The 113,916-nt window shown below is 61.8% G+C and carries 102 protein-coding genes and 8 pseudogenes (2 of these 110 running past the window's edge); 62 read left to right on the top strand and 48 right to left on the bottom strand.

The genetic code is table 11. The annotated features are described in order from the left end of the window. The 6 genes and pseudogenes from OH720_RS13095 to OH720_RS13070 form a co-directional block, all read left to right on the top strand. Window positions 1–326, top strand: partial view of a phosphonate ABC transporter ATP-binding protein gene (locus OH720_RS13095; RefSeq protein WP_272605952.1) — the final stretch only. It extends 472 nt beyond the left edge of the window; the window shows 326 of its 798 coding nt (coding positions 473–798); its start codon lies beyond the left edge, outside the window; its stop codon occupies window positions 324–326. Next, on the top strand, window positions 320–1,147 hold the full coding sequence (locus OH720_RS13090; protein ID WP_272605951.1) for a PhnE/PtxC family ABC transporter permease: 828 nt from the start codon (window positions 320–322) through the stop codon (window positions 1,145–1,147). The genes OH720_RS13095 and OH720_RS13090 overlap by 7 nt, the downstream gene beginning before the upstream one ends. Beyond that, the gene (phnE, locus tag OH720_RS13085; RefSeq protein ID WP_272605950.1) at window positions 1,144–1,911 is read left to right on the top strand and encodes a phosphonate ABC transporter, permease protein PhnE; all 768 of its coding nucleotides are present in this window, start codon (window positions 1,144–1,146) and stop codon (window positions 1,909–1,911) included. The genes OH720_RS13090 and phnE overlap by 4 nt, the downstream gene beginning before the upstream one ends. A gap of 161 nt (window positions 1,912–2,072) precedes the next feature. Continuing rightward, complete coding sequence (locus tag OH720_RS13080; RefSeq protein WP_272605949.1) at window positions 2,073–2,492, top strand: organic hydroperoxide resistance protein; 420 nt, start codon at window positions 2,073–2,075, stop codon at window positions 2,490–2,492. A 467-nt stretch (window positions 2,493–2,959) separates the two neighbouring features. Beyond that, window positions 2,960–3,319: pseudogene (locus OH720_RS31870) on the top strand (transposase); the annotation flags it as partial. 176 nt (window positions 3,320–3,495) lie between these two features. Continuing rightward, a pseudogene (locus tag OH720_RS13070) lies at window positions 3,496–3,648 on the top strand (aldehyde dehydrogenase family protein); the annotation flags it as partial. Between the two features lie 129 nt (window positions 3,649–3,777). On the opposite strand, the gene OH720_RS13065 reads toward OH720_RS13070, so the two are convergent. Then, complete coding sequence (locus OH720_RS13065) at window positions 3,778–4,014, bottom strand: hypothetical protein (protein ID WP_008065918.1); 237 nt, start codon at window positions 4,012–4,014, stop codon at window positions 3,778–3,780. A 178-nt stretch (window positions 4,015–4,192) separates the two neighbouring features. Here OH720_RS13065 and OH720_RS13060 point away from each other — a divergent pair, with 178 nt between their 5' ends. The 6 genes from OH720_RS13060 (at window position 4,193) to yghX (ending at window position 11,196) form a co-directional block, all read left to right on the top strand. Next, a complete protein-coding gene (locus OH720_RS13060) occupies window positions 4,193–5,956 on the top strand; it encodes an L-lactate permease (RefSeq protein ID WP_272605947.1) in 1,764 nt (587 codons plus the stop codon). Window positions 5,957–6,046: 90 nt separating this feature from the next. Further along, window positions 6,047–7,546 (top strand): glycolate oxidase subunit GlcD, encoded by a 1,500-nt coding sequence (gene glcD, locus OH720_RS13055; RefSeq protein WP_272605946.1) that lies wholly within the window; start codon window positions 6,047–6,049, stop codon window positions 7,544–7,546. Continuing rightward, on the top strand, window positions 7,546–8,610 hold the full coding sequence (gene glcE, locus OH720_RS13050) for a glycolate oxidase subunit GlcE (RefSeq protein ID WP_272605945.1): 1,065 nt from the start codon (window positions 7,546–7,548) through the stop codon (window positions 8,608–8,610). Before glcD ends, glcE begins: the two co-directional genes overlap by 1 nt. Before the next feature lie 3 nt (window positions 8,611–8,613). Further along, window positions 8,614–9,834, top strand: a complete 1,221-nt coding sequence (glcF, locus tag OH720_RS13045) for a glycolate oxidase subunit GlcF (protein ID WP_272605944.1) — start codon at window positions 8,614–8,616, stop codon at window positions 9,832–9,834. Window positions 9,835–9,852: 18 nt separating this feature from the next. Continuing rightward, window positions 9,853–10,254, top strand: a complete 402-nt coding sequence (locus OH720_RS13040; protein ID WP_272605943.1) for a heme-binding protein — start codon at window positions 9,853–9,855, stop codon at window positions 10,252–10,254. Window positions 10,255–10,308: 54 nt separating this feature from the next. Next, window positions 10,309–11,196 (top strand): YghX family hydrolase, encoded by an 888-nt coding sequence (gene yghX / locus OH720_RS13035; RefSeq protein WP_008065924.1) that lies wholly within the window; start codon window positions 10,309–10,311, stop codon window positions 11,194–11,196. Window positions 11,197–12,081: 885 nt separating this feature from the next. Here yghX and OH720_RS13030 read toward each other — a convergent pair. From OH720_RS13030 to OH720_RS13020, 3 genes are all read right to left on the bottom strand, one after another. Next, window positions 12,082–12,735 carry a peroxiredoxin gene (locus OH720_RS13030; protein ID WP_008061088.1) on the bottom strand — a complete coding sequence of 218 codons (654 nt, stop codon included), beginning with the start codon at window positions 12,733–12,735 and terminating at the stop codon, window positions 12,082–12,084. A 105-nt stretch (window positions 12,736–12,840) separates the two neighbouring features. After that, on the bottom strand, window positions 12,841–13,785 hold the full coding sequence (locus tag OH720_RS13025; protein ID WP_272605942.1) for an aldo/keto reductase: 945 nt from the start codon (window positions 13,783–13,785) through the stop codon (window positions 12,841–12,843). A gap of 10 nt (window positions 13,786–13,795) precedes the next feature. Next, window positions 13,796–15,073, bottom strand: coding sequence for an NTP/NDP exchange transporter (locus OH720_RS13020; RefSeq protein WP_272605941.1), 1,278 nt, complete (start codon window positions 15,071–15,073; stop codon window positions 13,796–13,798). A 52-nt stretch (window positions 15,074–15,125) separates the two neighbouring features. Between OH720_RS13020 and OH720_RS13015 the strand changes: the two genes are divergently transcribed. Next, window positions 15,126–15,914, top strand: coding sequence for an alpha/beta hydrolase (locus tag OH720_RS13015; RefSeq protein ID WP_272605940.1), 789 nt, complete (start codon window positions 15,126–15,128; stop codon window positions 15,912–15,914). Between the two features lie 189 nt (window positions 15,915–16,103). Here OH720_RS13015 and OH720_RS13010 read toward each other — a convergent pair whose 3' ends face one another. Next, the gene (locus tag OH720_RS13010) at window positions 16,104–16,532 is read right to left on the bottom strand and encodes a TOBE domain-containing protein (protein ID WP_272605939.1); all 429 of its coding nucleotides are present in this window, start codon (window positions 16,530–16,532) and stop codon (window positions 16,104–16,106) included. Between the two features lie 230 nt (window positions 16,533–16,762). Here OH720_RS13010 and OH720_RS13005 point away from each other — a divergent pair, with 230 nt between their 5' ends. Then, window positions 16,763–17,392 (top strand): hypothetical protein, encoded by a 630-nt coding sequence (locus OH720_RS13005; protein ID WP_180206074.1) that lies wholly within the window; start codon window positions 16,763–16,765, stop codon window positions 17,390–17,392. Between the two features lie 19 nt (window positions 17,393–17,411). Next, the gene (locus tag OH720_RS13000; protein ID WP_272605938.1) at window positions 17,412–18,041 is read left to right on the top strand and encodes a helix-turn-helix transcriptional regulator; all 630 of its coding nucleotides are present in this window, start codon (window positions 17,412–17,414) and stop codon (window positions 18,039–18,041) included. Here OH720_RS13000 and OH720_RS12995 read toward each other — a convergent pair. Beyond that, complete coding sequence (locus OH720_RS12995) at window positions 18,035–18,931, bottom strand: LysR family transcriptional regulator (RefSeq protein WP_272605937.1); 897 nt, start codon at window positions 18,929–18,931, stop codon at window positions 18,035–18,037. The genes OH720_RS13000 and OH720_RS12995 overlap by 7 nt on opposite strands. Window positions 18,932–19,022: 91 nt before the next feature. Between OH720_RS12995 and OH720_RS12990 the strand changes: the two genes are divergently transcribed. The 7 genes from OH720_RS12990 (at window position 19,023) to OH720_RS12960 (ending at window position 27,163) form a co-directional block, all read left to right on the top strand. After that, window positions 19,023–20,465: an aldehyde dehydrogenase family protein gene (locus tag OH720_RS12990; protein WP_272605936.1), complete on the top strand. Its 1,443-nt coding sequence runs from the start codon at window positions 19,023–19,025 to the stop codon at window positions 20,463–20,465. Window positions 20,466–20,478: 13 nt separating this feature from the next. Then, a complete protein-coding gene (locus OH720_RS12985) occupies window positions 20,479–21,465 on the top strand; it encodes a dipeptidase (protein WP_272605935.1) in 987 nt (328 codons plus the stop codon). Between the two features lie 126 nt (window positions 21,466–21,591). Next, window positions 21,592–23,145, top strand: a complete 1,554-nt coding sequence (locus OH720_RS12980; RefSeq protein ID WP_272605934.1) for a BCCT family transporter — start codon at window positions 21,592–21,594, stop codon at window positions 23,143–23,145. A 23-nt stretch (window positions 23,146–23,168) separates the two neighbouring features. Beyond that, window positions 23,169–24,884, top strand: a complete 1,716-nt coding sequence (locus tag OH720_RS12975) for a hypothetical protein (protein ID WP_272605933.1) — start codon at window positions 23,169–23,171, stop codon at window positions 24,882–24,884. Window position 24,885: 1 nt separating this feature from the next. Next, on the top strand, window positions 24,886–25,608 hold the full coding sequence (locus OH720_RS12970; protein WP_272605932.1) for a DUF3726 domain-containing protein: 723 nt from the start codon (window positions 24,886–24,888) through the stop codon (window positions 25,606–25,608). 28 nt (window positions 25,609–25,636) lie between these two features. Further along, window positions 25,637–26,014 (top strand): RidA family protein, encoded by a 378-nt coding sequence (locus OH720_RS12965; protein ID WP_272605931.1) that lies wholly within the window; start codon window positions 25,637–25,639, stop codon window positions 26,012–26,014. A gap of 288 nt (window positions 26,015–26,302) precedes the next feature. Beyond that, complete coding sequence (locus OH720_RS12960; protein ID WP_272605930.1) at window positions 26,303–27,163, top strand: CAP domain-containing protein; 861 nt, start codon at window positions 26,303–26,305, stop codon at window positions 27,161–27,163. 46 nt (window positions 27,164–27,209) lie between these two features. Here the strand turns inward: OH720_RS12960 and OH720_RS12955 are convergent, their stop codons facing one another. The 6 genes from OH720_RS12955 to galB all read right to left on the bottom strand — a co-directional run bounded on the left by OH720_RS12955 (window position 27,210) and on the right by galB (window position 33,638). Then, window positions 27,210–28,220 (bottom strand): GlxA family transcriptional regulator, encoded by a 1,011-nt coding sequence (locus OH720_RS12955; RefSeq protein WP_272605929.1) that lies wholly within the window; start codon window positions 28,218–28,220, stop codon window positions 27,210–27,212. 949 nt (window positions 28,221–29,169) lie between these two features. Beyond that, entirely contained in the window at window positions 29,170–29,799 is a 630-nt protein-coding gene (locus OH720_RS12950; RefSeq protein ID WP_272605928.1) for a Vgb family protein, read from the bottom strand. A gap of 35 nt (window positions 29,800–29,834) precedes the next feature. After that, window positions 29,835–31,055, bottom strand: a complete 1,221-nt coding sequence (locus tag OH720_RS12945; protein ID WP_272605927.1) for a helix-turn-helix domain-containing protein — start codon at window positions 31,053–31,055, stop codon at window positions 29,835–29,837. 62 nt (window positions 31,056–31,117) lie between these two features. Next, window positions 31,118–32,188, bottom strand: coding sequence for a 4-oxalomesaconate tautomerase (locus tag OH720_RS12940; RefSeq protein ID WP_272605926.1), 1,071 nt, complete (start codon window positions 32,186–32,188; stop codon window positions 31,118–31,120). A 2-nt stretch (window positions 32,189–32,190) separates the two neighbouring features. Then, the gene (locus tag OH720_RS12935; protein ID WP_272605925.1) at window positions 32,191–32,907 is read right to left on the bottom strand and encodes a 4-carboxy-4-hydroxy-2-oxoadipate aldolase/oxaloacetate decarboxylase; all 717 of its coding nucleotides are present in this window, start codon (window positions 32,905–32,907) and stop codon (window positions 32,191–32,193) included. After that, a complete protein-coding gene (gene galB, locus OH720_RS12930; protein WP_272605924.1) occupies window positions 32,904–33,638 on the bottom strand; it encodes a 4-oxalmesaconate hydratase in 735 nt (244 codons plus the stop codon). Before galB ends, OH720_RS12935 begins: the two co-directional genes overlap by 4 nt. 156 nt (window positions 33,639–33,794) lie before the next feature. Here galB and OH720_RS12925 point away from each other — a divergent pair, with 156 nt between their 5' ends. After that, on the top strand, window positions 33,795–35,009 hold the full coding sequence (locus OH720_RS12925; RefSeq protein WP_272605923.1) for a LysR family transcriptional regulator: 1,215 nt from the start codon (window positions 33,795–33,797) through the stop codon (window positions 35,007–35,009). On the opposite strand, the pseudogene OH720_RS12920 reads toward OH720_RS12925, so the two are convergent. From OH720_RS12920 to OH720_RS12895, 5 genes and pseudogenes are all read right to left on the bottom strand, one after another. After that, window positions 35,005–35,124, bottom strand: a pseudogene (locus OH720_RS12920) (outer membrane lipoprotein carrier protein LolA); the annotation flags it as partial. The gene OH720_RS12925 and the pseudogene OH720_RS12920 sit on opposite strands and share 5 nt — an antisense overlap. Window positions 35,125–35,261: 137 nt before the next feature. Beyond that, window positions 35,262–35,348, bottom strand: a pseudogene (locus OH720_RS12910) (outer membrane lipoprotein carrier protein LolA); the annotation flags it as partial. A 33-nt stretch (window positions 35,349–35,381) separates the two neighbouring features. After that, the gene (locus tag OH720_RS12905) at window positions 35,382–36,623 is read right to left on the bottom strand and encodes an OprD family porin (RefSeq protein WP_272605922.1); all 1,242 of its coding nucleotides are present in this window, start codon (window positions 36,621–36,623) and stop codon (window positions 35,382–35,384) included. 136 nt (window positions 36,624–36,759) lie between these two features. Further along, complete coding sequence (locus OH720_RS12900; protein WP_272605921.1) at window positions 36,760–38,022, bottom strand: gallate dioxygenase; 1,263 nt, start codon at window positions 38,020–38,022, stop codon at window positions 36,760–36,762. Between the two features lie 25 nt (window positions 38,023–38,047). After that, a complete protein-coding gene (locus OH720_RS12895) occupies window positions 38,048–39,385 on the bottom strand; it encodes an MFS transporter (RefSeq protein WP_272605920.1) in 1,338 nt (445 codons plus the stop codon). Between the two features lie 334 nt (window positions 39,386–39,719). On the opposite strand from OH720_RS12895, the gene OH720_RS12890 reads away from it, so the two are divergent. The 13 genes and pseudogenes from OH720_RS12890 (at window position 39,720) to OH720_RS12830 (ending at window position 49,016) form a co-directional block, all read left to right on the top strand. Beyond that, the gene (locus OH720_RS12890; RefSeq protein WP_272605919.1) at window positions 39,720–39,998 is read left to right on the top strand and encodes a Rho-binding antiterminator; all 279 of its coding nucleotides are present in this window, start codon (window positions 39,720–39,722) and stop codon (window positions 39,996–39,998) included. A gap of 134 nt (window positions 39,999–40,132) precedes the next feature. After that, the gene (locus OH720_RS12885; protein ID WP_180207047.1) at window positions 40,133–40,588 is read left to right on the top strand and encodes a glycine zipper 2TM domain-containing protein; all 456 of its coding nucleotides are present in this window, start codon (window positions 40,133–40,135) and stop codon (window positions 40,586–40,588) included. A 236-nt stretch (window positions 40,589–40,824) separates the two neighbouring features. Further along, entirely contained in the window at window positions 40,825–41,277 is a 453-nt protein-coding gene (locus tag OH720_RS12880) for an Ohr family peroxiredoxin (protein ID WP_272605918.1), read from the top strand. 63 nt (window positions 41,278–41,340) lie between these two features. Then, a complete protein-coding gene (locus OH720_RS12875) occupies window positions 41,341–41,793 on the top strand; it encodes an Ohr family peroxiredoxin (protein WP_272605917.1) in 453 nt (150 codons plus the stop codon). Between the two features lie 138 nt (window positions 41,794–41,931). Beyond that, the gene (locus OH720_RS12870) at window positions 41,932–42,390 is read left to right on the top strand and encodes a MarR family winged helix-turn-helix transcriptional regulator (protein WP_272605916.1); all 459 of its coding nucleotides are present in this window, start codon (window positions 41,932–41,934) and stop codon (window positions 42,388–42,390) included. A 119-nt stretch (window positions 42,391–42,509) separates the two neighbouring features. Beyond that, a pseudogene (locus tag OH720_RS12865) lies at window positions 42,510–42,587 on the top strand (sigma-70 family RNA polymerase sigma factor); the annotation flags it as partial. Next, window positions 42,586–43,602: pseudogene (locus OH720_RS12860) on the top strand (TonB-dependent siderophore receptor); the annotation flags it as partial. The pseudogenes OH720_RS12865 and OH720_RS12860, both read left to right, overlap by 2 nt. Window positions 43,603–43,699: 97 nt before the next feature. After that, window positions 43,700–44,362 carry a glutathione S-transferase family protein gene (locus OH720_RS12855; RefSeq protein WP_272606443.1) on the top strand — a complete coding sequence of 221 codons (663 nt, stop codon included), beginning with the start codon at window positions 43,700–43,702 and terminating at the stop codon, window positions 44,360–44,362. A gap of 882 nt (window positions 44,363–45,244) precedes the next feature. Beyond that, window positions 45,245–46,621: a pyridoxal-phosphate dependent enzyme gene (locus tag OH720_RS12850; RefSeq protein ID WP_272605915.1), complete on the top strand. Its 1,377-nt coding sequence runs from the start codon at window positions 45,245–45,247 to the stop codon at window positions 46,619–46,621. After that, entirely contained in the window at window positions 46,618–47,796 is a 1,179-nt protein-coding gene (locus tag OH720_RS12845) for a trans-sulfuration enzyme family protein (RefSeq protein WP_272605914.1), read from the top strand. The genes OH720_RS12850 and OH720_RS12845 overlap by 4 nt, the downstream gene beginning before the upstream one ends. Before the next feature lie 29 nt (window positions 47,797–47,825). Beyond that, entirely contained in the window at window positions 47,826–47,966 is a 141-nt protein-coding gene (locus OH720_RS12840; RefSeq protein ID WP_272605913.1) for a hypothetical protein, read from the top strand. A gap of 26 nt (window positions 47,967–47,992) precedes the next feature. Further along, complete coding sequence (locus OH720_RS12835; RefSeq protein ID WP_272605912.1) at window positions 47,993–48,487, top strand: PaaI family thioesterase; 495 nt, start codon at window positions 47,993–47,995, stop codon at window positions 48,485–48,487. Window positions 48,488–48,563: 76 nt separating this feature from the next. Beyond that, a complete protein-coding gene (locus OH720_RS12830; RefSeq protein ID WP_272605911.1) occupies window positions 48,564–49,016 on the top strand; it encodes a hypothetical protein in 453 nt (150 codons plus the stop codon). 297 nt (window positions 49,017–49,313) lie between these two features. Here the strand turns inward: OH720_RS12830 and mqo are convergent, their stop codons facing one another. Further along, window positions 49,314–50,957, bottom strand: coding sequence for a malate dehydrogenase (quinone) (mqo, locus tag OH720_RS12825; protein ID WP_272605910.1), 1,644 nt, complete (start codon window positions 50,955–50,957; stop codon window positions 49,314–49,316). A gap of 459 nt (window positions 50,958–51,416) precedes the next feature. On the opposite strand from mqo, the gene ilvD reads away from it, so the two are divergent. Continuing rightward, window positions 51,417–53,099 carry a dihydroxy-acid dehydratase gene (ilvD, locus tag OH720_RS12820; RefSeq protein WP_272605909.1) on the top strand — a complete coding sequence of 561 codons (1,683 nt, stop codon included), beginning with the start codon at window positions 51,417–51,419 and terminating at the stop codon, window positions 53,097–53,099. A gap of 132 nt (window positions 53,100–53,231) precedes the next feature. Here ilvD and OH720_RS12815 read toward each other — a convergent pair whose 3' ends face one another. Together OH720_RS12815 and OH720_RS12810 are read right to left on the bottom strand one after the other, a co-directional pair. Then, window positions 53,232–54,845 carry a methyl-accepting chemotaxis protein gene (locus OH720_RS12815; RefSeq protein ID WP_272605908.1) on the bottom strand — a complete coding sequence of 538 codons (1,614 nt, stop codon included), beginning with the start codon at window positions 54,843–54,845 and terminating at the stop codon, window positions 53,232–53,234. A gap of 97 nt (window positions 54,846–54,942) precedes the next feature. Next, entirely contained in the window at window positions 54,943–55,617 is a 675-nt protein-coding gene (locus OH720_RS12810) for a DUF2238 domain-containing protein (protein ID WP_272606442.1), read from the bottom strand. Window positions 55,618–55,789: 172 nt separating this feature from the next. Here OH720_RS12810 and OH720_RS12805 point away from each other — a divergent pair, with 172 nt between their 5' ends. After that, the gene (locus tag OH720_RS12805) at window positions 55,790–56,221 is read left to right on the top strand and encodes a nuclear transport factor 2 family protein (protein ID WP_272605907.1); all 432 of its coding nucleotides are present in this window, start codon (window positions 55,790–55,792) and stop codon (window positions 56,219–56,221) included. Between the two features lie 88 nt (window positions 56,222–56,309). On the opposite strand, the gene OH720_RS12800 is transcribed toward OH720_RS12805, so the two are convergent. The 3 genes from OH720_RS12800 to nirB are packed head-to-tail and all read right to left on the bottom strand — an operon-like array spanning window position 56,310 to window position 59,717. Continuing rightward, on the bottom strand, window positions 56,310–56,750 hold the full coding sequence (locus OH720_RS12800; protein WP_008061144.1) for a CBS domain-containing protein: 441 nt from the start codon (window positions 56,748–56,750) through the stop codon (window positions 56,310–56,312). Between the two features lie 31 nt (window positions 56,751–56,781). Continuing rightward, window positions 56,782–57,156, bottom strand: a complete 375-nt coding sequence (gene nirD / locus OH720_RS12795) for a nitrite reductase small subunit NirD (RefSeq protein ID WP_272605906.1) — start codon at window positions 57,154–57,156, stop codon at window positions 56,782–56,784. Further along, complete coding sequence (nirB, locus tag OH720_RS12790) at window positions 57,156–59,717, bottom strand: nitrite reductase large subunit NirB (RefSeq protein ID WP_272605905.1); 2,562 nt, start codon at window positions 59,715–59,717, stop codon at window positions 57,156–57,158. The genes nirD and nirB overlap by 1 nt, the downstream gene beginning before the upstream one ends. Before the next feature lie 723 nt (window positions 59,718–60,440). Between nirB and OH720_RS12785 the strand changes: the two genes are divergently transcribed. Next, window positions 60,441–61,334 carry an acetoacetate decarboxylase gene (locus tag OH720_RS12785; RefSeq protein ID WP_272605904.1) on the top strand — a complete coding sequence of 298 codons (894 nt, stop codon included), beginning with the start codon at window positions 60,441–60,443 and terminating at the stop codon, window positions 61,332–61,334. Window positions 61,335–61,481: 147 nt separating this feature from the next. Here OH720_RS12785 and OH720_RS12780 read toward each other — a convergent pair whose 3' ends face one another. From OH720_RS12780 to OH720_RS12760, 5 genes are read right to left on the bottom strand one after another with little or no spacing between them, the layout of a single operon-like run. Further along, complete coding sequence (locus tag OH720_RS12780) at window positions 61,482–62,261, bottom strand: SDR family NAD(P)-dependent oxidoreductase (protein WP_272605903.1); 780 nt, start codon at window positions 62,259–62,261, stop codon at window positions 61,482–61,484. Then, window positions 62,258–63,436: an acyl-CoA dehydrogenase family protein gene (locus tag OH720_RS12775; protein WP_272605902.1), complete on the bottom strand. Its 1,179-nt coding sequence runs from the start codon at window positions 63,434–63,436 to the stop codon at window positions 62,258–62,260. The genes OH720_RS12780 and OH720_RS12775 overlap by 4 nt, the downstream gene beginning before the upstream one ends. Window positions 63,437–63,463: 27 nt before the next feature. Then, window positions 63,464–64,183: a histidine phosphatase family protein gene (locus OH720_RS12770; RefSeq protein WP_272605901.1), complete on the bottom strand. Its 720-nt coding sequence runs from the start codon at window positions 64,181–64,183 to the stop codon at window positions 63,464–63,466. After that, window positions 64,167–64,550, bottom strand: a complete 384-nt coding sequence (locus OH720_RS12765; RefSeq protein ID WP_272605900.1) for a DUF6285 domain-containing protein — start codon at window positions 64,548–64,550, stop codon at window positions 64,167–64,169. Before OH720_RS12765 ends, OH720_RS12770 begins: the two co-directional genes overlap by 17 nt. Further along, complete coding sequence (locus tag OH720_RS12760; RefSeq protein ID WP_272605899.1) at window positions 64,550–65,605, bottom strand: phosphotransferase family protein; 1,056 nt, start codon at window positions 65,603–65,605, stop codon at window positions 64,550–64,552. Before OH720_RS12760 ends, OH720_RS12765 begins: the two co-directional genes overlap by 1 nt. Window positions 65,606–65,854: 249 nt before the next feature. Between OH720_RS12760 and prpR the strand changes: the two genes are divergently transcribed. Next, a complete protein-coding gene (gene prpR / locus OH720_RS12755; protein ID WP_272605898.1) occupies window positions 65,855–67,822 on the top strand; it encodes a propionate catabolism operon regulatory protein PrpR in 1,968 nt (655 codons plus the stop codon). Window positions 67,823–67,840: 18 nt separating this feature from the next. On the opposite strand, the gene OH720_RS12750 is transcribed toward prpR, so the two are convergent. Continuing rightward, window positions 67,841–68,011: a hypothetical protein gene (locus OH720_RS12750; RefSeq protein ID WP_272605897.1), complete on the bottom strand. Its 171-nt coding sequence runs from the start codon at window positions 68,009–68,011 to the stop codon at window positions 67,841–67,843. An 81-nt stretch (window positions 68,012–68,092) separates the two neighbouring features. Here OH720_RS12750 and OH720_RS12745 point away from each other — a divergent pair, with 81 nt between their 5' ends. The 5 genes from OH720_RS12745 (at window position 68,093) to OH720_RS12725 (ending at window position 75,035) form a co-directional block, all read left to right on the top strand. Continuing rightward, complete coding sequence (locus OH720_RS12745) at window positions 68,093–69,703, top strand: long-chain fatty acid--CoA ligase (RefSeq protein WP_272605896.1); 1,611 nt, start codon at window positions 68,093–68,095, stop codon at window positions 69,701–69,703. A gap of 84 nt (window positions 69,704–69,787) precedes the next feature. Then, complete coding sequence (locus OH720_RS12740) at window positions 69,788–70,117, top strand: DUF485 domain-containing protein (RefSeq protein ID WP_272605895.1); 330 nt, start codon at window positions 69,788–69,790, stop codon at window positions 70,115–70,117. Further along, window positions 70,114–71,778, top strand: a complete 1,665-nt coding sequence (locus OH720_RS12735; protein WP_272605894.1) for a cation acetate symporter — start codon at window positions 70,114–70,116, stop codon at window positions 71,776–71,778. Before OH720_RS12740 ends, OH720_RS12735 begins: the two co-directional genes overlap by 4 nt. Window positions 71,779–71,824: 46 nt before the next feature. After that, window positions 71,825–73,597: an acyl-CoA dehydrogenase C-terminal domain-containing protein gene (locus OH720_RS12730; RefSeq protein WP_272605893.1), complete on the top strand. Its 1,773-nt coding sequence runs from the start codon at window positions 71,825–71,827 to the stop codon at window positions 73,595–73,597. A 175-nt stretch (window positions 73,598–73,772) separates the two neighbouring features. Beyond that, window positions 73,773–75,035, top strand: a complete 1,263-nt coding sequence (locus OH720_RS12725; RefSeq protein ID WP_272605892.1) for an OprD family porin — start codon at window positions 73,773–73,775, stop codon at window positions 75,033–75,035. Window positions 75,036–75,046: 11 nt separating this feature from the next. Here OH720_RS12725 and OH720_RS12720 read toward each other — a convergent pair whose 3' ends face one another. Next, entirely contained in the window at window positions 75,047–75,346 is a 300-nt protein-coding gene (locus OH720_RS12720) for a putative quinol monooxygenase (protein WP_272605891.1), read from the bottom strand. A gap of 78 nt (window positions 75,347–75,424) precedes the next feature. Continuing rightward, window positions 75,425–76,108: a type 1 glutamine amidotransferase domain-containing protein gene (locus tag OH720_RS12715; RefSeq protein ID WP_272605890.1), complete on the bottom strand. Its 684-nt coding sequence runs from the start codon at window positions 76,106–76,108 to the stop codon at window positions 75,425–75,427. Between the two features lie 298 nt (window positions 76,109–76,406). Here OH720_RS12715 and OH720_RS12710 point away from each other — a divergent pair, with 298 nt between their 5' ends. Beyond that, window positions 76,407–77,435: a LysR substrate-binding domain-containing protein gene (locus tag OH720_RS12710; protein WP_272605889.1), complete on the top strand. Its 1,029-nt coding sequence runs from the start codon at window positions 76,407–76,409 to the stop codon at window positions 77,433–77,435. A gap of 22 nt (window positions 77,436–77,457) precedes the next feature. On the opposite strand, the gene OH720_RS12705 is transcribed toward OH720_RS12710, so the two are convergent. Continuing rightward, a complete protein-coding gene (locus OH720_RS12705; protein ID WP_272605888.1) occupies window positions 77,458–77,658 on the bottom strand; it encodes a YbdD/YjiX family protein in 201 nt (66 codons plus the stop codon). A gap of 241 nt (window positions 77,659–77,899) precedes the next feature. On the opposite strand from OH720_RS12705, the gene OH720_RS12700 reads away from it, so the two are divergent. From OH720_RS12700 to msrA, 3 genes are read left to right on the top strand one after another with little or no spacing between them, the layout of a single operon-like run. Further along, window positions 77,900–78,505, top strand: a complete 606-nt coding sequence (locus tag OH720_RS12700) for an SCO family protein (RefSeq protein ID WP_008063745.1) — start codon at window positions 77,900–77,902, stop codon at window positions 78,503–78,505. Continuing rightward, a complete protein-coding gene (locus tag OH720_RS12695) occupies window positions 78,505–78,993 on the top strand; it encodes a copper chaperone PCu(A)C (protein WP_272605887.1) in 489 nt (162 codons plus the stop codon). The genes OH720_RS12700 and OH720_RS12695 overlap by 1 nt, the downstream gene beginning before the upstream one ends. A 53-nt stretch (window positions 78,994–79,046) precedes the next feature. Beyond that, on the top strand, window positions 79,047–79,553 hold the full coding sequence (msrA, locus tag OH720_RS12690; protein ID WP_272605886.1) for a peptide-methionine (S)-S-oxide reductase MsrA: 507 nt from the start codon (window positions 79,047–79,049) through the stop codon (window positions 79,551–79,553). A 39-nt stretch (window positions 79,554–79,592) separates the two neighbouring features. On the opposite strand, the gene OH720_RS12685 is transcribed toward msrA, so the two are convergent. Next, window positions 79,593–80,132, bottom strand: coding sequence for a hypothetical protein (locus OH720_RS12685; protein ID WP_272605885.1), 540 nt, complete (start codon window positions 80,130–80,132; stop codon window positions 79,593–79,595). A 170-nt stretch (window positions 80,133–80,302) separates the two neighbouring features. Between OH720_RS12685 and OH720_RS12680 the strand changes: the two genes are divergently transcribed. From OH720_RS12680 to katG, 4 genes are all read left to right on the top strand, one after another. Next, window positions 80,303–80,824 carry a sigma-70 family RNA polymerase sigma factor gene (locus OH720_RS12680; protein WP_272605884.1) on the top strand — a complete coding sequence of 174 codons (522 nt, stop codon included), beginning with the start codon at window positions 80,303–80,305 and terminating at the stop codon, window positions 80,822–80,824. Then, window positions 80,821–81,789: a FecR domain-containing protein gene (locus tag OH720_RS12675; RefSeq protein ID WP_272606441.1), complete on the top strand. Its 969-nt coding sequence runs from the start codon at window positions 80,821–80,823 to the stop codon at window positions 81,787–81,789. The genes OH720_RS12680 and OH720_RS12675 overlap by 4 nt, the downstream gene beginning before the upstream one ends. Window positions 81,790–81,887: 98 nt before the next feature. Next, on the top strand, window positions 81,888–84,311 hold the full coding sequence (locus OH720_RS12670) for a TonB-dependent siderophore receptor (RefSeq protein ID WP_272605883.1): 2,424 nt from the start codon (window positions 81,888–81,890) through the stop codon (window positions 84,309–84,311). Between the two features lie 377 nt (window positions 84,312–84,688). Then, entirely contained in the window at window positions 84,689–86,941 is a 2,253-nt protein-coding gene (gene katG / locus OH720_RS12665; protein ID WP_272605882.1) for a catalase/peroxidase HPI, read from the top strand. Window positions 86,942–86,999: 58 nt separating this feature from the next. On the opposite strand, the gene OH720_RS12660 is transcribed toward katG, so the two are convergent. The 6 genes from OH720_RS12660 to OH720_RS12635 all read right to left on the bottom strand — a co-directional run bounded on the left by OH720_RS12660 (window position 87,000) and on the right by OH720_RS12635 (window position 96,582). Continuing rightward, entirely contained in the window at window positions 87,000–88,997 is a 1,998-nt protein-coding gene (locus OH720_RS12660) for a peptidase U32 family protein (protein WP_008063725.1), read from the bottom strand. Between the two features lie 465 nt (window positions 88,998–89,462). Beyond that, window positions 89,463–90,521 (bottom strand): IS110 family transposase, encoded by a 1,059-nt coding sequence (locus tag OH720_RS12655; protein WP_272606438.1) that lies wholly within the window; start codon window positions 90,519–90,521, stop codon window positions 89,463–89,465. Window positions 90,522–91,424: 903 nt separating this feature from the next. Next, a complete protein-coding gene (locus OH720_RS12650) occupies window positions 91,425–91,805 on the bottom strand; it encodes a RidA family protein (RefSeq protein WP_046816407.1) in 381 nt (126 codons plus the stop codon). Between the two features lie 98 nt (window positions 91,806–91,903). Further along, window positions 91,904–94,714 (bottom strand): amino acid adenylation domain-containing protein, encoded by a 2,811-nt coding sequence (locus tag OH720_RS12645; protein ID WP_272605881.1) that lies wholly within the window; start codon window positions 94,712–94,714, stop codon window positions 91,904–91,906. An 87-nt stretch (window positions 94,715–94,801) separates the two neighbouring features. Further along, a complete protein-coding gene (locus OH720_RS12640) occupies window positions 94,802–95,674 on the bottom strand; it encodes a mechanosensitive ion channel family protein (RefSeq protein ID WP_008063659.1) in 873 nt (290 codons plus the stop codon). Window positions 95,675–95,769: 95 nt separating this feature from the next. Beyond that, entirely contained in the window at window positions 95,770–96,582 is an 813-nt protein-coding gene (locus OH720_RS12635; RefSeq protein WP_272605880.1) for an AraC family transcriptional regulator, read from the bottom strand. Window positions 96,583–96,714: 132 nt separating this feature from the next. On the opposite strand from OH720_RS12635, the gene OH720_RS12630 reads away from it, so the two are divergent. Then, the gene (locus OH720_RS12630) at window positions 96,715–97,233 is read left to right on the top strand and encodes a carboxymuconolactone decarboxylase family protein (RefSeq protein ID WP_272605879.1); all 519 of its coding nucleotides are present in this window, start codon (window positions 96,715–96,717) and stop codon (window positions 97,231–97,233) included. Window positions 97,234–97,260: 27 nt separating this feature from the next. Continuing rightward, entirely contained in the window at window positions 97,261–97,512 is a 252-nt protein-coding gene (gene grxC, locus OH720_RS12625) for a glutaredoxin 3 (RefSeq protein WP_272605878.1), read from the top strand. Between the two features lie 17 nt (window positions 97,513–97,529). Here grxC and OH720_RS12620 read toward each other — a convergent pair whose 3' ends face one another. Together OH720_RS12620 and OH720_RS12615 are read right to left on the bottom strand one after the other, a co-directional pair. Continuing rightward, the gene (locus tag OH720_RS12620; RefSeq protein WP_272605877.1) at window positions 97,530–98,618 is read right to left on the bottom strand and encodes a polyamine ABC transporter substrate-binding protein; all 1,089 of its coding nucleotides are present in this window, start codon (window positions 98,616–98,618) and stop codon (window positions 97,530–97,532) included. 52 nt (window positions 98,619–98,670) lie between these two features. Beyond that, on the bottom strand, window positions 98,671–99,972 hold the full coding sequence (locus tag OH720_RS12615; RefSeq protein WP_272605876.1) for an NAD(P)/FAD-dependent oxidoreductase: 1,302 nt from the start codon (window positions 99,970–99,972) through the stop codon (window positions 98,671–98,673). A gap of 157 nt (window positions 99,973–100,129) precedes the next feature. Between OH720_RS12615 and OH720_RS12610 the strand changes: the two genes are divergently transcribed. Next, the gene (locus OH720_RS12610; protein WP_272605875.1) at window positions 100,130–101,014 is read left to right on the top strand and encodes a LysR substrate-binding domain-containing protein; all 885 of its coding nucleotides are present in this window, start codon (window positions 100,130–100,132) and stop codon (window positions 101,012–101,014) included. A 29-nt stretch (window positions 101,015–101,043) separates the two neighbouring features. Here OH720_RS12610 and OH720_RS12605 read toward each other — a convergent pair whose 3' ends face one another. The 5 genes and pseudogenes from OH720_RS12605 to OH720_RS12585 form a co-directional block, all read right to left on the bottom strand. Next, window positions 101,044–102,084: a hypothetical protein gene (locus OH720_RS12605; RefSeq protein WP_272605874.1), complete on the bottom strand. Its 1,041-nt coding sequence runs from the start codon at window positions 102,082–102,084 to the stop codon at window positions 101,044–101,046. Between the two features lie 28 nt (window positions 102,085–102,112). Further along, window positions 102,113–102,244: pseudogene (locus OH720_RS12600) on the bottom strand (IS5/IS1182 family transposase); the annotation flags it as partial. Between the two features lie 135 nt (window positions 102,245–102,379). Continuing rightward, window positions 102,380–103,888 (bottom strand): tripartite tricarboxylate transporter permease, encoded by a 1,509-nt coding sequence (locus tag OH720_RS12595; protein WP_180206270.1) that lies wholly within the window; start codon window positions 103,886–103,888, stop codon window positions 102,380–102,382. A gap of 18 nt (window positions 103,889–103,906) precedes the next feature. After that, window positions 103,907–104,392 (bottom strand): tripartite tricarboxylate transporter TctB family protein, encoded by a 486-nt coding sequence (locus OH720_RS12590; RefSeq protein WP_272605873.1) that lies wholly within the window; start codon window positions 104,390–104,392, stop codon window positions 103,907–103,909. 1 nt (window position 104,393) lies between these two features. Next, window positions 104,394–105,359 (bottom strand): Bug family tripartite tricarboxylate transporter substrate binding protein, encoded by a 966-nt coding sequence (locus tag OH720_RS12585; RefSeq protein WP_272605872.1) that lies wholly within the window; start codon window positions 105,357–105,359, stop codon window positions 104,394–104,396. A 203-nt stretch (window positions 105,360–105,562) separates the two neighbouring features. On the opposite strand from OH720_RS12585, the gene OH720_RS12580 reads away from it, so the two are divergent. From OH720_RS12580 to OH720_RS12570, 3 genes are all read left to right on the top strand, one after another. Next, the gene (locus OH720_RS12580) at window positions 105,563–105,913 is read left to right on the top strand and encodes a DUF6152 family protein (RefSeq protein WP_272605871.1); all 351 of its coding nucleotides are present in this window, start codon (window positions 105,563–105,565) and stop codon (window positions 105,911–105,913) included. Continuing rightward, window positions 105,913–106,401, top strand: a complete 489-nt coding sequence (locus tag OH720_RS12575; protein ID WP_272605870.1) for a DUF6644 family protein — start codon at window positions 105,913–105,915, stop codon at window positions 106,399–106,401. Before OH720_RS12580 ends, OH720_RS12575 begins: the two co-directional genes overlap by 1 nt. Before the next feature lie 110 nt (window positions 106,402–106,511). Further along, window positions 106,512–108,896: a DUF3772 domain-containing protein gene (locus tag OH720_RS12570; RefSeq protein WP_272605869.1), complete on the top strand. Its 2,385-nt coding sequence runs from the start codon at window positions 106,512–106,514 to the stop codon at window positions 108,894–108,896. A gap of 452 nt (window positions 108,897–109,348) precedes the next feature. Here OH720_RS12570 and OH720_RS12565 read toward each other — a convergent pair whose 3' ends face one another. Both OH720_RS12565 and OH720_RS12560 read right to left on the bottom strand, forming a co-directional pair. After that, a complete protein-coding gene (locus tag OH720_RS12565) occupies window positions 109,349–110,839 on the bottom strand; it encodes an aldehyde dehydrogenase family protein (RefSeq protein ID WP_272605868.1) in 1,491 nt (496 codons plus the stop codon). Window positions 110,840–110,889: 50 nt separating this feature from the next. Then, a complete protein-coding gene (locus OH720_RS12560; protein ID WP_272605867.1) occupies window positions 110,890–111,279 on the bottom strand; it encodes a c-type cytochrome in 390 nt (129 codons plus the stop codon). Between the two features lie 258 nt (window positions 111,280–111,537). Between OH720_RS12560 and OH720_RS12555 the strand changes: the two genes are divergently transcribed. The 3 genes and pseudogenes from OH720_RS12555 to OH720_RS31865 form a co-directional block, all read left to right on the top strand. Then, entirely contained in the window at window positions 111,538–112,254 is a 717-nt protein-coding gene (locus OH720_RS12555; protein ID WP_272605866.1) for a glycosyltransferase family 25 protein, read from the top strand. A 198-nt stretch (window positions 112,255–112,452) separates the two neighbouring features. After that, a complete protein-coding gene (locus OH720_RS12550; RefSeq protein ID WP_180206258.1) occupies window positions 112,453–113,775 on the top strand; it encodes a hypothetical protein in 1,323 nt (440 codons plus the stop codon). 53 nt (window positions 113,776–113,828) lie between these two features. Further along, window positions 113,829–113,916 (top strand): annotated as a pseudogene (locus OH720_RS31865) (PDC sensor domain-containing protein); its annotated part runs 1,133 nt beyond the window's last position; the annotation flags it as partial.

Genomic DNA, 113,916 nt, shown 5'->3' with positions numbered 1-113,916 from the left:
CCCGGGTGCTGTATCAGGCGCCCGAGGTGTTGCTGGCCGACGAACCGGTATCGGCGATGGACCCGGTGCTGGCCGGCCATACGCTCAAGGTCCTCTGTGAGCATGCGCGGGAGCACGCCGTCACCCTGGTCGCCAGCCTGCACGCGGTGGAGCTGGCGCTGGCGCACTTCTCGCGGATCATCGGCTTGCGTGACGGGCAGATCCTCTTCGACCTGCCGGCCAGCGCCGTCGACCGCGAGCGGCTCGATACCCTCTACGCCAACGAACAATTGCAGCCCTCGCCAGCCCCGGTTCCCCCCTTGAGCGTGCAGATTCCCCGATGCTGAGCCGTGACACCCGAGATCCCGCCGCCCGGCCACGCCTGCTGCTCAGCCTGCTGGCGATTGCCCTGCTGTGGCCGGGCATGCGCTTGAGCGAACTGGACCTGCGCGTGTTGCTGGCCAGTGACAGCCAGAGCGAAATGGGCCGCTTTGTCGCGACCTTCTGGCCGCCCGCCCATGGCGCAGAATTCCTCCAGCTGTTGTGGCAAGCCACCTTGCAGACCCTGGCCATCGCCACGGCCGGCATGGCCCTGGCGCTGCTCCTGGCGATCCCCGCCAGCCTGCTGGCCAGCCGCGCCCTGTCGCTGTCGGCAGCGTCCCGCGCCGGTCGCCCCAGTCTTTGGGGGCAACTGCTGCGCTGGCCGGTACGCGGCGTGCTGATATTCCTGCGCAGCGTGCCGGAAATCGTCTGGGCCCTGCTGTTTGTGCGCGCCGTCGGCCTGGGTCCGACGGCCGGGGTGCTGGCCATCGCCATTACCTACAGCGGCATGCTGGGCAAGGTCTACGCGGAAATCTTCGAGTCGGTCGACCAGCGCCCCGCCCACGCGCTGCTGCAAGCCGGCAGTGGTCGACTCGCGGCGTTCTGCTACGGGATCCTGCCCAATGTCGCGGCGGAGCTGTTGTCGTACACGGTGTACCGCTGGGAATGCGCGATTCGCGCTTCGGTGGTGATGGGCTTCGTCGGAGCCGGTGGCCTGGGCCAACAAATCGACCTGTCGATGCGCATGTTCGCCGGCGGTGAAGTGGCCAGCCTGTTGCTGACCTTCCTCGTCCTGGTGTTGTTCGCCGATCAACTGAGCCGGCTGCTGCGCTGGAGGCTGGCGTGAAGCGCCTGGTCAACTTGCTGCTGGTGCTGGGCATCGGCGCCGCGGTGCTCGCTTCGTTCCGCTACCTGGGCATCGACCTCGGTGAACTGGGCGCCAGCGCCAACCTGAAACAGATGGCCGCCTACGTGCAGCGTTTTCTCAGCCCGGACCTGAGCACGGGGCATTTGCAGGCCATTGCCCGAGGCGCGCTGGAAACCCTCGCGATGTCGGCCCTGGGCACGTTGTTGGCGACGGTGTTCGGCTTGCTGCTGGCGTTGCCGGCGGCCGGTCGATTCGGCTGGCCGTTGCAGGGCCTGTCGCGCCTGATGCTCAATGCCTTGCGCGCAATTCCAGAGTTGGTGTGGGCGGTGCTGATGGTCTTGGCCGCCGGGCTCGGCCCCAATGCCGGCACCCTGGCGTTGGCGCTGCACACCACCGGTGTGCTCGGCCGGCTGTTTGCCGAAGCGCTGGAAAACACCCCGCCGGAACCTGCCAATGCGATCCGCCTGCAGGGCGGTAACGCCATCTTTGCATTCTGCTATGGCACCCTGCCCAATCTGTTCCCGCAGTTGCTGGCGTACATCCTCTACCGCTGGGAAAACAACATCCGCATGGCCAGCGTGCTCGGTTTCGTCGGCGCCGGCGGCCTGGGGCAGATGCTTTACCTGAGCCTCAGCCTGTTCCAGGAGGCCCAGGCCAGCACGGTCATTCTGGCGATGCTGGTATTGGTGTTTGCCGTCGACACCCTGAGCAGTTGGAGTCGCCAGCGTTGGGTGAAAGCCTGAGGTCCCGGTGATTTGTATCAGTCTGTATTGATCGCTGGCGAACCTACACAGCGATACACAACCGTCGGTTCAAGACACATTCGCCTGACATGCAGATGAAACAGTAGGCGGGTCGCCCTTCAGCGAGGGCTGAAGCACCCCAACCTCAGCAGGAGACTTCCATGATCAATCAAATCGAAACCGTCCTTTACACTGGCAAGACCGTCACCACCGGAGGCCGTCAAGGTGAGTCGCGCAGTGACGACGGGCGTCTGGACATCAAGCTGTCCCCGCCCGGTTCTTCCGGTAGCGGCACCAATCCGGAACAGCTGTTGGGTGCGGGCTGGTCGGCTTGCTTCATCGGCGCCATGGGCAAGGCAGCCACTGCGTTGAAGGTGAGCTTGCCAGCTGACGTGAGCGTTGCTACCGAAGTGGACCTGGGCAATACCGGCAACGCCTACTTCCTCCAGGCGCGCTTGAACGTCAGCCTGCCGGGCCTGGACCCCGTGCTGGCCAGGACGCTGGTGGACGCGGCGCATCAGACCTGCCCGTACTCCAAGGCAACCCGTGGCAACATCGATGTCACGATCAACCTGGTGTAAGCCGGTATTGAATACTCGGTAGTAAATGCCAGACAAACAAATGCCCCGGAAGTCGGGGCATTTGATCTTGGCTAGCTGCATATATTCAGCTGCACAAGTCGGCTTCAAGAGCCAAGTAGGTGGCCAGCGCTGGTCTCTGGCTTACGAGGTTTATCAGGACTCTCACAGCAACAGCAATAAGCGCTGTCCTGCTTCACACGGCATAAGGGCTGGATCTCAGCGCGGAGATCTTTCTAACCGTGTACCCTTCGGAGCGCGCCCCACGCGTCCTCGCTATCCGCTTGCGCATCAGTCTGCGTTTTCACCTACAACTTCAGAGTAGCAAAACACTCGGGGGGTGGGTCGGTATTTTTAGATCGATTTGGTCCTGCGAAAACTGGCGAAGTTCGGAAAAATAATATTGCCCGTTAGTCCCTGTTCGGTCACTCCTCGGAGTGTCAAAGGCTACTCAGCAGAAGGCGTTCTAGCAAGCGGATCAGGCTATTCAGTAACTACTACACAAGGTCAGCAAAGAGGCCGGGCTTGAGGAGAATATCAATCGCTGCAAAGCCATAGAATGCGTTGGCGAACTGACTGCAACCAGGTTGGCGACGACTTTTATGCGGGGAGATTTTGCGAACAGCGCCGCGTTTATCGCTTTTTTAGGAATGGACCCGGGAGTCGATGACGCCGGCAAGAAGAGTGGCCTGCGGCATCTGACCAAGAAAGGCGACCCGGAAGTTCGCCGCCTGGCGTACAACGCCGCAATGGCGGCGTGTCGCTCGCCTAAATGGAAACCGTTTTACGAGTCCTATCTGGCTAGAGGCTTCTCGAAAACCCAGGCCTTGGGGGAAAAAACAACAGTTCTGAAAAGAACGATGTCATGCAAACCCAACTCCTGATCAAGCGCCAACTGCTCACCGGCGAAGGCCCCGCCCAACCGGTGTTCAACCCCGCGCTGGGCCGTGCGCTGGTGGAAATCAACGAAGCCAGCGAGGCCCAGGTCGATGCCGCGGTCAGCAGCATCAAGTACGGCTGCACCTGGGTGAATACGCACTTCATGCTGGTCAGCGAAATGCCCCATGGTGGGCAGAAGCTGTCGGGGTATGGAAAGGACATGTCGATGTATGGGTTGGCGGATTACACCGTTGTTCGGCATGTGAGGTTCAAGCACTAAAAAGCATCGCGGGTGCGGCGATCCGACGTGCCCGCGAAGGGCGGTCTGTCTAAGACACCGCATCGCCTGGTTCGCCGGCAAGCCTGGCTCCTACAGGCGATGGCGGCACACCCAATCCCCCGCCATCCGCTACAGCGTCCTCTGGCTATTGCCAATGCCCTTGGCAATGTCGATCCCCCAGTCCATTGCCGCTTCCATGTCCAGCATATGTGGTTTTGGATCGTGGTTTTCGTCAATGGCCGAGCCATCCGGTCGGTAGACACCGATGAACATGCCCAACGAGCCGTCCTTCAGGATCTCGGCCGTGACCTTGATTTTGCATCCGTTCGAAAGCGTCTCCTTGTGCTCGATATGGCGCTCAGTCATTGCTGCTCTCCTCCCGTGGCTGGTTTCGACCTATCGGCAATGCTAGCTCAGGCGCGTGCAAAGCGTTGATCGAGGCGACGGCGACCGCGCCCTGACAGCGGCGCAATGCCACCTATACTAGAGGCCACCTCCCCCCCCAAGGGGCTGCACTCCCAACAATAAAAAGCAGAGGTGGAACATGGTCTGGCAGCAAATCTACGATCCGTTCAACAACCCGGTGCTTTCAACCCTCATGGCCGCCGTGCCGGTGGTGGTGATGCTGGCAGCCCTCGCGTTCTTCCATGTCAAGGCACACCTGGCGGCACTGCTCGCCCTGGCATCGGCCCTGGTGATCGCGATTTTCGCTTTCGGCATGCCCGCCGACATGGCGGGGTCGGCCGCGTTGTACGGCGCCGCCAACGGTTTGCTGCCCATCGGCTGGATTGTGTTGAACATCATTTTCCTGCATCGGCTGACAACCGAGAACGGCTCGTTCAAAGTGCTGCAGGACTCCCTGGCGCGAATCACCGACGATCGCCGCCTGCAATTGCTGCTGATCGCTTTCTGCTTCGGCGCCTTTTTCGAGGGCGCGGCGGGGTTCGGCACACCGGTGGCGGTGACTGGTGCGATCCTCATCGGCCTGGGCTTCTCACCGTTGGCGGCCTCGGGCCTGGCGCTGATCGCCAACACCGCCCCCGTGGCCTTCGGAGCCCTGGGTACACCGATCATCACCCTGGCCAAAGTCACCGGGCTCGATGAAATGGAGCTGTCGATGATGGTCGGTCGGCAATTGCCGTTCTTCTCGGTGATCGTGCCCTTCTGGCTGATCTGGGCTTTCGCCGGCTGGCGCAAGATGCTGGAAATCTGGCCGGCGATCCTGGTGACCGGGGTCAGTTTTGCCGTTCCGCAGTTCATCGTGTCCAACTATCACGGGCCGATGCTGGTGGACGTGATCGCCGCGCTGATCTCCATGGCCTGCCTGACAGGCTTCCTGAAGGTGTGGAAACCGGCCAGCGTGCATACCTCTGCGGCCCTGTCCGGGCGCGTCGACAACTCGGCCATCGCCGAGGAGCACGACGAAAAACCGGTCGCCAGCGCCACCTTTGCCAGCGATGCCAAGCCCGCGGTGATGCGCGCCTGGATGCCGTGGATCATCCTCACCGTCTTCGTTTTCGCCTGGGGTACCCAAGGCTTCAAGAACATGTTTGACACCCGCCCGGCGATCGATCCGGCCACCAGCACGGCCAAACTCGACCCCCAGGGTAAACCGCTGCGCGAGGCCAACCCGATTTTCGCCCCGATCCTGACCTTCACCACGATTCACCAGCAGATCGAAAAGGTTCCGCCCGTGGTGCCCGCGCCGAAGACCGAAGAAGCGATCTACAAGTTCACCTGGTTCACCAGCACCGGCACCGGCATCCTGCTGTCGGCGATCCTCGGTGGGCTGTTGATGGGCTACTCCATCCCGCAGTTGGTTCACCAGTACCTGCGCACGCTGTGGGTGGTGCGCTACTCACTGATCACCATTACCGCGATGCTCGCCCTGGGCTTCCTGACCCGCTACTCGGGGCTGGACGCGACCATGGGCCTGGCTTTTGCCGCGACAGGGATTTTCTATCCGATGTTCGGCACCCTGCTGGGCTGGCTCGGCGTGGCCCTGACCGGCTCGGACACCGCCTCCAACGTGCTGTTCGGTGGTTTGCAAAAAGTCACCGCCGAGCAACTGGGGCTCAGCCCGGTGTTGATGGCCGCCGCCAACAGTTCTGGCGGGGTCATGGGCAAGATGGTCGACGCCCAGTCGATCGTGGTCGCCTCCACCGCCACCCGCTGGTATGGCCATGAAGGGGAAATCCTGCGCTATGTGTTTTTCCACTCGATCGTCCTGGCGATTCTGGTCGGCGGCTTGGTGACGTTGCAGGCCTACGTGGCTCCGTTCAGCCATATGGTGGTGGGCGGCCATTGATTCGGCACCACCCGGGTTGCTCGCGCAACTCTGTTAAAAAAGCCCGGGCAATCGCCCGGGCTTTCATGAACGGAGTATCGTAAAACGACTATGAATATTCTCTACGATGAACGCGTTGATGGCGCTCTGCCAGACGTCGACAAGGCCGCCTTGTTGCAGGCCTTGCGTACGCAACTGCCCGATCTGGAGATCCTGCACCAGCGCGAAGAACTCAAACCGTACGAATGCGACGGCCTGAGCGCCTACCGCACCACGCCGATGCTGGTGGTGCTGCCGCGCGAGATTGCCCAGGTGCAGGGCGTATTGCGCCTGTGCCATGAACGCCGGGTCCCGGTGGTCGCCCGAGGCGCCGGGACCGGTCTGTCCGGCGGCGCACTGCCCCTGGAAAAAGGCGTGCTGCTGGTGATGGCCCGCTTCAACCAGATTCTGCAGATCGACCCCGCCGCCCGTACCGCCAGGGTGCAGCCGGGGGTGCGCAACCTGGCGATTTCCCAGGCCGCCGCACCGTACGGCCTGTACTACGCGCCCGACCCGTCCTCGCAAATCGCCTGTTCCATCGGTGGTAACGTCGCCGAAAACGCCGGCGGCGTGCATTGCCTGAAATACGGCCTGACCGTGCACAACCTGCTCAAGGTCGACATCCTCACCGTCGACGGCGAACACCTGACCCTGGGCTCCGACGCCCTGGACTCCCCAGGCCTGGACCTGCTGGCCTTGTTCACCGGCTCCGAAGGCATGCTTGGCGTGATTACCGAGGTCACGGTCAAGTTGCTGCCCAAACCGCAATCCGCCAAGGTGCTGCTGGCGGCGTTCGACTCCGTGGAAAAAGCCGGCCGCGCCGTCGGCGACATCATTGCCGCCGGTATCATTCCCGGGGGCCTTGAGATGATGGACAACCTGGCCATCCGCGCCGCCGAAGACTTTATCCACGCCGGTTACCCGGTGGAGGCCGAGGCCATCCTGCTGTGCGAACTCGACGGCGTCGAAGCCGACGTGCGTGACGATTGCGATCGCGTGCGCCAGGTGCTGGAGCAGGCCGGTGCCACCGAAGTGCGCCAGGCCCGGGATGAGGCCGAACGCGTGCGCTTCTGGGCCGGGCGCAAGAACGCCTTTCCGGCGGTCGGCCGCCTGTCACCGGATTACTACTGCATGGACGGCACCATCCCGCGCCGTGAGCTGCCGGGCGTGCTCAAGGCCATCGCCGAACTCTCGGCGGAGTACGGCCTGCGGGTGGCCAACGTGTTCCATGCCGGGGACGGCAACATGCATCCGCTGATCCTGTTCGATGCCAATACGCCAGGCGAACTGGATCGCGCCGAAGCCCTGGGCGGCAAGATCCTCGAGCTGTGCGTGAAGGTCGGCGGCAGCATTACCGGTGAACACGGCGTGGGCCGGGAAAAGATCAATCAGATGTGCGCGCAGTTCAACAGCGATGAGCTGACCCTGTTCCATGCGGTCAAGGCGGCATTCGACCCCGGCGGCCTGCTCAATCCCGGCAAGAACATACCGACCCTGCACCGCTGCGCCGAGTTTGGCGCCATGCATGTGCACGCAGGAAAACTGCCCTTCCCTGACCTGGAGCGTTTCTGATGCACCCACCCGCTGATCTCGATGACAGCGTTGCGCTGCTGGAGCAGGTCAACCAGGCGTTGGCCAACGCCACGCCGCTACGGATTCAGGGCGCCAACAGCAAGGCGTTCCTGGGCCGCGTGACGGCGGGGGAAATACTCGATACACGATCGCACCGGGGCATCGTGCGCTATGACCCGACCGAGCTTGTGATCACTGTGCGCTGCGGCACGCCACTGGCGGAACTGGCCAAGGTGCTGGACGCCGCGCAGCAGATGCTGCCCTGCGAACCGCCGGCCTTCGGCGATGACGCCACCGTCGGCGGCATGATCGCTTGCGGGTTGTCCGGGCCGCGTCGGCCGTGGTCGGGGTCGGTCAGGGATTTCGTGCTGGGCACGCGGGTGATCACAGGGCTCGGCAAGCATTTGCGTTTCGGTGGCGAGGTCATGAAGAACGTCGCCGGTTACGACCTGTCGCGCCTGATGGCCGGCAGTTACGGCACCCTGGGCCTGATCACCGAGGTCTCGCTCAAGGTCCTGCCCAAGCCCCGGCAGGCCCTGAGCATCAGCCTGCAAATGAGCGCCGAGCATGCCCTGCTGCGCCTGGCGGAATGGGGCCAGCAACCGCTGCCGATCAGCGCTGCGTGTCATGACGGTGAGCGCCTGCACCTGCGGCTCGAGGGCGGCGAAGGCTCGGTGGCGGCGGCCCATGAACGCCTGGGTGGCGAGGTGCTCGACGCTGCGTATTGGGCCGATCTCAACGAACAGCGCCTAGCGTTCTTCGACGAAGACCAGCCATTGTGGCGCCTGTCCGTGCCCAACAACACACCGCGACTGTCCCTGCCCGGTCGGCAACTGATCGACTGGGGCGGCGCCCAGCGCTGGCTCAAGTCCGATGCCCAGGCCAGGTTCATTCGCCAGGTCGTCGCAGAGGCCGGCGGGCACGTCACCTGCTACAGCCACGGGCTCACCGACACGCCCTTCCAGCCGTTGCCCGACGCGCTGCTGCGCTACCATCAGAGCCTCAAGCGGCAACTCGACCCCCAGGGCATCTTCAACCCCGGACGCCTGTACGCGGAGTTATGAATCATGCAGACCACCTTGAGCGAACGCGCCCGCCGATTGCCCCGTGCCGAAGAAGCCGACAGCATCCTGCGCACCTGCGTGCACTGCGGTTTCTGCAACGCCACCTGCCCGACCTATCAATTGCTTGGCGATGAACTCGATGGCCCGCGCGGACGCATCTACCTGATCAAACAGGTGCTGGAAGGCAATGAGGTCACGGAAAAAACCCAGCAGCACCTGGATCGCTGCCTGTCGTGTCGCAACTGCGAGACCACCTGCCCTTCGGGGGTCGATTACCACAACTTGCTGGACATCGGCCGGGCCGTGGTCGATGCGGCGGTGCCGCGTCCGATCGGCCAGCGCCTGTTGCGCGAGGGGCTGCGTACGCTGGTGCCGCATCCAGACCTGTTCAAGCACCTGGTCAACAGCGGCCAGACATTACGCGCGCTGCTGCCCGGCACCCTGCAAAGCAAACTGCCGCGCAACCTCCCGGCGCCCAAGCAGCGTCCCGCACCCCGCCATGCCCGGCAGGTGCTGATGCTCGAAGGTTGCGTGCAACAGGCCCTGTCGCCCAATACCAACGTGGCCGCCGCCCGGGTACTGGACCGGCTGGGCATCAGCGTCATGCCGGCCCGCGAGGCCGGGTGTTGCGGCGCCGTGGATTATCACCTGGACGCCCAGGCCGCCGGCCTCGATCGCGCCCGGCACAACATCGACGCCTGGTGGCCGGGCATTGAACAAGGTGCCGAAGCCATCGTGCAAACCGCCAGCGGTTGCGGTGCCTTTATCAAGGATTACGGGCATCTGCTCGAACGCGACCCGGTCTATGCCGAAAAAGCCAGGAGGGTCAGCGCGCTGGCCCGGGACCTGGTGGAAGTCTTGCGCGACGAACCGCTGGAACAGCTGGGCATCCACAACGCCCACCGCGTGGCGTTCCATTGTCCCTGCACCTTGCAGCACGCGCAAAAACTCGGTGGCGCGGTGGAAAAACTGCTGATCCGCCTGGGGGTCAACCTCACCAGCGTTCCCGACAGCCATTTGTGCTGCGGTTCGGCGGGCACCTATTCGCTGACCCAACCGGAACTGGCCCGGCAACTGCGCGACAACAAGATGAACGCCCTGGAAAGCGGCTACCCTGAAGTCATCGTCACCGCCAACATCGGCTGTCAGTCGCACCTCGACGGTGCGGGCAGAACCCCCGTGCGGCACTGGATCGAACTGGTCGAAGACGCCCTGTCCCAATAGCGCCCAATGGAGAACGCCATGAACCACAAAGCCGTCCTGAGCCAGGCTGAAGTCAGCCAGATTCTCGCTGCCGCGCGCACCGAAGCCCAGGCCAACCACTGGCCGGTGACCATTGTGGTGGTCGATGACGGCGGCCATCCCCTGGCCCTCGAACGCCTCGATGGCGCGCCGCCCATCAGTGCCTACATCGCCACCGAAAAAGCCCGCACCTCGGCCCTCGGGCGGCGTGAATCCAAAGGCTATGAAGAGATGGTCAATGGCGGGCGTACGGCCTTTCTGTCGGCCCCGCTGCTGACCTCCCTCGAAGGCGGAGTGCCAATCACGGTCGACGGCCAGGTAATAGGCGCGGTCGGGGTTTCCGGGGTCAGGGCCGAACAGGATGCACAGGTAGCGAAAGCCGGGGCGCAGTGTCTCGGTTGAACACAGGGCATGTCGCAGCAAGAGCCATCAATCCGCCGAAGAGGAAGCGCACCGATGACCCGTCTCACTGCAAAAGACTTTTCCCCGCAATTGCTGGAGCTCTACGACTACTACGCCCATGGCCTGATCAACCGGCGCGAATTTCTCGACCGCGCCGCGCTGTTCACCTTGGGCGGCTTGACCGCCAGTGCACTGCTGGCATCCCTGAGCCCGGACTACGCCCTTGCCGAACAGGTCGAGTTCACCGACCCGGACATCATCGCCGAGTACGTGACTTACCCCTCGCCCAAGGGCAACGGGCAGGTGCGGGCCTATCTGGTGCGTCCGGCAAAAGCCGCCGGCAAGGTCGCGGCGGTGGTGGTCGTCCATGAAAACCGCGGGCTCAATCCTTACATCGAAGACGTTGCGCGGCGCCTGGCCAAGGCCGGTTTCATCGCCCTCGCCCCGGACGGCCTGAGCTCGGTCGGCGGTTACCCGGGCAACGACGACAAGGGCCGTGCGCTTCAGGAAAAGGTCGACCCGCAAAAGCTCATGAATGACTTCTTTGCCGCCGTCGAGTGGATGATGAAGCATCCCGACGCCAGTGGAAAAGTCGGCATCACCGGTTTCTGTTATGGCGGTGGAGTCACTAACGCGGCAGCCGTGGCTTACCCGGAACTGGGCGCGGCGGTGTCGTTCTACGGCCGGCAACCGGACGCCAAGGATGTGCCCCGGATCAAGGCGCCGGTGATGCTGCACTTCGGTGAACTGGATACGCGAATCAATGAGGGCTGGCCCGCCTATGAGCAGGCGCTGAAGGCCGGCGGCAAGACCTATGAAGCCTATATCTACCCCGGCGCCAACCATGGCTTTCACAACGACTCCACACCGCGTTACGACGAGGCGGCGGCGAAGCTGGCGTGGGAGCGGACGCTGGGGTGGTTTCGTAAATATTTGGTGTGATCGAACTGTTCACTTCAGGTTGGGGGGCTGCAGGTGCTTATTTGGATTGGGTGTATATCCATTCCTGCGGTAACGGCCACTTATGGTTTCGCCCTTACGGCGAGTCCCTTTTTCAAACGCCAAAAAGGAACCAAAAGGCATGCCCCACCACTCGGTGCCTCGCTAGAGCTCGGCATGCCCTCACTCCGGCATTGCTCCGTGGGTCGCCGCGATGGGCCATCCATGGCCCAGCGCGGCTAAACCGGCGTCCTGCCGGTTTACCCACTGCGCAATGCCTGCGTTCGGCCATCGTGGTTAACGGGGCACCCAGATCAAAAACAAAAGCGAGGCGGCCTTAAAGCCGACCTGATTTTTTCCAGAAACCCCAATCCCCTGTAGGAGCCAGGCTTGCCGGCGAACCAGACGCTGCGGTGTGTCTCTTGTACCGCGTTATCGTTCTTCGCCGGCAAGCCTGGCTCCTACAGGAGGAACGCGTACGGCTACCAATTAGGTCGGCTGTAAGGCCGCCTCGCTTTGGCCGTTGCTTTGGCTTTTGATTTTCTTGCCCCATCGAGAGGCCGAGTGGAGGTTCTGCGCAGTGGGTAAACCGGCATGGATGCCGGTTTAGCCGCGCTGGGCCATGGATGGCCCATCGCGGCGACCCACGGAGCAGGACCGGAGCGAGGGCATGCCGAGCCTTAGCGAGGGGCCGAACGCCAAGGGCAAGAGCCCTTGGTTACTTGGGGCTTTTCCAAGTGACTCGCCGTAAGGGCGAAACCATAAGTGGCCGTTACCGCAGGAATGGATATGTACACCCCACGTTTTACATACATTCCTATGATTAATCGAACAGCATTCCCTGCACACCGTCCCCACAGGAGCGGTGTACAGGCCAGCCACCAGGGCCTACTTGGGTTGCGGCACCACGCGCAAATACGGTTTCAGGGTCTTGAACCCATCCGGATACTTCTTCCTGGCATCCTCATCGGACACCGACGTCGGAATGATCACATCTTCACCCGGACGCCAGTTCACCGGCGTGGCGACCGTGTGCTTGGCGTTCAGTTGCAGCGAGTCGAGCAGGCGCAACACTTCGTCGAAATTACGCCCGGCGCTCATCGGGTAAATCAGCATCGCCTTGACCTTCTTGTCCGGGCCGATGATGAACACCGAACGGACCGTGGCGTTGTCCACGGCGGTGCGCTGGCCGCCGCTGGCATTGGGGTGAATCATGTCGTAGAGCTTGGCCACCACCAGGTTGTCGTCACCGATCATCGGATAGTTGACCGCATGGCCCTGGGTTTCCTCGATGTCGCCGATCCACGCATGGTGATCACTGACCGGGTCGATGCTCAAGCCGACGACCTTGGTGTTGCGTTTGTCGAACTCCGGCTTCAACCGGGCCATATAGCCCAGCTCGGTGGTGCAGACCGGGGTGAAGTCTTTCGGGTGCGAGAACAGGATGGCCCATTTGTCGCCAATCCATTCGTGGAAGCGGATCGGCCCTTCGGTACTGTCGGCGGTGAAATCCGGTGCCTCATCGCCAATGCGGATAGTCATGTTCGATCTCCTTTTGGGTAATGGTCGGGGATGTCTTGCATGCTCAGGTTTTTCAAACCTCAATCAGTGTAGTCAGGAACCTGACTGGCAAAACTTGCGTTAGCGTCAATCCACCAAGGCGATCAACTGATGACGCTGCGCATCGGTGAGCATCGGGCCGAAACCGGCGCTGGCGTTTTCCGTCATGTAGCGCGGGTTGCCGGTACCGGGGATGACGCAGGTCACCGCCGAATGCGACAACAGGAACTTGAGGGCCAGGGGCGGCCAGCTCTTGATCCCGACTTGGGCGGCCCAGCCGGGCAACGGTTTGCCCTTCAATCGCGCGATCAAGTTACCGCCGCCGAACGGCCGGTTGCAGATCACCGCCACGCCGCGGTCGCGACACAGTGGCAGGATGCGTTTCTCGACGCCGCGGTCATCCAGCGCGTAGTTGATCTGCAGGAAGTCCAGTGGCTCGGCCTTGAGCAGCGCCTCCACTTCGTCATAGGCCGACGCCGTGTAATGGGTGATGCCGATGTAGCGAATGCGCCCTTCTTCCTTCCATTGGCGCAGGGTCGGCAGGTGGGTTTGCCAGTCCAGCAGGTTGTGGATCTGCATCAGGTCGATGCGGTCGGTCTGCAGCAACCTGAACGATTGTTCCATCTGCGCAATGCCTTCCTCGCGCCCACGGGTCCACACCTTGGTCGCCAGGAAGGCCGGCGATCGTGGCTCGTGAATCGACAGCAGCTCGCCGGTGGTCTGCTCGGCGCGGCCGTACATCGGTGAACTGTCGATGACCTTGCCGCCCTTGTCGAACAGCGCGTCAAGCACGGCGGACAAGCTGCGGTATGCAGGATCCGAAGGCGCCACGTCGAAGCCGCGATAGGTGCCCAGGCCGACAGCGGGCAAAGGCTCTTTGCTGGAAGGAATGACGCGGGTCATCATGGTCTTGCCTCCTGTTCCCGCCGCTGGCGAGGTTTGCGCACCGCTCGGGCCGAGCGTGAAGACCGCCGAAGCCGCGGCAGCCAGCGTGAGTATTTGCCTGCGGGTCAAACCTTGCGCATGGTTCATGACGCTTCCCTCACCGGTGGCCCGGCTCCTGTGGGCCAGCTTCGGCCATTCGCGCCTGGCGCCTGGCCAGCCACAGGCACAACCCGCCCCACACTCCCGCCACCGGCACGACCGCCAGCGCGACCAGGCCGAAGCCTGCGCCCAGGGCCGTCAAACCGGCCGACAACCAACCACTGGCGGCGTCACCGCCACGATAGACCAGGGTTTCGATCACATTCTTGGCCTTGTACTTCTCTTCACGGCTGACCACCGTCCACAACACTTCCCGCGCCGGCCGCACAATGCCGAACTCCACCGCGCGGCGCAGCCCCTGGGCCAGTGCCACGCTGGCCGGCACCGGCGCCAGTGCCATGGCGCAAAACGCCACGACGGTCGCCAGGGGCAACGCCAGCAGCGCGCCGCCGATGCCCAGCAGGCGGATCAACGGTGCCGTCAGCAGCAACTGACAGATCAAGGTCAGCGCCGACACCAGCAAATCGACCACGGCGAAAAATTGCGTCCTGCTGCCTACATCAGCGTAGCTGCCAGCGACGATCCGTCCCTGCTCGAAATACAACAAAGTCGCGGCGCTGGTATGCAACAGCATGAAGGCCACCAACCCCAATAGATAAGGCGAGTGCAGGATCAACGTGATCCCGGCGAGCATGCTGCCGCCCAGGCGCCGTTCGTCCAATAAGCGGTTACCCTGCTGCGATTGCGTCTGCGCCAGCAGCCCCCGATAGCAACGTACCGCCAGTTCCAGCAGCAGCGCCGCACCGACGGTCAACGCCAGCGGGCCCAGACGAGTGGCCATGGTCGCCGCCAGTAAGGGCCCGATGAAGGTGCCCAGGGTACCGCCGGCCGCGATGCAGCCGAACAGCCGTCGCCCTTGCTCGCTGGAGAAACGGTCGACCAGCACGCTCCAGAAAATCGAGACGATGAACAGGTTGTAGAGGCTGATCCAGACAAAGAACACCCGCCCGACCGCCACCGGCGCGACGTGGTTGCCGATCAACAGGCCAAACACCAGCATCGACACGGCGATCGCGCGGTAGATCAACGGCACGAAGCGCGTGGCCGGCAGGCGCGATGCCAGCGCGCCAAACACCGGCACCATCAGCAGCATCACCAAGAAGGTGGCGGTGAACAGCCATTGCAACTTTTCGACGCCGCCTTCCAGACCCAAGGCATCTCGCAACGGTCGTACCAGGTAATAGCTGGCCAGCACACAGAAATGGAACGCAAAACCCAGGGCCAGGGCCGCTCTTTCCGCAGGCAACACGTTGAGCCACTTGAGCGCGATGGGCATCGGTGCCCTCCTATGCCGCCAGCTACACTTTGACGGCACCCCGGAGCCGTCAATGTCGCCCACTAACGTTAGCCGAATGTCCCGAACCCTGGTGTTACTCGTCGTCATCGCCGCTGCGCTGTACCTGGCGCTCTGCGCGGCCCTGTTCGTATTTCAGCGCGCGCTCATCTACTACCCGCAGCCCCGCGCCGTCGATGCGCCCGGGACGTTGCTGACGTTGCCGGTCGACGAGGCGCAGGTGCTGGTGTCGGTGCGCCCGCATGTCGGCCCCAAGGCGCTGATTTATTTCGGCGGCAATGCCGAGGACGTTTCGCGCAGCCTGCCGGCGTTCGACCGGGCCTTCCCCGACCATGCCCTGTACCTGCTGCATTACCGTGGCTATGGCGGCAGCAGCGGTTCCCCCTCAGAAGAAGCGCTTGCCCGCGATGCCATGACTTTGTTCGACAAGGTCTACGCCGAGCACCCGCAGATTGCCGTGGTCGGGCGCAGCCTGGGCTCGGGGGTTGCGGTGCGCCTGGCCAGTTATCGGCCGGCGGCGAAACTACTGCTGGTCACGCCCTACAACAGCCTGGAGGAGCTGGCTGAGCGCCAGTTCCGCTGGCTTCCGGTGCAGTGGCTGCTGAAGGATAAATTCGAATCCTGGCGCTACGCCGCGCACATCACGGTGCCGACGCGCCTGCTCGCCGCTGAGCACGACGAAGTGATTCCAGGGGCAAGCACCCGGCGGCTCTACAGCCATTTCCCTCCGGGCGTGGCGACGCTGCAGGTGATTGCGGGCACCGGGCACAACTCGATCGGCAACAGCCCTGAATACCTCAAGGCGCTGGAGGATGGTTTGTAACTGGCTGTAGGAGCCAGGCTTGCCGGCGAACCGAAGCACTGCGGTGTATCTGCAAGACCGCGTTATCGTTCTTCGCCGGCAAGTCGGAACGCCGCCCGCTGGCTCCTACAGGCGAACCAGACGCTGCGGTGGATTTGTCAGGCCGTGTCATATTTTTCGCCGGGTTCGCCGGGTTCGCCGGATTCGCCGTCAGGCCGGGACGCCCAGGATGATGTGCGAAGCCTTGATCACCGCCGTAGCGCTGACACCCGGTGCCAGCCCCAGTTCTGCGACGGCGTCGCGGGTCACGATCGAATACACCTTCGCACCGCCCGCCAGTTCGATCACCACTTCGGCGTTGACGGCGCCGTCGTTGACGCTCAGCACCTTGCCCTGCAGGCAGTTACGCGCCGAGAGGCGAATGTCATCGGACTCGGTCATCAACATCACCCAGGGCGCCTTGATCAGGGCGATCGCTTCCTTGCCGACGGCAATCCCCAGGTTCTTGATGCTCTCCATGGTCACGACGGCCACCAGTTGCTCACCGCCGGGCAGGGTCAGGCTCACCTCGGCATTGACCGCGCCGGCCTGAACGTCACTGACCTGGCCTTTGAATACGTTGCGTGCACTGACTTTCATGGGAAGCATCCTTTGTTGACTTTGGAGTTAGTTTTTTATCAGATTACCTGCATAAACGCTGTGTAGGAACCACCATAGCGCTCTCGTAGCGTTTACGTGGGCGAGCCGACCAGCTGGTTCTATCCCTCTTACAGCACCGCTGATCGGCGATTTCAACCACACCCAATAAAAACATATTTATATGCTTTAATTGATATTGTCGAACGTTCCCACTCTCAGAGGGTGCTGTCATGAATATCAAGATCCTTGCACTGATCCTCCTGGCTTTCCTGGCGCAACCAGCCTGGAGCCAGACCGCTCCCGCGGCTGCTCCAACCGCCGACAGCGCCGCGCTGACCACGCGCCTGGCGCTGCGCGACCTTTGGGTCGAGCACATCTTCTGGATCAGGAACTACGCGCTCGCCAACCAGGCCGCAGACCGCCAGCAGGCAAAAGTGGCGGCGGACCAGGTGGTCGACAACGCCACTAAAATAGCCAACAGCATCGCACCACTTTATGGCCAACCAGCCGCCGATCAACTGCTCAAGCTGCTTGCCGGTCACTGGGGCGCGGTGAAACACTACAGCGACGCCACGGTGGCCAAGGACAGCAAAGGCAAACAGGCCGCCGTTGCGGATTTGACCAGCAACGCCAAGGCGATTGCAGCGTTCCTGGCCGGGGCCAACCCGAATCTGCCGGAGGCGACGCTGGTCAATCTGCTGTCGGCCCATGGCGGTCACCACATCGCCCAGATCGATGAATTCGCGGCGCACGACTACGCCGGCGAAGCGCGTACCTGGTCGATGATGCGCACGCACATATTGGCGCTGGCAGACGCACTGACCGCGGCACTGGTCAAGCAATTCCCCGACAAGTTCTGACACGGCGCGAGGCCACACCATGCTGCAAGGACTGGGTCGAACCCAGCAGGACCTGCTCAATGCGCTGCTGCACCATGCCAGCGGCATGAGCATCGACGAACTGGCCGAGCATCTGGCCGTCACGCGCACGGCGATTCGCCAACACCTGGCGGCGCTGGAGCGTGATGGCCTGGTGTCGCGCGGCGAAACCCGGCCGACGGGGCGTCGTCCTGAGCAGCTGTATCAACTCACCGACCACGCCAGGGAGCAGTTCCCGCGCCAGTACCAACTGCTCGCCAGCGCGCTGATCGATGAAGTGGCCGACATCATCGGCCCCGAGGCGCTGGCAACGCTGATGCGCAACCTGGGTCGCAAACTGGCCCTGGACCGCGAACAGCAGGTCGTCGATGAAGCGAAGATCGTGCAGCACATGAATCAGGCGGGCTATGAAGCCGAGGTGTTTTTTCGCTCGTCCGGCGATCCGGAAATCGTCGCCCACAACTGCGTGTTTCACCGTCTCGCCGCCGCGCACCCGGTCGTTTGTGAACTGGACCTGGCGTTGATCGGCGCACTGGGCGGCGCTGAAGTCGATCACACAGAATGCATGGTGCGCGGCGGCACTGTCTGCCGTTTCAAACTACGGCCGGCGGAGCCACCGCCCCATCACTGACCTTGCAGCCCGGGCATCTGCATCTGCGCCCGCAGAAACCCCATCAACTCGGCCGCCGCCGGCGACAGGCTATGGCCCTTGCGACACAGAATGCCGATCTGGCGTTCCACCCGGGGCTCGGCCAGGGGCAGAAACACCAGCTGTTCATTGCCCTTGGGAAAAGCCAGGGACGGTAAGGTCGTGATGCCGATGCCCTCTTCGAGCATTGCGATCAGTGAAATCATGTTGGAGACGAACAGCAGGCTGCTGTCGAGCAAGCCTTCCGCATCGGTTCCCGCCAGCAGGCGCGAGGTACCGTTGCGCACCAGCGGGTAGGCTTGCAGGCTGGACCAGTGCAGCGCCCCGCCGTTGGCCACCAGCGGATGATCATGCCGACAGACCACCCCGACCCGGTCGCTCAGGATCGGCACGAACTCGATGTTCTCATCCGCCACCCACACGCTGCTGATGGCAAAATCCACCTGCCCCTGGACCAACAGCTGCTGCACGCTGTCGGCGGTGCCGTCCTGGATGCTGATCTGCATTTTCGGGTGCTCGCCCACGAACCGCGCGAGCAGGCTCGGCAACAAGCGGCTGGCCACTGACGGAACCGTGGCAATGCTCACCTGGCCGATTTCGTGCCGCGCCAGCAGGCTCACTTCCCGGGCGATGCGATCGTGATGGGCGAGCAAATCCTGGAACAGCGGCAGACAGTGCGCGCCAAACGGCGTCAGCTCGGTTTTACCGCCCTTTTCGAACAGTGGCTGGCCGAGCTTCTGTTCCAGCTCGCGCACGGCCAACGACAACGCCGGTTGCGTGCGATATGCCTGCCGGGCCGCGCCGTGGAAGCTTTTGAGCTGGGCGACGAGCACGAAATAACGCAGTTGGGTGATCTTCAGCTCGGGCAACACGGTTAGTTTTCCTTATCGTTTCATATTTATTATTAATTTTTATTTGCAGAGTAATACTCTCAAGATGGGACCAACGCAATCGGAGGTTCCCATGGCACTGCAACCCTACAAAAATTTCATTGGCGGCAACTGGTGCGAAGGCCAGGGTCTTATCGCCAACCACAGCCCTTCGGATGTCGAAGACCTGATTGGGCACTACCACCAGGCCAGCGCCGAACAGACCCTGGACGCCATCGCGGCGGCCCGTGACGCCCAGCCACAGTGGGCGGCCAGCGGCCTGGAACAGCGCCAGCAAATCCTGATGGCGATCGGCGACGAGCTGATGGCGCGCAAGCAAGAGCTCGGCGAACTGCTCTCGCGCGAAGAGGGCAAGCCGCTGGCCGAGGGCATCGGTGAAGTCCATCGCAGCGCGCAATTCTTCCACTACTACGCCGCCGAAGTGTTGCGCCAGATGGGCGAGACGGCTGCCTCGGTACGTCCCGGGATCGAGATCGAAGTCCAGCGCGAACCGGTGGGCGTGGTCGGCATCATCACCCCGTGGAACTTCCCGATGGCCACCGCCGCGTGGAAGATCGCCCCGGCCCTGGCCTTCGGCAACGCCGTGGTATTCAAGCCGGCCAACCTGGTGCCTGCCAGCGCCTGGGCCCTGACCGAGATCATCAGCCGCCAGCCCCTGCCCGCAGGCACCTTCAACCTGGTGATGGGCAGTGGCAGCGTGGTGGGCGAAAGCCTGATCCAGTCGGCCGATATCGATGCGCTGACGTTCACCGGTTCCCTGCAGACCGGCCGCCGCGTCGCGGTGGCCACCGCCGGCAACCTGGTGCGCTGCCAGCTGGAGATGGGCAGCAAGAACGCCTTGGTCGTGCTGGATGATGCAGACCTCGACATCGCCGTCGAATGCGCCTTGAACGGTGCCTTTTTCGGCACCGGGCAAAAGTGCACCGCCTCCTCGCGCCTGATCGTCTGCGACGGCATCCATGACCGGTTCGTCGAAGCACTGGTCGCACGCATGCGCCAGCTGAAAGTCGGCCATGCCCTTGAACAAGGGGTGCAGATCGGCCCCGTCGCCGAAGCCCGGCAACTGCAACAGAACCTTGATTATCTGCGCCTGGCCCAGGAAGACGGCGCGACCCTGGTCGAAGGCGGCGACTTGCTCGCCCTGGAACCGGCCGGGCACTACATGCGCCCCGCGCTGTTCACCCACACCACCAACCAGATGCGCATCAACCGCGAAGAAGTGTTCGGGCCGATTGCCTGCGTGATCCGGGTGAGCGACTACGAGCAGGCCCTGGCCGTACTGAACGACACCGAATATGGCCTGACCGCCGGAATCATCACCCAGTCGCTGCGTTATGCCAGCGACTTCAAGCGCCGCGCCCGTACCGGTTGCGTGATGGTCAACCTGCCCACTGCCGGCACCGATTACCACGTGCCGTTCGGCGGCCGCAAAAACTCGAGCTTCGGTCCGCGCGAGCAAGGGCAATACGCCCGCGAGTTCTACACCGTGGTCAAGACCACCTACGTGCGACCTTGAACGGGAGATCACCATGCACGATTTATTGATGATCGATGGCCTGCAATATTCCGCCTGGAGCGAAGACATCTTTCGCCAGATGCAGGCCGGCGGCCTGAGCGCGGTGCACGCCACCATTGCCTACCACGAGAACGCCCGGGAAACCCTGTCGCGCATCGGCGAATGGAACCGCCGCTTCGAAACCTGGCCGCAGCTGATCCGTCCGGTGCGTGAGGCCTCGGACATTCGCCTGGCCCACCAGGAAGGCCGCGTCGGGATCTTCTTCGGTTTCCAGAACTGCTCGCCCATCGAAGACGACATCAGCCTGGTCGAGGTCTTCCGCCAGCTCGGCGTGTTGATCATGCAGCTGACCTATAACAACCAGAGCCTGCTGGCCAGCGGCTGTTACGAGAACGAAGACAACGGCATCAGCCGCTTCGGCCGCCAGGTCATCGCCGAGATGAACCGCGTCGGCATGCTCATCGACATGTCCCACAGCGCCGAACGCAGCACCCTGGAAGCCATTGAGCTGTCGAGCCGGCCGGTGATCATCTCCCACGCCAACCCGTCGAGTTTCCACGCCGCCAAGCGCAACAAGTCTGATGCCGTGCTGCAGGCGATTGCCGAGTCCGGCGGCCTGCTCGGTTTCAGCACCTACCCGTTCCACCTCAAGGGCGCGTCGGGCTGCAGCCTGGAATCGTTCTGCGACATGGTCGCCAGCACGGCCGAACTGATGGGCGTGGAGCACATCGGCATCGGCACCGACCTGTGCCAGCAGCAACCCCTGCAAGTGCTCGAATGGATGCGCAACGGGCGCTGGAGCAAAGACAAGGACTACGGCGAGGGCTCAAAGGACAACGCCCACTGGCCGTCACCGCTGCAATGGTTCCGCGACAGCCGGGATTTCCCGATCATCGCCCAGGGCCTGCGCGACCGTGGCTTCGCCGAGGACGAGGTACGCAACATCATGGGACTCAACTGGTTGCGCCTGCTGGAAAGCGCGACCACCGCGCAAATCTGACCCTTGATCCACTGACCCTGGTTTCACACCGTGAGGACAGCACAGCATGAAAAATAACAACAATAGCCTCCCGTTCATCCCCCCGACCGGCGATGCACAGCCCCAGGCGCGTATTTTGGAGGCATCATGAAAACCACCACCACACTGCAAGCCGACAGCCAGCCGCTGCAAGCGTCCGCACCGAAAAAAGACATCGACTGGCCGCTGTTCCTGATCAGTGGCGGCTTCCTCGGCGCCTTCCTGATCGCGGCCCTGGTCGACATCCAGGGCGTGTCGCTGCTGGTCAACACGCTGTTCGCCTGGTCGACGAAATTCTTCGGCCTGTACTGGCAGGTCCTGATGCTGGCGACCTTCGCCATGAGCCTGTTCATCTGCTTCAGCAAGTGCGGGCGCGTCCGGCTCGGCGGCGTCGACCAGCGTCCCGATACCAGCACTTTCAACTGGATCGCCGTGATCATGTGCGCCCTGCTCGCCGGCGGTGGCGCCTTCTGGGCGGCGGCGGAACCGATGATGCACTTCGCCAGCCCGCCACCGCTGTTCGCCGGCATGCAAGCGCATACCGAAGCGGCTGGCCACGCCGCGCTCGCGCAATCCTTCGTGCACTGGGGCTTCCTCGCCTGGGCGGTATTGGGCAGCTTGCTGGCCATTGTGCTGATGCACCTGCACTACGACAAAGGCTTGCCCCTGGCACCGCGTACCCTGCTCTATCCACTGTTCGGCGAACGTGCAATCAAGGGGCCGATCGGTACCCTGGCCGATGCCACGTCGATCATCGCCGTGGTCGCCGGCACCATCGGCCCGATCGGTTTCCTCGGCCTGCAGATCAGCAGCGCGTTGCATTCGGTGTGGGGCATTCCCAATGACCTGATGGTGCAGTCCATCACCATCGTGCTGGTCACGGTGATGTACACCATCTCCTGCCTGGTCGGGCTCGAGGGCATCCGCTTCGTCAGCGGGATCAACGTCTGGCTGATGATCGGCCTGGCGGTGTTCATGGTGCTGCTCGGCCCCACCGCGTTCATCCTCGGTGGTTTCCCCACGGCGTTTGCCTTGCACATTGAACAGTTCATCCCGATGACCCTGTTCCGTGCCGATCCGAAATGGCTGGACTGGTGGACGGTGTTCTACTGGGGCTGGTTCATCGGTTACGCACCGATGGTGGCGCTGTACGTGGCGAAGATTTCCCGGGGCCGGACCATCCGTGAAGTGATCATGACCCTGTCGATCATCGCCCCGTTGGTGACCATGTTCTGGTTCACCATTGTTGGTGGCGCCGGCATCGGCATGGAATTGCAAACCCCGGGCATCGTCACCGCCCACGGCGCACAGCCTGAAGACCTGCTGTTGGGCGTGACCCAGAACCTGCCGCTGGGCGGGCTGATCTCGGCGCTGTTCCTGTTCCTGAGCTTCATTTCGGTGGCCACCAATGGCGATGCCATGGCCTTCACCGTGGCGATGGCAATGTCGAGCAATGACAAGCCCAAGGCATGGCTGCGCGCCTTCTGGGCAATCGGCATGGGCCTGGCCGCCGTGGTGCTGATCACCATTGGCTCGGGGGGGGTCACCGCGCTGCAATCCTTTATCGTAATTACCGCCGTACCGGTTTCGCTGCTGATCCTGCCGTCGCTCTGGGATGCATTGCGCATCGCCCGCCAGATGGCTCGGGAACAGGCAGTCTGATGATGAACAGTCCAGGAATCGCAATGATGTCGCACACCGACACAGACACCTCTTCGGCCTTGCGCCCTGCCGCCCGGGTCATGGACCTGGAGCGGCTGGGCAGTCACTTCCAGAGCCGCCTGAGTTTCGTGCGCAGCAGCATGCGCAAGATGATGAACGAGCAATGGCGTATCGAGCGCACTCGCTTCGACCTCGACGCCGAAGGCTTCGGCACGACGATCTACCGGATCGACACCGCCAGTGCCCACTATCACTGCGTGATTTTCTCGGCGTACCTGCCGCCGGAAAAACGCAGTGACCGGGTCATCGCCGATCAATGGGACGTCAGCTTCGTGCTGCTGGCCGGCGATGTCGACGAGGCGCAACTGGCCGATTTACAGCGCAACGTGCCGTTGCAGGAGGCCGGGCGTTTCGATGCGCGGGTGCTGGTGCTGTCCCGGGCCAACCGCAGCCTGCGCAACTTCGAGCGCTTCCTCGGGGCGCTGGCGGAAGGTTGCCAGCCAGACCCACGGCAACTGGCCGAGGTCGGCTACCTGTATCGCACTACCGCCGTGTACGGCAACGGCAAGTTCGGCATCGCCGACTTCAGTTGCCTGCAAGGCAGTGCCGACTTCACCCAACCGTTCAGCGCGCAGATGTTCACCGTGTACCTGCTGCGGCATTTCAGCATCGAGCAGATCGAACACATGGCCCGGGCGCGCAATCCGCAACGGGCGGTCGGGCTGGACGCCGAGCTGCAACGCTACCTGGGGGTCGGCAACTCCACGGGGCTGGGCATGGCGCCCTTCCTGGTCAATCACCCGCAACTGGTGGACCAGTGGGTGTATGCCCGTGAAACCGCACTGGCGCGGGTGGTGGCTGAACCGGCTGACGCGCCCCGCGCGCAGCGGTTCCAGGCATTGTTGCAGCGGGCTCGTCAGCACCTGCAACAAACCAGCACCGAGGACCAACGGCAAAGCGCAATCGACCAACAGACCCTGGCCGATCTGGATCAACTGAGCCAGTGGTTCGCCTGTCAGCCTGTCAGCGCCGATCTGTGGTCACGTCTGCAGGATCGGGCCGAACTGAACGCCGGCTTCGGCTGCCAGGAACTGCTGGTCAGCCTGCTGCTGGAACTGTACCCCGAACAGGTCGATCCGCTGGCCGGGCAGATGTCGGCCAACGAGGGCTTTCGCCTGAACGCAGAGATGCCGCTGGACGCGCTGTGCACCCTGATCGAGACCCGCTACCGCTGGGCGCTCGACTACGACCTTGGCGGTGCCGAGGCCAACCATTTCTTCTGGTATCGCTCGGCGGAAAAGGAAGAACCGCGCCTGGGGGAACGCGCCATGGAGCCTGGCGCGGAAAAGGAAATGCAACTGGGCATCGCCCACAATATCCAGCGTTGCCACCGCGCCTTGCTGGCCTACCGCGAACAACATCCGCAGCAACTGACCGCGCATTTCCTGCTCGCCCAGCCGTCGTTCAAAGGCACCGTGTGCCGGTTGCAGGGCATGGCCCGTTGCGCCTTCGGGGAAATTCGCGCCAACCTGATGGACCGCAACATGCTGCCAATCCACCTGCTGCGCTGCAAACTGGCGTTCTTCGGCGCCGGCAAGTTCGACCCCAAGTCCAGCCGCTGGGTGCGCATCACCTTGTTCCAGGGGGCTCCGCTGGTCAGTGAAATTGGCCAGCCTTTCGCCGATGACTGGAATTTCGCCGTGATGCCGACACTGCCCACCGCTGCCGGAGAACACTGATATGCGCGTCTCGCTCAATGAAATCCAGGTGATCTGCCGCAAGGCCTTCGAGGGCATCGGCTTCGCCCCCGGTGACTGCGACGACGCCGCCGAGATGATCGCGCGCCTGCAACTGCAAGGCCTCGATGGCATCGGCGCGTTGAAAAAGGCCCTGGCCTTCCTCCACGACGAAGTCGATCGCCCGATCGAAACCTGCTACGAAGACGCCGGGCAGTTGACCCTTGATGCCCATGGCCAAAGTGTCTTGCGCTGCGCCGCCCAGGCGGTCGAGCTGGGTGTGGGCAAGGCCTTGCGTGGCGGCAGTGCGTTGATCCGCATCCGCCATTGCCACAACCGCATCCTGCTGCTCGGTTACCTGGCGCGCTGTGCCCCGGAGGCGCTGAATTTTTGCGTCTACTGGCGCGATGCGCGGCAGGAAATGGTCGCCACGTTCAGCGCCGGGCAAACCCGGCCGACCCTGCGGGTGTATGACCTGCCGCAACCGGCGCAGAGCGACGAACAAAGCATCAATGTGCTGATCTCCCGGCACTTCACGCTGCTGCCGCGACTCAGTGCCGAGGATGCCGAGGATGCCGAGCCTGCCACCCACTCGCAGCCCGCGGAGGGGCTGGTCGTCGACGACGAGGTCTGGGCCCAACTGAAAAAACTCGGCGAGCGGGTGCTGGTGGAAAGCACCGAGGAGTCGCGTCGGCGTGGTGCCGGCGAAAGCAGCGATGCCCGATAAAACCTTGCAATGCATCAGGAATCAATCAATGAAACACGCGATCAAGACCGACCTTTTCGCCTCGCGCGCGCCACTGGAATGGGCGGTGGTCGGCAACGGCACGTTGTACACCGCGCAGATCCCCATCGACCGCGAAGGCCAGGTCGTCAGTGGCGGCATCGAGGCGCAAACCCGGCAGACCCTGGACAATCTGCGTCATACCCTGCAAGCCGCCGGCAGCACCTTGGACGCGGTCACCCAAGTGCTGATCTATGTCACCGACCGCCATTACCTGGCGACGGTGAATGCGATTTACGGTGAGTATTTCCAGGCCCCCTACCCCAACCGCGCGGCCATCGTCGTGGCGGGGTTGGCTCGGGAGGAGATGTTGGTGGAGCTGGTGGTGTACGCCTGTCTTGACCTGTAGGAGCCCGGCTTGCCGGCGAAGAACGATAATGCGGTGCAACAGATGCACCGCAGCGCCTGGTTCGCCGGCAAGCCTGGCTCCTACGGACGAATGCGCCCGATAGATCAAGGCAATGTTCTACGACGCCCTCGCCGGCCGGGGTCGCACCGCCCCCATACCCTCCGTCGGATGCACGATCCGACAAACAAAACGCCTCCCCCCACCTTGAACCTTGTCTCAAGACGCCAGTCTTAGACGGGCATTTTTCCTCCTCCCCATCGTTGTCATCTCATCAGAGCTGTCCGCACCATGCGCCCAACCGCCCTCGTCTTGCGCTTCACTTCGCTGTGCCTGTTGACCTCGCTGCCCTTGGTTTCCACCCCCGCCCACGCCGGCGCGGAGCGACAGTTGGTGGATGCCATCAACGATTACCGAGCCCACCCGCAAGACTGCGCACGGCGTCCCGCCCAACGCTTGTCGCCACTGGCCCTGAAGTCGAGCCTGGCCTTGCCGATCGGCTACGGCGGTGGTTTGCGCGATCGTTTGAAAACTTCCGGATACCAGGCCGTGGCGGTGCGTTCCATCCGCGTGGTGGGTGCGCGAGATGCCGAAGAGGCGTTCGAGATGCTGCAGGGTGACCATTGCGCCGCCTTGCTGGACAACCAGTACGCCGACATCGGCGTCAGTCGCAGTCGCGGGGAATGGCAAGTGGTGCTGGCGCGACCTGTGCTGGACAATCAGGTAAGCGATCCGCGTAGTGTCGGCAAAACCTTGCTCGCCCAGGTCAACGCCGCCCGGGCCAAACCGCGCCTGTGCGGTCGCCAACGCTTCGCCGCCGCGCGGCCCCTGGCCTGGAATGCCAGCCTCGGCGCTGCGGCGCAAGGGCACAGCAAAGCCATGGCCTACGGCAATTACTTCGCCCACCAGGACCCCGATGGCGACATGCCCGCCGACCGCGCGCGCGCCGCGGGTTTCCGTGGCCGGCAGATCGGTGAAAACATCGCCGCTGGCCAAGGTTCACCGAACAAGGCCATGGCCGGCTGGCTGGCCAGCCCCGGGCATTGCGCCAACCTGATGAACCCGATGTTCACCCAAGTGGGTGCGGCCTATGCGACGGACGCACGCAGTGATCAAGGGGTCTACTGGACAATGGTGTTCGGCGCGCAATAACCCATGCACCGGGCATCGTCGCGATGCCCGGTACTTCAGCGAGCCGTTACTTCACCAGCCGGGTTTCCCGGGACGGCCGGTAACCGAAATAGGCGCTGTAGCACTTGCTGAAGTGGCTCGGTGAAACGAAGCCGCAGGCTACTGAGACTTCAACAATGGTCAATGTGGTGTGCTGCAGCAATCGACGCGCTTCAGTGATGCGCAGGTCCATGTAGTAGCGCTGGGGTGTCGTGCCCAACTGTTCCTTGAACAGGCGCTCGATCTGCCGACGGGACCGCCCGGCATACAGGCAGAGCGCCTCCATCTCCAGCGGCTCTTCCAGATTCGCGTCCATCAGGTTGACCACCTCCCTCAGCGGGCCACTGACGGACACATTCAAGGAGGGTTTGATGCGCCGGAATCGGGACGCTTCGAACGCCAGGATATCTTCGATACCGTCAGTCAACGCCTTGTCGTGCAAGCTCCTGATCCACTCCAGGGCCATGTAGAAAGTACCCGTTGGGCTGGACGCTGTCAGGCGGTCGCGATCCACCACATAGGCTTCGCTGGTGACCTGGGTGAGTCGGGCGATTTCCGCCAGCGCCGGACGATGCTCCGGGTGTATGGCGCAGCGATAGCCATCCAGCAAACCGGCTTGCCCGAGAAACCAGGCGCCGTTCCAGATGCCGGCCAGCGTAACGCCCTGTTCGGCCGCGCCTTGCAAGAGGCCGGTCAGCGCGTCATCCGCCTTGAGCGCCGTGCGGTAGCCACCGCAGACAACCAGCAGATCCAGTGTTTGTATTTCCACCGGGTCAAGGCGCGCATCGGGTCGAATCACCAACCCCAGATCGCTGACGACTTCCCCTTCGGACAAACCGAAGGTTTTCGTTGAGAACAGCTCGGGCCGCAGCAGGTTGGCGGTGACGATGGTATCGAGCGCCTGGGTGAATGCCGGCAACGAAAAATGTTCCAGCAGCAGGAAGCCGGCCCGGGCCCGCACGGACTGGCCTTCATGGTCGTTGAGGTAGCGAAGGTTTTTGCCCTTCATGGCACCGCTGAACTGACGTCGCTCTACCAACGTTCGCCTCGTCTTTCGTGTTGAACAAGATGTGATATTTCCCGCATCGATAGCCGTCTCTCGCGGCGGCTATCGATGCGCGCTCTGTTTACGCCAGTTGTACCCTATGAGCAAGCGCAATGCTGTTCACTTAAGCATGGGGTCGTATGTAAAACTTGGGGGTGTACATATCCATTCCTGCGGTAACGGCTACTTATGGTTTCGCTCTTACAGCGACTCACTTTTCCAAACGCCGAAAAGTAAGCAAAAGGCTTTGCCCCACCACTCGGTGCCTCGCTAGGGCTCGGCATGCCCTCACTCCGGCATTGCTCCGTGGGTCGCCGCGATGGGCCATCCCTGGCCCAGCGCGGCTAAACCGGCGTCCTGCCGGTTTCCCCACTGCGCAATGCCTGCGTTCGGCCAGCGTGGTTAACGGGGCACCCAGATCAAAAACAAAAGCGAGGCGGCCTTAAAGCCGACCTGATTTTTTCCAGAAACCCAATCCCTTGTAGGAGCCAGGCTTGCCGGCGAACCAGGCGCTGCGGTGTATCTGTTGTACCGCGTTATCGTTCTTCGCCGGCAAGCCTGGCTCCTACAGGGGGGGGGGGGGAACGCGTACGGCTCCCGATCAGGTCGGCTCTAAGGCCGCCTCGCGCGCTTTTGATCTGCTTTGGCTTTTGATTTTCTTGCCCCCTCGAGAGGCCGAGTGGAGGTTCTGCGCAGTGGGTAAACCGGCATGGATGCCGGTTTAGCCGCGCTGGGCCATGGATGGCCCATCGCGGCGACCCACGGAGCAGGACCGGAGCGAGGGTATGCCGAGCCTTAGCGAGGCACCGAACGCCAGGGGCAAGAGCCCTTGGTTACTTAGGGCCGGGCGGCGTTCCGTTTTTCCAAGTGACTCGCCGTAAGGGCGAAACCCTAGGTGGCCGTTACCGCAGCAATGGATATACACCCAATCCAAATCAACCCCTCAAGGCCGCTGCACCACCCTCACCCGTCCACTACTGCCACCCCCACAGAAAAACCGCTCGCCACCGTCGGACTCAAGCCCCGATACTCCGATGCCGTCCGGCAACCTGAGGCTTTGCAGCACTTCACCAGTGCTCGGGTCGACCCGGCGCAATTCGCTTTCCTCGCCTTCCCAGGTGCCATGCCACAGGGTGCCCTCGACCCAGGTCACCCCCGTGACAAAACGGTTGGATTGCAGGGTGCGCAGGATATTCCCGGTCTCGGGGTCGATCTGGTGGATTTTCCGTTCGCGGTACTGACCGACCCACAACGAGCCTTCGGCCCAGGTCAGCCCCGAATCGTTGCCACCGCCGGGGGCCGGGATCGTGGCCAGGATTTCTCCGGTGCGAGGGTCGACTTTCTGGATGCGGTCCTCGGCAATCTGGAACAGGTGCGTGCCATCGAAGGCGGTGCCGGCATGTGCGGCGACATCGAGCGAGCGCACCAAGTGACCGGTATCGGGGTCCAGGGCGTGGAGCTTGTCGGTGGTGGCAAACCACACCTGCTGACCGTCCCAGGTGACGCCGTGCACGTCAGTGACATCGTCAAAAGGGCCATATTCACGCAGGATCCGGGCGGCTGACTGTTTCATCTCGGTGTTCCTCCAAAGGGGTTGGTGGAGCCATCCTAGCCACCGGGCAGCGGAACCGGGAGTAACAAGGTCGTCGCGAAACCGGGCACCGGCGGGGTCAGCCAGCGCCGCGCCCGCCCCTGTCCGAAGAACTGCACCTTGTCCTGGGCTGCCAGCGCTTCAAGCGCGCGTTGCACCCCGCGCTGGCTGTTACCCAGCGCCAGGGCCAGGGCCGAGCTCGACCAGGACTCGCCGTCGCCAAGCAGGGCGAACACCGCTGCATATTTCTCTTCGACCGGTGGTGTGAGCAGCACCACGTCCGGTGAAACCTGCGCAACCAAGGCGAATCCGCGCCGGGTGGCCGTCACCGTAGCCAGGGGTTTCAACGCCGCGCGCAAGCGGCCGATTTCAACCCGCAGCCGGGCTCGATGGGAGTCATCACTGAGCTTCAAACGAAAGGCCCGGGCGATGAGGGTCTCCCTGGGCACATCCCCCGGCCAGGCTTCGGCGAGTGCGCGCACAAGGGAAAACAGGATCGGACGCCTGGACAGGGAAACCGACATGCCCGCGCCACGCACGACAGAGCGGCAAGCGTCCACCACCAGTGACGTCGAGGCGAGCAGCGCTTCCACTTCGTCGAGCAACAGAGGCCGTTCTTCGCCACGGACGAGTTGGTGTGCGGCGGGACTGTTGAGAATGGCTGATGCACTGTCCACTTCTGCAGACAGCGCAGGAATCCCGGCGAGCTGTGCGGCGAGCTCAGCCCTGGCGAGCGCGGCCCGTGCAGCTTGGGAATGCAGGCGGCGCATCGCGATCCCTGCCACGACCAGTTCATGGGTCGCCCGCAAGGGTGGCGGCAACGTTGCCGGGTCCAGTTCAACGAGTTGCCCATGGGCCTCATCAAGCCGTCCAATCAGCAACAAGCGTCGAATGCCCAGATACCGAGCGTGGGCGGCATTGATCAGGTCGCCGTGGGCTTGCAGCGTGACCCGCGCCGCTTCCAGCGCCTGCACCGGCCAGCCGAGATCCCGCGACGCCAGTGCGATCTCGGCTTCGGCGACGACGCAGCGTGCCCGCGCCACGACTTCTTTCGGCCCGAAGGCCCGCGCAGCCCGGCGCACCAGCGCCTTGGCCCGGGTCAAATCACCCAGTTGCGCCATGGCGATACCGCGCAGTGCCAGCGCGGGCGCATCGTCGCGCAACGCGATCCGGTCCAGCGCACCCAGCGGATCGCCCGCCGCCAACGCCTGCGCTGCGGCGGTGATCAGCGAATCCATTGCAGTCCTGCCACGCGTGTCACTCCTGCGGTGATAAGCCCCGTATGAGTCTATCTCACCCCTCAGTACAGCGTATCCGGCACACACACGTTTCCATCAAACAGCAATCTTGCAGTGCGCATCAGTCCGCACCCCACCAGAACGCTGTCTTGCAGGCGCAGTTCGACGGTGAATTCCCCGGTGGGGTGCTCCACGGAAAGCTGCTTCACGTCCCCCTCGACGATACGGGCCAGGCCCGCCGCGACACTGCCCTCGATCAGACAGCCAACCGCCACGCTGACCGCACCGAACACACCAATGCTGGTATGGCAGCGATGGGGAATGAAGGTGCGGGTGCTGAGCGCGCCGCCGGCCTGTGCCGGCGCAATCAGGCACATCTTGGGCACGTTGCGCTGGCTGACCTCACCCAGGCTCATGCGTGGCCCGGCCTGCAAGCGGATCGATTCGAGCCGGGCCTTCAACGTAACATCGGCATCGAGCTGCCCAGGGCTTTCATCGCCGCGCAGGCCGAGGTCTGCAGCGCGGATCAGCACCACCGGCATGCCATTGTCGACACAGGTGACCTCGATGCCATCTAACACATCGACAGCCTGGCCGGTGGGTAACAACGCTCCGCAACTGGACCCCGCGACATCCTCGAATTCGACGATCAGCGGCGCGCCGCCACCGGGCACCCCGTCGATCCGCGCTTCACCGCCATAGTTGACGACGCCTTGGGGCGTGGGCACATGGGACACCGCGATCTGCCCGGTGTTCTCCATGAAAATCCGCACCGGGGTCACATCGCCCTGCACGGCCACCAGCCCGCGCTCGATGGCGAACGGCCCGACCCCGGCGAGGATGTTGCCGCAGTTCTGCCCATAGTCCACGCGCGGCTCATCGACCAGCACCTGGGCGAACAGGTAATCGACGTCGGCATCAAAGCGCGCGGAGGGCTGGATGATCGCCACCTTGCTGGTCAGCGAGTCGCCACCGCCGATGCCATCGATCTGCCGCGCATCCGGCGAGCCCATGACCGCCAAAAGCACGCGGTCTCGCAGCGCCGGCTGGGCGGGCAAGTCGCCCGCCAGGAAATACGCCCCCTTGGACGTCCCACCGCGCATCAACAGGCAAGGAATCCGTCTCTGGCCCATGCTCAGTCTCCGAGCTCGTCGAGGCTGTCGACGTAGCGCAAGCCCTTTTCCGCCAGGCGTGCGCGCATGTTGTAGATGTCCAGCCCCAGTTCGCCCTTGGCCAGGCGCATGGCCTTGTGTTCTTCCAGGTCGGCGCGGGCACGGCTGGCCTCGACCACTTGCGCGACTTCGGCGCGGCGCACGACAACCACGCCATCGTCATCGGCCACCACCACATCCCCCGGGTTGACCAGTTGACCGCCACACACCAGCGGCAGGTTGACCGAGCCGAGCGTCTCCTTGATCGTGCCCTGGGCATTGATGGCGCGGGACCAGACCGGGAAAGCCATCTCGCGCAAGGTGTGGGTGTCGCGCACGCCGGCATCGATCACCAGGGCGCGCACGCCGTGGGCCTTGAGCGAGGTCGCGAGCAGGTCGCCGAAGTAACCGTCGGTGCAGGGCGAGCTGGGGGCAACCACCAGGATATCCCCCGGACGGCACTGCTCCACCGCCACATGGAACATCCAGTTATCGCCCGGTGCGACCAGCACCGTCACCGCCGAACCACTGATCACGGTGCCCCGCTGAATGGGTCTGATCGAAGACGCCAGCAGGCCTTTGCGCCCCTGCGCTTCATGAATGGTCGCGACGCCGTAGCGTTGCAGCTCGTCGACCAGCGCCCGCTCGGCCCGGTCAATATTGCGCACGACAATGCCGGTTTTGCCGATCAATTCGCTCATGCCAGGTTCTCCGTCACGCGCGGGAAAATGCTTTGGTAGCCTTCGCCATAGACGATGTCGCGGCTGGAGGTGATCCCGACATTGCGCTTGGCTTGCACGCCGCGCTGCAGGGCGACGCGGGTGTAGTACTCCCACAGGTGTTCCTGGCCGGCCATGCACTGGATGGCCGCGTACTTCTTGTCCCAGACTGACGTGATGTCCAGCAGCACATCGGGGCGCCATTCGCATTGTTCGGGCTGGTGCGGTTCGAAGCTGTAGACCGGTGGCGCGCCGACGATTTTCTCGCCCGGTTTGTAACCTTCGGCCTGGGCGATGATGCGCGCCTCCTGGGTCAGGTTCATGGCCAGCGGGTGATCGTAGTTGTAGGGGTCTTTCTGCGAGTGGCTGAGGACGAACTCCGGTTGCACCCGGCGAAACACATCGGCGAGGCGGAACAGGGTTTCCTTGTCCGCGCGCATGGGGTAGTCGCCGATGTCGAAGAACTCGACGCTGGCCCCCAGAATGTCGGCGGCTGCCTGGGCTTCTTCGCGGCGCGCGCTTTTTACTTTTGCTTCGCTCATCTCGCCCTTGCGCCACAACTTAGCGGACTCACCGCGCTCGCCGAAGGACAGGCAGACGATGTGCACGTTGTAACCCTGTTGCGCATGCAGTGCGATAGCGCCGCCGGCGCGCCAGACGAAATCTGCAGAGTGAGCGCTGACCACCAGCGCGTTTTTCGGTGACTCGATCATTGCGGATACTCCTCCTGCGTTTCGAAAGAGCATCGCACCGGGCCCTGCCTACGGAGTAATGCGTTGCACTGTTGCAGGTATGCGTTTTTTTTATTGCCACTGGATCGGAGCGGCGGCATAGTCCGATGTGAACATCGATTTGCAAGGCTCCTTCTTATGGAATCCACTGAACTACCTAGCCTGATGCACGTGCGCGCGTTCGTCCGCGTTGCCGATCACGGCAGCGTTTCCAAGGCCTCGGTGGCCCTGTACCGGGCGCAGTCAGTGGTGACCCGGTCGATTTCCGAGCTGGAGACCCGACTTGGCGTGACGCTGTTCGAACGCCACGCCAACGGCATGCGTTTGACTGATTACGGTGAACGCCTGCTGCCCCGTGCGCGCCGCGTACTGGCTGAGCTGGAAAGCGTGCCGCGACTGTTGACCGGTGGGGAAAAACGCGCGATCGAGCCGCTTTACCTGTTCCAGGCCCGACGCCTGCAAGTGTTCATCAAACTCTGTGAAACGCACCATATGCAGACTGTCGCCAGCCTTTTGGGCCTGAGTCAGCCGGCGATCAGCTCGACCATCAAGGTCATGGAAAACGGCTGCGGCCAGACGCTCTTCGAACGTACGCCACGCGGCCTGCAGCCGACCCGCGCCAGCCATGAAATCCTGTTCCCGATTCGTCGGGCACTGAACGAGCTGCGCCACATCGAGATGGACATCACCGCCCTGCGCGGCGCCCTGCAGGGGGTGGTGCATGTCGGCGCCCTGCCCCTTGGACGCACGCGAATATTGCCAGAAGCGATTTTGCGCATGATGGCCGAGCACCCGGCTATCCAGGTGATCACCAATGAAAGCCCATTCGACCTGCTGGCGACGGAGCTGCGCGCCGGCGATGTCGATTTCATTTTCGGCGCCTTGCGCTCGCAGGACTACGCCAGCGACTTGACCGGCGAGTCGTTGCTCTCGGAAGACATGGTGGTACTGGCTCGGCGTGATCACCCGCTTTCTTCAAAAACCACCCTGCACGACGAACTCAGCGCCGCCCGCTGGGTGCTGCCCCGCGCCGGTTCGCCGGCCCGGCAGATGCTCGATGAGTGTTTCACCCGCTTCGGCATTGCGCCACCCCGGCCGGTGGTGGAAAGCGCCGACATGGCGATCATCCGCGGGTTGTTGCTGCGCTCGGACATGCTCGCGGCGGTATCCGCGCATCAACTGGAACAGGAGATCGCCTCCGGCGAGCTGTGCATCCTGCCCCTGGAGCTGAAACAGACCACCCGCGCCATCGGCCTGACATACCGCACCGGCTGCCTGCATTCGCCGGTGGCCCAGGCCTTGATGGACACGATTCGCCGGGTGATCCGCGAACAGGCGGTTCGGGTCCTGTAGGAGCGAGCCTGCTCGCGAAAAACCTGAGGGCGCCGCGGGGTGTCAGGTATCCCGCGTCATCGTTGACCACCATCGCGAGCAGGCTCGCTCCTACAAGATCACGGATCCTGGGCATGGCGACAATCAACTGTGGGAGCGAGCCTGCTCGCGATGAACCTGAGGGCGCCGCGGGGTACCAGGCTTCCCGCGTCATCGTTGAAGACCATCGCGAGCAGGCTCGCTCCTACATGAACACGGATCCTGGGCATGGTGACAATCAACTGTGGGAGCGAGCCTGCTCGCGAAGAACCTGAGGGTGCCGCGGGGTACCAGGTTTCCCGCGTCATCGTTGACGACCATCGCGAGCAGGCTCGCTCCCACAGGGGTTCGGCGTTAGAGCAGGCTGAACGGGTAGCTGACGATCAAGCGGTTCTCGTCGAACTCGTTGCTGCTGTAGTCCCGGCGAATGCTCGAGTTACGCCATTTGACGTTGAGGTTTTTCAACGCGCCGCTTTGCACGGTGTAGGCCAGTTCCGATTCGCGGCCCCACTCCTTGCCGTCGGTGATTGCACCGGTGTGCACGTTGTTGCCGCTGATATAGCGGTTCATCACTGTCAGGCCGGGAATGCCGAGGGCGACGAAGTTGTAGTCGTGACGCACCTGCCAGGATTTTTCCCTGGCGTTGTCATAGCTTGAGTTGTAGCTGTCGTTGGCCAGGGTGCCGCCACTGGTGCCATTGACCCGCATCCAGGCATCGTCGCCAGTGAGTTTCTGCAGGCCAACGTAGAACGTGTTGCCGCCATACCGGGCTGAGAGCAAGGCCGAGAAGGTGCGGTTATCCAGGTCGCCAGCGCGGGCGCTACCATCCTCGCGGCCCCAGAAGTAACCAAGGTTCGCCCCCAGGGTCCAGGCGCCGAGCGGCTGGCTGTGGACGATTTGCAGGTATTGCTGCTGGTAGATGTCCTTGAGCTCGGCATTCCACAGGCCGATCAAGGTGCGCTTGTCGTTGAAGCTGTATTCACCGCCAACGAAATTGAAGCGATCGGAGGTAAACCCGGTTTTACCCTGCATGAACATGTCGTCCATGCTCGAATCGTTGCGCGGGCTGTTCTGCCGGAACTGGCCGCCATACAGCGTCAAGCCGTCGATATCCTGCGAAGTGACCTGGCCACCGCGAAAGGTTTGCGGCAGCGAGCGGCCGTCGTCGGAACGCAGAATCGGCAGCACCGGCATCCACTCACCGACCTTCAGTTCGGTTTTCCTGACTTTCATTTTCCCGGCGACCGCCAGGCGGCCAAAGTCATCGGCTGGACGTCCATCGCTATCGAGCGGCAGCAGCTGCGTGCCGCCGGTGCCCTGGCCGCCATCGAGCTTGACCGAATACAAACCCAGCACATCAACGCCGAACCCGACCACGCCCTGGGTGAAGCCGGACCTGGCGTCGAGAATGAAACTCTGCGTCCACTCCTCCGCCTTGCTTTGCGGGTAAGCCGGGTTGGTGAAGTTGCGATTGATGTAGAAGTTACGCAGGTTCAGGTTGGCGCTAGCGTCATCGATAAAACCGGCAGCCGAGGCCGGAAGCACGGAGAAGGCAGCCAGGGTGCAGACGATCCGCGAATTGACGGTATTTTTCATTGTTATTGTTGTCCGGTTTTTGGGTAAGGGAATGCCCTGCGCCCGTCAGTGCCGGGCACAGTGAGGTCAAACGAAAATGAGGGATGGCGACTCGGGGAGAGTCGCCGTTTGCCGAAGACGCGTCAGCCCCGGGTGATCAGCGCGGCGCTTTACCCGCCACCGAGTACAGCACCTGCTGGTTACGGGTTTTCATGAACTCGTCCAGGCCCTGGCCGCGCATCGCGGCGTACACCTGCAAGTTGGGAATCCCAAGCACCGCCGCAAGTTTTTCCAGCACGAAGAAGATCGCCCCGTACTGGATCAACCCGCGCCAGTCGCGGCGGCGCAGCAGGTCGCGTTCCTCCTCGCTCAAGCCGCCTTCCTCGAACAATGCCTCGGGCGCGTCGAGAAAACGCTGGCGCCATTGCGGCTCGATCATGCGATGCAGGAACTTGTTCAGCCGATAGCCCTTGGCGCTGCGTTCCAGGGTGAACGGATAGGTGCCCTCGAGTTTTTCGATGCCGGCCAACTGGTGCTGCATGTGCTGCAAATGGCGCGCGGTGACGTCGGCGGGCACCGGCCGGTCCTGGTTTTCCAGCAACAGCGTGGCGATGCCGGTCATGGATGGCAGGTAGTAATCCTGATGCAGGTTCTTCACCGTAGCCGACAACGCGCCGCGCATGATCAGCCAGGTGATGACTTCAGAGCCTTCCATGCCGCCCAGGGTGGCGTATTCGGCGTGGGTCATCTCGGTCAGGCGCAGCGGGTCGTTGACCAACAGATCGATGAACTGCTCGTCCCACTGCGGGTTGTTGAAACCGCAACGCTCGCCATGCACCTGATGGGACACGCCACCGGTAGCGACGATGGCCACCTTCAAGTCTTCGGGATAGCTTTCGATGGCTCGGCGCAGCGCCTGCCCCAGCTTGTAGCAGCGCAACGCGCTGGGAATCGGGAACTGCAACACGCCCACCTGCAACGGCACGATTTCCACCGGCCAGGCAGGCGTGCACGGCAACAGCGCCGACATCGGCGAGAAGAAGCCATGGTCCAGCGGTTTGTCGCGAAAGAAGCTCATGTCGAACTCGTCGGCCATCAGGCTCTGGCCAATGTGCCGCGACAGTGCCGCGTGCCCGCCGACCGCGGGCAATGAGCGCGGGTTACCGCCCTCGTCCGCGACTTCGTAACGCTCATCCACGCCCAGCGAGAACGCGCCGTAATGGTCGAAGAAAAACGACGTCACGTGGTCGTTGAAGATGTAGAACAACACATCCGGCTGTTGCTCCTTCAACCACACCTTGATCGGTTCGAAGCCTTCGAAGATCGGCGCCCAGGCCGCCTCATTCTGTTTGTCGTGATCGACTGCGAAGCCGATGGTTGGGGTGTGGGAGACAGCGAGACCACCGATGATGCGTGCCATGTGTAATTCCTGTGTTCGAAGAAAATTATTGCGCCAGTACCGCGCGGTTGACCCGACGCCGTGCATGACCATTGGCCAGGATCGCCAGCGCGGCGATGAAGGCCGGCACGCTCAACAGGGTGAACAGCACCGGCAGGCCCAACCCGAGGCTGAGCACCGCACCACCGATGAGAGAGCCAAAGATAGCGCCGAAGCGGCCGATACCCAGCATCCAGCTCACCCCCGTAGCGCGACAATCGGTTGGGTAGTAGCCGGGCGCGAAAGCATTGAGACCGGTCTGCGCGCCGCTCATGCAGAAGCCCGCCGCGACCACGCCGAACGCCAACAGGCTCGACTCGAGGCTGAAGGCCCCCAGCAGCAGGATGAACGCCCCGCCCAATGAATAGGAGGTCGCAATGACGGCGTTGGGATTACGTCGGTCCATGGCCCAGCCGACCACGATCGCACCGACCGTGCCGCCGATCTGGAACAGGCCGGTGATGGTCGCCGCGCGTTCGATGGACAGGCCACCTTCGCGCAGCAGGGTCGGCATCCAGCCCATGGTCAGGTAGATCACCAGCAGGCCCATGAAGTAGGTCATCCACAGTGCCAGCGTGCCGAAGCGATAGCCCTCGGTGAACAACATGCGCACCGGCGCCTTGTGCTGGACCTGAGGTTCGCTGATGGTAAATGTGGTGCTCGCCGAAAAGTGCCCGCCCAACTTGTTCAGCACCTTGGCGATCTGGCTCGCTGGCGCATTATGCGCCGCCAGGAAACGCGGGGACTCGGGCAACAGCAACCAGAGGAACGGCAGCAACACCAACGGCAGGATGCCGCCCGCAAGCAGCACCGATTGCCAGCCGTGATTTGGGATCAACCAGGCGGCCAACAAGCCCCCCATCCCCGAGCCCATGTTGAAACCGGTGAACATGATGGTGATGAACAGCGAGCGATTACGCTGTGGCAGGTATTCAGAGAGTAGCGTGGTGGTATTGGGCATCGCCGCGCCCAGGGCCACGCCGGTCAACAGCCGCAGGGCTGCCAGTTCGTAGGGGTTGCGGGCAAAGGCACAGGCCAGGCTCAGCACGCTGAAACCGGTCACGGCGATCAACAGCACTTTCTTGCGCCCCAGGCGGTCGGCGTAAGGACCGGCGGTCAAGGCGCCAATGGCCAGGCCCACCATGCCGGCGCCCATCACCGGGCCGAAGGCCGCTTTGGACAGCCCCCACTCCTGGATCAGCGAAGGCGCGATAAAGCCCATGACCGCGACGTCAAAACCATCGAACAGCACCACGAAGAAACACAGGCTCATTATGAGCCACTGGTAGCCGGCAACCGGTCGGTTGTCGATCCACGCCTTGATATCGACCGTCTCGTGACTCATGCATATCACCTTCTTATTTTTGTAGAAATTGCGAGAGGCTCGGCAATGGCGGCAGGCCCATGAGCCATCCAACCCGTCGAACGTTGGGCGTGACTCTAAAGCCGCAGGTGCCTGCCCCGCCTCTGGGAAATCCTTAAGCGGGTATCGGTTTTTCTTATCGGGTGATGTTCGGGGTGAGGTCTGCAGGAGCGAGCATGCTCCTGCAGGGGAATGCATTCGAATGTGGAGCGAGCCGGCTCCTTGATGAACAGGACAACCAGGACGAAGATATTGCCCAGGACCGCTGCCAGTTCTGCCACGTTGAACCGACCGCAAGGTTGTCAGGAGTAACGACATGAACCCCTACCAGCCCATGAACTGCGACCTGCATGACTATCTGGAGATCGCCTGTATGCGCGGCTATCGACTGGACATCGAATTGCACGATGGCGCACGCCTGGTCGCCACCGCGTTGACCACGCGCACCTCCAGCGACAAGGAAGAGTTTCTGCGCCTTGAAACGGCCGACGGCCAGCAGGAGATCCGCCTGGACCAATTGCTCGCCATCACGCCACTGGACGCCAATGCGCAGTTCGGCCGGGTGGTATTTTCCGCTGCCTCCTGCACGTTCTGAGGGCGCTGTCAGACCAGCGACCTGTCGCCGTGCGCAGCACCGGCGGCGGCCGCAGGGCCCTGTGCTAGTCTCCTTCGTCTAACGTGTGTTGCTGCGTTTGAATGAACCGCTTCCCCTGGATGATGGAGTTCAACATGAAAAACACCGCTTCCTGGCTAACTATCACGCTTGTAAGTCTGGTGCTTTGCGCCTGCGCCGCCGTCGACGCTGGCAGCGGTGGCGCCGGCGAGATGGAAATCCGCTCAGGGAAAATCGAGCAGATCACCATGACGCAGATGCAGACCAATCACGACAGCGGCGTCGGCGCCATTCTTGGCGGACTCGCGGGCGTGGGAATCGGTAGCCTGATCGGTTCGGGCACCGGGCGAGATGTCGCCATGGTCGCTGGCGCCCTCGCGGGTGCGGCGGGCGGCAACTACGCCGAGAAGAAAAAATACGATCAACCGCAACAAGCCCAGCAGATTATCGTGCGCACGAAAAGCGGCGTTCTGGTATCGGTGACTCAGCCGGTCAATGCCGCACTCAGCAAAGGCCAGAGTGTTTATATCGAAGGCACCGGCAATGAAGCTCGGGTAGTGCCGCAAAGCTGATCATCAGCCACAACCGGGAATCGCTGGTCTAGCGTCAATGGAATGCCCCGAGCCTGAATAGCTCGGGGCATTTTTTTTGAACAACCCTACGGCATGGACCTCGACCGCTCGTCGCCCAGGTTGCGATATACCCCTTGACGTCGATCGGGTTCCGGAGGAGTATTAATTACATCGGATGCGATCTAAACGCACACGACAGTAAATCAAACCTGACCGCACCCTTGAGGATCCACCCCATGAGCAAGATCGAAAAAGTCCTGGCCACCGGCAAGACCCACACCACCCTGAGCAGCGCTGGCACCACCTTGCGCGGCCATAACGGCAACCTCGACATCGAACTGTCGGCGCCAGGTGTTGCCCAGCCAGCCCACGTGTTCGCCGGTACCCAGCCGCACCCCAAGGCCGAGCAACTGTTCGCCGGGGCCTGGTCGGCCTGCTACACCGCCGCCGTCGGCCTGGTGGCCGCAGAGCGCAACATCGCGTTGCCGGCGGATCTGGCCGTCGACATCGAAGTGGACCTGGGCCAGACGGGTCCGGCCTACTTCCTTCAGGCCCGACTGACCCTGCGCGTGCCGGGGCTGGCACATGACGTTGCGACCGAATTGGCGCACATTGCCGATTCCATCTGCCCCTACTCCAAAGCAACACGCGGCAATATCGACGTTGCCCTGAACGTTATTACGGCCTAATTAATATCGCATACGATGTTAGCGCACACGAACAACATAATCGGTAAACCTGAGGAAATCATCATGAGCAAAATCGAAAAAGTCCTGGCCAGCGGCAAGACCCACACCACCCTGAGCAGCGCCGGCACCACTTCGCGCGGCCATAACGGCACCCTCGACATCGAACTGTCGTCCCCTGGCAGCGCCACGCCGGCACACGTGTTCACCGGCGTGCAACCGCATCCCAAGGCCGAGCAGCTGTTCGCCGGGGCGTGGTCGGCCTGCTACATCGCCGCGGTGGGCCTGGCCGCCCAACAGGCGAAGGTGACGCTGCCGGCCGATACGGCCGTGGACATCGAAGTCGACCTGGGCCAGACCGGCGCCGCCTACTTCCTCCAGGCTCGACTGACCCTGCGCGTGCCGGGCCTGTCACACGAGGTTGCGACCGAACTGGCCCACACCGCCGATGCGATCTGCCCGTACTCCAAGGCCACCCGCGGCAACATCGACGTCGCCATCAACGTCCTGACCGCGTAACGCATCGCTCGGCCGGCTCCCCCGGGATTTCCCGGAGAGCCGGCCGTCGGCCGTTACAGGGCACGGGTTAGAGCACTTCCGACACCATCGCATACGATGTATAGTCACAATCTCGCAGCCGGCCCCAAGAGAAACCCCATGAAAACCACCGACAAGACGTCCGCCCTGGATCTCAAGCTCTCCGACTTCCTGTGTTTTGCGGTCTATTCCACCAACCTCGCTTTCGGCAAGGCCTACAAGCCGATGCTTGAACGGCTCGGCCTGACCTACACGCAATACATCACCCTCGTCGCGCTGTGGGAGCAGGACGACCAGACCGTCGGCAGCCTGGGAGAAAAACTGTTCCTGGAATCCAACACCCTCACCCCGATCCTGAAAAAGCTCGAGGCGATGGGTTACCTGCGACGTCAACGCGACCCGGAAGACGAACGCCAGGTTCGAATCAGCCTGACCGATGCAGGCCGCCAATTGCGCGCAGAACTGACGGAAGAAGGCTTCCCGCAAACCGGCCTCGATCCCGACGATTTCGTGCAGATGCAGAAGGCGATCGTGGCGTTGCGCAACAACCTGATCCGCACCACCAATGCCGATAAATAAACGCTGAACCGGTAAAACAGATCACCCACAGAGGTTGCCAGGAAAAGTCCCGATTGCAGTGGCTCGTTGCTCAAATGCACTATTGAGAAAGATTTACACTAACATCTGGAAAAAACACCGTGCAACCTCCTTCGACCAGCAAGCTGAGCTTCTTCAGCGATCATCACCGTTGGCTGCTGCAGCACATCCAGCGTCAATGACAGCACCGACACCATCTTCGGCATAGACCACAACCGCCCCGAAATCAGCTACGACGGTTTGCTCAATACCCCCGGAGGCCGGGCAACCCCTAGCAAATACGACATTCGGCAAAAAGGACTGTACGGCAGCTGGCGGGTCAAGCCGTTCGACCCCTTGACCCTGGTGCTCTGCTCGCGGGTCAGCTGGTACGACTTCAGCTACAAGTCATGGACCCAGGTCGCGTTCAGCGACGTGGTCAGCGCCAATCCGCAAAGCACCGCCAACGAAAACGGAGAAGTCACGCCCTTCGCCGGCATCATCTATGACCTGAGCCGTGAATGGGCGGTGTATGCCAGCTACACCGACGTGTTCGAACCGCAAACCGTGCGCGACGCCGGCGGCTCGATGCTCAAGCCGGTGATCGGCAGCAACTACGAAATCGGCCTCAAGGGCGAACTGCTGGACGGCCGGGTCAACACCTCCCTGGCGCTGTTCCGTTATGACCAGGAAAACCGTGCGGTCAACGACCTGACGTCGGGCTTTGCCTGCGACGGCTGGTACTGCTCGACAGCCTCGGGGAAAGTACGCAGCCAGGGGCTCGACGCAGAAATCAGCGGCGAAGTGCTCAGTGGTCTGCAGCTGTTTGCCGGCTACACCTACAACACCACCAAGTACCTCGATGACCCGGTCGACGAAGGCAAGGTCTTCAGCGCCTGGACGCCTAAACACATGCTGCGGGTCTGGGGCGACTACCAGTTCAGCGGCGACTGGAGCCGTGTCAGCACCGGGCTGGGTTTCACCACCCAAAGCCATACCCTGGGCTATGAACACACCTTCGACGTGCCGGGCTACACCGTTTGGAGTGCCCGCGTCGGCTACCAGCTCACGCCTGAGATCGGCCTGGCGCTGAACGCCAACAACCTGTTCGACAAGCACTACTACACGGCGGGATACAGCCAGCTCAGTGGCAACAACAACTTCGGCGAACCGCGCAACATGATGTTCAGCGTGAAGTACACGCCGCAGTTCTGACCTCCCCCGTCAACCCCGCAGGGGTGGCGAACTCCGCGCTGGCGACTTAATCTGCCAGTCACCCTGTGGGGCGCCATCGCGCCCAAGGAGTTGAATGATGTCGCTGACGCTCTATTACCACCCGCTGTCGTCGTTTTGCCACAAAGTGCTGATCGCGCTCTACGAGCACGGGATCGACTTCCAGCGGCGCATCATCGATCTTTCCAACGAGGCGGACCGGGCGGAACTCGAGGCGTTATGGCCGCTGTGCAAGTTCCCGGTCATCCGCGATCACACGCATGCGCAAGGGTTGGCGGAATCGAGTGTCATCATCGAATATCTGGACCGCTTTTATGCCGGTGGGCACTCCCTGCTGCCCGGTGATTGGGACATCGCCTTGCAAGTGCGCCTGTGGGATCGATTTTTCGACCAGTACGTGCAGGCACCGATGCAACAGATCGTCGCCGATCGCCTGTACGCGACGAACGGCGACCTGAGCCGGCAGCGGGCCATGCTGGCGACGGCCTACGGCATGCTCGAACGCCAGCTGGCCTTGAGAACCTGGGTGGCCAGCCCGGACTTCAGCCTGGCCGATTGCGCGGCCGCCCCGGCCCTGTTCTATGCCAGCACGCTGGTGCCCTTCCCCGACGATTGCCAGCACCTGAGCGCGTACTTCGACAGGCTGACGCAACGGCCCTCATTCCAGCGCGTCATCGACGAAGCCAGGCCCTGGTTTGCCTTCTATCCGTTTGCCGAGGCCATACCCCAACGGTTTCGCTAACCACCTCATGCGCACACTGGAGGCGCTTATCGGGTGTATATCCATTCCGGCGGTAACGGCCACTTAAGGTTTCGCCCTTACGGTGACTCACTTGGAAAAGCCCGTAGGAGCGAGCATGCTCGCGATGGTGGTCAACGATGACGTGGGAAGCCTGACACCCCGTGGTGCTCTCAGGTTTTTCGCGAGCATGCTCGCTCCTACAGAGCCCGCCGCGATGGGGCAAGAAAATCAAAAGCCAAAGCACGGCGAGGTGGCCTTAAAGCCGACCTGATTGCAGGGCTGTCCGCGATCCCCTGTGGGAGCCAGCCTGCTGGCGATGGATTACCAGGCAATGAGTTCATCCAGACAGGGCGCGTTATCGTTGACGTCCATCGCCAGCAGGCTGGCTCCCACAGGGAATTGGAGGTATCAGCAAAGATCAGGTCGGCTTTAAGGCCGCCTCGCTTTTGTTTTTGATCTGGGTGCCCCGTTAACCACGATGGCCGAACGCAGGTATTGCGCAGTGGGTAAACCGGCAGGACGCCGGTTTAGCCGCGCTGGGCCAGGGACGGCCCATCGCGGCGACCCACGGAGCAATGCCGGAGAGCGGGCATGCCGAGCCCTAGCGAGGCACCGAGTGGTGGGGCAAAGCCTTTTGCTTACTTTTTGGCGTTTGAAAAAGTGAGTCGCCGTAAGGGCGAAACCATAAGCCGCCGTGACCGCAGCAACGGATATACCCCCAATCCATTTCTCAAATACATCCCAGCGGACACTTTCGATCGGACGGTTGCGAGTCTGGCAATCCCGGCCTATGGTCCAGACACAACATTGTCACGACCGGCGCGACAACCCGACGCCGGCCTTTTTTGTCCATCCATTGTGCTAGCGCAACGAGGTGACGACATGCCCAACGACTCCCGCCCTGCCGTACTCGAACTGATCGGCAACACCCCCCTGGTCCGCGTCAGCCGTTTCGATACCGGCCCGTGCACGCTGTTTCTCAAGCTCGAATCACAGAACCCCGGCGGTTCGATCAAGGACCGTATCGGCCTGGCAATGATCGACGCCGCCGAGCGCGACGGCCGCCTGCGGCCCGGTGGCACCATCGTCGAAGCCACGGCCGGCAACACCGGCCTGGGCCTGGCACTGGTCGGCCGCGCCAAGGGTTATCGGGTGGTGCTGGTGGTGCCGGACAAGATGTCCACCGAGAAGGTCCTGCACCTCAAGGCCATGGGCGCCGAGGTGCACATCACCCGTTCCGATGTCGGCAAGGGCCATCCGGAGTATTACCAGGACGTTGCCGGGCGCCTGGCGAGTGAAATCCCCGACGCCTTCTTCGCCGACCAGTTCAACAACCCGGCCAACCCGCTGGCCCATGAGTGCAGTACCGCGCCGGAGATCTGGGCGCAGACCCAGCATGATGTCGATGCCATCGTGGTCGGCGTGGGTTCGGCCGGCACGCTGACCGGGCTGACCCGGTTCTTCGCCCGCGTGCAACCGGAACTGGAAATGGTCCTGGCCGATCCGGTCGGCTCGGTGATGGCCGAATACAGCCGCAGCGGCACCCTCCCCACCCCCGGCTCCTGGGCGGTGGAAGGCATCGGCGAAGACTTCATTCCGTCGATCGCCGACCTGTCCAGCGTGCGCCATGCCTACTCGATCAGCGACGAGGAAAGCTTCGATCATGCCCGCCAGTTGCTGCGTGCCGAGGGCATTCTCGGCGGTTCGTCGACCGGCACTCTGCTGGCGGCGGCATTGCGCTATTGCCGCGAGCAGACCCAACCGAAACGGGTGGTCAGCTTCGTCTGCGACACCGGCACCCGCTACCTGTCGAAGGTCTACAACGACCAGTGGATGAACGATCAGGGCCTGCTGAAAAGCAAGCAGTACGGCGACCTGCGCGACCTGATCGCACGGCGCTTCGAGGACGGCCGGGTGATCAGCGTCGGCCCCGATGACACCCTGCTCACCGCGTTCCAGCGCATGCGCCTGGCGGATGTCTCGCAATTGCCGGTGCTGGTGAACGGCAAAAAACTGGTCGGCGTGATCGACGAGTCCGACATCCTGCTGGGCGTGCATGAAGACGTTACGCACTTTCGCGCGACCGTATCCAGCGCCATGACCGACAAACTGCAAACCCTGTCCCCCGGCGCCTCGTTGGCGGACCTGGAGGCGGAACTGGGCCGTGGACTGGTGGCGATCATCCAGGATGCCTCGGGTTTCCACGGCCTGATCACCCGAACCGACATGCTCAATCACCTGCGGAGATCCCTGCCATGAGTCAGCACGATGAAAATGCCCCGCCACGGGGCTTCGCCACCCGCGTGATCCATGCAGGGCAAACGCCGGACCCTTCGACCGGCGCGCTGATGCCGCCGATCTACGCCAACTCCACCTACCTGCAGCAGAGCCCCGGTGTGCACAAGGGCCTCGACTACGGGCGTTCGCACAATCCGACGCGCTGGGCGCTGGAACGTTGCGTGGCCGACCTTGAAGGCGGCACCCGGGGCTTTGCCTTCGCCTCGGGGCTGGCGACCATTTCCACGGTGCTGGAACTGGTAGACGCCGGCTCGCACATCGTCTCGGGCAATGACCTGTACGGCGGCACCTTCCGCCTGTTCGACAAGGTCCGCCAGCGCAGCGCCGGGCATCGCTTCAGCTTCGTCGACCTGACCGACCTCGCCGCCTTCGAAGCCGCCTTGCAGGAAGACACGCGCATGGTCATGGTCGAGACGCCGAGCAACCCCCTGCTGCGCCTCACCGACCTTGCCGCCATCGCCCGCACCTGCCGCGACCGCGGCATCATCTGCGTGGCCGACAACACCTTTGCCAGCCCGTGGATACAACGCCCGCTGGAACTGGGTTTCGACATCGTGCTGCATTCGACCACCAAGTACCTCAACGGCCACTCCGACGTCATCGGCGGCATCGCCGTGGTTGGGCAAAACGCCGAGCTGGCCGAGCGCCTGAGTTTCCTGCAGAACGCGGTGGGCGCCATCGCCGGACCGTTCGACGCCTTTCTCACCCTGCGCGGGGTCAAGACCCTGGCACTGCGCATGGAGCGCCACTGCAGCAATGCACTGGAACTGGCGCAATGGCTGGAACGTCAGCCGCAAGTCTCCCGCGTCTACTATCCCGGCCTGCCCTCGCACCCGCAGCATGAACTGGCGCGGCAGCAGATGCGCGGCTTCGGCGGGATGATTTCCGTCGACCTGAACACCGACCTGGCCGGTTCCCGGCGCTTCCTGGAAAACGTGCACATTTTCGCCCTGGCGGAAAGCCTGGGCGGGGTGGAAAGCCTGATCGAACACCCGGCGATCATGACCCACGCCACCATCCCCGTGGAAACCCGCGCGCAATTGGGCATCGGCGATGCACTGGTGCGGCTGTCCGTGGGGGTTGAGGATATCGAAGACTTGCGTGCAGACTTGGCGCAGGCGCTGGTCCGGATTTAAGGTTACACAAATCCCTGTAGGAGCCAGGCTTGCCGGCGAAGAACGATGACGCGTTGCAACAGCTACACCGCGGTGTCCCGTTCGCCGGCAAGCCTGGCTCCTACAGCGCGAAGAACGATAACGCGGTACAACAGTTACACCGCAGCGTCCCGTTCGACACCAAACAATAAATTGAATTTTTCGGAAAAATCCACACATGTCCAACCTCGACACCTCCCTGCAAGACGCCGCCGCGCCCGATGGCGTGTGTTACGGCTGCGGCAGCAGCAATCCCCACGGGCTGCACATCAAGAGCTACTGGCATGAGGACGGCGTGCATGTCATGGCGGAGCATGTGCCGGATCCCATGTACTGCGGCTGGCCGGACCTGGTCTACGGCGGACTGATCGCCATGTTGGTCGATTGCCATTCCAACTGGGCAGTAATGGCCTATCACTACCGCGCGGAAAACCGCGACCCCGCCAGCCTGCCACGCATCAATTGCGTCACCGGCAACCTCGGCATCAAGTTCATCAAGCCGACGCCGATGGGTATCCCGCTGACCCTGCGGGCGCGGGTGGAGGGTGAGGTCGGACGCAAGACCCGGGTCATCTGCGAAGTCTTCGCCGGGGACGTGCTGACCGCGGTGGGCGACTCCATCTTCGTACGAGTCGATACCGCGCAACTGGCAGACACCGCGCACGGGCGGTAGGTGTGCCGCGAGCACTCGATAAATGAGCTATACCCGCTAATCTCCACTTGCCGTTATTCACCACAGGAGTTTGGCCATGAAGCTCAGACATTCACTGGCGGCGCTAATCATTGGCGCCAGCCTGTTCGGCTGCGCCACCTCATCCAGGGAGAGCGTGTCGGTCACCCTGGTTGCCACCCGGCAAAACACCGGGCAGATCGGCAATGTCGCATTGTCCGAATGGGACCAGCAAACCGGACTCAGTTTCTTCATCAGCGGCGTTCCAAGCGGCGCCGCCCTGCCCCTGCGCCTCTACAGCTTCATCAACAAAGGCAGCTGCGAGCAACCCGGCCCTGTCGCGTATGCCATGAATGACAAGGTCAACACCGAACGCCAACCGATTCGCGGCTGGACGTTCTCCAGAAGCGTGCCCGTGGCCCTGCCTGTGTTGCTGGCCGGTGACTATCACATCGTCGTGCGAACCGCTGCGACTGACGGCAACGTCGATATTTTCTGCGGGAACATCAAGCAACAAGCCCCGGCGAAGTAGGCGCTTGTACCCGCTGGCCTCACACTGGCGAAATCGTTGCCAGCACGCCAATCAGAATGGTCAACACCAGAAAACCACCGAGGAAAATCGCCATCTTGCCCATAGAGCCTCCTACATTTCGAAAGTGCGGTGCACCGCGGCTACCGCTGCGCAATTTGCCGTCATTGTGGGGCTCTGGCTGATTGCATTACAGCGTCAGAAAGCGATGAAAAATACGGATCAGATGAAACAGACAGGGGATACAAAAAAGCCCACTGGCCATCCCTGGCTCAGTGGGCTTTTTGCTCAGGCGCTCAGTTACAGCGCCATGTCCGCCGCAGCATTCTCTTTCGGTGCCTTGGCTTTCTCAGCCTCGACAGCCGGAGCAACAGCCTGGCCGATCGCAGGTGGCGGGGTCAGTTCCAGCACCTTGGCGGTGTAGGCCCATTCCTCGGCAACCTTTTCAGGGCTGGCGTTGAGCTGGGTGCCGTAGCTCGGCACGATTTGATGCAGCTTTTCCTGCCAGGCCGGGGTCGCGACCTTGTCCTTGAACACTTTCTGCAGCACGGTCAGCATGATCGGTGCGGCGGTCGAAGCGCCTGGGGACGCGCCCAGCAGGCCGGCGATGGTGCCGTCTTGCGAAGCGACGATTTCGGTGCCCAGTTTCAGCACGCCACCGGCGGCTTCGTCACGCTTGATGATCTGCACGCGCTGGCCGGCTTGCCACAGGCGCCAGTCTTCGGCCTTGGCATTCGGGAAGTATTCCTTCAGGGCGTTGAGGCGGTCTTCGTCCGACAGCATCAGTTGACCGGCAAGGTACTCGACCAGCGGGTATTCCTTGATGCCGACCTTGGTCATTGGCCACACGTTGTGCGTGGTGGTGGTGGTCAGCAGGTCCAGGTACGAACCTTCCTTGAGGAACTTGGTGCTGAAGGTGGCGAATGGGCCAAACAGGATCACGCGCTTGCCATCCAGGACACGGGTGTCCAGGTGCGGAACCGACATCGGCGGTGCGCCAACCGAAGCCTTGCCGTAGGCCTTGGCCAGGTGTTGTTCGGCGAGGGTCGGGTTCTCGGTCACCAGGAACGAGCCGCCTACCGGGAAGCCTGCGTATTCCTTGGCTTCTGGGATGCCGGACTTCTGCAGCAGGTGCAAAGCACCGCCGCCGGCACCGATGAACACGAACTTGGCGTCGGTTTCGGACTTGCTGCCGTCTTTCAGGTTTTTGTAGCTGACGCGCCAGCTGCCATCGGCGTTCTTGGTGATGTCCTGCACTTCGCTGGACAGCTTCAAGTCGAATTTCGGCGTGGTTTGCAGGTGAGCAACGAACTGGCGGGTGATTTCGCCAAAGTTCACGTCGGTACCGATCGGAGACCAGGTGGCCGCGATTTTCTGGTTCGGGTCACGCCCTTCCATCATCAGCGGGACCCACTTCTTGATCACAGCCGGGTCTTCGGAGTACTGCATGCCGGCGAACAGCGGGCTCGCTTGCAGGGCTTCGTAGCGCTTTTTCAGGAACTTGATGTTGTCATCGCCCCACACGAAGCTCATGTGCGGTGTGGAGTTGATGAACGAACGCGGGTTCTTCAGCACGCCTTGCTGAACCTGCCAGGCCCAGAACTGACGGGAGATCTGAAAGGCTTCGTTGATTTCAACGGCTTTCGGGATCGAGACATTGCCCTTGTCGTCTTCCGGGGTGTAGTTCAACTCGGCCAGGGCGGAGTGACCGGTACCGGCGTTGTTCCAACCGTTGGAGCTTTCCTGGGCGACGCCGTCCAGGCGCTCGATCATTTCCATCGAAGTACCGGGTTCCAGCTCATTGAGCCACACACCGAGGGTTGCGCTCATGATGCCGCCGCCGATCAACAGCACGTCGACTTTCTTGGCCTCTTCGGCCTGGGCTGTCGTCATCCCCAACGACAAGGCCAGCCCCAGCAGGGCCGTGTTCACTTTCTTAAACATCTGTAGCACCTATGATAAAACGCCATCCACCCTTCCAACTGCAATCGCGAGCCGCTTGTTTTACGGCATTCAGGCAAGTCTGCCGCAGGTTCTCGCACATGACGGCTGGAAGGTGGGCACACAAGGCCGACTGACTGCATCGACCCCAGTTATATGTCCCTACTGAACTGACTTTTTATCTTTTTTGGCTTCAGCTACTTGAGCGACAGTGATTCTGCTCGCCCGTCTCGAGGACAGGAAAACTGAATAGATCAAACCAAGTTGTTGCCAAGAATATCACGACAAGGCCGGCCCGCGGGTGATGGATCTGTTGGCGCAGGGCCTTGTAGGAGCCAGGCTTGCCGGCGAAGGCGTCCTTGAACATTGCGCTGGGCTTTCGGACGCCTTCGCCGGCAAGCCTGGCTCCTACAGGTGGTGACTATACTCACAGGTCATCGGATAAACATGTGGGGAACAGCCATGAGCGACAAAGACGATCTGCGCAAATATTCCTCCCAGGTGATCGACGGCGTGGAGGCCGCACCCGCCCGCGCCATGCTGCGTGCCGTGGGCTTTACCGACGAAGACTTCAAGAAACCGCAGATCGGCATCGCCTCCACCTGGGCGATGGTCACGCCCTGCAACATGCACATCGACAAACTCGCGATCGAAGCGGAGAAAGGTGCGAACGCCGCGGGCGCCAAAGGCGTTATTTTCAACACCATCACCATTTCCGACGGCATCGCCAACGGCACCGAAGGCATGAAGTATTCGCTGGTGTCCCGCGAGGTGATCGCCGACTCCATCGAAGTGGTGGTTGGTTGCGAAGGCTTTGACGGGCTGGTGACCGTGGGCGGTTGCGACAAGAACATGCCGGGCTGCCTGATTGGCATGGCGCGGCTCAATCGCCCTTCGATCTTCGTCTATGGCGGCACCATTCGCCCGGGCGCCGGCCACACCGACATCATTTCCGTGTTCGAAGCCGTGGGCCAGCACGCGCGCGGTGACATCAGCGAGATCCAGGTCAAGCAGATCGAGGAAGTGGCGATTCCCGGCCCCGGTTCCTGTGGCGGCATGTACACCGCCAACACCATGGCCTCGGCCATCGAGGCGCTAGGCATGAGCCTTCCCGGTTCGAGTTCCCAGGACGCCGTGGGCAGCGACAAGGCTTCGGACAGTTTCCGTGCCGGCCAGCAAGTCATGGAACTGCTCAAGCTTGACCTCAAGCCCCGGGACATCATGACCCGCAAGGCCTTCGAAAACGCCATCCGCGTGGTGATCGCCCTCGCCGGCTCGACCAATGCCGTGCTGCATCTGTTGGCCATGGCCAATGCCGTGGATGTCGAGCTGACCCTGGATGACTTCGTCGAGCTGGGCAAGATTTCCCCGGTGGTGGCCGACCTGCGCCCCAGTGGCAAATACATGATGAGCGAGCTGGTGGCCATTGGCGGCATCCAGCCCTTGATGAAGCGCATGCTCGCCGCCGGCATGCTGCACGGCGATGTGCTGACCGTGACCGGCAAGACCCTGGCGGAAAACCTCGAGAACGTGCCCGACTACCCTGCCGGCCAGGACGTGATCCTGCCCTTCGACCAGCCGATCAAGAAGGACTCGCACCTGGTGATCCTGCGCGGCAACCTAGCGCCCACCGGCGCCGTGGCCAAGATCACCGGCAAGGAAGGCCTGCGGTTCGAAGGCACGGCCCGTGTGTACCACGGCGAGGAAGGCGCGCTGGCGGGCATCCTCAACGGCGAAGTGCAGGCTGGCGACGTGATCGTGATTCGCTACGAAGGACCCAAGGGCGGGCCGGGCATGCGCGAAATGCTCTCGCCGACGTCGGCGGTGATGGGCAAGGGTTTGGGCAAGGAAGTGGCGCTGATCACCGATGGGCGTTTTTCCGGCGGCTCCCATGGTTTCGTGGTGGGGCATATCACGCCGGAGGCGTTTGAAGGTGGGCCTATTGCGTTGATTGAAGATGGCGACCGGATCACCATCGATGCGCAAACCCGGCAGATCACCGTTGATGTGACCGATGCCGAGCTGGCCAGGCGCAAGGCCTCCTGGGTGCGGCCGGAGTCGAAGTACAAGCGCGGGGTGTTGGCGAAATATGCGAAGACGGTGTCGAGTGCTTCGGAGGGGGCGGTGACGGATAAGTACCTTTAAGACTCTGGGTTTGTGTTGTCTGGTCTGTTGCCATCGCGAGCAGGCTCACTCCTACAATGGAATGCATTCCAAATGTAGGAGTGAGCCTGCTCGCGATGGGGCCCTAAAGGCAGCGCAAAATAAAAGGATGTATCAAAGCCGAAAGCGATCCACCGACTGCGACAGTTTCCCCGCCAGCGAAGACAACTCATCCGTCGTCAAAGCCGTCTGCCCAATCACCTTGCTGTTGCCTTCCGACATGCCGGCGATCATCTCCACCTGATGGGCGATTTCATTGCTGGCCAGGCTCTGCTCGCCGATGGTGCGGCTGATGTCGTTGACCAGTTGCGTGGTGTTGAGCGTGGCCTCGAGGATTTCGCGGATGGCGCGCTCGACGTCGGCGGTCACGGCCATGCCTTTGTCGACCTGGGCCACGCCCTCCTCCATGCTGATCACCGCCTGGTGGGTACTTTGCTGGATGCGCGAGACCATGGCGGCGATTTCCTGGGTGGAGGCACTGGTGAGGCCCGCCAGGCTGCGCACCTCGTCGGCCACCACGGCAAAACCACGCCCCTGCTCGCCTGCGCGGGCGGCCTCGATGGCGGCGTTGAGCGCCAGCAGGTTGGTCTGGTCGGCGATGCCCTTGATCACCTGGATGATGCTGAAAATCCCTTCGGATTCCTTGTCCAGCGTGCGGATCACCTGCGCTGACTGCTGCGCCGAACGGGCGATGCCGTCCATGTCGCTGACCACCTGATGGATCACCCGCCCGCCATCCTTGGCCAGCGCCTCGGCCTGGTTGGCCATGTCCAGCGCGCGTTCGGCATGCCGGGTGATTTCCTCGATGCTCGCGGTCATTTCGCTGGCAGCGGCGGCCATGGTGCTGGCGGCCGTGCTTTGCTGCTGGCTGCTGCCGGCCACCTGGTGACAGCCATCGCTCAGTCGAGTGCTCATGCCGCTGACGCCATGGGCGTTGCTGCGCACCACTTCGATCATGCCGCGCAGATCACGCTGCATGGTCGCCAGGCTGCGAATCAGGGTGCTGGCTTCGTCCTTGTACTCGGGCTCGACAATCGTCTCGCTCAGGTTGCCATGGGCGATGCGCTCGGCGATGCGGCTGGCCGCCCGCAGCGGGCTCATGATGCTCAGGATCACCCAGCGTCCCTGGACCAGCAGCAACACCAGGCTGGCGACCAGTACGCCGCCCAAGGTCAGGTTGGCGTTACTGATGGCTTGCGTTGTGCCTTGGCTGGTCTGCTGGGTGTTGTGTTCAATGCGCTCGCTGAGGGCCGCCATCTGTGCCTCCAGCTGGCTGAACGCGCTGTTGAAGGCGGCCAATTGCTGTTGCGCGGCCTCGGGGTTTTCCAGTGCCAGGACCACCATGCGCTCGGCGGCACTGATGTAGGTGTCGAGGCTCGGCTTGATCTGGTTCAGGGCGTCCTTGAGGCTGTCGTTCACCGCCAGCTTGAGGTTTTCACCCAGCACTTCACGAAAATGCGCGGCGTGTTCATCGATAGAGCCACGTACCTCGGCCTTGCTGCTGGTGCTTTTGCCCAGCCCCACCAGCATCGCCGCCAGCACGTCGGCGCGCAGGGCGTCGTGCATCATGTCGGCTTCAAGGTGATTGCGCAGCACGCTCATGCCGATGTCGTTGTCTTGCACCGCATCCGCCAGCCGGGCAGTCCCCAGGTAACCGACCAGGCTCATGATCAACGCGGTCAGCAACCCCGTCCCGATCAACAACAGTAAACGCAGTTTTATGGACACTCTGTGGTTCCTCTCCTGGCACGTATGTTGGTTGGCCAACGGCCACCGCGAATGGCATCTCAAGAGGTTATCGACGTGTCTGTCCGGTAATTGAAGCCTATCCCAACTGATTCCTGTTTTTTCGACATGCGGTAGGTAATCCGGCGTTTTCTGCCGTATTGCGCAGGGAAACCAATAGCAGGCTGACGAAAGCACCAGCAACCGCCAGGGCCATGTCCTTTTGTGAATCCCACGGGTCGTTTTGCGCGCCGACGAAGGCTTTTGCCGTGTCGTCGCCCAGGTAGGCCCCACCGATCCATTCCACCAGCTCATAAACGGCCGAGGTCGACAGGATGATGTTCAGGGCCATGAAAAACAGCCAGCGCCCGCGCAACGGCGTCAGCCGCAGCAGCACTTCGCGGATCGGCCAGGCCATCAACAGCCCGTAACTCAGGTGAACCAGGCGGTCGTAGTGGTTACGGTGCAGGCCAAGGCTCTTGTCGAAACTGACGCCGGTTAAGGTCGAACACCACCGATCGTAAGGCACCAGGGAATAGGTGTAATGCGCCCCCAGTTCGTGAATGCACAAGAAAACGAACACCAGCGCAAGGGACGCCGCCGACAGGCGAAAATGGCGATAGCTAGCCACCAACGTCCCCACCAGCAGCAGCGCCAGCAGGTTCTCAAGCGCCCAATCCACCCGGCTGCGCGGGGAATAGCCCAATGCAATGACGATAAGCACAAACACGATCAGCAGCGTCAATTCGAATCGCGGATGTTCCTTGGGCTGCATGATTTGAACTCCCCGATACCCTTGAATTGCAGATTCCATACGGGCTTTTAACTTCGAGATGTGCCTTCGCCGCAAGTTCGCTTTTTTCTGACCTTGCATGCTATGTTGTACGATGACTGATGATGCACCTCAAGCTCGTCAATCAGATCACCCACAACAACAAGGAATCCTCATGAAAAAAACAAAAATGCTGATTGGTTTTCTGTGCCTGTTCAGCTGCTACGCCGCCGCGACCCCGGCTGCCGGGGACAAGGACGTGGCACAAGCCGTCGATCACTTGACCCAGGCGATGCTGCACAAGGACATTGCCGAGCTGAACGCGTTGACCGCCGAAAACCTCACCTACGGCCATTCCAGCGGCAAGATCCAGGACAAGCAGCAATTCATCGCCGATATCGAAACCGGCAAAAGTGCTTTCAAGACCCTTGAGATGCAAAACCAGACCATCACCGTTTCCGGCGATGTTGCCTTGGTTCGCCACCACTTCTCGGCCCAGGCCCTCAAAGGCACCGAGGTGGTCCCGACGGAAATCGAGAACTTCCAGATCTGGCAAAAACAGAGCGGAAAATGGCTACTGGTAGGACGACAGGCGTTCAAGTTCTGATATTCGGGTGACCCCGAAAAAAAAGCGGACGAATTGGCGTCTACCCGCCCATCCGTCCCCTTTGAGTTGCGCTGATAAACAGTTTGTCTCAGTGCCCGCGAATGTAATGTTCAAACTGGCGAATCAGGTCGGCCTGCTCGACAATGGCTTCCTTGACCAGATCGCCAATCGACAGCAACCCGATCAGCTCACCGTTCTCCACCACCGGCAGGTGGCGCAAATGGCTGTCCGTCATGACCGCCATGCAGTGCTCGATGCTCTGTTGGCTGTCGGCCGTGACCACCGGCGAGCTCATGATGGCCCTGACCGGCGTGCCGACTGACGAACGTCCCAGCAGCACCACCTTGCGCGCATAGTCGCGCTCGCTGATCACCCCGACGACCTGGCCCTTCTCGATCACCGGCAATGCACCCACGTTCTTTTCGGCCATTTTCTGCACGGCCTCCAGCACCATGGCGTCCGGTGCGATGCTGTGCACCTGCTGGTTTTCCACGACCTTGAGCTTGAGCAACTGTGCGGCTGTCTTCATGTCCGTCTCCTGATGTGAATGGCGTACAACGTCAGGCCACCCCGACTTCCACCAGCCCTTCGTTCAACCGCACCGGCCAGACCCGCAAGCGCTGTTGCGGGTACTCCAGGCAACTGCCGTCTTCAAGACGAAAATGCTGCTTGTAAATGGGTGAGGCAACGACCAGGTCGCCCTTGATGCTGCCGACCAGTCCGCGGCCGATGACATTGGCCCCCGATTGCGGGTCGTGGTTGTCAATGGCATAGAGATTCTTGCCCTGCATGCCCGGCAGGTAGAACAGCGCCACCTGGGCACCGTCCAGCCACACCACCACACCGGAGTCATTCACCAGGTCCTGCTGGCTGCACACCGATTGCCAGACGACAGACGCACGGGCTTCAACGCGTTGGGTATTGGACGGGTTCATCAGACACTCTCCTCGGTAACAGGGATCAGGTTGAGTTCAGCCGCCATGATCGGCCGGCGTTGACCACGCTCCTGGACAAAGTGGATGTCCGGATCCGGGCGTTTATCGTTGACAAAGGTCCGGAAGCGCTTGAGTTTTTCCGGGTCCTTGAGGGCGTTGGCCCACTCGCATTCGTAGCGATTGACCACCAGCTGCATCTGCGACTCGAGCTCGGCACCCAGGCCCAGACTGTCGTGGATGATCACGTCCTTGAGGTAGTCCAGGCCGCCTTCCAGGCTTTCGCGCCAGACCGAGGTGCGCTGCAATTTGTCGGCGGTGCGGATGTAGAACATCAGGAAGCGGTCGATGTAGCGGATCAGGGTCGCGTCATCGAGGTCGGTGGCGAACAGCTCGGCATGGCGCGGGCGCATGCCGCCGTTGCCGGCGATGTAGAGGTTCCAGCCCTTCTCGGTGGCGATCACGCCGACGTCCTTGCTTTGCGCCTCGGCGCATTCACGTGTGCAACCGGACACCGCGAACTTGAGCTTGTGCGGCGAACGCAGGCCCTTGTAGCGATCTTCGATGGTCAGGGCCATTTGCACGCTGTCCTGCACCCCATAGCGGCACCAGGTGCTGCCGACGCAAGACTTCACCGTGCGGGTCGATTTGCCGTAGGCGTGGCCGGTTTCGAAGCCGGCTTCAATCAGCTCGCTCCAGATGTCCGGCAACTGATGCAACTGCGCGCCGAACAGGTCGATGCGCTGGCCGCCGGTGATTTTGGTGTAGAGGTCGTATTTCTTCGCTACCACGCCAATGGCAATCAGCTTGTCAGCGGTGATCTCGCCACCGGGGATGCGCGGCACGACGGAATAGGTGCCGTTTTTCTGCATGTTGGCCATGAAGGTGTCGTTGGTGTCCTGCAGCGGCACCAGCGACGGATCCATGATCGGCTGGTTCCAGCACGACGCCAGGATCGAGCCCACCGCCGGCTTGCACACATCGCAACCGGTGTGGCCACGGCCATGCTTGGCCAGCAGTTCCTCGAAGGTGATCACCCCTTCTACCCGCACCAGCGCATACAGTTCCTGGCGGGTGTAGGCAAAGTGTTCGCACAGGCTCTTGTCGACGCTGACCCCACGGGCAATCAATTCATGTTCGAAGACTTGCTTGAGCAACCCGGCGCAACCACCGCAACCGGTGCAGGCCTTGGTCTGCGATTTAAGCAGGCCGAGGTCGCTGCAACCGCCGTCGATGGCCGAGCAGATGGCGCCCTTGGTCACGTTGTGGCACGAGCAGACCGTGGCCGTTTCCGGCAAGGCGCCAGGGCCGAGGGTCGGCGCGCCTTCGGACGACGGCAGGATCAGCGCGGCCGGTTCGGCCGGCAAGGCGATCGCGTTCTGCATGTATTGCAGCAGCGTGTCGTAATAGCTGTTGTCGCCGATCAGCACGGCACCGAGCACGTGTTTGCCGCTGGCATCCACCACCAGGCGGCGGTAGCTGGCCGTCGTTTCGTCGATGAACTGATAGCTGCGCGCACCCGGCGTGTTGGCGTGGGCATCGCCGATGGAGCCAACGTCGACGCCCAGCAGCTTGAGCTTGGTCGACATGTCGGCGCCCTGGAACGGCTCGGCGGCGTCGTCACACAGGCGTGCTGCGACACTGCGGGCCATCTGGTAGCCCGGCGCGACCAGGCCGAACAGGCTGCCATTCCAGGAAGCACATTCACCGATGGCGTAGATGTTCGGGTCACAGCTCACGCAGGTGTCGTCGATCACCACGCCACCGCGCGGGCCGATCTCCAGCGCGCATTGCCGGGCCAGCGCGTCCTGGGCACGGATACCGGCGGAGAACACGATCAGGTCAGTCTCGAGGAACTCGTCGTTGGCGAAATTCATCCGGTAGCGGTATTGCTCGCCGGCGCTGATCGACTGCGTAGCGCGGGACAGGTGCACACCGACGCCGAGGCGCTCGATCTGCGCCTTGAGCGCCAGCCCACCCAGGTCATCCAGCTGCACCGGCATCAGCCGCGGGGCGAATTCCACCACGTGCGCTTCGAGCCCCAGGCTTTTCAGGGCGTTGGCGGCTTCAAGGCCCAGCAGGCCACCGCCGACCACCACCCCGCGCCGGGCATTGGCCGCCGCGGCACGAATGGCATCGAGGTCTTCCAGGGTGCGATAGACCAGGCGCGAATCGCCTTCGGCGCCTTCGATCGGCGGCACGAACGGATAAGAACCGGTGGCCAGGACCAGCTTGTCGTAGGCAACGCAGCCTTGTGCGGTAATCACCTGGCGCCGGGCGCGGTCGATTTCCAGCACCGGCACACCCAAGTGCAAGGTGACGCCGGGCGTCTCGTACAGCGCCGCGTCACTGAGTGCCAGCGACTCGGCGTCGCGACCGGAGAAGTATTCGGACAGATGCACGCGGTCGTAGGCACGCATCGGTTCTTCGCTGAAGACGTGCAGCCGATAGCGGTCAAGCGCGCCGCGCTCGATCAACTGCTCGACACAATGATGTCCGACCATGCCATTGCCGATCACGATCAGCGTTTGCAGCTTGTTCAAACTGGCTACATTGGAATTCATATACGACACCTGCCCTAAGCCCATCACGGTGAAAAAAAGCAAAAAAAAACGCCTGAAACCTTGCGGTTCCAGGCGTCTTTGCCTGTTCTTTTGCGGTGTTGAAAACCAGACGGCCATGCCTGATCCACCGATATTGCCCACGACCTGTGCGGCCAGTCGATCGTCGTTGACCGAGAGGGCTGCCCATCTTTTTCGGATGGGCTTGAGGGGGTTAATGCAGTGTTTGTGCCAGTCGCTGTTGAGGTGTGTTGTTTTCTGGAATGCATGGCGTACATGGCGCGCTGGAAAACCTTTGAAAACCCTATTCCAGAGGCGTTCCCGCACGGAGCAAGCTGGATCTCCAGGGTGGTAAAAACCCCGCGTGGCATCGGCAAATCTGCTCGCAGAACGACGCGATTGACGAGGTGAGCCGCTTCCGACTGGTGCACCTTGGTATTCACCGCGCTTTATAAAAGTGCATGGACAGGTGTTGGCAATTGACATTCAACTGTGAAATTAATCTTTCAACTCTGAAAGAAAACCCTGTCTATTTCTCAATTTCGAATAGTTTCAATTCACAAAAAAGCTATAACTAATTGTTTATTATAGTTTTTTTGATTTTTTTCCTGCCAGTAACCCTCTCTTTAACTCTTGGCATACGCATTGCTCCGGCCCCTCTCACATTCCATCGGCCCACAAGCTGATCGATGCATGAGACCTGTCCATCTACCCGGAGACGAAACAATGAACCTTCCCCTGAACCTCTCGCGCAGAGATGTGCTGGTCACCGCGGGTGTCGGACTGGCAGCCGCCGCAAGCCCCCTTTTCGCACAGTCATCGGTCGGTAGCGCCACGGGAGGGATATTCCTTCCAGACTCGATTGCCGGAACACCGCTGACGCCGGAAGGTGTACGCCAGAAAGCGTTTGCCATGCCCCTTCACGCCCCCGCCTATGCCCAACCTCCAAGCGCCTTCCTCGACCGCCCCTCGCTCACCATCAGTTATCGAACGGATATGGAACTGGCGCGAGCGCTCGTGCCAGAACCGCTGGTGGTCAAGGACCCCATCGTCAGTCTCTCGTTCCTGTCCATGGTCGCCCCGGGGATAGGTGACTATTACGAGTTCGCCCAGAGCATCTCCTGTTTCCTGGGGGATGAAGCCGTGAGCTTTCGTCCGCTGATGGTCGCGGAGAATGTCACCGCCATCATGCTGGGCCGGGAGGTCTGGGGATTGCCGAAGAAATTCGGTCACCCGCGGGTTGGGCAAAACAACGAATCGTATGTCGGAACGCTCGAATACGATGGCGCAGTGGTTGCCCGGGCGAGCATGGCCTACAAGTTCAAGAAGGTTGATCTGGCCGAGGCGACCAAAGCAATGCGGGTCCCCGGCGTCGTACTCAAAATCATTCCTGACGTCGACGGCAAGACGCCACGAATCGCCGAGCTGGTCAGGTTCGAGTATTCGACTGTCGATCTCAAGGAGGCCTGGACGGGTGCCGCGAGCCTGGACCTGTTCAATCACGAAGCGGTGCCGATTGCAGCGCTGCCGATCAGAGAGATCGTCTCCGTGCGTCACACGCTGGGTAACTACCTGCTGGAGCCGGGCAAGGTTGTTCACGACTACCTGAAGCGAACCTGATCAGGCGTATCACATTGAAACCGGCCATGAGAGAGCAACTGCTTTCTCCTGGCCGTCAATGAAGTTGTCTAGGGGGTCGAGCAATCAGGGATGCCGGCAGGCCCCGTGTCGACGGTGATCATTGACTGTCCCTCCTCCAGAACACGGTCACAGACCTGAACAGGCATGGCCGCCGTCCACGGTGATCTCTGTCCCGGTCATGCCCTTGCCTGCCGCTGAAGCCAGCAACAAAAGCGCGCCGTCCAGGTCTTCACACTGACAAAAAGCGCGCGAAGGAATACGCGCACGAAGCCGCTCGCCCGCCTCGCTGCTCAAGAACGCCTGATTGATTTCAGTCGCCACATAGCCCGGTGCGAGCGAGTTGACCCGAATGCCGTGACGCGCGAGTTCAAGCGCCATTGATCGAGTCAGGTGACTCAAGCCAGCCTTGGCGGCGCAGTAGGGACCCACCCCGCCCCCGACCCTGCTGGCCAGGATGGAGGTGATATTGATCAGGCTGCCCTTTCTGCCCGCGGCGACCATGCGCCTCGCGGCCTCTTGGGCGACCATCCAGGCACCTTTGAGGTTGGTGTCGAGGATGGCCTGCCAGTCGGCATCGGTGTATTCGAGGACACGCTTGGTGTCGCTGATTCCCGCGTTGTTGACGACCACATCCAGCCCGTCCCAGTCACCCTCGATCGCATCCAGGCACTGGATGACCGACTCACGCGAGGTGACGTCCAGTTCGTAGGCGCGCGCCTGGTGGCCCTCGAAATGCATATCGCGGACCAATTCTTCAAGTCGATCGACACGTCGTGCCGCCACCGCCACTACGGCTCCGGCGGCCGCCAGGGTCTTGGCGAAATGCCGGCCCAGCCCGCTGGAAGCCCCGGTCACGAGGACTACTTGCCCACTCAGGTCGAACAGTTGCGAGGGATTACGGTTCATAGGGTTGCTCCTTGCACGCCACGCGCCAGGATTTTCTTCGCCAGACTCATGCGATGCACCTCGTTGGGACCGTCGTAGATGCGGAACCCGCGAGCGTCGCGGAATATCCGGTCGACGATGGTTTCGCCGGTCACGCCCTGGCCGCCCAGCACCTGGACGCTACGATCGATCACCCGCCAGATCCCTTCGGAGCTGATGACCTTGGTCATGCTCGATTCAAAGTTGCCACGCTCGCCCTGGTCCAGTACCCAGGCGCAATGCCACACGGCCAGGCGAGTGGTCAGCAGGTCCATTTCATTATCGGCCAGCATGAAACCGACCCCCTGGTGTTCACCCAGCACTTTGCCGAATGATTGCCGACGCCGGGCGTACGTGCAGGCCACGTCGTGGGCGCGTCGCGCTTGACCTAACCAACGCATGCAGTGGGTCAGGCGTGCCGGCGCCAGGCGCACCTGGGCGTAACGAAAGCCCTTGCCGATTTCGCCCAGAACGTCGCTGGCGGGTATCCGCAGGTTGTCGAAACGCAACACGGCGTGACCGCCGGTGAAGCAGCTATCGAGCGAGTCCATCATGCGCTCGAGGATGAATCCTGGTCGGTCGGTATCGGTCAGGAACATGGTGGCGCTGCCGTCTTCCATCCGCGCCATGATGATGGCGAAACTGGCGCCTTCGGCACCGGTGATCAACCATTTGCGCCCATTGATGATGTAGTCGTCACCGTCGCGCACCGCCGTCGTCGTGAGCATGGACGGATCAGAACCGGCACCGGGTCCCGGCTCGGTCATCGCGAAGCAGGAGCGAATATGCCCCTGGACCATCGGCAGCAGCCAGCGCTGTTTCTGCGCCTCACTCGCCACCACTTCCATCAAGTGAATATTGCCTTCGTCCGGTGCGTGGATGTTCAGCGCGGTGGGACCCAGCGGCGAGTAAGCGGCCTCTTCGAAAATGATCGCCTTGGCCACATGAGACAGGCCGAGCCCACCCATGTCCCGGGATGCATGGGGTGTCAGCAGCCCCTGGGCGCGCGCCTTCTCGACCAACGCCTGGCGCAGCCCTTGCGAAGGACCGTGTGGACCTTGGCGAGGGTCGTTTTCCAGCGGAATGATTTCATTGGCAATGAAGTGTCTGACCTTGGCCTGCAGTGTCAGAAGCTCGTCAGAAAGTGCGAAGTTCATAGGGTTTCCTTGGGTACTGGCTGTTTTTCAGGCCTTCAAGCCATCGGGTTGAATCGCGCTGAACAGATTTTCGAGGACCGTGTTGCGAATAGAGGATTTGTGCGGGTCGTAAGGGGTGAAGTTGAGCGTGCGAATGATTGCGCCCGTCACCTGACTGCCCTGCATATCGATGTCCAGGACATTCAGGCAGGCAGTGTCCTGTTCGAACGCGGCAATTTCCGACAGGCCGGACCCAACGGCCCATGCCAGCAGGACCCGGTTGACCGCGTCGTGACTGACGATCAGGGCGCTGTCCCATTCGGGTTCGTTGATGAGGTCGAAGAACACACCGAGTACGCGTGCCTCGAACGCGTCCCACCGTTCACCGCCAAGAAACGCCGCACCCGGTTTTGCGGCGAGTCGGTAAGCGCCGGTGACGGCTTCGAATAGCATGCCCGTGGGCAATTCACGCAAGCGCCCGGCGCGGATCTCGCGCAGTTCAGGCTTCGCGTCGAACGAAACGCTCCTTCCGGCCAGCAACTGATCCAGCGTCTGTCGCGCCCTTGGATAATCCGAGCACAGGATTCGATCAAACGTGAGCGCCTGCAGCACCTGCGCCAGCGCCCGAACCTGCTGTTCGCCAGTGCGAGACAGCGGTACCAGCCGAGGATCAAGCGGCTGGCCATCGGCACCGAAATACTCGACATGACCGTGGCGTACCAGATAGCAGCGGCGACGGCGGATGGGCAGATCAGACTGGGCGTTCATCGGCCACCACCTTCGGATTGCTGATTGCCAGGCGGGTCCAGGTGATCTCCCGCAACGCTTCCAGCAACGTATCGCTGGAATCGCCGGGTGGGTCATACAGCCCCTGGCGAATGAACTGGCTGAGCAACGCCCGCGCATCTTGCGGCGTGAGCCCGGCAAGACTGTGAATCCCGAGCACATCCGCCAGGCGCTGCTCTTCCACCAACTCCACCGTCGCTGCCAGTCCGATCTCCCGGCAAGCCATCGCCATCGCGCTGGCAATCATCCGGCATTCGTAATGCAGGCTTTGCGGCAGCGCCGGCATCAGCTGCTTGAGCAAGAGGTCACGGGCCGTTTCCATGAGTTCCACTGCGTTTGGATCAGTCATCACCGTCCTCCACTGAGCGCCAGGATTTCATATTCAAGTTCCGGCACCATTCGACCGGTGAGCGCCAATTCGAGAGAGCGCTGCTGACCCGACAGGTGACGCTGCGCCTGCTGTACCGCCACCACCGCCCAGCGCACATGGGCCATGAGCTGCCAGAATTTCAGCTCTTGAGCGCAGGGGCTGTACCCGCAAACCGCCTGGTAACCCTGCAGAAAGTCGCGCAACTCGCCCATGCCACCGGCTTCCCTGTCCGGACGGGCGAAACGCCAACATTTGGCGGTAAACCAGCCCAGGTCTTCACGAGGATCGCCCCAGCACGCAAACTCCCAATCCAACACCCCGCTCAGGCGCCCCTGATCGACCATGTAATTGCCCGTGCGGTAATCACGGTGAATCAGGCAGGCGGGCATGGGATCGGGTCGATTCAATTCACACCAGCGCAACCCCCATTCAATGACCGGGTGACTGCCCGGTAACGCATCGAGGTATTGCCGGTACAGATCGATCGTGGCCTGGATCGGGTCGCTGTGCGCAGCGGGCAGGAAAGCCAGCCCAGGATGATCCGGGGTGATCCGATGCAATAGGGCCAGGCTTCTTCCCAGTTCTGCGGCCAGTTCGCGGCGCGCAGCGTCCAGGTGATTGTCCGTGGTCAGGCGGTGGCCGCTGGCCGTCCCGCGCAGGGCCTGCATGATGAAAAAGTCACGGCCGATGACCGTGGCGTCCCGGCATAGCCACAGCGGCTCAGGCACTTTCACGCCTGCCTGGTGCACTGCACTCAGTACAGCGAACTCCTGGTCACGGCTCATGCTCGCCGCAACGGACGAAGGCGAGTCTGTGCGCAGTACCCACTCGCGCCTGACCTGGCGTCCACCCTCAGTGACCTGGGCATGTAACAGCCAGTTCTCCTGGATGGCGCCGCCGGAGAGGCGCTCACTTTTTTCGATGCGCAGCTGCTCGCAATCGAGCCGTGCTTTCAGAAAGTCTGCCAATGCCTGATGGGCATCGGGAATATCGATCCGTGTGTCCAGGAAATCTGGAGATTGGAGGGGCGTCATGGTTGGCTCTGTCCCATAGGTATTGACCTGTGTGGGGTAAGAGCAAGAGCCGCGCCAGATTCAAAACATGCGCCTGCTATTTATTTTTTATTTTTAAAAACAATCACTTAAGAACTACAAATCAATCCACCCCGGACCTTGCCGACAGCCATCGATTGCAGAGTTGAAATCTTTATTTCAACATGGAAAAGAATAACCACGATCAACAAGCGCCTTGAATCCGGCTTGCTCCAGAGAGCGCAATACCCCATGCCTACCGAACATTACCTGCCCCGCGTCGTCGCCCTGATCACCCATCTACGCACCCCGGAAGGCCCAAGCCGCATGGCACGGATCGTCCAGCAGGTCGTACCGGATTACTTGAACCGCACGCAACTGGAGATCGTGGAAACGACCGTCACCGAGCTCCTGGCCACGGGACGGGAGTTGGAAAGCCGGGGTGATGTCGACATGATCATCTGTTCTGGCGCCACAGCCGATTACTTGCGCCGACACCTGTCGACCACGATCCTTTCAATCCGCATGGGCGAATACGATTTGATTCGCGCGCTCGACCTGGCAAGGGCCAGGGCCACCAAGGTCGGCATTCTCAGTTTCCAGCACACTCATCCGGAACTGGAGGCCATGGCATCGCTGTTCACGGTCGATATTCGCCAGGCCACCTACACCAGCTTCGAGGAAGCACGCCAGCAAATCCGCGAGCTGATGGACGCTGGCTATGGGGTGATCGTCGGCTCCTCCACCGCCGTCGAAGTGGCCGAGGAAGCGGGCGCCCAAGGCGTGTTGGCGCTGAACGCCGATGCCGTGCGCAGAACGCTTGAAGATGCCTTGGCCATATGTCGCAGCCGCACGCTGGCGCTGATCCAGCAACAACGCCTGAATGCCGTATTGCGCAACCTGACCGACGGGGTGATCGCGATCGACGCCAATGGCCGGGTGCAATCGCTCAACCCCAAGATGGCGAGCTTTCTGGGCATCTCCAGCGAATGGGCCCATGAACGGCCGATCGGCGAGGTGCTGCCCGACCTGAACATTTCGCAAGTCCTGAGCAGCGGTGAGACCGAAGAAAGTCGCATCCTCAAGGTGGGCAACAAAACCCTGGCCGCCAACGTCAGCCCCATCATCGAGAATGGCAAGACCGATGGCGTCATCATCACGTGCCAGGAAACCACTGTCATCCAGCGTGCCGATCGCCGCATTCGTGCCCAGGTGCGCCCGCGGCAGTTCACGGCTCGCTACCACTTCGACCAGATCCTCGGTGACACGCCGGCGTTTCGCGACATGCTGCGCCTGGCCCAAGGCTATGCCCTGACCGATTCCACCGTATTGATCACCGGGGAAAGCGGCACGGGCAAGGAACTGCTCGCCCAGAGCCTGCACAATGCCAGCCCGCGCCAGCCCGGCCCCTTTGTCGCGATCAACTGCGCGGCCTTCCCCGAGACCTTGCTCGAGAGCGAGCTTTTCGGCTACGAGGAAGGTGCCTTTACCGGCTCACGCAAGGGCGGCAAGATCGGCCTGATCGAAACCGCGCACACCGGCACACTGTTCCTCGACGAAATCGGCGACATGCCGGTGTCCCTTCAGACCCGTTTGCTGCGCGTGCTGCAAGAGCGCGAAGTGCTGCGGCTCGGTGCCTCTGAGCCAACCCCCGTGGATATCAGGGTCATTGGCGCCACCCATTGCGACTTGCGCGAACGCATCGGTGACGGTCGTTTCCGCGAAGACCTGTATTACCGACTCAACATTCTGCGCCTGGCCGTTCCACCGTTGCGCGAGCGTCCCCAGGATATTGCCCCCCTGGCGCAGGCCATCCTGCAAAAAATCCCCCGGCGTCCTGAAGCCATGGCCTTCGATCAGCAGCACCTCCAGCAGCTGATGCCTTATCTGCTCAAGCATCGCTGGCCGGGCAATATTCGTGAGCTGGAGAACATCATCGAACGCGCCGCCTTGTCGGCCCACGAACTTAATGATCGGCAATCGGCGGGGACGCTGCCTACCCTGTTCCCCGAACTGTTTGAAGGTGACGACTTGCAAGCCCGGCCTGCCAGCCCGCAGCTGCCAGGTGCCGACCTGCGCAGTATCGGCAAAGCCAGCGAAATCGCGCATGTCAGGCAAGTCGTGGATGCCTGCGATGGCGATATGGATGAGGCGGCCCGACGGCTTGGCATCAGTCGGACCACCCTCTGGCGACGACTGCGCACCACGCCTGCGCGGTGACATCGAGGCATGCGTTGATCATTTCAATGATGAAAACGCATCCTTGAAATTTCGTTCCAGGTTTGAAATGGCCTGGGTCGCCAGGCGAGATCCCGAAGCCGAGCGATCTTCGTCCTCAATTTCTATCCAATTGATTTTAAACATTAATATCCAGAAAAGATGACCTGCATTGCCGATTGGCACAGCCATTGCTCTCACACTGGGGAGGGCCCGGTTTCGAGGTTGGAAACCCATGGCCCATACCAATAAGAACAAGGCAGGAGGTCGCCTGTGCAAGGCTTAATGATGAACTTCAACCTGGGTATTGCCGCCATCATGCGGCACGTCGAACAGGTTGCTGCCCATAGCGAAATCGTTTCGCTGTCCGCCGATGGACGCGTCCATCGGTACACCTACACAGAGGCCTTCGCTCGCGCTCGTCGACTGGCCAATGTACTCGATGATCTCGACAGCCCTGCCGGTGCCCGCGTGGGTACCCTGGCCTGGAACGATCACCGACACTTCGAGCTGCATTACGCGGTGCCGTGTTCGGGCCGTGTTTGCCACACCATCAATCCCAAGCTGTTCCCGGAACAGATCGCCTACATCATCGAGCATGCACAGGATGATGTGCTGTTCATCGATCCGCAGTTCATACCATTGGTCGAGAGCCTTCAGGCCCGGCTGTCTTGCGTGCGCCATTTTGTGGTCCTGTGCGGCCTCGACGAACTGCCGCCAAGCAGCCTGCCCAACCTGCTCTGCTATGAACAATTGCTCGATAGCGCTTCAGACCGTTACACCTGGCCCGAACTCGACGAGCAACTGGCCTGCGGACTTTGCTACACCTCCGGCACCACCGGGAACCCGAAGGGCGTGCTGACCAGTCACCGCAGCACCGTCCTTCATGGAATGGCACAGAACATGGCGGACAATGTCGGGCTGCGGGCCATTGATGTTGTCATGCCAATGGTCCCGATGTTCCATGTCAACGCGTGGGGAATGCCCTACAACGCGGCCATGGTGGGCGCCAAGCTGGTGTTGCCGGGTGCGCGCGTGGGAGATGCCGGCGCCATGGTAAGGCTGATCAACGAAGAGGCGGTGACCTTCTCGCTGGGCGTGCCCACCCTTTGGGCCAACATCAGCCAGTACCTGCATGCAAACGATCAGCAGATACCCAGCCTCAAACGTGCCGTCACGGGAGGCGCCGCCTGCCCTCTTTCGCTGATCCAGGCGATGGGCGCCCACGGCGTTGCCCTGGAGAATGGCTGGGGAATGACCGAGATGAGCCCGATGGGCAGCTATAACCGCTACCAACCCTGGTACGACACACTGGGTGATGAGGACCGAGGCCAGCAGTTACTCAAGTCCGGACGCGCACTGTTCGGCGTTGAAATGCGCCTGATCGACGAAGCGGGCGAACCGGTGGCCCATGACGGGATCGCCTGCGGCGCGCTGCAAGTGCGCGGTCCGTGGGTCAGCAGCGGTTACTACGGCCAGGCAACCCGGGAGGGCTGGTTCGACACCGGAGATATCGCCACCCTCGATGACCATGGCTACCTGCAAATCACTGACAGAATCAAAGACATGATCAAGTCCGGTGGTGAGTGGATCTGCTCGGTGGAAATCGAAAACGCGATCATGGCTCACCCGGACATTGCCCAAGCCGCGGTCATCGGAGTTACGCATCCTGTCTGGAGCGAGCGTCCGTTACTGGTGATCGTCTGCCGACAACCCGATAACGCCCCCAGCCATCAGGAGCTCCTGGCGTTCCTCGAAGGCAAGATACCCAAATGGTGGTTACCGGATGCGAGCGCGCTTGTGCGCGAACTGCCACACACGGCGACCGGCAAGGTCAGCAAGAAAACCCTTCGCGAGCACTTCGCGGATTTTGTCTGGCCATAACCGGCCCCCTTCTTTTGATCCATCCACGGCCTGGCACACGTCAGGCCGCACGGCAGCCCTACAACAAAAATAAACGGAGGCACCATGTCCGATACCGCTGAGCAGCTTTGCGATCACTACAGTCGCATCCGCAAGAGTCCGCGTTTCATTGTCCTGAGCAGGTCTCGTTCACGCACCTCCTGGCTACTCAGTGCCTTGGTGCTGAGCGCCTATTTTGTGTTCATGGCGGTCGCTGCATGCCTGCCTGAAGTCCTGCATACGCCGCTTTACCCCGGCAGCCACCTGACACTGGGAATGCCGCTGGGCGCATTGATCATCCTGGTTTCCTGGCTGCTCACCGGCTGGTATGTCCATCGCGCCAACACCCGCTTCGACAGCCTCAGCGAGCAAATCGTCCAGGAGTGCCGCCCATGAACCGTCCTCTGTCACTTGCGCTTGCCACCTGCCTGCCAGCCCTGCCCCTGTTGGCTCACGCCGACACGATCAGTGCCTCCAGGCAACCGATGAATCTTCATGCGATCGGTATTTTCTTCATCTTTGTCCTGGCGACGCTGCTGATTACCTGGTGGGCGTCGCGCCGCACCCGCTCGGCCCACGATTTTTATACCGCCGGGGGCGGCATCAGCGGATGGCAGAACGGACTGGCGATTGCCGGTGACTACATGTCCGCTTCGACATTGCTGGGGTTGTCCAGCCTGGTGTTTACCAAGGGCTATGACGGTTTCATCTATGTCATCGGCTTCTTTGTCGGCTGGCCGGTGCTTACGTTCCTGATGGCCGAACGCCTGCGTAACCTGGGGCGCTACACCTTTGCCGACATTGTTTCGTTCCGCCTCGATCAGCGCAAAATCCGGGTGCTGGCCGCCTGCGGTTCGTTGACGGTTGTCTGCTGCTATTTGCTGCTGCAGATGGTCGGCGCCGGGCAACTGATCAAGCTGCTATTCGGACTCGACTACTCGGTGGCCGTCGTGGTGGTCGGCGTGCTGATGCTGGTCTACGTGGTGTTCGGCGGCATGCTCGCCACCACCTGGGTCCAAATCACCAAGGCGGTTCTGCTGCTGGCCGGCGGTACGACCTTGATGCTCCTGGCCCTGGCTCAGTTCGACTTCAGCCTGGAGACACTGGCCAGGCGTGCCGTGGAGGTCCACGCCAGCGGCTGGAACATCATGGGGCCCGGTTCCATGCTGTCTAACCCGGTCAATGTCGCCTCCATGGCCCTCGGCCTGGTGTTCGGCCTCGCCGGGCTGCCGCACATCCTCATGCGCTTTTTCACGGTGGCCAATGCCAAGGAAGCGCGCAAATCGGTGTTCTATGCCTCGGGCTTCATCGGCTTCTTCTTTCTGATTGTTTGCGTGCTGGGCTACGCCGCCATCGTCATCGTCGGCACCGATCCGCACTATTTCGTGGACGGCAAGCCGGGCGGTGCGCTGGTGGGCGGCAGCAATATGGTGGCCATGCACCTGGCCCAGGCCGTGGGTGGGGACCTGTTTCTCGGTTTCCTGTCGGCGGTGGCTTTTGCGACGATTCTTGCCGTCGTCGCCGGCCTCACCCTCGCCGGGGCCTCGGCCATCTCCCACGACCTTTACCTGACGGTTTTCAAACAGGGCAATGCCAGCGAAAAGCAGGAGATGCGTGTCACGCGCCTGGCGGTCATCGGGCTGGGGGTGATTGCCATCGGCCTGGGCATCCTCTTCGAACAGGTGAACATCGCCTTCCTGGTGGGACTGACTTTCGGCATCGCCGCTTCGGCCAACTTTCCCGTGTTGATCATGGCCATGTACTGGAAAGGCCTGACGACGCGCGGGGCCATCTGCGGCGGCCTGGCCGGGCTCGCCTCGGCACTGACCCTGGTCATTCTCTCACCGACGGTCTGGGTCACTGTGCTGGGCCACGCCCGCGCCGTCTTCCCGTATGACCACCCGGCCCTGTTTTCGATGCCGGTGGCTTTCCTGGTGATTGTCCTGGTGTCCAGGCTCGATCGCAGCGCCCAGGCGCAAAAGGATCGGGATGGTTTCGACGACCAGAAGATCCGCGCCGAAACCGGCCTGGGCATAGCCACGGCCTCCTCCCACTGACCATCGGGGGCTGCCGTGCCCCCTTCTCATCGCCGAGATACCGAACATGAACACCTACAACGCCCCACTGCGCGACATGCGCTTTGTCCTGCATGAAGTCTTCGACGCGCCGGCACTCTGGGCGCGCCTGCCAGCACTGGAAGAGCGGGTCGATGCCGATACCGCCAATGCCATCCTCGAGGAAGCGGCAAAGGTCACCGGGCAGCTCATCGCCCCGCTCAACCGTAGCGGCGACGAGGAAGGTGCGCGGTGGCACGCGGGAACGGTCACCACCCCGTCCGGTTTCAAGGAGGCCTACGCCACTTACATCGAAGGTGGCTGGGTGGGCCTGAGTGGCAACCCCGACCATGACGGCATGGGCATGCCAAAGATGCTGGCTGTGCAGGTCGAGGAAATGCTCTACGCCGCCAACACCAGCTTTGCCCTCTATTCGACGCTTTCGTCCGGCGCATGCCTGGCGATCGATGCCCACGCCAGCGCGGATTTGCGAGCCACCTACCTGCCGCCGATGTATGCAGGTCGCTGGGCCGGCTCCATGTGCCTGACCGAACCTCACGCCGGCACCGATCTGGGCCTGCTGCGCACCCGGGCCGAGCCTCAGGCAGGGGGTGGTTATCGCATCAGCGGCAGCAAGATATTCATCACCGGAGGCGAGCAGGACCTGACCGAGAACATCATTCACCTGGTGCTGGCGAAGCTGCCGGACGCCGCGCCCGGAGCAAAGGGCATTTCGCTGTTCCTGGTGCCCAAGGTCCTGGTCAATGCCGATGGCAGCCTTGGCGCGCGCAATGCGCTGAGTTGCGGCGCCATCGAACACAAAATGGGTATCAAGGCCTCAGCCACCTGCGTGATGAACTTCGATGGCGCCACCGGTTACCTGATTGGCGAAGCCAACAAAGGCATGGCGGCGATGTTCACCATGATGAACTACGAGCGCCTGTCCATCGGCATCCAGGGCATCGGCTGCGCAGAGGGCTCCTACCAGGCCGCCATACGATATGCCCGAGAACGCTTGCAGAGTCGGGCGCCGGGCGGCGCTGTGGCCATCGACAAGGCCGCCGACCCGATCATCGTTCATCCCGATGTCCGGCGTATGCTGCTTGGCATGAAAGCACTCACCGAAGGCGGTCGCGCCTTTGCCTGTTACGTCGGCCAGCAACTAGACCTCGCCCGGTTCGCCGAAGACCCTGGGGAACGTCAGCGCTCCGGCGCCCTGGCGGCATTGCTCACCCCGGTGGCCAAGGCCTTCTTCACGGATACCGGACTGGAAAGTTGCGTGAATGGCCAACAAGTCTTCGGAGGCCACGGCTACATCCGCGAATGGGGCCAGGAGCAGTACGTACGTGACGTGCGCATCGCCCAGATCTACGAAGGCACCAATGGCATCCAGGCCCTCGACCTGCTGGGCCGCAAGGTGGTTGCCGATGGCGGTGCAGCATTGCGCCTGTTCTGCGCCGAAGCCCTGGCTTTTGCCGATGGCTGCAACCTGCCTTATAGCCGCGAGTTGGTAGCCGCCCTCGATCGCTTGCTGGCTGTCAGCGATTGGCTGATGGATAGCGCCAGGACAAATCCGAATGAGCTGGGCGCCGCCTCCGTGGAGTACCTGCACCTGTTTGGCTATGTCGCCTATGCCTACATGTGGGCCCGCATGGCTGCCGTGGCCAGCACCAGGCGCAACGAAGACCCGGTGTTCCATGACGCCAAACTGGCCACGGCGGCATTCTATTTCCAGCGCCTGCTGCCGCGAACGTTGGGGCTCGAAGCCAGCATTCGAGCCGGCAGCGCCACACTCTTCGGATTGGCTGAAGACCAGTTCTGATTGATTTTCAAGGCGCGGTCTTTGCTCATTCGGGCCGCGTCTTTTTTATTGGCCAACAACACGCGATGTGACCCAGGCAACCCGGGCATATCCCTTCCTTCATGACCCCTCTCATCGGGACGATGCGTCCCGAACGAACCCGGCTGTCCCATAAAAACAACAAGAGGCAACAAGCATGCGCCGAACGACCCTCAAGACCCCTCTATTCCTCGTCAGCGGCACGCTGGCCCTGTCGGCACCGGTCAACGCCGAGTGGATGGCCGACAGCAAAGCCACGCTGGAACTGCGAAACTTTTACATGAACCGGGACTTCCGCCAGCACAGTGCCCCCCAGGCAAAAGCCGAAGAATGGGCACTGGGTTTCCTGTTGCGTTACGAGTCCGGGTTCAGTGAAGGGCCGATCGGGGTCGGGGTCGATGCCTTGGGACTGTTGGGCGTGAAGCTCGATTCAGGCCCGGGACGCAGCGGTACTCAATTGCTCAAGCAGGATCGGGAAACCCGCCGTGCCCAGGACGAGTACGGCGAGATGGGACTGACCGCCAAGTTCAAGGCTTCTCGAACGGTGTTCAAGGTGGGCACCCTTTTGCCCAGGCTTCCCTCGGTGACCTACAACGATGGCCGCCTGCTGCCGCAAACCTTTCGCGGCGCTCATTTGAACACTCAGGAATGGGCGGGCCTGACACTCGACGCGGGCCAGTTGCAACGCGTCAACCAGCGCAATTCATCCGACTATGAGGACATGTCCGCCAGCAATGGCAGTGCCGGCGCCATCGGCGTGAAATCCGGCAAGACCAGCGACGCATTCAACTTTGCCGGTGCCGGCTATCAGTGGAATAGCCAGTTGAGCACCGCCTGGCACTACGGCGAGCTGACAGACATCTACCGCCAACACATCGTCAACCTGCTCCATACCCAGCCGCTGGGAACGCTGCAATCACTCAAGACTGAGCTGCGTGTCGCACGGGCAACCGATGCAGGCAACAGCCCTATCGACAACAAAGCCTACGGCGCCCTGCTGAGCTACAAGCATGGGAGCCATACCCTGGGATTTGCCTATCAACAGATGGAAGGCCGTACGGGATATGCCTATATCGCCGGCAGCGACCCCTACCTGTTCAACTACGTGCAGTTCGGTGATTTCGCCAACCGCGACGAGCGCTCCTGGCAACTGCGTTACGACTTCGACTTTGTGGTGTTTGGCATGCCGGGCCTGACATTCATGACCCGTTATCTCACCGGTGACCACATCGACCTGGGCCCCGGCCAGCCGAAAGGCGCCGAGTGGGAACGTGACACCGACATTGGCTATGTCGTGCAAGCAGGCCCCTTGAAGAACCTCGGCATCAAATGGCGCAACGCCACGGTGCGTACCCGCCATTTCGGCAATGACCTGGACGACAATCGCCTGATCGTCAGCTACACCCTGCCGCTCTGGTAAGCCAACAGCTGCTATGCGGTGACGCGCTGATACTTGACGATCCGCGCGTCACCTTGCAGCAGGTCCGAGGCTTGGGCGAGCGCCGCTTGAAGATGACGGGTTTGCCAATGCCGTGCCTCGGACTCCGCGCTTTCCCACACCTCAAAGGAGGAAAACTCCAGGGGATTGGCAAGGGATTGATAGTAGGCGTATTCCAGACAACCAGGCTCCAGGCACGTCTGCCGGCTGAGTTCGGCCAGCACGCCGCGCATCCCCTCAAGGCCTTGCGGTTTCACCACAAAACTGGCCATTACATAGACACGCGTATTCATATCTGCCAAACGCTCCAGTTGAAAACCGGCCACCCCGTGCTTTGCGTGGAAGCAACGCAGCGGCCGGAAACGCAGCCCTTAACGAGCCAGTTCTTTCAGCACGAGATCGGCGACAGGACCGCCGGAGGCGGGGTTCTGACCGGTGATGACACGCCGGTCAGCGACCGCAAACGGTGCCCATGGCTCCGCTGCCTTCTTGTAGATGGCGCCTCGCTTGACCATCTCGTCCTCGGTCAGGTAGGGGACGTATTGGTCCAGCTCGGCAATCTTCTCTTCATTGTTGGAGAAACCCGTGACCTCCTTGCCGTCAATCAGCAGCGAGCCATCGGACAGTTTGATGTTCAGCAACCCCACCGCACCGTGGCAGACAGACGACACGATGCCGCCGTTCTCATAGATGCTGCGGCTGAGGGCCTGCAACTCCTCGTTATCAGGGAAGTCCCAGACCACGCCATGCCCCCCGGCGTAATAGATGACCGAATAATCCGCCGGGTTGACCTGGTCTGGCTTAAGTGTCGCGCCCAACCGGTTCATGAAGGCCTTATCCTGATACCACTGCCAATCCCCCTCATCGGCCATTGCCAGGCTGTGGGGATCAATCGGCGTGTATCCGCCCTTGGGGCTGACATAGTCGACCTGGTAACCCGCGTCCTGGACTTTTCTGACGAAGTGCACCGCCTCACCAAGCCAAAGGCCAGTGGCACGTGCCAGGTTGGGATACTTGGGAAAGCTGGTCAGTACCACCAGCATTTTCTTGCTCATGTTCCACCTCACTTTTTCATGTTGCAAATGACAGGGGTAGCCCCTCGATCCGAGGTTGCCCCCCTTCCCTATCAGGTGTTCGTCCGCGAAGCATCGCAACAACATCATGACGGCGATAATCGGAGAAAAATGGTTGCGCAATGTCCAAGGCTGCTTTCAACTTTCCAAACCCCCTTGTGCATGCAGATGACGTTCGCCATGACTGGCATCCCGGCGAAATCACACCTTAATCCGCGCATCTGGACCTCGGTAGGCTCCGACTCGCAATTGACTATTCCATCTATGGAACACCTGTCCGATGTATGACCTGAATGAGCTGTACCTCTATGCACAAATTGTCGAGCACCAGGGCATCGGCGCTGCCAGTCGTGAGCTGGGCATCCCCAAGTCCAGACTCAGCCGGCATTTGTCGGCGCTGGAGGAGCGCCTGGGCATTCGCCTGATCAATCGCTCCACGCGCCAGTTCTCGGTTTCGGAACTCGGCCAGGAGTACTACCAGCACTGCCTGGTAATGCTGGATAGCGCGAGCGCGGCGCAATCGTTGATCGATAACAGCCGCACATCGCCCAAAGGTATCGTGCGGATAGCCTGCCCCACGGCCCTGCTCAACTTTCTGGTCGCCGGCATGATCGCCCGCTACATGGGTCGCTACCCCGAGGTCGAGGTCCACCTGGAAAGCACCAACCGCACGGTTGACCCGCTGCGCGAAGGCTTCGACATCGTCCTGCGAACCGGTTTTCCACCGTTCGAGGACAGCGGCCTGACCATGAAGACCCTGACGCGCAGTCCGCATGCACTGGTGGCAAGTCCAAACCTCATCGAACGTATGGGACAGGCCACATCACTGGCCGACCTGACGCGCTATCCGAGCCTCGATATGGGACCCTGTGCGCGTCAGTACCAATGGAACATGGAGGGGCCGGGCGGTGTACAAGCGACCGTGCGCCACAGCCCACGGTTGATCACCGATGACATGATCACGCTTCGACGGGTGGCGATAGAGGGCGGCGGCATTGTCCAGTTACCGGAACTGGTGGTGTTCAAGGACATTCGAAACGGCGTGCTCATACCGGTTCTGCAAGACTGGAAACCCAGGAGCGCAATCGTTCATGCTCTGTTTGCGTCAAGGCGCGGCCTGATGCCATCGATCAGAAGCCTGCTGGATTTCCTGGCGGACAGTTTCGCAGCGCTGGGCTTTGACAACCTGTATGAAGGCTATGCCCTCAGGGGCGACGAAGACGCCTGTTTTCTCACGGGGTCAACGCTTGCCGGCGAAGGCGATTTCAACGACGCCTTCGCCGGCAAGCCCGGCTCCTTCGGAAATTGATTCGACAGGCCACGCGTGGCGCTCAGCAACACCGCGTATTACATTTCCCACGCCCAAAACGCGCGTCCTGACGCTCACGGAAAAACGCCTCGTAGCTCATCACTGGCTCGCCCGGATGGTTGATCGCCCTCTGTGCCACATAGTTGTCGTAATCGGGAACGCCCACCATCAAACGCGCGCTCTGGCCAAGGAAACGGGCAGCCTGCTGCAGTCTACGGATCATGTCGATGCTCTCTTCACGGGTTTGGACAGCCCCATCAAATCGCAAGTTTGTATCTGCAATGTGTCCACTTCCCGGCCATTTGTATTCTCATGTATTCAAGCCCCCGCGACCTTTTGGCGCATGACCGGCTGGCCATCGATTGAGCGCCAATGGGCAACAGTTTGTTAACATCCCTGCGCTTTTTTTCGCCTGATCCGTCAGGCACTGTGTTTTCTCTGTTGCACACAGGAAGCTTTTTTCCATGAGTACGTTGTATTCCCGCCGCACTGTCCTGCAAGGCATGAGCCTGTTGAGCCTCGGCCTGCTCGCCGGCTGCGATGACAGCAGCAAGCTGTCGTTCAAGTACGGCAAGGACCTGAGCGACAAGATCATGGGGCGTTCCTTCAAGCTCAAGGACGCCGACGGCGAAACCCGGATGCTCGGTAGCTACCAGGGCCTGATGCCGATGATCTTCTTCGGCTTCACCCAATGCCCGGCCGTCTGCCCGACCACACTGGCCCGCGCCGCCCAGGCGAAGAAACTGATGGGCCGCGATGGCGAGCGCCTGCAAGTGGTCTTCATCACATTGGATCCCGAGCGCGATACTCCGCAAATGCTCGACAAATACGTCAAGGCCTTTGATCCGAGTTTCGAGGCGCTGTACGGCACGCTGGAAGAAACCGCCGCCACCGCCAAGGAGTTCGGCGTATTCTTCGAGAAAGTCCCAAGCGGCGATACCTACACCCTGTCCCACACCGCCACCAGCTTCGTGTTCGACTCCCGGGGCAATCTGCGCCTGGGCCTGTCCGCGTCCCTTACCGCTCAAGAGTGCGCAGAAGACCTGCTCACCGTCATGGAGGTCTGCTGATGACTTCGTTCTGCGCACCACGTATCAAACAGCTTGTACTGGGAATGGCCCTGATCGGCATGGCGTGGCAGGTCTCTGCGCAAACCCAAGTGAGCGACGCCTGGGTCCGGGCGACGGTGGCCGGCCAGCCTTCGAGCGGCGCCTTCATGACCCTGCAGGCCGACACCGACAGCAAGCTGCTCAGCGTGCAGTCGCCCGTGGCGAAGACCGTGCAGATTCACCAGTCGAGCATGAAAGACGATGTGATGAGCATGCAGCAGGTCGATTCCGTGGCATTGCCGGCCGGCAAGGCGGTGAGCTTCGATCCCCATGGCTACCACGTCATGCTCATGGACCTGACGGGCCAGATCAAGGAAGGCGACAGCGTACCCCTGACCCTGACCGTGGAAAACGCCAAGGGCGAGAAAGAAACGATCAAGGTCGACGCGCCGGCAAAGGCACTGAATACGATGGATCATGGCAATATGGATCACAGCAAGATGCATTGAGGGTCTGACGGCCTCCGCCACGGAGGCCGCTCTTTGATGGGAGGTGCGCAACGATGACGACGAACACCGAAACCGCCATCCTCGCTGGCGGCTGCTTCTGGGGCATGCAGGATCTGCTGCGACGCTACCCTGGCGTGATCTCCACGCGGGTGGGCTACACCGGCGGCGATGTACCCAATGCCACCTATCGCAACCATGGTTCCCACGCCGAAGCGATCGAAATCGTCTTCGACCCGGAGCAGATCAGCTATCGCCAGATCCTGGAATTTTTCTTCCAGATCCATGACCCGAGCACCAAAAACCGTCAGGGCAATGATCTGGGCACCAGCTATCGTTCAGCGCTCTATTTCCTGGATGACGAGCAGAAACGCATCGCCGAAGACACGGTGGCCGACGTTGACGCCTCCGGTCTCTGGCCCGGCAAGGTGGTCACCGAGATAGAACCCGCCGGGCCATTCTGGGAAGCGGAGCCTGAGCATCAGGACTACCTCGAGCACTACCCCAGCGGTTACACCTGCCACTTCATACGACCGAACTGGATCCTGCCCAGACGCAAGTAATGGCGGGCGCCGGCTTGCCGGCCCCTTCGGGTCCATGGATCAAGACAGATAACCGCGCTGCACGCTGACCCGCCGATCGATGGCTTGTCGCAACCGTTCGCTGTGTTCGGCCCACACCTGGGGGTCGACCTTGGGCGAACGCATCAGTTCGAGCATGGCCGACTGTGCCGCCCGGTATTCGTCCAACGCATCGCCGGCCATGATCTTCAAGCGCTCGCCTGCGGTCATTTCCAGGCGTCGCAAGGCCAGTACCGTTTCGTCGGTGATGACCGTGCTCAAGGTCAATTGCGCTCGATGGGGCGCGATGAAAGGCTGGGTTTCCAGCAGGATAGCCCTGGCCCGCTGTCCGCCCCATTTCAAGGCCAGCGCAAACGGCTCGCGCAGGCCGCGGTCATGAAACTCTTCACAAATCGCTGCCCCCTCGGCGGTGTAGATCCCGATGAATACCTGGGTCATCCCCTGTGGCGTAATGCGCGCCTGCACCTCTATTTGCCTGCCGTCGCCCAACACGTCTTCATAGGTTTTGACGGGCAGGCGTTTATTGAGCCAAAGCCAGAACTGTGCGCCTCTATGTCGCATTCACTACCCTCCCCAGGATCGCTTCCCGAGTAAGGCACAGGATGGCGCCGTTCGCCATGCCGGCGGTCGTTTGAGTGCGGCGGCCGGCCGCCGGATCGCCCCCCTTGCCGTCATCATTGGCGCTCATTACAATTGCTAATAATTCTCACTAGCAAAAAAACAATCACGCGATGAGCGACTCTCTTTCCGCCACTCACCAACTTCACGTGCGCAGTGTCGAAGCCCTGTACGTTGGCCATCAGGGCTGGCTGCACGCCTGGCTGTTGCGCAAGCTGGGCAACCGGGTGGACGCGGCCGACCTGATGCACGATACGTTCACGCGTATCCTGGCGGCCAGGTCGCTGCCGGAGATTGCCGAGCCACGGGCCTACCTGACCTGTGTGGCCAAGGGCATCCTGGTCAACTGGTATCAACGCCAGGCGCTGGAACGGGTCTACCTGTCGGCCCTGGCGCAGATGCCCGAGGCACTTGCCCCCTCGCCGGAAGTGCGATTCCTGATCCTCGAGACCCTGCATGAAGTCGATGCACTGCTCGATGCCCTGCCGCCACTGGTCAAGCGCGCGTTCCTGCTGTCGCAGATCGGCGCGATGAAGTACGAGGACATCGCGACGCAACTCGGCGTCTCGCTCATCACCGTCAAGCGCTACATGAAACAGGCGTTCGTGCAGTGCCTGACGTTGATGCACCAATGAACGGCCAGGCGATGATCAGCCCCGCCGTCCTGGACGAGGCCGCCGAATGGCTGATGCGCCTGGGCGAAGGTGCGCTCAGCGAGTATGAACGCGCGCAATGGCAACAGTGGCGAGCCAGCAGTGCCGAGCACGAATGCGCCTGGCAGCGGGCGGAGTGCCTGCTGGGCAAACTGGGGGGCTTGCCACCGGAGCTGGCGATACCAACGCTCGACCGCCCAGCCAACCCGCAACGCCGCGCATTGCTCGGGCGCCTGGCGGCGCTGCTGGCGCTGGCCCCCGCCTCCTGGGCCGGATGGCAACTCAACGAGCGCCAGGGTTGGACCGCCGACTACCACTCGCCGATTGGCGCGCGTCGCCAGTTGACGCTGGTCGATGGCAGCCAGGTGACCCTCAACACCGACACCGCGATCGATGTGGATTTTGACCCGCAGCAGCGCCTGATCAGGCTGCGCAAGGGAGAGATCCTGATTCAGACCGCGCCAGACATCCAAAAGCCCGCCCGACCGTTGCGGGTGTCCACCGCACAGGGCCGCCTGCAGGCGCTGGGCACCCGTTTCAGTGTGCGCGAGGAAGACGGTATCTCGCGCCTGGCGGTGTTCGACGGCCGCGTGCAAATCGAACGCCATGCGCAGCCCAAGGCGGCGCCGGTGATCCTGCTCGCCGGGCAACAAACCACGTTTTCCGACGCTGCGATCGGCGCCATCACCCAGGCCGACAGCGCCCTGACGGCCTGGACCCAAGGCATGCTGGTGGCCGACGGCATGCACCTGGGTGACTTCGCCAGAGAGCTGGCGCGCTATCGCCATGGCCTGGTGCGCTGCGATCCGGCCGTCAGCCGGCTGCGCATCTCCGGCGCTTTCCCCCTGGACGACACCCGGCGCGCGCTGAGCATGCTGGCCTCGACCTACCCGGTGCAAGTGACGACGCACCTGGGCGGATACTGGGTGACGATTGCAGCCGTTTGACCCACTCAAAAAATAATTGCAAAGAGGTGATACTTTTTTCGCGCTGGGCTGGCAAGGGAAGACACCCCCTCTCCCTTGCCGACAGGATCACCCCCTCGATGCCCGTTGAACGCTCTTTACGCTTGACCCCTCCCCTGCGCCGTACCGCCTGCAGCGCCGTCTTCAGCCTGATGCTCGCGGGCGCCTGCGCCCCCGTCTGGGCGGCAGGGTCGCAACCGCCAGCCATCGCCGATGCCCGTGGTTATCAGATTCCGCCAGGCCCGCTGGGGCAAACGCTGTCGCGCTTCGCCGCCGACAGCCAGATAGCGCTCTCGTTCGACCCCGGCCTGACCGATGGCCTGCAAAGCCCCGGATTGTCCGGCACCTATTCGGCGCTCGAGGCGCTCACCCGCCTGCTGAGCGGCAGCGGCCTGCAATTGGTCCAGCGCGCCGACGCCAGCTACACCCTGGAGCGCGACAGCCACGGCGACGCACTGCAACTCGGCGCGACCTCGATCACTGGCCAGCGCCTGGGCGTGACCACCGAAGACACGCACTCCTACACCACCAGCGAAGTCAGCATCGGCAAGGGCAACATCAAGCTCAAGGACATCCCGCAGTCGGTGTCGGTGGTCACGCGCCAGCGCATGGACGACCAGAACATGAACAGCCTGCAGGACGCCATGCGCCAGGTCACCGGGGTCACGATCAAGACCTACAACTCGGGCTCCAGCCTCAACGATGTATACATGCGCGGCTTCCTGGTCGACCAGGTGCAAGTCGACGGCGTCTCGCAACCCACCGGCCAGGGCGACATGGCCACCGCGTTCGACCTCGCGATGTATGACCGCGTCGAAGTGCTGCGTGGCCCTTCGGGCCTGTATCAAGGGGCGGGCGAGCCCGGCGGTACCATCAACGTGGTGCGCAAGCGGGCCCTGGGCCGGTTCGCCCTGGGTGGCGAACTGGCCGCAGGTTCCTACGACCACTACCGTTCCTCGGTGGACGTTACCGGCCCGTTGAACGACCAGGGCAGCGTGCGCGGGCGCTTCATCACGGCCTACGAAAACAACCAATCCTTCGTCGACTACGCCCAGAACGAACGCCCGATGGTGTACGGCCGCCTGGAACTGGACCTCGACCCGTCCACCACCCTGTCGGTCGGCGGTGCTTACCAGCAGAACCACTCCACCCCGGCGTTCGGCTTGCCGGCGTACGCCACCGGCAAATTGCTCGACGTACCGCGCTCGACCTTCGTCGACGCCAAGTGGAACGAACTGAACGAAAAAGTCTGGGAAACCTTCGCCGAAGTCGATCACGCCCTGGACAACGGCGGCCAGTTCAAGACCACCCTGACCTACCGCGATGCCGAGACCCCCAAGCGCAACTTCACCTGGGCCGATGGCGCGGTCGATCCTGACACCGGCGACAGCTGGGCCGTAGCGTACAACTACTACACCCACATCAAGTCCATCGGTGCCGACAGCTTCGTCACCACGCCCTTCGACGCCCTGGGCCGCACCCACGAATTCACCCTGGGCGCCGAATACCAGCACCTGGACAAGGACTTCACCTACGGTGGCGGCGACTACTTCCCGATCAACGTGTTCGACCCGGGCAGCATCGACATCCCGAAACAGGACTACGTGAAAAACAACGGCAACTGGTCCAAGTCCGATCAATACGGCCTCTACACCCGCGCCAAGTTCAACGTCACCGACTGGCTCGACGTGATCGGCGGCAGCCGGGTGACCTGGTACGAGAGCGACGCGAAGAACGCCAACGCCTTCTTCAACAACTTCGGCAGCGCCCACACCAGCATCAACCGCAAGGTCGTGCCCTATGGCGCAATCATCGGCAAACTGAGCCCGGAACTGTCGGCCTACGCCAGCTACACCGAGGTGTTCAAGCCGCAAAGCGAACTGGGTTCGGACAATACGCCGATCGGCCCGCGCGAAGGCCAGCAGTACGAAATCGGCCTCAAGCGCGAGTTCTTCGACGGGCGCTTGAACGCCAGTGTCGCGGTGTTCCGCATCTATGATGAAAATCGCGCCGAATACAACAACGCCACGGCAGCCTACGAGGCTCAGGGCAAGGCGCGCAGCCAGGGCTGGGAAACCGAACTGAGCGGTAACCTGAGCGACAACTGGAGCATCGTCACCGGCTACGCCTTCACTTCAACCAAATACCTGAACTCCGATGATGGCAATGAAGGCAAGACCTTCAGCACCATCACCCCCAAACACAACTTCAACCTGTGGACCAAGTACGAGTTCAGCGACGGCCCGCTCAAGGACTTCAGCGTCGGCGGCGGCGTGCGCGTGGTCAGCGACACGTACTACCAGCGTGACGTCAAATTCGAACAGAGCGGCTATGGCATCGCCACGGCGCAGGTGGGCTACAAGATCAACGACAACCTGTCGACGACGCTGACCGCCAACAACCTGTTCGATCGCAAATACTACGATCGCGTGGACGCTTCCTGGGGCACCAACTTCTATGGCGATCCACGCACCCTGACGCTGGCGCTGCGCGCACAGTATTAATCCCACCGATAGAGGTTCGCCAGTCATCGCTGGCGAACTCGATAGCGGCAAAGGCGCCTTGAAAGATTCCGCCTATCGGCTACAAATACTCCAGCTATTAGCCGTCTGCCCAAGGGCGGTCTAGCCTTATCTAACGCCGGTGCGGTCTGGCCGGCCTAGACCTGATAAGAAGATAAAGCAGGAGTCAGTAACCGACTAGGCATACCGTGGGTCATCCCGTTGGCAATTCGCTTGCCAGTGCCGGTGATGCCCATTTGGCCACGATGATCAGTTGATCGACTTGCTGGGCCAACAGCCTGAGTCATTGATTTCACTCACCGCCATCGCACCTTGACCGGGACGCTGGCTGAATGAACACGACCAAAGGTAGCTCACAGATGGGAACTGAAACGAAATGCCCGTTCAATCACGCAGCGGGTGGTGGCACCACGAACCGCGATTGGTGGCCGAACCAGCTGAATCTGAAGATCCTGCACCAGCACTCGTCCTTGTCTACCCCCGCGGACGAGGGCTTCAACTATGCCAAGGCGTTCAAGACCCTGGACTTTGCCGCGCTCAAGCGTGACCTGACCGCCCTGATGACCGATTCGCAAGACTGGTGGCCTGCGGACTTCGGACACTACGGACCGCTGTTCGTCCGTATGTCCTGGCACGCCGCGGGCACCTACCGTACCGGCGATGGCCGGGGCGGCGCCGGTTCTGGCCAGCAGCGCTTTGCGCCGCTCAACAGCTGGCCCGACAACGTCAGCCTGGACAAGGCTCGCCGCCTGCTGTGGCCGATCAAGCAAAAATACGGCAACAGCATTTCCTGGGCCGACCTGATCGTGCTGACCGGTAACGTCGCGCTCGAAACCATGGGCTTCAAGACCTTCGGTTTTTCCGGCGGCCGGCCTGACGTCTGGGAACCCGATGAAGATGTCTACTGGGGCTCGGAAAACAAATGGCTGGGTGGCGACGTGCGCTACGACAAAGCGCAAAAAGCCGTGCAAGAACCCGGCGAAGGCCCGCTCGTCGCGGAACCCGGGGAAAATGAAGAGAGCCGTACCGAGCAGGGACGCAATCTGGAGAACCCCCTGGCGGCCGTGCAAATGGGCCTGATCTATGTGAACCCGGAAGGCCCGGAAGGCAACCCCGACCCGGTCGCCGCCGGCAAGGACATCCGCGAGACCTTCGGCCGCATGGCCATGAATGACGAGGAAACCGTGGCGTTGATTGCCGGCGGCCACGCCTTCGGCAAGACCCACGGCGCCGGCCCCGCCGACAATGTCGGTGCCGAGCCCGAAGCCGCTGGCCTCGAGGAACAGGGCCTGGGCTGGAAGAACAAGTTCGGCACCGGCAAAGGCCCCGACACCATCACCAGTGGCCTGGAAGTGACCTGGACCACCACGCCGACGAAGTGGAGCAACAACTTCCTGGAGAACGTGTTCGGCTTCGAATGGGAACTCACCAAGAGCCCGGCGGGCGCCCACCAGTGGACGCCGAAGAACGGTGCTGGCGCCGGGATCATTCCGGACGCGCACGACCCGTCCAAACGTCGCAACCCGACCATGCTGACCACCGACCTGGCGCTGCGCTTCGACCCGATCTACGAGCCGATTGCACGGCGCTTCCTGCAGAACCCCGACCAACTGGCCGACGCGTTCGCCCGTGCCTGGTACAAGCTGCTGCACCGCGACATGGGCCCGCTTTCGCGCTATCTCGGCCCGGAAATGCCCAATGAAGAACTGCTGTGGCAAGACCCGATCCCTGACGTCGATCATCCGCTGGTCAACGACAGCGACGTCGCGGCCCTGAAAAGCCAGGTGCTGGCCTCGGGCCTGTCGGTCTCGCAACTGGTCACCACGGCCTGGGCCGCGGCCGCAAGCTTCCGGGGTTCGGACAAACGCGGCGGTGCCAACGGCGGGCGCTTGCGCCTGGCCCCACAGAAGTTCTGGCAGGCCAACCAGCCCGACCAACTGGCGGGCGTATTGACGAAATTGGAAGGCATCCAGCAAGAGTTCAACGCCAGTGGCAAGAAGATCTCCCTGGCTGACCTGATCGTCCTCGCAGGTTCTGCAGGTGTTGAGCAGGCGGCAAAAAATGCCGGGCACACCATCACGGTGCCCTTCACGCCAGGGCGCACGGACGCTTCCCAGGAACAGACCGATGTCGAGTCCTTCGGTTTTCTCGAACCGATCGCCGACGGCTTCCGCAATTACCTCAAGGGCCGGTACCGCGTGTCGGCAGAGTCGCTGCTGATCGACAAGGCACAGTTGCTGACCCTCACCGCGCCGGAAATGACCGCGCTGATCGGCGGCATGCGCGTGCTCAAGACCAACGTCGGACAGACTGCCCACGGCGTCTTCACCACACGGCCCGAGGCGTTGACCAAGGATTTCTTCACCAACCTGCTGGACATGGGCGTGGAGTGGAAACCGCTGTCGGAGGCCCAGGAAGAGTTTGAAGCGGTCGACCGCAAGACCGGCCAGAAAAAGTGGACGGGCACGCGCGTCGACCTGGTCTTCGGCTCCAACTCGCAATTGCGCGCGCTGTCGGAGTTCTATGCCAGTAACAGTGAGGAGAAGTTCGTGAAGGACTTTGTGGCGGCCTGGACCAAGGTGATGAACCTTGACCGCTTCGACCTGAGGTGAGCTGAATCGTTGGGTGAGTTGACGAGCGCGCAGCCTCGGCTGCGCGCTCGAAGGTCACTCAATGGGGCGCGCGATGGATGGTCTTGAGCAGGTCTTCGGGGCTGATGTGCCCGACGACCTGCTGCACGCTGCCCGGTTGCGGCAAATCGAGGATATGCCCCTTCATCTTGCCGATCACGTGCATCTCGCACGGCTTGCAGTCGAATTTCAACGTCAGCACTTCGTCGCCGTGGATCAACTGCATCGGCGCGACCTTGGTGCGCACGCCCGTCACGCCCTTGGCCTGCTTGGGGCACAGGTTGAAAGAGAACCGCAGGCAGTGCTTGGTGATCATCACCGGGACTTCGCCGGTCTCTTCATGGGCCTCGTAGGCCGCATCGATCAGCTTGACCCCGTGACGGTGATAGAAGTCGCGGGCCTTCTGGTTGTAGACGTTGGCCAGGAACGACAGGTGCGACTCCGGGTACACCGGCGGCGGACTGGTCTCGGCCTTGCGGCCACCCCGCGGATGGGCCTGGATACGGGCGACGGTCAACGCTTCGATCACTTCGCGGCGCAAGGCCTTGAGCTGCGAGTTGGGAATGAAGAACGCCTGGGGTGCATCTAGCTTGATGTCGGTGGCGTGGTATTCGGTGGTGCCCAACTGACCCAGCAGGTCATGCAGTTGCTCCAGGGCCTGCTGCGGCTTGTTGGCCACGCCAAACGGACCGTCCAGGGCGACGCTGGCGCTGATGCCCTCTTCGCTGGTGGCGGTCAGTTCCAGACGCTCCTCACGAAGGCGCGCGACCCAGGACAGACCGATCCGGCGCTCGGCGGAGGTCTTTTGCAGTGCCTGGGCCCAGTTGTGATCCAGGTTGCGGCTCAACGGGTGATTCGGGCGCAACTGGTGCAGGCCCTTGGGCATCTCGTTCGGCTCGACGCGGTAGCGATAGCGTTTCTCGCCGTCTTCTTCGAACTCGCCTTTGGGTTCGGCGATGTTGGTCCGCCAGCCCACTACTTCACGCTTGACCAGTACGTTGAGGCCGTCACCGTTGGACAGTGGCTCGTGGGTGACCACCAGCAGATCGCGCTTGCCGACTTTTTCCACCACGCCCACCGGCAGGCCGGTGAAGGTCGGCGAGTCGAAGGCGCCGATGTCGATCTTGCGTTCGCTGACGAAGTAGTCGGTGCTGCCACGGTGGAAGGTCTTGTCCGGATCGGGCAGGAAGAAATGCGCGGTACGGCCGCTGGAGGCGCGGGCCAGGTCCGGGCGGTCTTCGAGCACAGCGTCCAGGCGCTGGCGGTAGTAGGCGGTGATGTTCTTCACGTAGCCCATGTCCTTGTAGCGCCCCTCGATCTTGAACGAGCGCACGCCGGCTTCCACCAGGGCGCGGATGTTGGCGCTCTGGTTGTTGTCCTTCATGGACAGCAGGTGCTTCTCGTAGGCGATCACCCCGCCCTTCTCGTCCTTGAGGGTGTACGGCAGGCGGCAGGCCTGGGAGCAGTCGCCGCGGTTGGCGCTGCGGCCGGTCTGCGCATGGGAAATATTGCACTGGCCGGAGAACGCCACGCACAACGCGCCGTGGATGAAGAACTCGATCGCCGCCTCGGTTTCGTCGGCAATGGCGCGAATTTCCTGCAGGTTCAGCTCGCGGGCCAGTACCAGTTGCGAAAAACCGGCCTGGTCGAGGAACTTCGCCCGCTCCAGGGTGCGGATGTCGGTCTGGGTGCTGGCGTGCAGCTCGATCGGCGGGATGTCCAGCTCCATCACACCCAGGTCCTGGACGATCAGCGCGTCGACACCGGCATCGTACAGTTGATGGATCAGCTGGCGAGCCGGCTCCAGTTCATTGTCGTGCAGGATCGTATTGATCGTGGTGAACACCCGGGCATGGTAGCGATGGGCGAACTCCACCAGCGCGGCGATATCGCTCACCTCGTTGCAGGCGTTGTGGCGGGCGCCGAAACTCGGGCCACCGAGGTACACGGCATCGGCGCCATGCAGGATGGCCTCGCGGGCGATAGCCACGTCACGGGCGGGGCTGAGCAATTCCAGGTGATGTTTGGGCAGGGACATAATATTTTTTAGTCAGGCTGTCACGGTCGAGGCGCGCATTGTAGCGGTGAAATGAGCGGGGGGCATCCGTGTACTGCCAGGTGGCTCTCGGATGTATCCGATCTACTGTGGGAGCTGGCTTGCCAGCGAAGGCGGCCTGACAGCCGAACAATCTCTTTCAGGTGTACATATCCATTCCTGCGGTAACGGCCACCTATGGTTTCGCTCTTATGTATGGACTCGCCCCCACTGGCCACCTGTTTTTCAAACACTGCTACCCGGTTGCATCTATGTATAAGGCCTGTTCGAGGAAGCCCTGTCTGCGGCTTCTGGCCGACATTGGTTGAGCTCGCGGTATGCCGATTACATGCAGGCCTCGAAGGCCGGTAAGAGCGCAGGCATCGATCCGCGACGGTCTGACCTGGGGTCAATGTTTTCTAGCAGGGGCTGAAGCGCCGTGGCGCCCCGGTGGCAGAACGCTTTTGTTCAGTGACTTGGCGCAGCTGGCCGGCCATGGGCCGGTTGGCTGCGGTAAGTCTGCTCATTTTGTAGCAGCACCCAAACGATTCGCAGGTTGCGGTTCGCCAAGCGTATCGCCGCTTCCTTGCGCCCCAGCCGGGCCTGCCACCGTTGCAAGCGACGATCGTCGGGCAGCTCCGAATCCGCGCGCAAATGCCTCAATACCGCGTGAGCACCTTGAACCATCAGGCTGCGCACATAGCTGTCGCCGCGTTTGCTTATCCGGCCCAGGCGAATTTTCTGCCCACTGCTTTTCTGCTCAGGCACCATGCCGAAGTAGGCGGCGAACTGGCGTGCATTGGCGAAGCGCTCAGGGTCGGTCTGCTTGGCCAAAAGCGCAGTGGCGATGATCGGGCCGATCCCGCGCACGGTCATCAGCCGTCGGGCCGTTTTGTCCTCGTTCGCGGCCTTCTCCAGGCGACCGGTCAGGACGTTGACCCGTTCGCCCAGTTGGCGCCACTCACCCAGCAGCTCGTCGATCAGTTCACGCAACATCTCCGGCAACGGTTGAGTGGCATCTTCCAGCACCCGAGGCAGGGTCTGGTTGATCGCCGCATCACCCTGTGCCAGGACAACGCCATGCTCCATCAGCAAACCGCGCATCTGGTTACTCATGGCTGTGCGCCGACGGACATAACCCTGGCGGGCCCGGTGCAAGGCCTGCATGGCCAGTGCGGTGGCGCTTTTGATGGGGACCGCGGCAATTTTGCTGTCGCGCCCGGCACGCAATATGGCCAGTGCATCATTTCGATCATTTTTGGCGCCGCTGCGGTGCTGGGCCACAAGCTGTGCCGGAAGAATCCGCGCCAGATTGCCCTGAGCCTGTAGTTGGCGCGCCCATGCTTGAGCGCCTGGACCTGTTTCCACGAGCACTACTATCCTTGGCGGCAGTTGGCGCAGAAAGGCATGAAAGGCTTCACGCGACTTGATGCGTTCTTCGTAAAGCACTTGGCCAAGAGCGTCTTCGCCTGCCACCTGAAAGACCTGCTTGGCCAAATCGACCGCCACTGTCGTGCAGGCCGACAGATCGCTGGAAGACAAAGACTGTTTAACCGTCGTATGCTTTTTCATGGATTCGCCCTCGCTGTCGGTGGCTTCTTAGACTGCCCCCGTGGCGCATTGACGCCTCGGCGCGGGCGAGTCCATCCAATTACAGCGAGTCACTTGGAAAAGCCCCAAGTAACCAAGGGCTCTTGCCCCTGGCGTTCGGTGCCTCGCTAAGGCTCGGCATGCCCTCGCTCCGGTCCTGCTCCGTGGGTCGCCGCGATGGGCCATCCTTGGCCCAGCGCGGCTAAACCGGCATCCATGCCGGTTTACCCACTGCGCAGAACCGGAACGAAGCCTCTCGATGGGGCAAGAAAATCAAAAGCCAGATCAAGATCAAACGCCAAAGCGAGGCGGCCTGACAGCCGACCTGATTTTTGCGGGTGTACCCGCCCCCCTGTAGGAGCCAGGCTTGCCGGCGAAGAACGATAACTCGGTGGAACAGTCACACCGCAGCGCCTGGTTCGCCGGCAAGCCTGGCTCCTACAAGGGATTGGGGGTAAATGCAAAAATCAGGTCGGCTGTCAGGCCGCCTCGCTTTTGTTTTTGATCTGGGTGCCCCGTTAACCACGATGGCCGAACGCAGGCATTGCGCAGTGGGTAAACCGGCAGGACGCCGGTTTAGCCGCGCTGGGCCAGGGATGGCCCATCGCGGCGACCCACGGAGCAATGCCGGAGTGAGGGCATGCCGAGCCTAGGCGAGGCACCGAGTGGTGGGGCAAAGCCTTTTGCTTACTTTTCGGCGTTTGGAAAAGTGAGTCGCCGTAAGGGCGAAACCATAGGTGGCCGTTACCGCAGCAATGGATATGTACCCAATTAAACCGCGTTATCGTTCTTCGCCGGCAAGCCTGGCTCCTACAAAGGCAAACGCAAAAGATATTGCTATCAGGCCTTGGCAGCCATCGCAGTAACTTCCACACGCATACCCTCGACCGCCAGCGACGCCACACCCACAGCCGCGCGCACGGGCCACGGCTTGGCGAAGAAACGCTTATAGACCTCGTTGAAAGCGGCACGGTCAGCCATGTCGGTGAGGTAGATGGTCAAGTGCAATACGCGGTCCATGGAGCTGCCGGCGCGTTCCAGCGCCACTTTCAGCGCCTGCAGGGTGCACTCGCTTTGCAGGGTGATATCGCCCAGTTCAAGGCTGCCATCGGCACGGGTCGGGATCTGGGTGGAGACCAGCATGCCGCCGAAACCGGCGACGTCGGAGGAGATGGAGTCCGCATCGGGATCGGGAACGAAGGTCAGGTCTTGGTTTGCCATGGGGGTCTCTTGCTTGAGGTGGTAAGGCGGCGTCGCCCGCATGTCAGCCGAGGCCGTCATGCGTGCGACGCCTGTTGCCCCACCAGTTTACGGAACCGTCACGCCACCCGCTCGATTTTATCCGCGCGACGCTTCTTGGCATCAAAGTTCCCGCGCACCAATACCCAGCGCACGACCTTGTTCCAGGCATAGGCCACCACGACGCCACCGACCACGGCGAAAACCACCCCGAGCAGCGGATGATCACCGATGCGCCGGGCCACCGAATGGAACTGGAAGTGCGTCAGGTAGATATACAGCGTCGAGGAGGCAATCAATGCCATGCCCCGCGCCAGCAGGCCGGGGACGGGAATCGACCGGACCCAAATCACCAGCAGAGTGGCAGGCACGGCGACATCGATGTGGTTCCAGATGTCGGCGGCGAGCGGTCCGAATCCCAGCATCGCCTGCATGTCCTGCCAACCCACCACCAGGAGGGCAACGAGCGTGACGATCCACTTCTGGGTAGTAGAGCTGGCACTGTGAATGGCCATGCCGAGCACCATGATCGCCAGGTAATGCTGTGGCACCCGATTGAACAGCGCGCTCGCATCGAACACATAGTGACTGATCAGCACATCAACCAGCGCCAACACGCATGCCGCAATGACAAAACAACGAAACGGGTCTGCGCTGATGATGTTCCTGACGCGCTCGAACGACAGTACGAACCCGATGATCAACAGCATCTGCACCAGCACTTCTATGTACCAGTAGACGAAGTTGCCGATCTGGTTGGGCGAATACCAATTGGAAATCAGCAACAATGATTGCCAATGCACCGTGTCGAACACCACCTGCACCAACACCGTGTACAGGACCGTGGGTACCGCGATAGTGGCTACGGACTTGACCAGCGTGCGCACGCTACCGGACTCATTGATGGCCTTTAATTGAAACCTTGCCAGGCTGAACCCGGAAACCAGGAACAGGGCCATTGTTTCGCCGAACATCGGCCAATGTGCAGTCACCTGAAAATGCCCCATCACAATCAACACGATGGAAACCACGCGTATAAACACCGGCACTTCCATTGCCCTGATCGAAAACCTCGAAGCCTTGGTGTCGCTGGCCAGTTCACACAACTCGAGTACCGGGATCATTTCCCATTGATCGGGCAGATGACCGATCAGCTCTTCCAGCACCATCGAAGCCTGGACGAACGAGAGTGAATCCCCGCCCAGCTCCACGAACGTCAACGCTGGATCGATGCGCGGCACTTCCAGGATTTCGGCCCAGGCCTGCGTCAACTTGAGCGCCAGCGGCGACAGGTCCAGGCTGGCAGTAACCGGTGCCGCCTGCTTGTCGACAAGCGCCTGCAACGCCCGCTTGTCGATTTTGCCGTTCGGCGTCAGAGGAATCGCCTCCACGAAAACAAACAACGCCGGCACCATGTAGTCGGGCAACTGCTGCCCCACCTGCTCCCGCAGTTCCACCGCTGAAACAGGCTTGGCCGACACGCAACAAGCCACCAGTTTCACGTTCGATCGGTCGTTGTTGGCCAGCACCACGCACTGTTTGATCCGCGGATGCCTTGAGATCGAGGCTTCGATTTCAGCCAGCTCGATGCGATGGCCGCGAATCTTCACCTGGCTATCGCCACGCCCGAGGAACATGACACTGCCGTCGGCAAGATAAGTGCCCAGGTCGCCGGTCCGGTAGCAGATATCACCCTCGGCACCAGTGAAGGGATTGACCACGAACTTTTCCCGGGTCATTGCCGTGTCACCGTAGTAACCCAGGGACAGAAACGGACTGCGGATCAGGATTTCCCCGACCTCCCCTTCGCCGACCAGCTGATTGGCCTCATTGACCAGCAACAGTTGCGCGCCCTCGATCCCCTTGCCCAGCGGGATCTTGGCATTGTCGAGGGCGGGATCGACTTGATGGTAAGCCATCGCCTGCGGCGTTTCGGTGGTGCCGTAAAAGTTGACGCTGATGGCGTTGGGGGCGATGGCGCGGATTTGCTGGTAAAGGGTGCTGCTCAAGGCGTCCCCACCCCAGAACAGATAACGCAGCTCATCGAACTGCAATCCACTGATCTTCGCCCCGGTTTCAATGAGTTTGCCCAAGGGCGGCGTGAGGTGAATGATCGAGATCCCGTGCTGCTGTATCCACCTCGCCAGGGCGGCAGGATCGATCACGGTCGACTGGGCCGGGATGATGACTTTCGCGCCGATGGAGAGCGGCGTGAACACGTCCCTGTAGACCGGGTCGTGGCCCAGCCCCGACAGCAGGGAAAAACAACTGTCCCGGGTCAACGAGTGACGTTGGCTATGCCATTCGATGAAGTGAACCAGAGGCGCGTGATGGGTGACAATCCCCTTCGGCTCGCCGGTACTGCCCGAGGTAAAGGTGATATAGGCCGGGTGTGCGGGGTTGACCTCGGGCAAGGCCCTTGGCTCGACGGCGAACGCCTGCAGCGCGTCGCCGGGCATCTCCGGTACCTTGACCACGCGTACGGCGGACGCACGCTGCGAATCGGGCTCGAAGTCGGCTTCGCCGCATACCAGGACAAAGCTCGGCTCGAGCGCTTCGATGATCTGTTCGATGCGCGCACGGGGATAGGCCATGTCAGCCACGGTGAACGTCAAGCCGGCGCGCGAGGCGCCGAGCATGGCGTAGACCAGGCCGGCACAGCGACTGGAGACGATCACCACCCGGTCGGATGCCCTCGCGCCATGCTCCAGCAGAAAGCTGGCAAGGCGCTGGCTGATCGCGTCAAGTTCACCGTAGCTGCACGTGGCGTCTTGGGAAACCACGGCCACGGCATCGGGGGTATGTTCAGCGTGCTGCAGGAAGTCCGTGAATATCGGACGTTCGACACAATACGTCAGATCCAGCGTCGGGTTTGGGCGCGCATCCTGCATGTTATTGGTTGACTCCCCATGGCCTTTAAGACACGACGGCAGGCTCTTGGCGGCCTGTCTCAAAAGACCGCCATGAGCCCGGCTCCTTCACTGTTTTGTCAACGCCTCTGGTAACGCGGCGCCTTGCTGGAAGATCACTGTCTGCGCTGGCATCGGAGCCGGGAAGCCCGCTTCGCCGAGGGCGTCCTTGATGGTGCGGTTGGTATCGAAATACACCTGCCAGTAATGCTCGTTGTGGCAATAAGGCCGCACCGCCAGCACCGGGCCGACCAGGTTGAACTCGAGAATCTCCACATCCACGGCAGGCTCGGCCAGCACATTGGGAATGGCCGCGATGCGCTCCTTGAGCAAGGCCGCCGCGGCTTTCCAGTCGGCCGCGCCAGACAGTTGCGCCTTGAGTTCGACGCGGCGAAACGGATTGTGGGTGAAGTTCTGGATGTTGTCGCTGAAGATCTTGTTGTTGCCAACCAAGGTCAGCACGTTGTCCGGGGTGTTGATCGCCGTCGCGAACAGGCCGATTTCGGTGACGGTACCGACCACCCCGCCCGCACTGATGAAGTCGCCGACCTTGAATGGACGCAAGACAATGATGAAGGCACCGGCCGCCAGGTTGGCCAGCAGCCCGGACCAGGCCATGCCGATTGCCAGGCCGACCGCGGCCAGCAGCGCCGCGAACGTGGTGGTCTGCATTCCGAGGTAACCGAGGATGCCGATCACCAGGATGATGTTCAGCGTCACGGTGATCGCCGAACCCACATAGCGCAGCACCGTCGGGTCGACCTTTTGCTTGCTCAACGCCTTCTGCACCATGCCGACGGCAAATCCGATCAGCCAGCGTCCGACGATCCAGAAGGCAATGGCGGTCAACAGCTTGACCGCGAACGCAGCGCCATAGGCCTGTACCACGGCAATCAGGGCGTTGAACTTCTGGGTGGTGACGTTAACGATTGTCTCGTCCATGGCAGAGGCTCGCAAATGAGAGATTCACCCCAAGACGCTAGCACAGCTCCCGTGGCCCGCCAGTCCGCCGGCTAACATGCTCAGTTCGTGTGCATTTATCCTCGCCATTGCCGCGGACTGACCCCGGTCTTGCGGCGAAAAGCCCGGGCCAGTGCCGAAGGGCTTTCATAACCGACCTCTTCGGCGATCAAGGCTATGGGCTTGCCTTCACGCAGGCGTTTTTGCGCCAGGCTGATACGCCAGCTCACCAGATAATCCACCGGGGCCTGTCCGACTACCCGCTTGAAGTGCTCGGCGAAACTGGCCCGGGACATGTTGGCCGCCACCGACAGTTCGGCCACGCTCCAGGCCTTGCCGGGCGCCTCGTGCATGAGGTTCAAGGGGCGCGCCAGGCGAGGATCGGCCAGGCCGGCCAGCATGCCCGGCGATTGATTGCGACTGCTCAGAATGTGCCGCAACAACAGGATCACCACCAGCTCGAACAGCCGGTCCATCACCGCCTCGCGACCGCAGGTACCGTCGAAGGCTTCGTTGAACAACCATTGCAACGTGTTGGCCAGGGCCGGGATTTCATCCAGTTTCAGCACCAGGTAATCCGGCAGCGCCGTGGCGAGGGCGTTGCCCGCGCCGCCGTCGAAGTCCAGGGTCGCGCACACCAGTTGCGTATCGCTGTCCTGCGGGGCAAGCAGGCGGTGGCGATATGGCCGGGGGAAAAAGATCAGCGTCGGTTCGGTGATGTGCAGCTCACGGTCGTCCGCGAGCCTGAGGGACAACTCGCCCGCCTGGAGCAGATGCAAATGACCGCAGGCCTGGCTGCCATCGAACGCTGTCGTGCCGCAAAACGTGCCGCTGTGAAAGGTCCCGGCGTTGACGCCGAAATGCGCAAGCAAGGTAGACAGGCGATCCATGAAGGGCCTCCGGCAGCAGTTCTGGACGATCTGTCGCATATCGTCGACGATTTGCATCCAATAAACCAGCCCGAATCAATAGCATTCACTCCGTACCCAGCGCTTGTCGCGCATCAACCACGGAGAATCACCATGCCACGCATCAACCCAGTCAGCCTCGAACACGCCGCCGAGACCGCCCGCCCATTGCTCGACGGCGTACAGAAGAAAATCGGCTTCCTGCCCAACGTGTTCCGGGTCCTGGCCCACGCCCCCGCGGTACTGGCCGCCTACCTGCAGAACTCGGCGGCCTTGGGCAAGACATCCTTGAGCGCCACCCAGAAGGAAGCGATTTTCCTCGCCACCTCCCAGGTCAACGGCTGCGACTACTGCCTGGCGGCGCACACGTTGTTTGCCGGGAAGGCGGGGCTTTCCAGCGAGGAGATCCTCAGCGCACGCCAGGGCCAACTCGATGCGTATGCCTTGCTCGCCCGGCAAATCACCGAAAGTCGTGGCCACTTGGGCAGCGAGCAAATTGCCGCGGCCCGCGCCGCTGGAATCGATGACGCGAAAATCATCGAAGTGATCGCCCATGTCGCTGCGCAAACGCTGACCAACTACCTGAACAACGCCGCCCTGACCGAGATCGACTTTCCGGCGATCGACGCCTGACCCAGCCTGCTGCAGAGGATCGATTTAATGAAGACAGTAACCATGTACACCACCGACACCTGCCCTTACTGCCGCAGCGCCAAGGCGCTGCTGGCCGGCAAAGGCGTAACGCCCCGGGAGATCAACGTTCAGCACTCGCCCGGCAAGCTTGAGGAGATGCTCAGCCGCAGCGGCCGGCGCAGCGTGCCGCAGATTTTCATCGGCGACACGCACATCGGCGGCTTCGACGACCTGGCCAAACTGGATCGCCAGGGTGGCTTGGTGTCGATGCTGGCCTGATCCTGCGGGAACCGCTCCTACGTATTGGTTTTCAACTTGGTCCACAGGCGCGTGGTCAAGCGGGCGATGGACGCTGGCAAATCCTCTACCGTGAACAGCTTGTCCATCACCGCTTTGGGCGGGTAGATCGCCAGGTCCTGCTTCACCGCCGGCACCACATCGGCATCCGCTGCGCTGTTGGGATTGGCGTAGTGGATGCTGTTGCTGATGTTGGCAATCACCTGGGGTTGCAGCAGGTAGTTCATGTAGGTGTAGCCGTTCTTCTGGTGCGGTGCGCTCTTGGGCATGACCACCATGTCGAACCACAACGTGGAGCCCTCCTGCGGGATCGAATAGGCGATGTCGATGCCGTTTTTCGCTTCCCTGGCGCTGGCGGCCGCCTGCACGATGTCGCCGTTGAAGCCGATCACCGCGCAGACGTTGCCGTTGGCCAGGTCGCTGATGTACTTGGAGGCGTGGAAATACTGCACGTAAGGCCGAATCTTCAGCAGCGCCTGTTCGGCTTTCTTGTAATCGGCCGGCTCATGGCTGTGGGGTGGCAAGCCCAGGTAGTTGAGGGTGATCGGCAGCACTTGCGTCGGGTTGTCGATGATCGCCACGCCACATTCGCTGAGCTTCTTGATATTGGCCTCATCGAAAAACAGGCTCCAGGAACGGGTGACGTCGGTGTTGCCGAAGATCGCCTTGATCTTCTCGACGTTATAGCCGATGCCCGCGGTGCCCCACATGTAGGGATAACCGTACTGGTTGCCGGGGTCGTTGACCTCGAGCTTTTTCATCAGCACCGGATCAAGGTTGCTCCAGCCCGGCAACTGGCTCCTGTCGAGCTTCTGGATCGCCCCGGCCTTGATCAGGCGCGATAGGAAATGGTTCGACGGGCTGACCACGTCGTACCCGGTATTGCCCGTCATCAACTTCGATTCCAGCACTTCGTTGCTGTCATGGATGTCGTAGGTGGCCTTGATCCCGGTTTCCCGGGTGAACGTGGCCAGGGTGTCGTCGGCTATGTAGCCATTCCAGTTGGAGATGTTCACGGTTTCATCGGCGTGGGCGGCGGCGCAAAACGTAGAGAGCAGGGCCACCAGGGAAACGGTATTGACGCGCATGTTCGATCACCTTCGTGTTGAAGTGTTTTTGTCGTGAGTGAAAGGCGGTGTTCTAGATTTCGCTTCTGGCCCGGGCCGTCTCTACGCGCATACGCAGCATGGCACCGATATCCAGCAAGGGCTTGGGCGGCAGCCAGCCGGGCTGGGCGCGCTCGATGACCGATTGCAAAACCTTTGATTCGATTCCCGATGCCAGCTCCGCCAGCAGCCGCCCCCACAGCGTGCCGCGCGCTACGCCGGAGCCGTTGCACCCGGCCACGGCGAACACGCCCTCCTCGACCTTGGCAAAATACGGTTGCCCGGAGCGCGAAGCGCTGAGGTGGCCGGTCCAGGTGTATTGAATGTCCTGGGCGCCCAACAGCGGGAAACGCCGCTGCAGGCCCAGTACATGGTGTTGGCGCCGGGTCGCCAGTTCGCCGGGCGACAAGTCGTGGGCGCGGTATTCGGCGGTGTTGCGAATCATCACCCGGCGATCCGGGGTCAGGCGCACGGTGGCCCCCAGGGGTCGGGTCGACAACACGCCCCAGGGCTCGACGGCGCCAATAGCCTGGAATTCTTCGTCGCTCAGGGGCCGGGTGAGGCTGGCGCTGAGTTCCATGGCGAAGGTGCCGCTGTCACTGATCCCGGAACGGGGAATGAAGGCATTGAGGCACACCAGCACGTTGCTGGCCTCTATGCAGCCATGCACACCGCCGGCGCGGATGCGCCCATTGGCTAGGCGCTGCAGGCCGCTGATCTCGGTGTTTTCGAACAGTGTCACCTGCGGCGGCAGTGCATCGAGCAGCCCTTTGACGTATTTAGCCGGTTGCAGCAACGCATTGCCATTGCCGCACCAGATCGCCGCCTGGTAGTGCCGGGTTCCCAACTTTCGACTCAACGCCTCACCTTGCAGAAACTGCGCAGAGGCGCCCACCGCGCGCAATGTCTGCACCTTGGCCTCGACCTCGGTCAACTTGCGCGGATCGCTGACCGCGAAGAAATAGCCCGACTCGCGGAAATCGCAGTCGATGCCGTGCCGGGTTATGCGCTGGCGCACCTCGTCGCTGGCGGCACGGGCAATCGAGGTGTCGACCTGGAAGCCGGCGAAACCCGGGCGGCCTTGCAACTCGGCATGGGTGGGATTTTCGTGGGCGACCACAAACCCCGAATTGCGCGCCGATGCCCCTTGCGCGGCTCGCTGGCGATCAACCACCACAATGCGTGCCTTGGGATGCAATTCAGCCAATGAGTGAGCGGCACACAGCCCCGTAATGCCGGCGCCGATCACCAGCCAGTCGGCCTGCTGCGTGCCCTTGAGCGAATCGCGCAACGGGCTGTCCCCGGCTTGCGCAATCCAGCCACATACGTTTTCCATGCGTCACCTCGTTGACTGTCGTGGTGCAGTCCCTTTCACAACCACGCATGCAGCATTCGCATGAGTGCTTGGAGATGGTGACCGCCATGACTAGAATCTAAAGGGACAGCGCAACGACAACCAACGTTATTAAATCATCCAGGTATTCTGAAAACGCATGGATAACATTCGCCACGTTCCCTCGCTCCAGGGCCTGCAGGCCTTGGTCGAGGTGGCTGATTCGGGCAGCTTCACCCAGGCGGCGCAAACCCTGTGCCTGACCCAGAGCGCCGTGAGCCGCAAAATCCAGCAACTGGAGAGTCACTACGGCGCCGCGCTATTCCTCAGGACCAGCCGCAGCCTGCATCTGACAACAGAAGGCGAACAGGTGCTCGCCAGTGCGCGGCACATCCTTGAACACCTCAAGGCCCTCGAGGACCGGATCGCTCCGCAAAAGCGCCCGTTCCGCATCCGCATGCACGTGTCGCTGGCCGTGCGCTGGCTGCTGCCCAGGCTGAGTGACTTCTACCGGCATCACCCGCAGGTATCCCTGGCGATCGAGACCGTCGCCACGGAGGTGGTGGAGCCGGACAACGACAGCGACGCCTACATCCTCTACCTGCCCGAACCGTCCGGCGCAGCGGATTGCCTGACTTTGTTCGAGGAAGCGCTAGTGCCGGTGTGTGCGCCCGGGCTGTCGCTGGCGTCATTGGAGGATCTTGCAGGCTTTGCGCTCCTGCACCGCTCGAGCGACAAGAACGACTGGCGCTATTGGCTGGCCGCCAACGGTGGCAGGTCACTGGATGAGTTTCGCCACATTCCCTTCAATCTCGACGAACTGGCCCTCGATGCCGCCGCACGGGGTTTGGGCGTAGCCATGACCGACATCACCCTGGCGGGCGAGTCGATTGAGCGCGGCGTGCTGGTCATCCCGTTTGGCGAGCCGTTGAAGACTCGCGGAATTTATTCGCTGTGCCTACAGCCTTCGGCGGCTGCGCATCCTTCTTGTGCGCAGGTTATGCAGTGGTTTACCGGGCAGGTTGTAACACCCCACAACCTGTAGGCACGCATTTGAAAGTCAGCGACGCTTTGTCATACACCCGTTTCTGAAACATCAAGGGATTTCAAGAAATACCAAAGCCTGATTTTCCTCAAGACACGTAACGGGAACCAAATAACATTTTTCCTGGGCGCTTCACTGCTTACCCTGTGTGCCATCAGCTCTTTATGGACATGGGGTATTTCATTAATGAGGCGCTCCAACATTGCGGGCTCCGAGTCACCCGAAAGCGACCCGGAATAATGAATGATGCTTGAATTTTTCATGGACGGTGTCGCTGATGGGCCGACGATATGCCCAGGAAACACCATGTGATGCTCCACAAGGCTCAAGTGGCGCCAGCTGATATCATGTTTTACCAGCACGGGAGAAATAACAACCTGGTCGGCATACCATGCAGACCCTGAACTACTGGCCAGCTTACTTTTCAGTAACTTTTCGAATGCTGAAACATAGCTTTCAGCAAAACAACTGCTTCTACGCCAGACAAAGGCACCCGAGTTGAAGAATGCGCGCATTTTCACCACCGGACTATCCAGTGATATCCATGGAAGCTCATCGAAATTGGCACCTATTAACTTGCACAGCGATCGCCAGTAAGGCGTATTCTTTGCATCCCCTTCATGAATGGCAGGCGGAAGATATTCTGCACGGGCGGCAAAATCAACGCCTGATTCCAACAGCAGCCCCGATGGCTCCGACGCGATCAAAATGTCACTATCAAGCCAGGAAATCAGATCCGTTGTTGCATTACGTTGCGCCCAATATACCGCTGCCGGCTTGTTTGAATAGTTGAACCAAGGCGCCACATTATAGGCACTGTCATCGACGTAAGTTACATTCAACTCGCGCATTGCGCGCAACGTTGTTTGCGACAGGGGTGCACCCAGACGCGCCTTTACTGCAAACACCGTACAATTTGCCAACCGACCGCCAAACTTCCTGAGTGTCTTGATCATAAGGAGAGTTTGACTTTCAAGCCGCCCACTTTCAATACAACAAACAAACGATATCGATGGCGTTGAAACCTGCGAATCAAACACCTGCCGATCTGAATTTAAAGAATTGGACATTTGGCATAAATCCTTTTGACAGGGCAAACAGCATGGTTTCCAGCGGATACGGCTTGCGACCACCGCCAGCCTTTGGGCAATACGGCTCAGTCAACATCGGCAAGGAGTCGCGGCGCGTTTGCTTGCGCTTGCCGGCAAAGTCGAAATCGGAAAAGCTCATTTGGCACGCTTTCACCTCGAGGGCCCCGTCGGGCACCAGCCGATATTGAATTCACCATAGATTGCTTCCGGCGTTTTTCAAGACAGGTGTCGCCTGGCACAACTACGCCCTCCCCCCCAAAAAAAGCTGCAGCACTCAATCGTCTTCGTGCAACTTGATACCCCGGGCATGCAGCAGAGGCGGCACCACCAGCACCAGCAGCGTCAGGGCCATGAACACCGCCGAGATGGGCTGGGTCAAAAACACCGTCCAGTCGCCCTCACTGATGGACAGGGCATTGCGCAGCTGTTTCTCGGCCATCGGGCCGAGCAGCATGCCGACGATCACCGGCGCCACCGGGAAATCGAAGCGCCGCATCAGCACCCCAGCCCAACCGATGCCCAGCATCAGCAGCAGGTCGAAGGAAGAATGGCGCATGCCATAGACGCCGATGGTGGCGAACACCAGGATCCCGGCGTTGAGGTACGGCCGGGGGATCTGCAGCAGCTTGACCCACAAGCCCACCAACGGCAGGTTCAATACCAGCAGGATGACGTTGCCGATGTACAGCGAGGCCACCAGGGTCCAGACCAGGTCGGCGGAGGTTTCGAAGAGCATCGGCCCCGGTTGCAGGTTGTAGTTCTGGAACGCTGCCAACAGGATCGCCGCCGTGGCGGACGTCGGTATGCCCAGGGTCAGCAACGGCACCAAAGAGCCCGTGGCGCTCGCGTTGTTGGCCGCTTCCGGGCCGGCCACCCCTTCGATGGCTCCCTGGCCTTTGTTGGCCGAAAACTCTTTCGGGTACTTGCTGAGTTTACGTTCGGTGGAATAGGACAGAAAAGTCGGGATCTCCGCCCCGCCAGCCGGAATCGAACCGAACGGGAAACCGATCAACGTGCCGCGTAACCAGGCCGGCACCGAGCGCTTCCAGTCGGCGCGGGTCATCCACAATGACGTCAGGCGATGCCGGCCTTCCGCTTGCTCGGTTTGATAAAGCAGGCTGTACAAGGCTTCGCCGACCGCGAACAAACCGACCGCCACCAGCACCACCTCGATGCCATCGACCATTTCCGGCACGCCGAGGGTGTAGCGGGCAATGCCCGACGTCGAGTCGAGGCCGATCAGGCCGATGGTCAATCCGATCCCCAGTGAAGCAAAGCCACGCAGCATCGAGGCGCCGAGTACCGCCGACACCGTGGTGAAGGACAGCACCAGGATCGCAAAATACTCCGCCGGCCCGAAATTCAGCGCCAGCCTGGCCACCACCGGTGCGAACAACGTCAGCAGGATGGTCGCAATGGTGCCAGCAACGAAGGAGCCGATCGCCGCCGTGGCCAGCGCCGGCCCGGCCCGGCCATTGCGCGCCATGAGGTTACCTTCCAGGGCCGTGACCATGGAGGACGACTCACCGGGGGTATTGAGCAGGATCGAGGTGGTGGAGCCGCCGAACTGCGCGCCGTAGTAGATCCCGGCGAACATGATCAGGGCGCCCGTGGGATCGACCTTGGCGGTGATCGGCAACAGCAAGGCCACCGTCAGCGCCGGCCCGATCCCCGGCAACACGCCGATGGCGGTGCCGAGCAGGCAGCCGATGAAGCCCCACAGCAGATTGATCGGCGTCAGCGCCGCGGAAAACCCCATCGCCAGGCTGGCGAGAATGTCCATGCAGTCGATCTCCTTGGATCAGATCCAGGCGTTGACCAGCGGCGGCAGGGAAACCCCCAGCCCGGCATTGAACAACCAGTAGATCGGCAGGGTCAGGGCCATGCCGATGGCCAGGTCACGCAGCGGATGACGACTGCCAAAGCCCCGCGCCGAACAGGCAAACAGCAAGCCGGCCGCCAGCACGAAACCGATGAGATTGATGAGCACCGCCACACCGATCAAACCTGCGGTGACCCAGGCTGCGCCGGCCTTGCCACCCGCCACGGTGGGGGCTGGTTGGTCATCCAGTTCGCGAAAACCGCCGCTGACCGCCTGATAGCTCAACAACAGGCCCACCGCCCCCAGAAACCCCGCGACCAGGAAGGGATAGACATAGGCCGGCAGGATGACGAACCCCATCTCCGGCGGAAAGCGCCAGGCGCCCACCGCCAGCACGACGCTGAGGACAATCAGGCTAACGCCGATGGCCAATTGGGTCGGCACGACAGTGCGCGATCCGGTCATTTCAAAGCAACCCGACCTTGACCAGCATCGCGCGCAACCGCACGTGTTCTTCGTCGACGAACTTGCCGAAATCGTCACCGGTCAGCACGCTCTCCGTCCAGGCATTGATTTGCAGGTTGTCTTGCCAGACTTTGCTTTTGCTGGCGGCCAACACGGCGTCGGTCACTTCCTTGCGCTGCTCGGGCGTAAGGCCCGCCGCGCCATAGACACCCCGCCAGTTGCCGATGATCACGTCGTAGCCGCTTTCCTTGAGGGTCGGAGCATCGATCCCGGGCACGCGTTCGGGTGCGCCGATGGCGAGCACGCGGATCTGGCCATTCTTGATGTATTGACCCAGTTCGGCATATCCACCGGTCAGCACTTTGATTTGACCGCCCAAGGTCTGGGCGACGATTTCACCCCCACCGCCGGTGGCGATGTAATTGACCTTGTTGACCGGAACATCCAGCTTGCCGGCCAGTTCGGCGATGCCGATGTGATCGATCGAACCTTTGGAACCACCGCCCCAGGTAACGCTGGTGGGCTTGGCCTTGAAGTCCTTGACCAGGTCATCGAGGGTCTTGTAGGGCGAATCCTTGCGCACCGCGATCACGTTGTACTCGGTGAACAGCCGGGCGATCGGCGTCACGTCCTTCAAGCTGATCTGCGGTTTGTTCTGCTCGATGCCCGCGACCATGATCGCACCGACCACCAGCAGCGCATTCGGATCGCCCTTGGTGCTGTTGGCAAATTGCGCCAGCCCCAGCGTACCGCCCGCGCCGCCCTTGTTCTCAAAGGTGACGGCCTTGGCAGCGTTGGCCTCGATCAGGGCTTTGCCGAGCACCCGGGCCGTCTGGTCATAGCCGCCGCCTACGGAACCGGGGGCCATGAACTTGACGGTATCCAGCGCCAGCGCCGACGTCGTGAGTGTGGCGGCGACAAGGCCCACAACCAGGCGATGACTCAGGCTACGAAGCAAAGCGGACATGGTGTTTCTCCCTTTTACATTGTTTTTATGGGTGCCGACTGCGGGTAAGCGTAGAACATGGTTCCGTTGCAGGCCTGCCGAGCCTTGCGAGTCCTGCGTCACAGACTGAAACATTCTTTTGGTCGGGGTGTTCCGGCCGCCGAAATGCACCAACTATCCTGAAAAACATCGATCCGGAACCTCTGCAACAGGAGACCCCTGTGATGAACATCATGCTCAAGGGCTTTGGCGTGTCATTGCTGTTGGTGGCTACGGCGGCGTTCGCCCATCACGGCTGGAGCGAGTACGACTCCAGCAAACCCTTGCAACTGAGCGGCACCATCGAAGCGTCCGGTTACTCCCACCCCCACGGTTTCATAAACCTCAAGACGGCTGGCAAGACCTGGAACGTGGTGCTCGCACCGCCCTCGCGCATGGAGAACCGTGGGCTGTCCAGGGACATGCTGGCGGTCGGCACCCAAGCCAGCGTAGTCGGTTATCAGAACCGCAACAAACCCGATGAGTTACGCGCAGAACGCATCACGATCGGCGACAAAACCACCGAGTTGCGCTGATGGAAAGCAACCAGGGCTGGATGGACTGGCTGAGTGACTCGTCGCTCGGGTCAGCCATGCGCGGTGATCTGTGGCTGTACCCGTTGGTGGAAGTGGTGCACATCCTCGGCTTCGCGATACTGGTCGGTTCAGTGGTGATGTTCGATCTGCGGGTACTGGGCGTATCGCGCAATATTCAGGTGACGGCCCTCGCCCGCCATCTCCTGCCATGGTCCGTTGCGGCTTTGCTGTTGATCGTTCCGGCCGGGCTGATGATGTTTTCCGCTCACCCCCACGACTTCGCCTCCAATGACATATTCATCCTCAAGCTGTGCCTGATTGCCACGGCGGGTCTCAACGCCGTGTTGTTCCATGTTGGCGTGTACCGTTCCGTGACAGCGTGGGATACCGGCCACCCGGCACCGGGCGTGGCCAAGCTGCAGGCACTGTTTTCAATCGCGCTTTGGGTCAGCGTGATCCTCTGCGGCCGATTGCTGGCCTATACCTGAACGATCCGACGTCTACAGCACCGTTGCACATCCGTCCAAAAAAGCCTCGATAACGTGAGTCATGACCTAACCTCATAGGCTGAGTGACACACAACCAGTCGAGCACTCCGATGCGCCATGCCTTGAGCCTCGTGATTCTCATCGCTTTTCTATTCGGTCCGAACGTCGGGATGCTGTCGGCGGCGCCACCGCTCGACCCCCCTTCCGCACCAGCTACGCCTGCATCCGCCAGCGTTTCCGAAAGTGACCTGGACGCGCTGATGGGCCAACTCGGCAGTCTCAAACAGCAGGTGTCCCTGGCCACCAACTACAGTCAACTGGAAGGCCCGCAGGATCTGGTCCAGGCCCTTGTCCGCGAAGTTGACCGGCTCACGGCGCTGTTAATGCCCGAACAGGCACAGTTGCAGGCACAGCTGGGGGTACTGGGACCTACGCCCTTGGCCGATGCCGGGCCCGAGAAATCCGAAATTGCCAGCCAGAGGACAGCCCTCACCGAGCAAAAGAACCGTGTCGACTCCAGGCTGACGACCCTGGCAACCTTAAAGGCCAGCGCCACCGAACTGCTGACCCAGATTGCCGCCATCCGCCGCAACCTGCTGGAAACCGAAGTGACCCAGCAGACGCGCAGCGTGCTCAATCCGTGGTTCTGGACAACGTTGTTCAACCCGCCAGTGGATGACCGGCAAAAATTCAACGCGTTCATCGAACAGATCCGCACCACACTTGCCGCCACCTGGCGGCCGGGTGAACGCCTGGTGACCAGTTTGTTGCTCACCATGGCCCTGGTTTTCTGGATCTTCGGTCGTCGAGTCGCCGAGCGCGGGCTGACCTGGTTGTGCATTCACCGAATGCCCGAAGGTCGCCTGCGACGCAGCGCCCTGGCGCTGGCCTCGGTGGTGGCCACGATCCTGTCCGCCTGGATTGCCCTGCAATTACTGTTTTTTACCATCACCCGAGAGCTGCCCCTGACGCCGCAACTCATCGGGTTTTCCCAGGACTTCGAAAAGATCGTCTACACCTGCGTGCTGATCACCGGCCTGAGCCGAGCGCTGCTGTCCACTCAACACCCATCATGGCGCCTGCCAGCCCTTGCCGATCCGCTCGCCCTGGCGATCAAGCCCTACCCCACACGCCTGGCCTGGGCACTGCTGGTGCTGGTGTCACTGGCGCAGATCACCAATGTCACCGGCATGAGCCCGGGGCTGGTGATCTCCGTCCGCGGAATGGTCGCGTTGATCGTCTCGGCAATGATTGCCATGCTGCTGTTGCGGGTCAACAAAACCCGCCGGGACATGGTCTCGGCGGGCATCGCCCCCGAAGCTGGCCGGACCTTGGCCGGGGTGATTTATACGTTCGCCAGCATTGCGATCGTGGTTTCACTCCTGGCCTTGCTCACCGGCTACATATCGCTGTCACGCTTCATCACTTACGAACTGGTCTGGTTTTTCATCATATTCGCCGGCTTCTACTTGCTGACCCAGCTGTTCAGAGACGGCTGCGAACACCTGTTTTCCCCCCGCCACTCCACCGGCAAGACCCTCAAACAGTTGCTGGGCATCGGCGATACGCGGCTGGAACAGATTTCGGTCATCCTGTCCGGTGCCGGACGCGCCACGTTGCTGCTGATCGCGCTGATCACCCTGATGGTGGGCGGGATCGGCTCGACACTCGGACAACTGGCCACCAACATCCTCGCCATGCTCGGCGGCGACGGCCTGCGCAAACTCAACATCGTCCCGGCCAACCTGTTGCATGCTGTGCTCGCCGTGGTCATCGGCCTCTACCTGATCCGTTCGCTGCGACGCTGGCTGGACAACGAGTTCCTGCCGAAAACCGAAATGGACCCCGGCATGTGCGCCTCGCTGAGCACGCTGTTTTCCAACATCGGCTATGCCCTGGTGCTCCTGCTGACCCTGTCATCGCTGGGGGTGCAGTGGACCAACCTGGCCTGGATCGTCAGCGCCCTGTCGGTGGGCATCGGCTTCGGCCTGCAGGAAATCGTCAAGAACTTCGTCTCCGGCATCATCCTGTTGACCGAACGCCCGGTGAAAGTCGGCGACCTGATCAGCATCAGCGGGGTCGAAGGCGACATCCGCCGGATCAACGTGCGAGCCACCGAAATACAGCTGGCCGACCGCTCGATCGTGATCGTGCCCAACTCGCAATTGATCTCGCAGAACCTGCGCAACGTCACCCTCGGCGGCAGCGCCCAAGGGGTGGCGACCCTTGAACTGATGTTCCCGCTGGACATCGACCCCGAACAAGTACGCGGCCTGCTGTACGACACCTTCAGCGAGCACGAGACCATTCTGGAAAAGCCGGCGCCGGTGGTGCGCTTCAGCCAGCTCAAGCCCGAAGGCATTACCCTGACCGTCACCGGCTACGTCAACAGCCCGCGTATGGTTACCGCGATCAAGAGCGAGCTGCTGTTCGAGATTCTCAAGCGGCTGGGTGCTGCGGGGATAGAACTGGCGAAACCGCCGCCAGCAGCGTGACCACTGTAGGAGCGAGCATGCTCGCGATGGAATCCCAGGCAACGTGTTCATCCAGACAGGCCGCGTTATCGTTGACGTCCATCGCCAGCAGGCTGGCTCCCACAGGGAATCAGGTACAGCCGTAAAAGTCAGGTCGGCTGTCAGGCCGCCTCGCTTTGGCTTTTGATCTGGGTGCCCCGTTAACCACGATGGCCGAACGCAGGCATTGCGCAGTGGGGAAACCGGCAGGACGCCGGTTTAGCCGCGCTGGGCCAGGGATGGCCCATCGCGGCGACCCACGGAGCAATGCCGGAGTGAGGGCATGCCGAGCCTTAGCGAGGCACCGAGTGGTGGGGCAAAGCCTTTTGCTTACTTTTTGGCGTTTGAAAAAGTGAGTCGCCGTAAGGGCGAAACCCTAAGTAGCCGTTACCGCAGCAATGGATATGTACTCGGTAAAACCTCAACCAGGTTCATCAGTGAGCGATACACACCGACTTGAGCTCGGTATAGGCCTCAATCACCGCACGACCAAACTCACGCCCCATACCCGACTGCTTGACGCCACCAAACGGCATCGCCGGGTCAAGCAATACATGGGCGTTGACCCAAACCGTACCCGCTTCGATGCGCGGCACCAGGTTCATCGCCTTGCCCAGATCGTTGGTCCACAGGCTGGCAGCCAAACCGTAACGGTTGTCGTTGGCCAGCGCGATAACCGCGTCTTCATCGTCAAACGGCATCACACCCAGCACCGGGCCGAACACCTCTTCGCGCGCAATGGCCATGCTGTGGTCGATGTCGGCGAGGATGGTCGGCTGGACAAAGAAACCCTCGCCTTCCAGCAACTCGCCGCCAGCCACTACTCGTGCACCTTCCTGGCGGGCCAGCTCGATATGCTTGAGCACGCTCTGCTGCTGCTTGCGCGACACCAGCGGGTTGATCGCCGCCGCGCAGTTCATGCCCGCACCAATCGGCATCGCCGAGACCGCTGCGGCCAGGGCCTCGACGAATTTGTCGTGGATCGAGCGATGCACGTAGAAGCGCGAAGCCGCCGCGCACACCTGGCCATTGTTCAGCAGGCCGCCGAGGATCGCACCCTGCACGGCTTTTTCGATGTCGGCATCGGCGAGCACGATCATCGGGTTCTTACCGCCCAGCTCCAGGGAGAAGCGCGTCATGTTTTCCATACACGCCACACCGACGCTCTTGCCCACGGCGGTGGAGCCAGTGAACGACACTTTGCTCACCAGCGGGTGCGCAGTCAGCACGCCGCCGACCGAGGCACCGCCACCGGTCACCACGTTGAACACACCGGCCGGAATGCCCGCTTCGAGGGCCAGTTCGGCCAGGCGCATGGCGGTCAATGGGGTTTCCATCGCCGGCTTGATGATCACCGTGCAACCGGTGGCGAGCGCCGGCATCAGTTTCCAGGCGGCGATCAGCAGCGGGAAGTTCCACGGCACGATGCCGACCACGACGCCCACCGGCTCACGCTTGGTGAACGCCGTGAACTTGGCACCCGGCGGCAGCGGGATCGACACGTCGAAGGTCTGACCTTCGATCTTGGTTGCCCAGCCGGACATGTAGCGCATGAATTCCACGGTGGCGTTCAGGTCCAGCGCGCGGGCCATGTTGATCGACTTGCCCTGGCTCAGGGTTTCCAGCTGCGCCAGCTCTTCGGCATGCTCTTCCACCAGGCGGGTGAAGTTCAGCAGGATGCGCTCACGGTCCGCTGGGCGCAGGCCCGACCACACGCCGGACTTGAAAGCCTGGTGCGACGATTGCACGGCGCGCTCGACGATTTCCAGGGGCGCGTCGAGGGTTTCGCACAGGGTTTGCCCGGTGGCCGGGTTGACCACGGCAATGTGTTGGCCTTCGGCAAACACCCACTGGCCATCGATAAAGCAGCCGTGTTGGCGATCGAGGAATGCAGCAACCTGCGGCAGGATTTCAACGTTGCTCATAAATCACCTTTCATTAGATGGACGAGCCGGCGGGCCGGCGAAAGCGTCAATTAGTGTTGTTCTTTGAGGAAGCACACCACCGCCTGGCGATCATCTGCCGAGGCCATGCCCATGTAGGGCATGTAGGTGCCAGGCACATAGGCCTGGGGTTGCGTGATCAGTTGCGCGATGTTCTCGGCTTGCCAGTCGATGTTCTTGTTGCGCATGGCTTGCGAGTAGTTGAAGCCTTCCAGAGAGCCGGACTTGCGCCCCACCACACCTGCCAGGTTCGGCCCCATCATGCCCGTCGTGCCTTTGCTCACCGCATGGCAGACCCCGCACTCATTGGCGAACAGTTCGGCGCCACGTTGCTGCTGCGGTGCGCAGTCGGCAGCGACGGCGGCCTGCGCCAGAGTGACGGACAACACAGCAACCAGGGACAAACGCAGGGTGGTGAACATGGCAAACGACCTTGAAAATCCGCGCGTTCGCAATCAAGGCGAACGCCAACACTGAAAGTGCCGAGGCTTTGGTGCTTCGGCAGGTTGAGGGGGATTGTCGGTGGTCGGTGGCACGCAGGTTTTGCCCTGCGTGCCAGTTGTGTTGGCGGTTCTGCCAAACTGCTGCGCGGGCGCGGTCAGCGATAGCCAGGCTTGATCCAAAGTTCTGCCTATACTGCAATCCAGCCGCCCTGATCACCTGCGCTGAGGAACTGCTGGATGAATGTGACCGACTATTTTGATCGAACAAGAATCGTCAATATTGTGTCAAGAAAGGATCGCCGCGTAGAAACGGTACAAGAATTCGCGCGCAACGGTTTTCCCTTTGATCATGAAAAAGTCAGCTTTTTCCCGGCTGTAACGCCCAGTGAGGACAATGGCTTCCCGAGCCTCGGGGCCAGGGGCTGCTTCATGAGTCACCTGGGGATCCTGGAAGAAGCGATCCGCCTGAATGTCAAAAACATCCTGATCCTGGAGGATGACATACAGTTTTCCAGGCGCATTCCCGAATATGGCAAACAGGCCATCGAGTCCCTGGAAGGCATGGAGTGGGACATCGCCTACTTTGGCCATCCGTTCGAAGGCGACTCAAGCTCGCCCACCTGGAAAGCGGTCGACCAGCCCATACACCTGTCGCATTTCTATGCGGTAAACGGCAAATGCATTACCCGGTTGCGCGATTTCCTGCTGCAGATCCTGGAGCGCCCGCCAGGGCATCCTGACGGCGGGCCGATGCACTATGACGCCGCCCTCAATACGCTCATTCATTCGAACAAAGATGTTCAGGCCTACTATTTCACCTGGAACCTGGGCTATCAGAGACCCTCTCGCACTGACTTGCATGCGCTGTCCCTGTTCGACAGGACGCCTGTCCTGCGCGATGTCATGGGCATGCTCAGGAAGTTGAAAGCCATGAACCTGAGAAGAATTCGATAGTGTTCTGCTACCTCTCTTTCTAGTCAGAAAAACTCCCTTCTCAACCAGTGCACCCATGTGTGCACTGTCACCCTGCCATGCAATCTGGCAAGCACAACCAACTCTTTGGCACCGAGGCAACAAGGCGCAAAAAATCCCGGCATTAGTATCTGGAGCGACCGCAACCCTGCGCTCAAGAACAAGAACGGATGCCACACCATGCTCAAGTCCCCCTTGCTTCGCCTCTCTACGCTGGCGTTGATGATCAGTGCCGGCCAGGCGAGCGCCTACGAACTCTACGCCAGTGACGACAGTCATCTGAACGCCACCCTGGAAGCGGTTTTCGGCGTGTTCCACAGCCAGGAAAACTACGCCCTGTCGGGTCGTCTCGACGAAGGTTCGTCTTCGTGGCGCGAGGGCTACATCAAGTACGGCCTGAGCTTCGACCAGGGCCTGGCGGGGGTCGGCACCGCCTACGGCGCGGCGAACATGCTCAGCTCCGGCACTTGGGGTGACGGTGACGCCGCCGGCTTCACCGACGGTTCGGAACGCACCACCAAGTTCGAAGACGCCTACCTCGGCTGGCGCTCGAGCGATCTGTTTCCGGTGCTGGGTGCCGACGGCATCGACCTGTCTTTCGGCCGCCAGAACATCGTGGTCGGCGACGGCTTCCTGATCAACGGCGACGCACTGAACCTGGGCAAAGGCCTGGCCGACGGCGAGTTCAACCGCGGTGGCGCCTACTGGCTGGCGGCGCGCAAGGCCTTCGACGAAACCGCGGTGTTGCGTATCGGCGGCAAGGAGGGCTGGCGCAGCGACCTGATGTGGTTGAAATCCAACAACCGCGCCCAGGCCAAGACTGAAATGTACGTCGGTACCCTGGAACACGTGGCCGAGGCCGGGACCGTCGGCCTGACCTACATCGACACCAAGGACGTCGATGAGGAGTTCGCCTCCCCCGCGCAACTCGAACGCGATGGCATGAAGACCTACAGCCTGCGCGCGACCGGCAACGCCGGGGTCAAGGACCTGTTCCTCTCCGGCGAATACGCCAAGCAGGACAAACCCCACACGGCCACCGAAGACGCCTGGTACCTGGAAGCCGGCTGGACCTTCTCCGAGGCGCCATGGACGCCGTATGCCGGCTACCGCTACAGCCGTTTCTCGGAAGGCTACGACACCCTGTTCTACGGGTTCAGCCGTGGTTTCGGTACCTGGTTCCAGGGTGAAGTGGCGGGCAACTACGCCGGCCCGTTCAACACCAACTCGCGCATCCAGCAACTCAAGTTCACCGTCTCGCCACTGGAGAACCTGACCGTCGGCGCGATGTACTTCAACTTCGACACTATCGACCGCGACCTGGGCAACACTGATGGCCACGAAGTCGACCTGTACGCCGAATGGCACCTCAACGACCACATCACGGTGATGCCGCTGGTTGGTCTGTTCCAGCCGGACAAGAGCGCCGACCAGGGCGGTACGCAGTTGGGCAACAACGACAAGAACCTCTACAGCCAGCTGATTTTCGCCAGCTCTTTCTAAGTCATGCCGGGGCAGTGGCGCATCCGCTGCCCCCGTGGAAAAAGGCCTTTCCCATGCACAGAAGATTCCTCACGATCCAGAGCAAGATCACCCTGCTCGCCGGCCTCTGCCTGGTGTTGGTGGTGGGCTTGCTGATGGGCC

Source organism: Pseudomonas sp. WJP1, from assembly GCF_028471945.1.
In the GTDB taxonomy this organism is placed as follows: Bacteria; Pseudomonadota; Gammaproteobacteria; order Pseudomonadales; family Pseudomonadaceae; genus Aquipseudomonas.
Note: the sequence above shows the minus strand (reverse complement) of the source record. Positions and strands in the feature narration are given on the sequence as shown.

What these genes read in the sequence shown, in the direction of transcription:
- OH720_RS13015 (WP_272605940.1), top strand. Translation starts at nt 15,126, where the DNA reads ATGTCGCCCACTAACGTTAGCCGAATGTCCCGAACCCTGGTGTTACTC.
- OH720_RS13000 (WP_272605938.1), top strand. Translation starts at nt 17,412, where the DNA reads ATGCTGCAAGGACTGGGTCGAACCCAGCAGGACCTGCTCAATGCGCTG.
- galB (WP_272605924.1), bottom strand. Translation starts at nt 33,638, where the DNA reads ATGATCGAGTCACCGAAAAACGCGCTGGTGGTCAGCGCTCACTCTGCA.
- OH720_RS13025 (WP_272605942.1), bottom strand. Translation starts at nt 13,785, where the DNA reads ATGAACCATGCGCAAGGTTTGACCCGCAGGCAAATACTCACGCTGGCT.
- OH720_RS12740 (WP_272605895.1), top strand. Translation starts at nt 69,788, where the DNA reads ATGTCCGATACCGCTGAGCAGCTTTGCGATCACTACAGTCGCATCCGC.
- OH720_RS12630 (WP_272605879.1), top strand. Translation starts at nt 96,715, where the DNA reads ATGCCACGCATCAACCCAGTCAGCCTCGAACACGCCGCCGAGACCGCC.
- OH720_RS12575 (WP_272605870.1), top strand. Translation starts at nt 105,913, where the DNA reads ATGGAAAGCAACCAGGGCTGGATGGACTGGCTGAGTGACTCGTCGCTC.
- OH720_RS12640 (WP_008063659.1), bottom strand. Translation starts at nt 95,674, where the DNA reads ATGGACGAGACAATCGTTAACGTCACCACCCAGAAGTTCAACGCCCTG.
- prpR (WP_272605898.1), top strand. Translation starts at nt 65,855, where the DNA reads ATGCCTACCGAACATTACCTGCCCCGCGTCGTCGCCCTGATCACCCAT.
- OH720_RS12965 (WP_272605931.1), top strand. Translation starts at nt 25,637, where the DNA reads ATGAAACACGCGATCAAGACCGACCTTTTCGCCTCGCGCGCGCCACTG.
- msrA (WP_272605886.1), top strand. Translation starts at nt 79,047, where the DNA reads ATGACGACGAACACCGAAACCGCCATCCTCGCTGGCGGCTGCTTCTGG.
- glcD (WP_272605946.1), top strand. Translation starts at nt 6,047, where the DNA reads ATGAATATTCTCTACGATGAACGCGTTGATGGCGCTCTGCCAGACGTC.
- yghX (WP_008065924.1), top strand. Translation starts at nt 10,309, where the DNA reads ATGACCCGTCTCACTGCAAAAGACTTTTCCCCGCAATTGCTGGAGCTC.
- OH720_RS12875 (WP_272605917.1), top strand. Translation starts at nt 41,341, where the DNA reads ATGAGCAAAATCGAAAAAGTCCTGGCCAGCGGCAAGACCCACACCACC.
- OH720_RS12805 (WP_272605907.1), top strand. Translation starts at nt 55,790, where the DNA reads ATGAAAAAAACAAAAATGCTGATTGGTTTTCTGTGCCTGTTCAGCTGC.
- OH720_RS12590 (WP_272605873.1), bottom strand. Translation starts at nt 104,392, where the DNA reads ATGACCGGATCGCGCACTGTCGTGCCGACCCAATTGGCCATCGGCGTT.
- OH720_RS12550 (WP_180206258.1), top strand. Translation starts at nt 112,453, where the DNA reads ATGCTCAAGTCCCCCTTGCTTCGCCTCTCTACGCTGGCGTTGATGATC.
- glcF (WP_272605944.1), top strand. Translation starts at nt 8,614, where the DNA reads ATGCAGACCACCTTGAGCGAACGCGCCCGCCGATTGCCCCGTGCCGAA.
- OH720_RS13040 (WP_272605943.1), top strand. Translation starts at nt 9,853, where the DNA reads ATGAACCACAAAGCCGTCCTGAGCCAGGCTGAAGTCAGCCAGATTCTC.
- OH720_RS12670 (WP_272605883.1), top strand. Translation starts at nt 81,888, where the DNA reads ATGCCCGTTGAACGCTCTTTACGCTTGACCCCTCCCCTGCGCCGTACC.
- OH720_RS12650 (WP_046816407.1), bottom strand. Translation starts at nt 91,805, where the DNA reads ATGGCAAACCAAGACCTGACCTTCGTTCCCGATCCCGATGCGGACTCC.
- OH720_RS12775 (WP_272605902.1), bottom strand. Translation starts at nt 63,436, where the DNA reads ATGAACTTCGCACTTTCTGACGAGCTTCTGACACTGCAGGCCAAGGTC.
- OH720_RS13020 (WP_272605941.1), bottom strand. Translation starts at nt 15,073, where the DNA reads ATGCCCATCGCGCTCAAGTGGCTCAACGTGTTGCCTGCGGAAAGAGCG.
- OH720_RS12985 (WP_272605935.1), top strand. Translation starts at nt 20,479, where the DNA reads ATGCACGATTTATTGATGATCGATGGCCTGCAATATTCCGCCTGGAGC.
- OH720_RS12585 (WP_272605872.1), bottom strand. Translation starts at nt 105,359, where the DNA reads ATGTCCGCTTTGCTTCGTAGCCTGAGTCATCGCCTGGTTGTGGGCCTT.
- OH720_RS12710 (WP_272605889.1), top strand. Translation starts at nt 76,407, where the DNA reads ATGTATGACCTGAATGAGCTGTACCTCTATGCACAAATTGTCGAGCAC.
- OH720_RS12785 (WP_272605904.1), top strand. Translation starts at nt 60,441, where the DNA reads ATGAACCTTCCCCTGAACCTCTCGCGCAGAGATGTGCTGGTCACCGCG.
- OH720_RS12760 (WP_272605899.1), bottom strand. Translation starts at nt 65,605, where the DNA reads ATGACGCCCCTCCAATCTCCAGATTTCCTGGACACACGGATCGATATT.
- OH720_RS12810 (WP_272606442.1), bottom strand. Translation starts at nt 55,617, where the DNA reads ATGCAGCCCAAGGAACATCCGCGATTCGAATTGACGCTGCTGATCGTG.
- OH720_RS12945 (WP_272605927.1), bottom strand. Translation starts at nt 31,055, where the DNA reads ATGGATTCGCTGATCACCGCCGCAGCGCAGGCGTTGGCGGCGGGCGAT.
- glcE (WP_272605945.1), top strand. Translation starts at nt 7,546, where the DNA reads ATGCACCCACCCGCTGATCTCGATGACAGCGTTGCGCTGCTGGAGCAG.
- grxC (WP_272605878.1), top strand. Translation starts at nt 97,261, where the DNA reads ATGAAGACAGTAACCATGTACACCACCGACACCTGCCCTTACTGCCGC.
- nirD (WP_272605906.1), bottom strand. Translation starts at nt 57,156, where the DNA reads ATGAACCCGTCCAATACCCAACGCGTTGAAGCCCGTGCGTCTGTCGTC.
- katG (WP_272605882.1), top strand. Translation starts at nt 84,689, where the DNA reads ATGGGAACTGAAACGAAATGCCCGTTCAATCACGCAGCGGGTGGTGGC.
- OH720_RS12750 (WP_272605897.1), bottom strand. Translation starts at nt 68,011, where the DNA reads ATGGCTGTGCCAATCGGCAATGCAGGTCATCTTTTCTGGATATTAATG.
- OH720_RS12555 (WP_272605866.1), top strand. Translation starts at nt 111,538, where the DNA reads ATGAATGTGACCGACTATTTTGATCGAACAAGAATCGTCAATATTGTG.
- OH720_RS12730 (WP_272605893.1), top strand. Translation starts at nt 71,825, where the DNA reads ATGAACACCTACAACGCCCCACTGCGCGACATGCGCTTTGTCCTGCAT.
- OH720_RS12695 (WP_272605887.1), top strand. Translation starts at nt 78,505, where the DNA reads ATGACTTCGTTCTGCGCACCACGTATCAAACAGCTTGTACTGGGAATG.
- OH720_RS12680 (WP_272605884.1), top strand. Translation starts at nt 80,303, where the DNA reads ATGAGCGACTCTCTTTCCGCCACTCACCAACTTCACGTGCGCAGTGTC.
- OH720_RS12975 (WP_272605933.1), top strand. Translation starts at nt 23,169, where the DNA reads ATGATGTCGCACACCGACACAGACACCTCTTCGGCCTTGCGCCCTGCC.
- OH720_RS12560 (WP_272605867.1), bottom strand. Translation starts at nt 111,279, where the DNA reads ATGTTCACCACCCTGCGTTTGTCCCTGGTTGCTGTGTTGTCCGTCACT.
- OH720_RS12885 (WP_180207047.1), top strand. Translation starts at nt 40,133, where the DNA reads ATGAAAAACACCGCTTCCTGGCTAACTATCACGCTTGTAAGTCTGGTG.
- OH720_RS12705 (WP_272605888.1), bottom strand. Translation starts at nt 77,658, where the DNA reads ATGATCCGTAGACTGCAGCAGGCTGCCCGTTTCCTTGGCCAGAGCGCG.
- OH720_RS12935 (WP_272605925.1), bottom strand. Translation starts at nt 32,907, where the DNA reads ATGAGCGAATTGATCGGCAAAACCGGCATTGTCGTGCGCAATATTGAC.
- OH720_RS12950 (WP_272605928.1), bottom strand. Translation starts at nt 29,799, where the DNA reads ATGAAACAGTCAGCCGCCCGGATCCTGCGTGAATATGGCCCTTTTGAC.
- ilvD (WP_272605909.1), top strand. Translation starts at nt 51,417, where the DNA reads ATGAGCGACAAAGACGATCTGCGCAAATATTCCTCCCAGGTGATCGAC.
- OH720_RS12675 (WP_272606441.1), top strand. Translation starts at nt 80,821, where the DNA reads ATGAACGGCCAGGCGATGATCAGCCCCGCCGTCCTGGACGAGGCCGCC.
- OH720_RS13005 (WP_180206074.1), top strand. Translation starts at nt 16,763, where the DNA reads ATGAATATCAAGATCCTTGCACTGATCCTCCTGGCTTTCCTGGCGCAA.
- OH720_RS12870 (WP_272605916.1), top strand. Translation starts at nt 41,932, where the DNA reads ATGAAAACCACCGACAAGACGTCCGCCCTGGATCTCAAGCTCTCCGAC.
- OH720_RS13080 (WP_272605949.1), top strand. Translation starts at nt 2,073, where the DNA reads ATGATCAATCAAATCGAAACCGTCCTTTACACTGGCAAGACCGTCACC.
- mqo (WP_272605910.1), bottom strand. Translation starts at nt 50,957, where the DNA reads ATGTTTAAGAAAGTGAACACGGCCCTGCTGGGGCTGGCCTTGTCGTTG.
- OH720_RS13060 (WP_272605947.1), top strand. Translation starts at nt 4,193, where the DNA reads ATGGTCTGGCAGCAAATCTACGATCCGTTCAACAACCCGGTGCTTTCA.
- OH720_RS12700 (WP_008063745.1), top strand. Translation starts at nt 77,900, where the DNA reads ATGAGTACGTTGTATTCCCGCCGCACTGTCCTGCAAGGCATGAGCCTG.
- OH720_RS12735 (WP_272605894.1), top strand. Translation starts at nt 70,114, where the DNA reads ATGAACCGTCCTCTGTCACTTGCGCTTGCCACCTGCCTGCCAGCCCTG.
- OH720_RS12970 (WP_272605932.1), top strand. Translation starts at nt 24,886, where the DNA reads ATGCGCGTCTCGCTCAATGAAATCCAGGTGATCTGCCGCAAGGCCTTC.
- OH720_RS12610 (WP_272605875.1), top strand. Translation starts at nt 100,130, where the DNA reads ATGGATAACATTCGCCACGTTCCCTCGCTCCAGGGCCTGCAGGCCTTG.
- OH720_RS12595 (WP_180206270.1), bottom strand. Translation starts at nt 103,888, where the DNA reads ATGGACATTCTCGCCAGCCTGGCGATGGGGTTTTCCGCGGCGCTGACG.
- OH720_RS12620 (WP_272605877.1), bottom strand. Translation starts at nt 98,618, where the DNA reads ATGCGCGTCAATACCGTTTCCCTGGTGGCCCTGCTCTCTACGTTTTGC.
- OH720_RS12980 (WP_272605934.1), top strand. Translation starts at nt 21,592, where the DNA reads ATGAAAACCACCACCACACTGCAAGCCGACAGCCAGCCGCTGCAAGCG.
- OH720_RS12565 (WP_272605868.1), bottom strand. Translation starts at nt 110,839, where the DNA reads ATGAGCAACGTTGAAATCCTGCCGCAGGTTGCTGCATTCCTCGATCGC.
- OH720_RS12895 (WP_272605920.1), bottom strand. Translation starts at nt 39,385, where the DNA reads ATGAGTCACGAGACGGTCGATATCAAGGCGTGGATCGACAACCGACCG.
- OH720_RS12990 (WP_272605936.1), top strand. Translation starts at nt 19,023, where the DNA reads ATGGCACTGCAACCCTACAAAAATTTCATTGGCGGCAACTGGTGCGAA.
- OH720_RS12715 (WP_272605890.1), bottom strand. Translation starts at nt 76,108, where the DNA reads ATGAGCAAGAAAATGCTGGTGGTACTGACCAGCTTTCCCAAGTATCCC.
- OH720_RS12645 (WP_272605881.1), bottom strand. Translation starts at nt 94,714, where the DNA reads ATGCAGGATGCGCGCCCAAACCCGACGCTGGATCTGACGTATTGTGTC.
- OH720_RS12960 (WP_272605930.1), top strand. Translation starts at nt 26,303, where the DNA reads ATGCGCCCAACCGCCCTCGTCTTGCGCTTCACTTCGCTGTGCCTGTTG.
- nirB (WP_272605905.1), bottom strand. Translation starts at nt 59,717, where the DNA reads ATGAATTCCAATGTAGCCAGTTTGAACAAGCTGCAAACGCTGATCGTG.
- OH720_RS13065 (WP_008065918.1), bottom strand. Translation starts at nt 4,014, where the DNA reads ATGACTGAGCGCCATATCGAGCACAAGGAGACGCTTTCGAACGGATGC.
- OH720_RS13010 (WP_272605939.1), bottom strand. Translation starts at nt 16,532, where the DNA reads ATGAAAGTCAGTGCACGCAACGTATTCAAAGGCCAGGTCAGTGACGTT.
- OH720_RS12800 (WP_008061144.1), bottom strand. Translation starts at nt 56,750, where the DNA reads ATGAAGACAGCCGCACAGTTGCTCAAGCTCAAGGTCGTGGAAAACCAG.
- OH720_RS12780 (WP_272605903.1), bottom strand. Translation starts at nt 62,261, where the DNA reads ATGAACCGTAATCCCTCGCAACTGTTCGACCTGAGTGGGCAAGTAGTC.
- OH720_RS13090 (WP_272605951.1), top strand. Translation starts at nt 320, where the DNA reads ATGCTGAGCCGTGACACCCGAGATCCCGCCGCCCGGCCACGCCTGCTG.
- OH720_RS12830 (WP_272605911.1), top strand. Translation starts at nt 48,564, where the DNA reads ATGAAGCTCAGACATTCACTGGCGGCGCTAATCATTGGCGCCAGCCTG.
- OH720_RS12940 (WP_272605926.1), bottom strand. Translation starts at nt 32,188, where the DNA reads ATGGGCCAGAGACGGATTCCTTGCCTGTTGATGCGCGGTGGGACGTCC.
- OH720_RS12725 (WP_272605892.1), top strand. Translation starts at nt 73,773, where the DNA reads ATGCGCCGAACGACCCTCAAGACCCCTCTATTCCTCGTCAGCGGCACG.
- OH720_RS12925 (WP_272605923.1), top strand. Translation starts at nt 33,795, where the DNA reads ATGGAATCCACTGAACTACCTAGCCTGATGCACGTGCGCGCGTTCGTC.
- OH720_RS12835 (WP_272605912.1), top strand. Translation starts at nt 47,993, where the DNA reads ATGTCCAACCTCGACACCTCCCTGCAAGACGCCGCCGCGCCCGATGGC.
- OH720_RS12890 (WP_272605919.1), top strand. Translation starts at nt 39,720, where the DNA reads ATGAACCCCTACCAGCCCATGAACTGCGACCTGCATGACTATCTGGAG.
- OH720_RS12880 (WP_272605918.1), top strand. Translation starts at nt 40,825, where the DNA reads ATGAGCAAGATCGAAAAAGTCCTGGCCACCGGCAAGACCCACACCACC.
- OH720_RS12570 (WP_272605869.1), top strand. Translation starts at nt 106,512, where the DNA reads ATGCGCCATGCCTTGAGCCTCGTGATTCTCATCGCTTTTCTATTCGGT.
- OH720_RS12770 (WP_272605901.1), bottom strand. Translation starts at nt 64,183, where the DNA reads ATGAACGCCCAGTCTGATCTGCCCATCCGCCGTCGCCGCTGCTATCTG.
- OH720_RS12660 (WP_008063725.1), bottom strand. Translation starts at nt 88,997, where the DNA reads ATGTCCCTGCCCAAACATCACCTGGAATTGCTCAGCCCCGCCCGTGAC.
- OH720_RS12615 (WP_272605876.1), bottom strand. Translation starts at nt 99,972, where the DNA reads ATGGAAAACGTATGTGGCTGGATTGCGCAAGCCGGGGACAGCCCGTTG.
- OH720_RS12605 (WP_272605874.1), bottom strand. Translation starts at nt 102,084, where the DNA reads ATGTCCAATTCTTTAAATTCAGATCGGCAGGTGTTTGATTCGCAGGTT.
- OH720_RS12850 (WP_272605915.1), top strand. Translation starts at nt 45,245, where the DNA reads ATGCCCAACGACTCCCGCCCTGCCGTACTCGAACTGATCGGCAACACC.
- OH720_RS12855 (WP_272606443.1), top strand. Translation starts at nt 43,700, where the DNA reads ATGTCGCTGACGCTCTATTACCACCCGCTGTCGTCGTTTTGCCACAAA.
- OH720_RS12845 (WP_272605914.1), top strand. Translation starts at nt 46,618, where the DNA reads ATGAGTCAGCACGATGAAAATGCCCCGCCACGGGGCTTCGCCACCCGC.
- OH720_RS12900 (WP_272605921.1), bottom strand. Translation starts at nt 38,022, where the DNA reads ATGGCACGCATCATCGGTGGTCTCGCTGTCTCCCACACCCCAACCATC.
- OH720_RS12580 (WP_272605871.1), top strand. Translation starts at nt 105,563, where the DNA reads ATGAACATCATGCTCAAGGGCTTTGGCGTGTCATTGCTGTTGGTGGCT.
- OH720_RS12765 (WP_272605900.1), bottom strand. Translation starts at nt 64,550, where the DNA reads ATGACTGATCCAAACGCAGTGGAACTCATGGAAACGGCCCGTGACCTC.
- OH720_RS12720 (WP_272605891.1), bottom strand. Translation starts at nt 75,346, where the DNA reads ATGAATACGCGTGTCTATGTAATGGCCAGTTTTGTGGTGAAACCGCAA.
- OH720_RS12635 (WP_272605880.1), bottom strand. Translation starts at nt 96,582, where the DNA reads ATGGATCGCCTGTCTACCTTGCTTGCGCATTTCGGCGTCAACGCCGGG.
- OH720_RS12685 (WP_272605885.1), bottom strand. Translation starts at nt 80,132, where the DNA reads ATGCGACATAGAGGCGCACAGTTCTGGCTTTGGCTCAATAAACGCCTG.
- OH720_RS13030 (WP_008061088.1), bottom strand. Translation starts at nt 12,735, where the DNA reads ATGACTATCCGCATTGGCGATGAGGCACCGGATTTCACCGCCGACAGT.
- OH720_RS12905 (WP_272605922.1), bottom strand. Translation starts at nt 36,623, where the DNA reads ATGAAAAATACCGTCAATTCGCGGATCGTCTGCACCCTGGCTGCCTTC.